Consider the following 115,343-nt stretch of genomic DNA (forward strand, 5'->3'; position numbering starts at 1 on the left):
TTAAGACAGGGCCGCGTAAAGATCTCGATGCATTTCTCCACACCGATGGTTGGTAAGAAGAGTACGCTACGCACATGGATTTAGGTATCACAGGCCGCAAGGCACTCGTTAACGGTGGCAGTGCGGGTCTCGGCAAGGGCAGCGCCAAAGCTCTCGCCGCAGAAGGTGTTGACCTCTATATCACGGCGCGCGGAAAGGATCGGCTGGAAGCAACGGCCGAAGAAATCCGGCGCGACACCGGGGCGACGGTCACCCCCATTGTTGCGGATCATGCCAGTGACGAAGGCCGAGACACCATACTGGCTGTGTGTCCCGACCCGGATATTATCGTAGGCACCTGCACACCGGCACCCTTTACACCGAACTTTCGCGAAGTCACCGTGGACCAGTGGAAAGAGCATCTCGCCACGGGTTTGATAAGCCCCATCGAGTTTATCAGGGCTACCGTAGACGGGATGTGCGAACGGGGTTTCGGGCGTATCGTAAATATCTCTACCGGCGCGTCCAAGTTTCCCGCGGAGTTACGCACGCTGTCAGGGCCACCAAGAGCTGCGCTATCCAATTACACTGCAGCGATTTCCAAGGCGGTCGCAAAATATAACGTGACCATCAATAATCTCCTGCCCGGGATGCACCATACAGCGACCGCGGCGGAGCGCTTCGGAGAAATAGCAGAAGAACAAGGCACCACCTACGAGAAGGTCGTAGATAGCTGGGTGCGGGAGTGGAAAATACCGGCGGAGCGTTTCGGCAACATAGAGGAATTCGGCGCTATCTGCGCGTTGTTTTGCAGTTGCCACGCAGGCTACGTTGTGGGACAAAGTATCGTTGTAGATGGCGGTGTCACCAACTCTACTTTTTAATAGGGAACACGGGGTATATTTCCGTCCATCGAATAGCCATAGTGCCAGACCCAGTCATTAGGTATCGCCGTTCTGCGACGCATCCGGGCTCTTGTGACACTCGTGCCATTTAATCAACTTGTAACAGGATAAACGCTATGTCATGCAAAGCCACGAAGATCGAATACCCCGCCGGCGACGTCACCTGCCGCGGCGAATACTACGTTGACCCGGGTCGCAGTGGCCCTCTGCCCACCGTGCTGGTAGCTCATGCCTGGGACGGTCTCAACGATGAGGTGCGAGACAAGTCTCGTAAATTGGCCCACGAGGGCTATCTCGCCTTTGCCATTGATATCTATGGCGAGGGCAAGACCTACACTGATATGGCAGACCTGATGCCGGCACTCACGCCCTATATGGAGGACCGGGCTCTACTTCTGTCGCGTATGCAGGCTGCCGTCGAAGCCGCGAAGACTATTCCGGAGGCAGATTCATCTCGCATGGGTGCGATGGGATACTGTTTTGGTGGCACGGCCGTGCTGGATCTTGCCCGCAGCGGCACGGATGGCGTGAAGGGTGTGGTTTCATTCCACGGCGGCCTCGCGGATAACGGCCTGAGTGGCCCGACCACCATCGATGCCAAAATACTGGTCTTGCACGGGGAGGACGACCCACTGGTGCCGCCTCGAGAGGTTGCTGAATTTAAAGCCCTGATGAATGCCAAAAAAGCGGACTGGCAGCTCAATGCCTACAGTCACACCATGCACGCATTCACACGCCCCGAGGCAAACGACCCCGACTTTGGAGCGGTCTTTAACGCGGATACGGACCGTCGCTCCTGGCGCGCTATGCTTAACTTCATGGAGGAGGCGCTGTAACCCAGCGTCCACAACAAACCCCCAGAATTAGCGCGCGAAAGTGCAGCGACAAATAATAGCGCCGCCAAAACCGGCCATTTCACACCGTGGTCAGTTTCAGGCCTTGCTGCCCGGCGCGTACCACACCGGTGATGTCCACGCCCTCTCCTGAATGACCCGCGGAATATCCGGATCGCTGCAGGTCGACGGGCGCTCGTCCAACGGCAGCGCCAGACACTGGCGCCAGCTCCAACGGCATGACGGATTCTCGATAACACGCAGGTACCAGGCGGCAGCCTGAGCCGGGTCAAAGTCTGGGTCGCGCCAGGTGGTGCAAAACTGCGTGGCGCCCGACCCGCTCACGCTACAGGTGTCAAGATCGACCATCGCGCTGTTGTCTGCGCCGCTCGTCAGGCTGACCACGGACTGGTGAAAACGACCCGCCTTGTCATGCCATATCTTAACCAGCTGCATACGCTGTAACAGACCACCTTCGGGATCAGCACTCACGGCGGCCACAAAAACGGGTGACTGACTCAAGCGATTTGAAATAACGCTTCCCATCGGCACACCACGCTCGTAGCCCTGCTCCACCAGATTTCCCTGACAGGCGTTGTCAGGCAATGCAGACCCCACAAACAAGCGCGGTGTGATGCGAGGGCCGCTGGTCGCAAACACTTCTCTGCGCAGCATCGCATCGAATAAGGCATCCCGGGTATTCTCCTCAGCCCAGATTCCCATCAGCCCCCCAGGATTACGCGCAGCAGCCGTACGGCCGCCGAAATCAGCCGCTGGGTCGAGCCGCTGCGCAGGCGTATTGTCCGTGTTGGCGCAACAGCCCTTGAACCTATCCTCTGCCACATCTCCCGGCGTAGCATTGTGCGAATCAGTACTCCCGGCGAAACCGAAACGGTAGGGATTGACCCCAATACGCGCTTGCTCTTTCATCCCTTCGATCAGCGCGTAACGGGCAAAGTCCAGACGCGACTGGCAGCCCCGGCCGAAAATTGCGCCTGTGCCGTAATCATCCTCACAGTCGGGGGCTGCGACGCGCAATTTCTCAAAGTCGCAAAATTCATCTTCGCCCAACACATTCCACATGCCACTTTTGCACTCAGACTCTCCCTTAACCTGCATCATTTCTACCACGGGTTCCATCTCTCTTCGCAACCGCGCCTGGCGTTGCTGCTCGGCGATCGGCTCGTCCTGCCAGGTTATGCGGAACATTCGACCATTGGAGACATTGGCATTGTGGGGAATTGAAATCGCCTCACAGTCTCCTTCCGCCCGATTGCACTGCGCCTGTAACTGCTCCCACAAACCCAATGGGTCACCCTCCTCCAACGAAGAAACGGGTAGCTCCGGAACGCGTTCGTTTCTAAAAATGACATTTCGATGCACCTTTGAGCGTCCCGGAGAATTACTGTATTCGTAGGCATGAAAGCTACTGAAGCGACATTCCCCACTGCGGTCATAGTGCGCCTCTGCCGCCTCCTGGGTTTGCTTCCAGGCAGAGAGCAGGCCCTCTCTGCACCACTGGTTTCCGGGTCCGCATACACCGGCCTTACGATTCATAAATCCAACGACATTTAACAACGGCATCGAACCACCAATCAGCGTAGCCATCGACGTTACTGCTGGCGTTTCACCCCGGAACGCGCGGCACTCAGGGCTTGCGTAAGATGGACTAGTAGCCTCGGTGCAGACGACTATTTCGCCAATCCACTCAGCGTGATCGGTGACTGCCGCAAAGTCCAGCGGGCGCGACAGTTGCGTCCGACGCTCACCTACGCCCTCTGCATCAAATGGGCCAAGGCCAATCTCTTCACCGCGCGCAAAACGGTAAGCGTCATCAGGCGTTCCTAACATACCCCTCGATCTGGCATCCATGGAGAACCCCGTGTGCACATGCAGATCGCCAAACCAGGCTCGACGCAACGGAGCATGATCGGCACAAGGTGCCCGTGACGCGGCGGGCGCGGCGGGCGCCTGCGCCGCCGCCGGCACCCACTGAGGCGCACTGGCGGTCACTGCGATATGATCCCACTCCCACCAGAGCCAACTGGCGGCCATACCGATAACGCCTGCCAGCGCCAATACCACTGCTATTTTTTTCACTATTTGCGCCCTCCCTGCTCGCCCGCCAGTCGGTAATACAATGGCACTGAGCATCGCGATACGCCAGCGGTATTCATTAACATGAGCTTGACCTCCGCTCCTCCACTTGCCACAGTGCGACAGCAACGCTCACTCGCTTGCGCGGACCGCTGAGTGAAAGTGACAAAAAGGAAGACACTACTGACCATGACTAAACTGCAGCAACTACCTAACGCTATTGCATTCTTTCTTGCGCTCAGCTCCTCATCTTTTGCGCAAACAACACCCTCACCCGAGGCACAGGCCCTGATTGAAGAATTAGGTCTGCGCGCGGCTACAGCCCCGGTCGCCAACCGCCCGGATTGGCGACCCCGGAACGTAGCCGTGCTAGTGCTACCCCTTCCCGGTATTGACGTAGATGAATTCAAACAGGCCCTGCACAAGGCTGCAGACGGCACGGACATTACTTTTCTGAAACCGGGAGACAGTAGCGAAACCCAGGCCCAAGTTCTGAAATCTACAGATGGTTTTATCGGTCTGTGCACCCCAAGCGTGCTCAAACAGGCAGGACAAAACCTGCGATGGATACACAATTATTTTGTCGGCATGGATATGTGCAAGGGCTATTCTGAGACGCAGCTAGACACTATCACAATTACTAACACCAAACGGCTTTCAGGCCCGGCGATAGCCGAGCATGCCATTGCCATGCTACTGGCACTCACACGTGACGTGCCCGCCTACGTAAGAGCACAGACCGAACGCCGCTTCCAGCGTAGCCCGCAAACCGGCATGAAATTTGGCGAACTCAAGAATAAAACAATGCTTGTCGTTGGTCTGGGCGGCATTGGCACAGAAATCGCCCGACGGGCACATGGATTGGGTATGCGGGTGATTGCAACGCGGCGTTCGTCCCGTGCAGGGCCCGATTTCGTTGAGCGCGTTGGTTTATCGAATGAACTGCATGACATGGCCGCGGAAGCCGACGTCATTGCCAATGCCCTGCCCCTGACCAGTGAAACCGCAGGAATTTTTAATCGCGATTTTTTTGACGCGACGAAACGCGGTGCAATATTCCTCAGTGTGGGCCGCGGTAAGAGTACCGTAACCGCGGATCTGGTAACCGCGCTGGAATCCGGCCAGTTGGGGGCCGCAGGACTGGACGTTACTGACCCCGAGCCACTCCCTAAATCCAGTCCCTTGTGGGACATGCCCAACGTGATTATCACACCGCATGTGGCAGCAGCCAGTGCAGATACCTTCAGGCGGGGTCAAATTATCGCAGTGGAGAATCTGCGGCGCTTCGCCACTGGCACACCTCTGCTCAACGAGGTTGACCTGCGCAAAGGCTATTAGAGCGATACAACACGGCAGCACCCACTGCAGAAAGCTCCCGGTTATGGTGAGCCTACTCACCTTGAGAGGCCCCATGTTAAAAGAGTGAGACTGACGCCCTGCCTATTGGCCTAATTTTTTTGCTTCCAGGGTTGCCGGCCCGCTATACAGTCATCCACCATTTCATGCAGACGGGACACCCGACTCTCCTGCCGACTCAGGTAAGACCCTTTGTAGCCACGAGAACGCATGCCCATTTGTTGTGCTGGAAATATGGAAATGTCCTGGTCAATGGTCAGCCCCATAGATTGCTTACCCAGATCGAACACCTCGTGAGCTACCGCCGCATCACGCTTCACCAGTCCGGCGGTAGTGCGCACAGGTCCCTCACTACCCGCCGGGTCCGGCGCATACCACCAGTTATCGAACAGGCATTTGCCGGGATCAGTAGGATGTGGCCGGGCCCTGAGAAAATGAAACCCATCAACCCACAATGAGACCGCAAAGTTGGGGAACAACGTGTAATGGTAAGCGTCAGTAAGTTGGCTGTCACACAGATCATCGAAATAGCCATACCCGCGATCCGGCCCTAGCTCACGCCGCGCCTGCTGCAATGCCTCACGCGTCGCCTCACCGCGCCCGGTGAAATCCGCGGGCTCCAGACCCCATTCTCGCAAGATCGTCGCCAGGGGCTCCCCGACCATTCCTTCCTTGTCTATTGCGGGACCTGCGTAACCGCCGAGCATTATCATTCGCCCGTGACCCTCATCAGCCATATCGAAACGCGAGGTGGTATAACTGGTATCTACGCCAGAATGAATTCTCAGTTTCTCTACATCGGCACCTTTGGGTCGGTGTACCGTATTGACGTGATAGGACTCGTTGAAATTATCCATTACCACCTTCCAGTTGACAGGTAAAACCGTCGTTCGCGCTAGATAGCGCTTCCATTTTTCAATACCGTAAACCGACCACTCGCTCCAGACCGGCCCCAGAAACTCACGCAGACTGACGCAATCGGGATCCATGTTTACCCAGATAAACCCCGCAAACACCTCGCAGGGTATTTCGGCGAGTTTCAACTTCCCACAGGGGTCACCTCCGGGAAAATCGTCAGGATCCTGTACGAAATCCAGAGAACCATCCGTATTCCAGGCCCAGCTGTGATAAGGGCAGATAAAACGCCGCGCGTGTCCTTTCTCCTCACTGACAAGACGCTGACCGCGATGTTGGCAGACATTGTAAAAGGCTTTGATAGACCGATCGGTCTGGCGAACCATAACAATGGACTCACGGCCCACCTCTTCCTGTTGCCAATCTCCCGGGGTGGGCATTTCTTCCTCTCGCCCAAGGAGCAACCAGACCTTTGTCCAAAGGCTACTCCACTCTTTCTCCGCAAACTCACTGGATGTATAACGGTACCCATCTAACGCATGTCCACGAAGTGTCTGCTCAGGCCAATCCGGTAGATCACCCGCACCGCGCAGAATTTCCTGTTTCGTCATGATCTTCAACTCCGTTTACGTAACTTGCTCTCTTTTACACAGCACTTCTGAAAACGTCGGTTTTACTGCTACACTTCAATCTTCTATTGGTAGCGAAAACCCGCGCAATGACGACCGACCTCACCCAATCCCGTATAGCGTTACAGGATGTTATGTTGACCTACGCCGCCGCTGTGGATGAGCGGGATCAACCCAGGTACCTGGCCTGCTTTGAGGAGGATGTTGAAGTCGTCGGTTTTGGCAATAAGACCTATCGAAACCGCGACCAATGGGTCGACTATGTCTGGCGAGCGCTTGATAAATACAGTGCCACACAGCACATGCTCGGACCCACTCTTGCCACTATCAGCGGCAACCGTGCTTGCACCCGCACCGATGTGCAGGCACTGCATTTCATTGCCGGCAAAGACACGCACTTTGTTCTCTGGGCCACCTACAAAACCGACATGCAGCGCCGAGGTGACAACTGGAAAATCAGTCGTCACGAACTGATTGTCACCGGCACAAGCTCCTACTGACATAGCGACTACCGCCCTTTGAACTCTGGCTCCCTGCCTTCCTCATAGGCCAGGATTGCCTCAGCATGATCCTCGCTGGGCCGAGTAATCAGCATGTGTGATGACACCATGTCCAAATGTGTGTTCAGGTCCATGGATGGGCTTTGTTTCACCGCTCGTTTTACCAGCTTCATCGCCAGAGGTGCTCGCCGGGTTATGTCATGAGCAAACTCCATAGTGCGATCCATAAACACATCATCATCGAATACCTGGTTGACCATGCCAATACTCAATGCTTCATCCGCAGTGATAGGGGCCGCCGACCAGAATAGTTCCAGCGCCTTGGCCTCGCCTACAATTCTTGGCAAGAAATAGGTACCGCCATTACCGGGAACCAGTCCGAAGGCCGTGTAGCTCACGCGAAAGTTCGCGCTGCGAGCCGCCAGCCGGATGTCACATTGCAGACTGACGTCCACTCCTGCGCCTGAGGCCAGACCGTTGACCGCCGCTATCACGGGCTTGTCGATCTCGGCCAGCTTACGAGGTATCTGATGCAAACGATCCCAGAATTGCTCCTTGATATCGACAGGCCCCGGTGTGGTATTAGAGCCCAATTTGGAAGTATCACCACCGCGGCAAAATGCCTCTCCGGCGCCGGTCACAACAATTGCTGCGACACCGGAATCGATACGACACTCCTCCAACGCTTCCACCCAGGGCGGCAACATGGACTCGCTAATGGCATTGAGGACATCGGGGCGATTGAGCGTGATGATCGCTACTTTGCCGTCTTTTTCTAATACTACAGGTGTACTCATTACACAGTGTCCTCATCGCTATTCAGGTACTGGCTTAGAATATGGTGGAAGTGCCGTATGCGGACTTCTTGATAGTTGGCCAGCTGTATCGCACCGGAACGCAGCGAACGCAGCCCTTTCTGCACCAACGGCAGGTTGTGAAAATCCTGATCAAATACGCGGGCCAATCCGGGTTCAATTCCTGGCGTATCACGCAGTGTCTGGTCAGCCGGCACAAACATTACGGGGGCATCAAGCGGCCTCTCCTGACTCTCCGGGTATCGCATCATCAACATGATTTCCATCGTGCACATGTCATGGCGATCATCCCACGGTAAAAAGCGGTACGTCACATTTGGGCGGAAACCCGCCCAGGGCGCAAAGTTGGGGAATACTGAGTACAAAATGGCGTCCAGCACCTCACTGTGGGTAGCTAGTTCGGACAAGTCTTGTCCATACATTTGCGAAAAACGCGCGATGTTCATGTCGCCCAGGTATTCTCGTGCGCTCATACCCTCGGGGACATCGGGCAACTCTCCCTCTTCAGCTACACCGTATACTGTAAGCCATTGGTGCACGGACTGCTCCTGTGTCGTAGCTGATGAGTGAGGGCTGACCACACCCATAGGGGTTATAGTCCTGCTAATGTAATCGCTGAAACAATCGTACTGAGAGTTGGCATCACCCGTATAAGGTAACAACTGCGGGTGCGTTGCCGCCGTATGGAAAGATTCGATGAAAGCCTCGTGGGCCAGCTTCCAGTTGCAACGCAACACTTTTTTAATATGCAGCGCCTTATAGGTTTTCTCCGGAGACCAGCGTTTAAAGTGATCCACCATAACGCCGAGATAATCTGGAAGAGGCGGGGCAGTGCCATCAATATTGACAAAGACCCAGCCGCCCCAGGTATCAACTCGAAGGCTGGGGAGGCTGAACTGCTGCGGATCGATATGGCCGAAATCCCACGAGCAGGGCATTCCGTCAAAACTGCCATCGAGGTTCCAGCGAAAACCGTGAAACGGACAGGTAAGATCGTTGGCATGGCCATAGCCCTGTTCTGGGCCTGACTTAAGTTCACGCCCCCGGTGCAGGCAGGCGTTAGGGTAAGCCCTTATCTCGCCCCTTTCGGTGCGCAGCACTAAAACGGACGTCGCGGCAATGTCTTGCACATAGTAGTCGCCCGCCTTACTAATTTCGCTCTCTCGGCACAATGACTGCCACACACGGGGCCACAACCTGCGTTTTTCAAGCTCGTGCCACTCAGGCGATAAATAGCCCTCTATCGGCAGCGGCTCACTGCCAAGGCTGACGTCTGCAGTCGCTCGTAGCGACGCTGGAACAGGCCTCGCCTCCCGATCAAGAAGATCCTGATAACTGGATCCTGAAAATCGCGCCGACTGATTCTCTGTTTTCTTCACGTAAGTCATTATGCTATTAATAACCGCCTTACATTATTATTCCGGTACAGAATCGATATGTATTGCAACCCAAAATCCATTCTCATTACGGGAGCCTCCAACGGTATCGGCAAGGCCCTCGCCCTGCACTATGCAGCTCCCGGCATCACGTTGTTCATCAGTGGCCGCGACCAGGCGCGACTGGATGACGTGGCTAATGCATGTCGGAATACCGGCGCCACCGTGTCCGGCTGGATTGGCGATGTGACCGATGAGGCCGGCATCCGCGACTGGATAATCTCGTGTGACGACCAGCGCCCACTCAATCTGGTTATTGCCAATGCAGGGGTCGCCCTGGGCGCCACTGACGTGCATGGCCTGCATAAAGCCGCTGTGGATTCCATCAACATCAACGTAAATGGCGTTTTCAATACCATACACCCCGCACTGGAAATCATGTCGCTACGTCGCCCCTACCCTGTCAGGCATGCACAGGTTGCTCTCATGAGCTCCATCATGGGGTACGCAGGCATGGCGCGGTCACCAGCATACTCCTCGTCCAAGGCCACTATTAAACACTACGGTCAGGCCTTGCGCGGCGCGCTCCGCGGAATGGGTATAGGCGTATCAGTGATCTGCCCGGGCTATGTCTCCAGTGCAATAACAGCCAAAAATACGTCCACCATGCCTTTCCTTATCAGCGCGGAAAAAGCCGCTGACATCATCGCCAATGGGCTTGCGCGAGACAAACCACGCATCACCTTTCCCTGGCAGGTGATGCTGATCGCAAGACTCGTCATTAACCTACCCGGCCTCCTCGTCGATAAACTCAATAAGCCCTGGGGCGTGCCGAAGCTGGAGGACCAGCCCGGGCACAATGCACCTGATTAGCGCCCCCTGTCAGGCACCTACCCAAGTGCCATGAAAACTCACTGGCACCCGATGAGACACCTTGGCCCGGGCGACAGGACCGGCACTTATATCCAGTGAATTGAACACGCACATGTCACTGGTATTGGTGTCTCGGTTGTATATCAGATCCAGCACGTATCCCTCACCCTCCGCAGCCCCTTCACTGGGAACAAACATTGGTTCAGTGACATAACAGTTTCCAAAACTGTAGCTGTCGACTTCACCGGTAGTGACGTCGATGTGGTCGATGGCGTTGTATATAAAATCTGAATCGGGAATCGGCGCGGGTACTTTTCTGTCGCTGGAGGTATACCAGCCGTGGCGATACTCCTGCATGGCAAAACGCGGATCAATAACAGGGAATTCAGCACCACGGTCACCTATTGCCCGCATGCTGACTGAAGGATTACTGTCGTTCATATCGATAACCCACTGACTCATATTCGGATTGGTCACCGGCGTCATGTCGCCATTGACAAAGGGGAATAGCGGCGCGTGCTCAAATTCGCAAGCCTCCAGCGTAATGACACCACCCTTGTCGTGGCCATTCATAAAATGAAACACATAGCAGGGGTCCGCCGCTATCCAAACCATGGCGTCGGGCGTGCCGTTGCGCGGCATAACACCGATCCTTGTTCCCTTCTCAGGCTCCCAGGCCAGAGGCGGCTGCCCCGCCATCGCCCGATCCATACTGCCCGTCAGCGGCATCACCGGGAACAGGATGTAATTGTCTGTCACTACAAAATCATGAACCATAGCGGCGTAAGGTGCCTCAAATGCGTGAGACTCGGTGACAAAACCCTCCCTCGACACTTTATGTAACTCCATACCCGTGGTGAATGGCCCACTTGACCAGTAAGAATAAAACAACATCTCGCCGGTGCGCGGGTCAATGCGAGAGTGCGCCGTCATGGACGTTTTCAGTTTGCCGTAAAAGTCCCAGGTTCCCAGTGACTCAAGCGTTTTCGGGTCCATCTGAAAAGGCATGAAACCCTCAGTCAGTAACAACAGTCGATCGCCATGCCAAATAACGTTGGTATTGGCGACGCCCTGCTTATCGTTGAGCACAAATTCAAGAAGCCTGGGATCTGTCTCAAGCGGATTGAGCCCACTAAAGTAAGAACCCCCGAGACGCTTTTCAATTTCGAAACGCTGGGTGCGCGCCCAGCGATTCATGTGACTCACCCGGCCGCCGTCAAAAGTAAAAGCGTGCACCATTCCATCACCCGTGAAAAAGTGATACTCGTTCTCAGGCGGAAACTGCGGGTTTGGCCCATTGCGATAAAATGTGCCATTCAGATCTTTGGGCATCTCTCCCTCGACCACCAGATCAGGGGCCGTCGCCTCAAATGTAATGGGCTCATAATAGCCCTGCAGAAAGGGGTTGTCTGGCCATGCTTTCATAATTGCATTTCATCCTGTTCCAGTTGCTTTTCCGTTTATGCCAAAGCCGTCGAGTGGGCACAACACGCCTAAATTAATACTCGCCTAGTTATTTGTAAAATGAATTTTATAGATATATATTATTCATATTATGCATTATTTCAGCGGTCAGAGCGGCGCGTCTGCCGGCTTTTTGCCGCGATAAAATAGGCGCATTAAGGCACCAATGGATATACAAAGGCTGGACCTGAATCTTTTGAAGGTGCTGGACGCGTTGCTCAAGGACCGCAGCGTCTCCCGCGCGGCAGAACGCCTGAACCTGAGCCAACCCGCGATGAGCCATGCTCTGAAGCGCCTGCGTGAACAGTTGAACGACCCCCTAATGGTCAGGGGTTCCCGGGGCATGGAGCCCACGCCTTATGCGGAGGGCCTGATCGAACCGCTGCGCCTTATCCTCGGCATAGTGGAGCGGGATGTTTTAAGACAGGAGCCCTTCGACCCTCTCAAAACAGAGAGAAGCTTCACCATTGGTATCGACACTCATCTGGCCAATACCTTTATTCCACCGCTGGTCTCCAGCACTCTGACTGGTGCGCCCCACAGCAGCATCCACAGCAGGTTGCTGTCGTCGAATTTTCAACACAGGCCCTATCTCGAGGGGAGCGTGGATCTGGCCATCGGCACCGCATCGAACAACCCGATAAAACTGTCACGGGAATATCTGTTCCGTGATGAAATCTGCGGCATTGTGCGACTCGGCCACCCCAGGTACAAAAAGTCTGTCAGCCTGAAGATGCTGGCGAACGATTTCGAGCACATCGGTTACTACATCAAGGGCGAACCAACAACGATTATCGACGACTTACTTGCAGACCACGGCCTCAGGCGCCACTGTCCCGTAACCGTATCGGACTTACAGGGCGTCAATGAAATTCTACTGAACAGCGATCTGCTTCTGGTCGGCGCAGTAAAGCAAGTCCTTGCGACCATTGATCGCTTCAACATCGAACTGCCCTATCACATCATCAAGTTGCCCGGCATCGTGACACAGCGTTACTCGTCTAACGTGGATATGTTCTGGCGTCCACAGGACGCAGAGGATCCTGCTCACTGCTGGCTAAGGAATCAGGTGCGTGAGATAGGCAACACGATAGAATCAACCAAGATACGTTTTGAAAAATAGTGCCCGCGGTGACGCTTGTCACCGCAGGTAGTTGATGTCAGCCCTGGCGCCAACTTCCGTGAAAACCAGCCGGTATGCGATGCGACAGGTGCACCTTGGCTACCGGGCCATCTGCCAGCTTGAGGGCATTGAATATGTAAAGACTGCTCGTCCTCGTTTCGAAACTGGTCACCACTGAGAGCAAATACCCTTTCCCCTCTTCGTCAGATCCAGGGGCGGGCACAAAAATAGGCTCAGACACCACGGACTGACCACAATTGAACCTGTCCTGCGCCGTGCCCTCATGATCGAAGTGCCCCAGCACATTGTAAAATCGAAGACTCTCGTCCAGTTCGCTGACATTACTGCCATCGGTGGAGGCGTACCAGCCATGGCGGTAAGCCTTACTGGCATGGCGAGGGTCGCACTGAGGAAACTCCGATTCAAACTCATCGATTTGCTCAAATGTAGCGCGCGCGTCGCTCTTGGTCATATCGATCGTCCAGCGGGTGAGGAAAGGCTGCGCCTTGCCAGTAGATTCGCCGTCGGGTGTAGGGAACAGAGGAGCCTGCTCGAACTGGCAACCATCGATAGTGATAACACCGTCCTTGTCAAAACCGTTCATGAAATGGAACGTGAAACACAGATCCATCTCGACCCATCGCACGTCCTCGGGAGAACTGCTGTCGCGTGGAATAATGCCCAGATGCACCCCTTTTTCAGGTTCCCAGGCAAAAGGCGGTCCACCCTCCATTGCGCGCTCCAGGCTGCCGGTAATCGGCATTATCGGAACAATGATGTAGTTCTCCGTGATGACAAAATCGTGCACCATCGCTGAGTAGGGCGTGGGGATGTGGATACTGTCCGTCAGGATTCCGTCCTTGTTGACTTTGTGGAGCATCACATCCGATGAAAATGGTCCTGATGCCATATAAGCAAAAAATACCATTTCGCCCGTATCCGGGTCGATCTTTGGATGCGCGGTCATCGCTGTGTTCAGCTTGCCGCGAAAATTCCAGCTACCAATAGACTCAAGCGTCCTTGGGTCCACCTCATAGGGCGGATGACCCTCTTCCATAACCAACAAGCGACCCCCGTGCCACACTGTTGCAGTGTTGGCGGTACCGTCCTTGTCAGTGAACACAAAGTCACTGTACTGCGGGTCGCAGTCAAACGGGTTCATGGGATTGATCAATGTCTCCCCGGCCCGGTCCTCATGCTTCCATTTGGCGGTGCGCACCCAGCGATTGTTGTAGTCGACCTTTCCATTCTCAATATGGAAGGCGTGCACCATGCCGTCACCCATGAATAGATGGTAGTCGCCCCGAGGGCTGAAACGCTGATTGGGACCGGCTCTATATAAGCTTCCGCAGAGATCGGCAGGCACTTCTCCCTCCACGATCAGGTCGTTGGCATCGCATTCCATCTGGATCGAACCATAGGGAAAGTTAAGAAATGGATTGGTATCTGACATCGGTTGAGACATGGCAACTCCTCGCTGTTATTCACTTGATCTGACTATTGTAGACGCTGGAAACATTAGCACCTGTTTTTAATGTTTACAATAGAAACACTGTAAAGCCTTTGCTAAACTGCACCGGTCTGCAGGGGTCGAGGCCACACAGCGTGAAAAGCGCAAAACAAAAATACCATCATGGCGACTTGCGAGCGGCACTATTGGAAGCCGCTCTCGCCGTGTTGAACGAACTGGGACCACAGGGACTCTCTATCCGAGAAGTCGCGAGGCGGGCCGGCGTATCTCACACGGCGCCCTATCGGCACTTTGCCGATAAGGACGAGCTCATTCTGGCCGTGGTCGAGCAGGGTTTTGAACTCATGCAGCACACCATGACGGCGGAGCAGGACGCCGCGGGCCCAGATCCGTTGGCCCAGTTTGCTGCCAGCGGCTTTGCCTACGTGAACTTTGCCCTGTCACACCCCGCCTATTACCGGGTGATGTTCAGTGGCGACCTGCTCAGCAGCAAAGGACACGTGGCCTTCCAGCACACCAGTAGCCGGGCCATCCGCGAGATGGTGACCGATATCAAATTGGGCCAGGAGCAAGGGGTATTGCGCCCCGGTGACCCCGTCGTGCAGGCGTTGACAATCTGGTCAACGATCCACGGCTTCGTCTCCATCGTCAATGACAACCGCCTGAGCCATCTTGTTGGCGAGGATTTTTCTCTCGATGACATTCGGGTGCAGGTCCTGGTGATGATATTCGACGGGCTGGGGGTCCCCGAACGACTCGAAAAATAAACCTACTCCCGACCGTCAACCCCTGCCACTTCGTGCCTAGCGATAAAAAATCAGTCAAATCTGTTTGTTTTTAAAATACCGTTTTGTTACTGTGGTTATCTCCCATCCGAAGAACCCTCGGATGAGGGCATCTGACGCCCGCAGTGGCATAAATATAAAACGATTTACTGGTGATTTTCATGGCGAAACGTCCTTTACTACTGGGCCTGACACTATTAGTCACAGCATTACCTTCATGGTCCCAGACCGTGCAACCCGATCCGCTTGCCCTTGAGGAAGTCGTCGTCACCGCAACTAAACGCGTGGAAAGCATTCAGGAAGTTCCCATGTCAGTAACGGCATTCACCAGTGAATTCTTTAAGGACTCCGGTGTAACCAATCTGTCGCAGCTGCAAGACTACACCCCCAGCCTGAAAATAACGCCGGGGACGGATTCCAACTCCACCTCAATCCGTATTCGCGGCATCGGGTCCGTGGGCACTAACGTCGGCATCGACCCCAGTGTCGGAACGTTTATAGACGGCGTGTACCAGGGTCGCGCCGGTATGAGTATCGGCGACCTGATCGATATCGAGCGTATCGAAATCCTGCGCGGCCCCCAGGGAACGCTCTACGGCAAGAATACCGCCGCCGGCGCAATCAGTATTATCACCAAGGCACCCTCACCCGAAGCGCTAGCGGCTGAGGTAGAACTGCAGTACAACACAGACGAACGAGCAGAGGTGCATGCCATGGTGAACGTACCCTTCGGTGACACGGGCCACGCCATGCGGCTGACAGGTTATGCCATCGACGGAGACCACCTGTACGAAAATACCTACAACAACGAAGATTTGAATAACGCGAACAAGTGGGGAGTGAAGTCCCGCATCCTGTTCGACGGCGATACCAATCCCGACCGCAGACTGGGCGAATTCCTCTTCACCATGGATTACACCAAGGAAGACACCGATTGCTGCGCACTCGCTGTCATAGACTACGATGGACTCTCTACACTGAACACTCCCAGCCTTAATGCAGCCTCTGCCGCGCTCTCTGCACAACTGGGCAACAATGCCCAAGGCAACCCGATACTGGAGTGGCACTCCTTCGAGGACTCCGAAGGCTTCCTGCCTCCCAGCCCCAACGCCTTTGACGACGACAACTACTGGGTGAATGCTGACATCACTAACGAAGTGACCATTGGCGGCGCGGCGCTGGAGTGGAACAGAGACCTGTCCAACGAAAACACCCTTACGTTCATCAATGCCTGGCGTCATTACGAGTCGAAGAGTGCCTACGATGGTGATTTCACCGCCTACGATGCCGTCACTGGCTCACAGGACATCGATTTTGACCAATATTCGTCAGAGTTCCGCATTACCTCCCCCGGCGGCGAAACCATCGATTACCAGGCCGGCCTCTACGCGTTTTATTCCAAAATGGATTCGCAGGGCACGTTCCGCCAGGCGGTTCCGCTCGTGACGAACATTAACGTCGGTGGGTTCCCTCTCAGTAATCTCTTTCCCGACGGCACACTCAACACCGATGACAACATTTATAAAACCACCAGCTATGCTGCCTTCGGGCAACTGATCTGGAACATTACCGACAATTTTAATACCACGTTCGGATTGCGTTACACCTACGAAAGAAAGGAGCGGGACGGCTCGCAGATCACTACGCCTGTTTCGGTAATCGATATCCCGCCCGTCGCAGGGCCCGACGTATACTACGACGAAGCCCGCAACGATGATGACTGGTCACCCACGATCATCGCCCGCTACTTTGTTACAGCAGACATCATGACTTACGCCAGCATCAGCCGTGGTTTCAAATCCGGCGGATTCAACCAGCGCCGTGAGCTGGAGGGCCGCAACGGTGAGTTCGATCCTGAGACGTCCACGAACTATGAAATTGGCTGGAAAAGCTCTACAGAGAACCGCCGCCTGCAATTCAACGGCTCCCTTTACTTCACCAACTACGATGATTTTCAGGCTCAAGCCTTCGATGGCAATAACCTGACGGTGACCAACGCAGGCTCAATGGAGAGCTACGGTGTGGAACTGGATGCTGTCTTTGTGCCCATGGCTGATATGGTCGCGGGAGCCGCCATCGGATATAACAAAGCAGAATATCAGGATTTCGACAATGGGCAGTGCACCATCCAACAGAGTTTTAACTATTACTTCGTCGAGCTGGATGCACAGGGCGGTGTTCCCGGAACAGCCGTTCCCGCCTGTACCCAGGATCTTGCCGGTAAGGCCATCGACAATGCACCCGAGTGGACGGTCAGCAGTTATGTGCAGTACGAGCATGACCTGACCGCTGACCTGTTTGGCAAGGTGCGCGTAGAACATAACTACATTGACAGTTTTTACCTCGACCAGGACCTTGATCCCAATCTGGAAAACGACTCGGTCAATCTGCTAAACCTGCGCTTTACCCTGAGCAACATGGAACAGACTTGGGAAGCAGCGATCTGGGGGCAGAATTTGCTCGATGAGGAGTATTACGCCTTCGGCCTGGATATCCCCGTGATGGGTGGTTACGCAGGCGTTGTCGCTCCAGGTGAACTGTACGGTATCACACTGCGACTTTACTATTAGGACCGTTGCCCAGCAGGGAGGCGCGGTTCGTACTCGTGACACACCGGCGACGAGCCAGTCGCTTAAATAACAATGGAGCGATGTAGTATGTCCGAAGAAGCGATCATCTCTACTGACCAGCGCTCTGGCCGCGTTGCGCCGCCAAATACAGCGGGGTTCTACGCGAACTGGGGACCACAGGCGTGGATAGACATGTGGATGTCGAACACGATGCTGGTAAAAAAAGCCATGCCAATCGTCAGCCATACCTTCGTCCCCATTCTTCGTCTATCCGGAGATAAAGAGCAGGTAGACAGGGATTACGATGAAATTAAGTCGCGCCGCGAAATTATCCGTTGGAACGACTCACCGCGGGAAAAGTGGCGCAAGCGTTATGGCAACTTCGTCCGTGAGGCCGAATGGGCACTGCTCGAGCTGCGAAAATACTACAGCCAGAAGCAGTTCGAAGAAATAGTGATTGGCACCTCTGTTGCACTGTCCTACGAAACATCGGCTGATTTTCTCAACATGATGAATAGCATGTCCGATAAAAATGCCAAGAAAGCCGCCAAGGCTTCGAATGATGGCCCCAAAAAGCCAAGCCGCTGGAGTAGGTTCATGTTTGAAACCTTCAATCCGGCACACTGGCTCACCGGTCCTGCGACCATCACGCAATTCGATCCATCCCAGGGATTGACCGAAATGTTTATCCCCGAATGCGGGTGGCACACCTGCGGCCCTGCTGATCGCCTCCCTAATCCCAACGCGTTGCCGGAAGAGGGATGCCTACACATCTGCAAAGGGCCCTTCGAGGCTTTATTTAAAGGTGAGGGCGGCGGATTGAAGATGGAGTTTGAGCCCCATCTTCCTGAGACTTCCTGCACTGTTCGCATGAGCTGGCAGACCAACTAGGGCCCGATGTTCGTTCAACTCAAGGAATTCTTCTCCACGCAGTGCAACGTTATGCAACTGCGACAGGAGGTTGCAGCGCTGCGTAAAAGGAATGCTCGTCTGGAATCGCAAAATGAAAGCATGCGACAAGGTATGCGTCGCTGCCTGACGTGCGAGTACCGACTCGACGTCAAGTCACGCCAGGGGAACGCACCTGTGCTGGACAAAGGCGGTGCAGGACACAAACAGGCCTGACGAATTCTTAAACTGACTATTACTACCACGAGGTAAACCATGTCCGTCATCTTAGTTACCGGCGCCAGCACTGGCATCGGGCAGGAAACCGCCCTGCACTTCTCCCGTCAGGGCCACGACGTATATGCCTCGGTGCGCAATCCGGACACGGCGACCGAACTGAAAGAAAAAATCGTCGAGGAAAAACTGTCCGCAAAAATCGTACGCCTGGATCTGGTAAAGCCCGACACGATTAAAGAGGCTGTTGCTACTATCGTCAAGGACAGTGGCCAGCTCGATGTGCTGATTGCCAACGCCGGAATCGGTGCAGGCTCTTCTGTTGAAGAGACAGCACTGGACACGGTGCGGGAAATTTTTGAGACCAACTACTTCGGTAACGTAAGCCTGCTGCAGGCAGTCACTCCGATCATGCGCCAGCAGCAATCAGGACACATTATCATGGTGGGTTCGCTGGCCGGTCGCTATGCGGCAGGCTGCCACGCCCACTACTCTGCCTCCAAGTGGGCCATGGAAGGGCTTTGCGAGTCACTTGCCCAGGAAATGGCAGAGTTCAATGCACGGGTCACTATTATCGAGCCCGGCTGCGTGGTGACCCCTATGTGGACCAAAGTAGAGGCCTCTGATACACCGCCACTCTACCCTGAGAACGTCAAACGCCTGGTGAGGTTCTTCGAATTTGGACTGGGTCGGCCCGCTATGCCCAGTGACGTGGCGGATGCCATTGAGAACGCAATCACCGACGACAAAGCGCCCTTCCGTATTCCGGTGGGCAAGGACGCAGTGGAGGTAACATCTGGCAGGACGAAGGCGGGCGATGAGGCATGGGTTAGCATGCTCTGCCGGGACAACTACGACAACTTCGCCGATGGTTGGAAAGATATCGTCGGTGTCGAGTATTACCGGGACTGACAGCAGTCTGCGGACAGCGGCCTAGAGCTTTGCCAGTACCTTGCATTGAGAAGTCGGCGTCTTGAGCGCTTCAAACGCCTGTGGCAGCTCTTCCAGTGAAATAATGTCGGTAATCATCGGCGCCACGTCGATACGCTGGTTCGCCAACATCGCTACCGAAGTTTCAAAGTCGTCCAGCGTGTAGGCTATGGCGAACTGAATATTCAGCTCTTTTACCAGTCCAAAGAAAGGCATGATTGCATCCGGCTGTTCGCAGACACCCACGGGGATAATCTTGCTGCCGTAGGGCGCAATCTCGATACACTGCTGCAAAAGGCCTGGCGCTCCCACACACTCGAAAATCACATCGGGCGGCCCGCCAGCCACGTCAATGAACTGCTCGAGCAAGTCTTCCGCCCCCTTTTTGATATCGGGCTTGATCACCCCTGTTGCCCCCATCTTGCGAGCTAATTCAACACGGACCTCTGCAAGCTCACTGACAATAATGTCCCGCGCGCCAAAGAAGTGGCACCACTGAGCAACTGTCAGGCCAATAGGACCCGCGCCAATGATCAAAATACGACTCCCCGCCTTCACATCGGCAATACGCACCGCGTGAATGCCTACTGCAAGAGGTTCCACCAGCGCCGCAGTCTGCAGATCCAAACTATCGGGCAGCCGCACGCTTTCACGGCTACCTGTCGTCACATACTCCGCAAAGCCGCCCTGGTCATTCACCCCGGACACTTTCTTTTCCTCGCATTCAAAAAAGCGACCCGCTGCACACGGCAGGCAGGTGCCGCAGGCGATAAACGGCAGTGCACAAATACGATCTCCGACTTCCCAATCGCCCTCGGCCTCCGGGCCTACCTCGGCGATCTCTCCAACATATTCGTGTCCGAGAATCTGGCCACAGCAGGCGGTGGTCAGACCTTCTCGGGTGGCGTGGAGATCTGTGCCACAAACTCCGCAGTAGCTCACTTTTAGCACCAGCTCCGAGGGGTCCGGCGTGGGATCATCGACGATCTCAACGTCAAGGGGTTTGCCTACTTCCTTAAAAACTGCAGCCTTCATCACCTGACCTCGCATTCACGCCCATGACGGGGAAAATTCTAGTGTAATTAGCGCCGACGCACTGTGTAAAAGGCCTTAAAAAGCGGCCTGGCACAGCGCATCTGTGGTTGCCCACCCTATCGGATAGAAAATAAACAGTCAAATCTGATTGTTTTTTTACAGGCGGTTTGATAACTTGCTTTTCAAGCTGAAACGGCACGGCGGGACGCCTGACTCAGTGGCTTTCGGGGCCTACCCGTCTCTTGGCCGGCGCACACTAATACAGTCACAATGGAGAACAGCATGGATCTCGGATTATCTGGAAAAAAAGCAATCGTCACCGGCTCCACACGCGGCATCGGCCGCGCTATCGCCAACCTGCTCGCGGATGAGGGCGCAGACATCGCCATCTGCTCGCGCAACCAGGAGGAAGTCGACAGTGCCGTTTCCGAGCTTGGCGCCAAAGGTGTCAAAGTGACCGGTGCAGTCGTCGACGTAGCTGACAAAGACGCCTACCAGGCCTGGGTGGCCGCTGCGGCCGGCGAGCTGGGCGGTATCGATATCTTTGTACCGAACGTCAGTGCCGGTGGCGGCAACATGAGCGAAGAAGGTTGGGAAAATGCCTTAAACGTTGACGTCTTTGGCACCACCCGCGGAATCGAGGCGGCTATGCCATTTTTGGAAAAGTCAGATGCTGCGTCTATCGTGATCATCTCCAGCACCGCTGGTGTTGAGACCTTTATGGGCCCTCAACCCTACAATGCTATTAAAGGGGCGCTGGTCATACACGGCAAACAATTGAGCCAGGCTCTCGCAGCCACTGGTATTCGAGTCAACTGTGTGTCCCCCGGCCCGATCTTCATTGAGGGCGGCGCCTGGGAATTCATCAAGGAAAACATGTCCGACCTTTATGAAGGCACGCTGGCCCAAATTCCCCAGGGCCGCTTTGGCACCGCCGAGGAAATTGCTAACGCGGTGGCTTTCCTCGCAAGCCCCGCTGCGAGCCTGATCACCGGAGTGAATCTGGTCGCGGATGGCGGCTTCACAAAGCGGGTACAGCTATAAAATGAGTAAGTCGGACCGCATAGACGTATACCTCGTGGCCGGGGGTAAGTATCACAATATTGACTACGCCCGGTTGGAAATTCTCAAACTGCTCGCGGAGCAATCCCGAATCAAGGTGCAGGTGGGTAGCGATTACAGCGATATCAGCACTATCTGTGATAGTGATTTCCTGATTACCTACACCTGCGATGTCATTCCCTCCGAGTCAGAGACAAAACGCCTGATCGAGTTTGTGGACAGTGGCAAAAAATGGTTTGCCCTGCATGGTACTAACTCGATACTGCGCTTTCTTGAGCCCGCCGAGGATGGCAGTATGCGGGTGGACTGTCCCGAAGAGAATACGCCGTTCATGGAAGTCCTCGGTAGCCAGTTCATGTCCCACCCCCCTATCCAGCCTTACCAGGTGCACGCTACAGAACCGGATCATCCGCTGGTAAAAAACATCCCCACGTTTACCGTGGATGATGAAATGTACCTGTGCAAGATGCACGGGGAGCACCAAACGCTAATGCACTGCGTCTGGGACGGTCCTGTCGAAGGCTTCGTGAGGAACGACTGGCAAAAAGGTACGGACATACAGCCTGTTCTTTACATTCACCCCTACGGTAAGGGTCAGGTGCTGTACTTTACTCTTGGCCACTGCCGCGGAAAGTACGATATGCAGCCACTGGTAGAGGAGTACCCGGTGCCTGAGGAGGGGGCCTGGAAAAGCGACGAGTTCTACGAGGTATTACGTCGCGGAATTGTGTGGGCGATGGAAGCGGCCTGAAAACCAAACTTGAGTTGATATCATGAATCTGAATTTCACCGAGGAAGAACTGGCTTTTCAACAAGACGTTCGCCAGTTTCTGCAGGAAAATCTGCCACAACATATTGTCGACGGTACTGCCAATAACGGCAGCGTGTTCGTTGAGACCGACATCGCACTTGAATGGCAGGCCATTCTGGTAGACAAAGGCTGGGCCGTGCCCCAGTGGCCGACCGAGCATGGCGGCACAGGTTGGTCACCCACTCAGAAGTATATCTTTAGCAGGGAGTGCTACCAAGCCGGCGCACCCATGCTCATTCCTCTCGGATTGTTAATGCTTGCACCGGTTATCATGGCATTTGGCACAGAGGAACAGAAAGCAGAATACCTGCCAAAAATTCTCAGCGGCGAGCACTATTGGTGCCAGGGCTACTCTGAACCGAGCGCAGGTTCCGACCTAGCCAGTCTGAAGCTGAAGGCGGACGCCGATGGCGATGACTATATCGTCAACGGCTCTAAAATTTGGACGACTCATGCGCATCTCGCTGATCATATTTTTTGCCTGGTCAGAACAGATAACAGTGTCAAACCGCAGGCCGGTATCAGCTTCCTGCTAATCGACATGGATACCGACGGGGTTACCGTAGAACCAATCATCACCATGGCTGGCGATCACGAGGTCAATCAGGTCTTCTTCGATAATGTTCGAGTGCCTCAATCAAATCGTATCGGTGAAGAAAATCAAGGCTGGTCCTATGCCAAGTACCTCCTCGAGTTTGAGCGTGGCGGCGGTTTCAGCGCCCACCGTATTCGTCACGAGATTAACGGGTTGCGCGAACTGATGCGTGATGCCAGTAGAAACAATCCACACTTTGACAGTAGCCACGACCTCGAGCGAAGAGTCTCCCGGGTTGAGATCGATTTAAAGGCGCTGGAGATTACTGAATTACGCATCCTGTCCTCGGTCAGCGGTGGCGGTAACCCTGGCCCCGAGTCTTCCATTATGAAGCTGTCTGCAGTCCGTCTTGAACAGGAAGTGAACGAGATGGCGGTCGAAGTGCTGGGCTACACCGGCTTTGAGATGAACCCGATTCCCGAGGGGAATCCGGTGCGTGCGGATTACATCAGCTCGGTCGTCCCGCGGTACCTCAATAACAGGGCCGCGTCGATTTTTGGCGGATCACAGGAAGTACAAAGAAACATTATCGCCAAAATGGTTCTCGGGCTGTAACGTTGCGTGTGTGTAGCGCGCACGTGATAGCAGACACGCCTACCAAGGATATACAGTCACAAGCAGCCATGACACTGCGGGAGAGAGGCAATGCAGCGGCAACACCTGGTTGAAGAAGTAAAGATTCTGCTGGATCTTGTCGCGCGGAACACCACCACGCTGGCCGACAGTGTGATGGAAATCGATGTCAGTGAGTACACGGACCCCGCTTTATTCGAGCGTGAAAAAATTGAACTTTTTCGTAACTATCCGCAGTTTGCAGGTCCCAGCTGCATACTCCCCGAGCCGGGAGATTACTTTGCATTCGACGATACGGGTATTCCTATACTCATAGTCAGGCAAGATGACGCCAGCCTGAAAGCATTTGTAAATATCTGCTCCCACCGCGGTGCTCCTCTCAATGAATGCGATCATGGCAAGGCAAAGAAAGGGCGCATGTTTTCATGTCCCTATCATGGCTGGAGTTACGATCTGGAGGGGAAATTGATTGGCGTACCATTTGGCAACGAGGGGTTTGACTCCATCGATCGCGATACGCTGGGCCTGCGAACACTGGATGTGCAGGAAAAATATGGCATGGTATTTGTGATGCCCAATCCCGATATGACCTTTAATATAGACGAAGTTCTGGGCGGCATTCAGGAGCGCTTGTCAGGCTTTGGCTTCGAAGACCATTACTATCTGGGTGCAAAACAGGTTTTCACTAATTTCAGCTGGAAGCTTAATATGGACACCTTCCACGAGTACTATCACTTCGAATTCTTACACCCCGAATCTATTGCCACCATGGCCTACAGCAATACGGCCCACTACAAGCAATACGAACGCAATCACTCCATGGGCTCACCATCACTGGCCATTAATGAACTCAAGGACATCCCGGAGGATCAGTGGGAGCCAAGGGAATACAGCTCCTACGTTAACTTCCTATTTCCCAACACCGTGATCTTTGTCGTGAACGACCACTTTCAGACCTGGCGCGTCTATCCCATCGCTCCCGACCGCTCTGTGGTTTATCACAGTATGTTTTTGCCAGCAGAGCCTAAAACATCTGAGGAACGGCAAGGCTATGAAGAATACTTCCAGATGATTAATGATGTCGCTGTTGCGGAGGACTACTCACTGGTAGACAAGATCAACCGGGGGCTCCAGGCAGGTATAGAGCGCAAAGTCCTGGTGGGCCGCAATGAGCCGGGGGTACAAAATATGCATCGACAGCTGCACGATGTGTTGTCCTAGCACTATCGAGCGATCCGTCACCATTCAGTGCTGGCTAACATAATACTCAACCCAGTCATGAAAGTGCTGCACGCGTACCTCGTCCTCATTCAGAACGGCACATTCAAAACCCCTTGAATGCATACCTGCCTGCATATCCGCCAGATAGTAGATATCCTGGTCCAGTGTGATCGTCAGTGTGTGTTTCTCCGCAATCACATCCGCCGCTGTAAACACCTCGTGTTGTGGCCTTTCGTCATCGATAGACGCCACCAAGCGGGGATTTAAGGTCAACTTACGTTTCAGGTCACAGCCCTGCTCCCGGGGAATGCTAATAGTCCATTTGTCAAAATAGCAGCGGTCAGGATCGGTAGCATCGGGCCGGGGGCCATAAACCCAAACCTCCTCCGCGGTAATAGTCATAAACGTGTTGGGGAAGATATCGTATTGCCAGACATCGGTTATCTGACTGTCGCTAAATTCCGAATAATCAAACCCCAGCTCCGGACCCAGTTCCCGCTTACGCGCCTGCACTGCCTTTCGAATGTCGGCCACTCGACCCGTAAATTCCGCTGGGTCCATCCCGAGTGACCTCAGCGCCATTACGAGGTGTTCTGGTGTCTCCTCCGGTGTCGGGTAGCGAGAGTTGGTCACAAAACCTTCGACCATGGTCGCGGAATGCCCATAAGGCCAGAGCACGTTTTCGGAGTTACAGCAGTCGACAAAACTTGCGTGCTGAGGGTGTATAAAGTCGACATGGTATTGCTCGAGAAAATTGTCTCTCACGGTTTTCCAGTTTGCATCGAGGTGAACGGTCTGATGCTTCGCAAGAACCATTCTTTCAAAATGGTAAGGCTCAAGATTTTGCATAATAGAACCAAGATAATCCTCAAGCGAAGCCGCGTCAGGATCCATATTGATCCAAATCAGCCCAGCCCACACCGCAAGCTTCACGGGTTTTAGCGAGCGCTGAGATCTGTCAACTTCAGGGCAGAACCGCTGCTCGTCTGGAATCTCCCGTAAGAGTCCGTCAAGGCCGTAGCGCCAGCCGTGGTAGGGGCATACGACGTGCTGTATCGAGCCGCTCTCACTGGTAAAAATCCGGTTGCCGCGGTGCTGACAAACATTATAAAACGCCCGGATATCACCCTGCTCATCTTTTAAAACTACAACTGACTCTCGTCCGAGGGGGTAAACAAAATAATCGCCACTGTCTTCCAGGTCTGAAACAAGGCCCGAAAATAACCAACAGCGGGTCCAGATACCCTCCCATTCAGCCTGTCGCGAAGCCTCCGATATATAGTCTCGCTTATCCAGAGTCGCTCTGGTCACAGTACGCGGTGCCATTCCATCAGAAAAAGCTTCTTCAACTGTAGTCTGTGGCATGAATATACGTCCTATGAATCTGAGACAAGAATAATATCGTCACCTGCCACCCTGATTGGAAAGGTGTCAATCTGTGTCGACGCGGGTCGCGTCAGTGCGCTACCGTCCCTAACATCAAATGCAGCCCCGTGCAGGGGGCACAGTATTTTTTGCCCCTTCAGTTTTCCTTCACAAAGGCGCGCAGCGGCATGACTACACAAATTATCCACCGCGAAAAAACCCTTCTTGGTGTGGCAAATCAATATTTCTCTGCCGTCTACCTCAACACACAGTGTCTTACCGGGATCAATATCACGGACGGAAGCAAGGCGATGAGCCGATTTATTGTCCAATGGCTATTCTCCTGTTTCAGGCATGAATTCATCCAGCGTCAAGTGCACGCGACGAATCCTCGCTTCCTGATAATTACCCAATGTAAGGCCGGTCTTGCGACTGGTCTTGAACCCTTTCTGCTGCAGATCGAGATTACCTGTGTCTTCATCATAGACGGGGGCTAACCAACCCAGCTCTTTAACTTCGGTATAGGACTGCTCTACATCGAGAAAATGAGGTTCGGGTGGCTCTGGATGCGGCTCCCCCTCTGATAACGGCTCGAGTATGAAGAGATCAAAAATACTGCTTTCCACGTCTTCTCCATTGGGGCGAAAACGATACACCATAGGCACATTGATACCTGCGAAAAAAAACATGTTGGGAAACAGGTGATATTCTATAGAGTCCAGCATCAGACATTCGCTGACCTCGGAGAAATCGATGCCGAGACTCTCGCCGAAATAGTCCCGCAGTTTTTGTGCCGCAATCTCCCGGGCGGAACCGCCCTCGGGAACCGCACCATATTCAAGATTAAATACGCTAAGGAATGCCAACTGCTCGTCCTCCGTCAGCGCGGGTCTCCGCCATTTATCTCCGGGATAATCCTGCAGGGATTCCGGGCTGTAATTACCAATATTATGGATAAATCGGCTGACGTACTTGCCGAACACATCGTACTGGGTATTTCCTCCATTGGGGGAATCATGCGTTTCAAAATTATGGTAGGCCTCCATGAACGCCTCCTGAGCCGCCTTCCAGTTCGCAGGTAGCGTCTTCTGCACATGCACCTTGATTCGACGGCGCTCTAGAGGGAAATGTTGGAAGTGCTGGGGCAGGATATCCAGGTAACTTGCCAGAGGCTTCGCGTCCAGATCAAGATTGATAAAAACGAACCCTCCCCAAAGTTGGCAGTTGACGGCCTGCAGGTCATGCGTCTCGTTGCAGACATGGGGAAAATCCCAGCGACCTGGAATATTTCGGATAGAGCCGTCCAGCTCCCAGGACCAGCCGTGGAATGGGCAGGTAAACGCAGCGCCATAGCCACTGCCCTGCCCTCCCAGGATACGCGTACCCCGGTGTGTACAGGAGTTCAGGAAGGCCTGTATGGTATCGGGTTTGGAACGAACCACGATGACCGAGTAGGGACCGATATCATAGGTATAGGTATCCCCCACGTCGGGCAGGTGTTCCTCGCGGCAGGCCCACTGCCAACTGCGGGACCATAATTCGCGCACCTCGCGCTGGCGGTAGGATTCCGAGGTATATCTTTCGAAGGGGATATCGCCATCCCCGAGGAATTCATACTGACTATCCAGTAACGGGTCGGGCGGCGCTATACTATCGGCTGACAGGGTGTCCAGTACGCTAGGGCCGCTGGCCCTGGCCTGCCCCGGAATTGGTTTTTGCTGTTTTGGCATAGCGATGTGACACTCTCTGGATGTATGGACGCGATAGACATGGGTAGCGCGCCGATAATACAATCAGGTCTGCTTGTTTTTTTAAGTATGTACGCCTTCGCACCTGCAATGCAAGTGCGTGGTGTCTTTTTGAACAGAACAGAGACTTATTACATGCCAGGTGAAAACAGTAATATCTCGATAACGCAGCAGACCGCAGACCGCCTCGCCATCGCAGACACGCTCTATCTGCACAGTCGAGGATTGGATCGCCTCGATGCGGTGGCACTTCGCGACGCGTACTGGCCCGAGTCTGAGGTTGACTATGGCAGCTACAAGGGCAATGCCCACGTCTTCGCTGAGTTGGTGATAGGCGCCCTGTCACAACAATACGAGCTGACTCGACACAGCCTGAGCAATACGCTGATAGAGTTGTCAGGCAGCTCAGCTCTCTGCGAAAGCTGCGTTCACGCGGGCCACCTGCTGCCGGGCGCCAAGGAAGAGTTATTGTTTTACGGACGCTACCTCGACAAAATGGAAAAACGCAGTAACCAGTGGAAAATTCTGCATCGGCAAGTCGTGGTCGACTGGATCAAGCGCCACCCGGTTGTCGACGAGCGCAACAGCGAAGCCTTCGATGCTTTGGCCAAAGGGACGCGTCGAGATAGCGACCCGCTATACTCTTTTCTTAGATCAGGAGAAACATAAGCATGGGCGACAAGATTCAAGCGCTGGTTGATAAGCAGGAAATCTACGAGCTCTCCTGCCGGTATATGCGCGGACTGGATCGTTTAGACGAAAATCTACTGCGTGATGTTTTTTTCGATGATGCGTGGTGCGACTACGGCTTTACAGAGGGCACTGCAGGCGAATTTATAAAGTTTGCCCTCAGTGCGCTTCAGGATCATCACGCTAATCAGCACATGATCGGCAATGTACTGATTGAGCTGGAAGGTGACGAGGCCTATGGCGAAATTTATTTTCATGCCTATCATAAGATCAAAGCAGAGACGGGAGCGGGCTTTGAGGAGGTCATTATTGCTGGCCGTTACCTCGACCGTTATGAGAAACGTGACGGGGTCTGGAAATTCGCCTACCGTAGCGAAATAGTCGACTGGAGCAGGACCCAGCCCGCAGTAGACAGCTACTTTGATATGGCGCCTGACTGTTACCGGGGTGGTCGCCAAAACGACCGTGTCTACCAGCGCACTGATCGTCGTCGTAGCTAGGTTATAACATGCAACACGGCAACTATGAGGTCGACCTCAAACAAAAAATCAATTGGCATGTGATCCGCATCATATGGCCCTATCTCATGGAACATCGGGCCAGAGTATATGTGGCTCTCGGCTGCCTGATCCTAGCCAAGCTAGCCAATGTAGTCGGTCCGTTTATACTCAAATATATTGTCGATGCACTGGAAACGGACGGCGGTAAACTTATTGCGGTGCCGATGACGCTGGTTTTCATATACGGCTTCGCCCGGTTCGCTAATGTGTTGCTGGGTGAGCTACGCGACACAGTCTTCGGGCGCGTTACCGAGCGGGCAATGCGAAAGCTCGGGCTCTCCGTATTCGTGCACCTGCACAATCTTGATCTCGAATTTCACCTGAACCGACGCACAGGAGGTCTATCGCGGGACATCGAAAGAGGCACCACAGGAATCAGTTTCCTGATGCGATTTTTCATTTTTAATATCGTGCCTACCTTCATAGAAATTTTTCTGGTCGTGGGAATCCTTTTGTACAACTATGGCTGGGGCTTCGCATTAATCACGCTAATTGCAGTGCTCGGCTATGTCTGGTTTTCTGTAGTCGCTACTGAATGGCGAACTCGATTCGTGCGTGAGGCCAATGAGGCCGATTCTGCAACCAATACACGCGCGGTAGACAGCCTGCTGAATTTTGAGACGGTTAAATACTTCACCAATGAAGAATTCGAAGCTAAACGCTACGATTTCGAACTGGAACGGTGGGAAACTGCCCGGCGCAAGAATCGCCTCTCGCTTTTCTCGCTTAACGGGGGACAGGCCCTTATTATTGCCACTGCGATGACGCTGATGATGTGGCTGGCAGCTCACAAGGTCGCCGGGGGAGCAATGACCATCGGTGACTTTGTGCTAATCAACGCCTTCATGATCCAGTTATTCCTTCCACTCAATTTCCTCGGTTTCGTGTACCGTGAGATAAAGGGCTCAATGGCCAATATTGAGCGCATGTTGGGGCTTTTAGAGGTCAGCACCAGCGTAGTCGACTTGCCTGACGCGAGCGAGCTGCCTCATGAATCAGCCGCTATTGAATTCAAGGATGTCTGTTTCTCTTACGGGCCTGATCGAAACATACTTGAGCGAGTCAATTTCACCATCAATCCTAACGAAAAGGTCGCGATAGTAGGCGCCAGCGGCGCGGGTAAATCCACTCTGGTCAAACTGTTGTTCAGATTTTACGACCTGAATTCGGGCGAAATTACTATCGGCGGAAAAGACATTAGCAAGGTCAGCAAGCAATCTCTGCGCAGCATGATAGGAATCGTACCGCAGGACACAGTGCTATTTAACGATAGTATCCTCGAAAACGTGCGCTATGGCAGGCCGGAGGCGCCTGACGAGGAGGTGTTGAACGCGATACGCCTGGCGCATCTGGATTCGTTCATCGCGCAATTGCCCGACGGTTACAACACTGCCGTAGGTGAAAGAGGGCTGAAACTCTCCGGCGGCGAGAAACAACGTGTCGCTATCGCTAGAACTATCCTGAAACGCTCGCCCGTTCTGGTGTTCGACGAGGCAACATCCTCGCTGGACAGCAAGTCAGAACAAGCCATTCTCCAAGCGCTTAAGGAGGTCGCACGCGGGCACACCAGCATGGTTATCGCCCATCGACTTTCCACGGTTGTAGACGCAGATAAAATTGTGGTTTTGGACCAGGGGCGCGTGATAGAGCAAGGTACCCACAAGCAACTGATTGCTCGAAGCGGCGTGTATGCCATGCTTTGGCTGACCCAACAAAAAGAGGATCAACAAAAAGCCTTGGAGCACTAATCCGAAGGATACGGTGATAAACCATTACTTGACACCGTGAATCTTTAACTCGAGCATCGAGCTGAATCACTCTTCGCCCGCTTATTGTTGATAACATTTTAAAAAATGAAAAAAATTAATATCGTTGCCTGGCACAATGGCGGAGGGCTCAGTCGAGATGTAGATATTCTCGTGAGCGCTCTGTCTCCCGATGAATTTGATATCACGCTCAACGGGCAATCAGTCCGTGAGGCCCCTGTTCTGAACCGCAGAATTTATCACCGCATCAGGAATCGCGGAAAAACTATTTTCCAACGGCACCATAGAGATAATACTCCCTACGACATTAACCTTTTTATTGAAGACATCGTGCCTGGACTGTTTGGGTTTGCGTCTAAAAATTTTTTTCTTCCCAACCCTGAATGGTTCAAGCCGAATCAGCGAAAACACTTAACCGGTATTGATCGTGTCCTGTGTAAAACGCGCAATGCAGTCTCCATATATGAGGCAATGGGCAGCAACTGCGTCTTCATCAGCTTTACATCAGACGACCGACTAGAAAGCGACGTGACACGGCGCCATGACAAGGCGTGCCTGCATCTTGCAGGGCGAAGCTGGCAAAAAGGAACTAGGGCGCTCACAGACTTGTGGCAGCAACATCCAGAATGGCCTACGCTTAGCGTTGTGCAAAACGCCAAAACTTATCATCAATCCAGCGTGACGCCTGTTAAGGCGTCAAATATAGACCACATTTTGGAACATGTGGATGATACAAATCTAAAGCATCTGCAAAACAGCCACCGAATCCACCTCTGCCCCTCCGAGGCCGAGGGTTTCGGTCACTGTATCGCGGAAGCCATGAGTTGTCGTGCGTTAACACTAACAACCAACGCCCCACCCATGAACGAACTCATTGCCCCGGACCGAGGCATATTAGTCGGCTACTCTCGCTCTACACCGCAATGCGCGGGTGAAAGTTTTTTTGTCAATCCTGACGACTTGAAAGATAAGGTGCACAAGATACTCACGATGACTGAGGCTCAAATATCGCACCTCGGCGAATCTGCCAGATCATGGTATGAGTTTAATGATCGAGAGTTTCGCAACGCGCTTGTCGTTGCATTGTGTCAATAGAGTATCTTGATTGGCTATCACGTGCCTGGTGAGCTATGCATTAACGTCGAATAGCGTGCGACCCCACTGGCGGTTCTCACTTCGACATTGACCCAATTGCAGTGCTCACCCACGTTTCTGAGAATTTTCGATTAGCAGTGTAGTTTTCAGGCAAAGTCATAACGGAAACACCAGCTCATAGGAATTCTTTAAGCGATTCGTTGACTGTGGATTACCCTGAGCCCTCGAGTCGCCACAAGATCTCTTGCTTCAGCCTGGCGATTCCGATTACCTCTGTAGCAGCAGAGCTGCGTGGAGAGTGCACCCTGATTACCAGCACATCAGGCTGACTCTGTAAGCGACTCACCGAGAGATAATGCAACCACAAAGGCCGGGGCTCGCACGGGGCATATCCGCGAGAGATACCGATTAATTCTGCCCGTGCGAAACTCCATAGAGGCTCTCTCGCGTCAGCGAATACTACTCGTCCAAGCCACGCTGGCCAGCATGCAGCAAAATATCGGCTTCTTGAGAGAAGAACGGTGGTGGCTCTGCTCCGGTGGTCTCACCCGCATCAATGACCAGAGTATGTCCGGTCACATAGCGGGCGTCGTCACTGAGCAAGTACAGTATACCGTTGGCAATATCCTCAGGCATGCAGGCAAAACCCAGGGGTGAGCCTGCGGCTATAAAATCGGCAGTGGTTTCCGGATTATTGTCGCCAAGAGCGCTCGTCATAGGCGTTACCGTGCCTCCGGGGGCAACTGCATTAACGCGTATCCCCAACCTCGACAGCTCACAGGCGGCGCTCTTGGTAAGACCTATAACACCATGCTTGGCCATAGTGTAAACATGGGGCCCTAAACCGCCCATCACGCCCGCCGTGCTTGCAAGCGAAACGATAGCGCCGCGCTTCTGAAGTTTCATTGCCCTCGCTGCATGTTTGGTGCCAAGAAAAACCGCCCGAGACAATATTGACATTGTGTGATCAAACGCCTCAGCGCTAGTCTCCATAATCGAGCCTATCGCTCCGACAACACCGGCGTTGTTTACCATCCCCGTTAGAGGACCAAACGTTTCACCGGCACAATCCACTGCACCGGCAATATCCTCCTCTCGAGTCACATCGGTATGGTGAAACACCGCAGCGGCGCCCAGCTCAGAAGCCAGTGCCCGCCCCCGGTCATCCTGCAGGTCGGCAATCACTGCGCTGCCTCCCGCGGCAACGACAGCTCGTACGGTTGCCTCTCCGATACCACTGGCACCCCCCGTTACGACGACACACCCACCATCAAGTCTGGTCATAAATCACTCCTCAATCAGCTCGTATTCTCTTATACTCTGACTCGCATCAGGCAAACCGCCAAAAGCTCGCGCCGCAAGGCAAACCGCATGCGGTTCATCACGTTACCATCTCGTTCCCTTCCCTATAAGGCTAATAGATGAAAAAACATGTCGCGCGTTGGCTGCTCGGCCTTTTCGGCTGGGATATTATCGGCGATCGCCCCGACCATGCCCGCTATGTGCTGATCGCGGCACCGCACACCTCTAACTGGGATTTCCCCCTCATGCTGCTATTTGCCGCAGCCTTCGATATTAGGGTTTCATGGATGGCGAAGCATGGGTTGTTTCGCCCGCCATTCGGTGCAGTAATGCGCGCCTTGGGGGGTATATCGGTGAGACGGCATGAGCAAAACAATCTTGTTTCGCAACTGGCCGAGCAGTTCGAACAACAGAAGCAGCTTGTACTGGTGGTTCCGACAGAGGGCACCCGAGAGTGGTCTGATCACTGGAAGTCGGGCTTTTACCGGATCGCCCTCGCAGCCAAGGTGCCAATTGTGCCTTCATTCCTCGACTTCAAACGCCGACAGGGAGGCTTTGGGCCGGCGCTCTTGCCCAGCGGCGATGTAGAAGCCGACATGACATATTTCAGGGGCTTTTATCATGGCATGCAAGGAAAATTCCCGGAAAAGTTCGGTCCCATCAGACTGCAGGAAGAAGACGATAGGGCATGAACCCAGCGGCTTGGCGCTTCTGTTTGATCCGAGTACGGTATAAGCTTGCGCAAACCCACGTAGAGGCAGCGACATGACTGAAACAGTCTCCGCGCAAGCAATCATAGATATCCCGCTGAATGAGGCCTGGGAAAAGCTCAGCGATATTTCAGTGGCTCACCATTATGTGCCCGGGCTAGTAAAGACGGAGATCATAACTGATCAGCGAACCGGTATCGGCGCTAGCCGCTACGTCTATCGAAGCGAGAAAAGCTATATCCAAGAAACTGTTGAGGAATGGCAAGAAGACGAGGGATTCCTCATTAGGCTCCACAAGGGGGAAAAACCGGCTCCTCCGTTTCGCGAGGCCTGGTTTCGCTACGCTCTTTCGCCGCAGGGCCCCCACTCCACCCTGTTCATCGCGCAGATGCGTTACGACATGCCCTGGGGCCGTCTCGGTCAGTGGCTGGGATCGAAAATGGCGGGCTTTGTGCAGTCAACCATTGCGGATGTCGCCATGTCGATGAAGCTTTATTACGAAACAGAGCAACCTACCACCTCCGGCGCCCTCAAAGCCTATAAGGCAGCGCAACGTTAGGCTGACACTCAGAACGTTCGTTTCACGGTGAAAGAGACGTTGTCTCTATCCTTGATATAAGCCGCAGGACCAAATTTCTGTGGGCCAAAGAAAAAGTTGTAATTCAGCGCCATGCTCCAGGTCTGGTCCACATCAATTGCAAAGCCAGCGCTGCCGTTGCCCACGCGTTCATTACCGCCCGCCGAATTGGGTGCCTGCTTGCCTTTGATGGCATAGCTGATACTCAGCGGCGTGGTAAGATCCCAGCCTGGACGAACCTGATACCACGTCGGCGCAAAGATAGCGCCAATGTGCGTGTTCCAGTCATCCTCATTGATCAGCGGATTGGCCTTATCTTCAAACTGTCCATAATGCAGTAGACGCGAAAATGTCATCTCTACAATATAACGGCCACCATCCCATATCCCCCAGTCGGGACTGAGAAAACCAAGACCATTCACAATAATGTGTACCGTATCTCCGGTCGGACCCGGGTAACGATCTCCGGGGTTCACATCGTCCGCACTGTCATAAGGTTGCGTAAGCGAGGCTTCCTGCCCAGGGTTGAGCGCATTGTTGTTGCGGTAAACAAAATCCGCTCCCCAGCTGATGTCCCACATCTGCTTGGACAAAGACACCCCGAATGTATCGATATCATCCTTGTACACCCAGCCATAGCGACCGATGAGCACCGCGTTGGCATTCGCGGCCAGTGCCAACTCATCTGCGCCTAGATTGTCGCCCGCCGTAGTCGAGTAGAGACCGCTGGTCAGGCGGTCGGTATTGTTCAAGTAAATGAATGCGGTCTCCAGATCCAGCGACTCGAAGTAATACTGAATATTGATACCCCAATCGCCAGAATCACGGCTCTTGTAGTCAGTGGCAATAAACCCGGCACGCGATGACGTTTCATCGCCAGGCAAAACGGTAAAAAATTCGGAATTCTCCGTTAAGACTTCCGCCAGGCTGAAGTAGGTTCCGCCCTCTGGCCAACGCAGAGGCTCAAAGCCGGTGGCATAGTATGCGCTGACCGAAAGCTTGTCAGTGAACTGCCAGACTGTCGAAATTTTCTCATTTGGGATAAAGAGCTCCTTGACCTCTGTACCGGGAGCACCGAACCCCTTGGAGACGTCGATCGCCGCCATGGATCCCGCAAAACCATGTATTGCACCAATGGTCAGAAAACTCTGGCCCCAATAAAGCGTGTGACGTCCTATGCGCACATTCGCGGCAACATCGCCCACGTCGAAGTTTGCGAAGAGAAAGGCATCCAACAGTTCCGAACCGCGGTAATGGAGATCCTTCGCTTTACTTGTCCACTTGCCAGGGCCCACTGACAATGAGCCCCACGTGGAATCCGCCGCCGGGAAGCCCTTTGTAGGACCCGTTCTTGGTCCATTATTATGGCCACTGTACCCGTGGTCATACCAGGCGGCGGCACTGACTCGGAAACCCAGCGCATCTTTCCAGACAAGATCAAATTCAGACAATAGATCAACCCGCTCGCTGACAAATTTATCCTTGCGCACTGAATAGGTACTGTCATCCGCCACTGCCGCTGCGGCAGAAGGCACCGCTCGCTGAGGATCGTATACAGACGGATCCTGATTCTCTACGCGGTACATCAGGTTACCCTTCAGGCGGTTGTCCCAACGGATTGCCCAATCGTCAGAGGTATCGAATTTGAAAGCCTGTGCCTGCAGACTGACACTGGCGGCAACCGCCAGTAACGAGAAAGAAATCAGCTTTTTCATGTTTCTGCGTCCAAATTTTTGTTTGCTACGATAGCCAAATCGGGGCGCCGCACGTGTGCGAAACCCCTGCGGTATTTCGTTGCGGTATGCCCCCGATTAACCGCGCGGATTCTACCGCACAACGGTCATCGCGCCAATATGTAATCCTGACACAAGCACGGGAGAAACGTATCAAGCTTCCTCCGCCACCTTGGCAGGTTTTATCAGGAAGACAGCCAATGCCGGCATCAGAATCAGAGCGCCAAACATATTCCACAGAAACATGAAGGTAAGCAATATACCCATATCGGCCTGGAACTTGATAGGCGACAGGGACCAGGTAATCACGCCTGCTGCCAGGGTGACGCCTATGAGTGCCACCACCCTGCCGGTGAAATTCAGGGTTTCGTAGTAGGCGGTGGTAAGGTCCTTACCCTCCTTGGTCTTGGCCAGTATTACGGTCAGGACATAGAGCGCATAATCCACACCGATACCCACACCCAGCGCGATCACAGGCAGAGTCGCCACCTTGACACCGATGCCCAACCAGACCATCAGCGCTTCACAAAGAATGGAGGTCAGCATCAAAGGCAGGACGGCGCAGACCACGCCAGGGATAGACCGGAAGGTCAGTAAGCACAGCAAAATAACCGCACTGTAGACATAAATAAGCATCTCCCACCAGGCTCGGGACACCACTATATTGGTCGCTGCCTCAAACCCTGCGCTACCCGCTGCACCGAGAAAATCGATCTCTGTCGTTGGCCACTCCTCCTTAAACACCGTCAGTGCGTCCACGACACCCGTCAAGGTAGCGGCCTTGTGATCCGACAAATAAACCAACATCGGCCAGACCGAACAGGCCGGATCAACGTAGTCAAGATTAGTCAGCTCGGTCACGGCGAAATTGATCGTGTCCTGATTACGAAACAGGGCCGTCCATTTGGGGAAACCTTCGTTGATACCCATCATGATATCGCGGGTCGCTACGTTCAGGCCTCTCACGTCCTCGACCCCGTCAAGCTGCAGCAGGCGCCATTCCAACTCATTGGCCAGGCTCAGGCCCTCGAATAGCACACACTCATCTGGCGCTGTTTTAACGATTACCGCAAATACGTCATTACTGACCGAGTAATTTTCGATGGTATAGGCGACATCTCGGTTATAGCGCGAATCTGGATGCAGTTCAGGCGCCCCTGGATCCAGATCACCGATCTGTAAATCCTTGGACACGTAGAAGCCACCGATCGCCAGCAGGACGCTGATCAAAATGGCAGCAGCCGCGGGCCCCTTGCGTGTAAACGACAACAGGAACCGCCACAGCGCGTGCATATCCTCCGGGCCCTTGGGCGGCCTGCTTGCACGCTCGGCACAGCGCCTGCCAACGCCTGTGTAGGACAAAGCTACTGGAATCAGAATCAGATTGGTGAATATAAGTACTACCACCCCAATACTCGCGGTGATTGCCAAATCCTGGATCACAGGGATCAGGATCAGCATGAGAACCGCAAAACCCACACCATCAGACAACAGGGCTGTCAGCCCCGCGAGAAATAGACGACGGAAGGTGTAACGCGCTGCGATATAGCGATGTGTCCCTCGGCCTATATCCTGCAGCACTCCATTAAGTTTTTGTGCGCCGTGGCTCACGCCAATGGCGAACACGAGAAAAGGTACGAGGATCGAAAACGGGTCCAGCTCAAAGCCTAGAGTCGAAAGAATACCCAACTGCCAGGTTACCGCGATCAATGTGATAAAAATCACCATGACCGTGGAACGAATGCACCGTGTGTAAAGAAAGAGCAACAACGTAGCAATCATTACCGCGATGGCGAAAAACCCTATCACTGCCAGCAAACCATCGAGCAGGTCACCCACCAACTTCGCGAAGCCCGTTATATGTATTGTCTTATCCGGGTCGTCCCCCGCGAATTGCTGCCGTATTTCCTCCAGCCTGTCACTCAGTTCGGAATAGTCGATGCGCTCGCCTGTCTCGGGGTTTTTATCTAATAGCGGCGCGATTATCGTCGCGGATTTAAGATCATTACCGACCAGGTCTCCAACAATACCGGCACGCAGCATATTGATGCGCACCTGCCCTATCGAAGCCGGTGAATCCGCATCAAAATCGCCCGGAATCACTGGCCCACCTTCAAATCCCTCCTCGGTCACCATGCGCCAGCGTGTATTCGGCGTAAAAAGGGATTTCATCCCGTTGCGATCCACTCCAGGGATAAAGAAGATCTCATCGCTCAGCGCTTCGAACAGTCTGAGGTTTTCAGGCGTAAACAAGGTGCCCTCTTCAACAGAAAGCACAATACGCAGGTTATTCCCGAGCCCCTTAAGCTCGCCCTTGTTATCCATGTAATTGCGAACGAATTCATGCGCCTTGGGCAGCGTTTTTTCAAAGCCAGCCTGCAACTGAATCTGGCTGGCCTGAAAACCCAACACCAGTGTAATCATGGTGCACAGAAGTAGGACAGCACCCCGGTTATTGAACACCAACCGTTCAAGCAGAGACCCCGATTGAAAGTCAAAGTCAGCGAGATTCGCGATGACCGGCAGATCTGACTGTTTTCCGTGTGCCATTAATGAGACTCCGCGGTCGATTATTCGGGCAGTTTAAGGTGAGTTATGCCTTTCGGACCACCGACCAGAAGCGAACCCGGCGAACCTTCAGCCACAGCGTATATGCGGCCGCCAGTTCCTATCGCGAGTCCACGAAAACTGCGCCCGTCGTCTTCGCTAATCAATATCTGCCCACCGATCGTAACGGCTACCAGCCTCCCATCAGCAAGGCGGGTAGAATCGACTACCGCAGCGGACGGCGGTTTCTTGACCGGTGACCAGGTCTCGCCCTGGTCCTCAGTTCGAAACATCCTTCCGCGTAATCCGCCGAGGACAAGACTACCCTCCGCGGTATCTATCACGGTAAAAAAGCTGCCGTTGAAGGGAATGTTCTCGACCTGCTCCCCGGACCTTTCATTAATATCGCCAATAATAAAAAGTCCGGCTTCGCCACTCAGAAAAAAGCGACCCTCCTCCGGCAGAGGGGCAAAGTCAAAGATGTGGTAAAAGCCATCGTTCTCAACATTATGCATCACCGGCTGCCACGTTTTACCCCCATCTATCGTACGCAACAGCATGCCGTAGGCGCCTCCGACATGACCGAACTTATCCGTGTGAAAGTGCACACCAAACAGGGGCTTGTCAGCCCCCTGAGAAATCGCGAACTGCATTTCCTCAACAAGATAAGCGTAAAGATCATTATCGGGTTCCGCCTCAGCCATCGGCTCGTAAAACTCAAGGCCCTCTTGCCCATAGCGCAATCCGTCAAATTGCTGCTCCCAGGTCTCGCCCCCGTCCATTGAGTGCAGGATTACCCCCTCATGACCCACTGCCCAGCCCAGTTGCGAAGTGGGAAAATCAATATCAACGATACTACTGCGCACGGGTACTTTCGCCTGAGTCCAGGTTTCGCCATCATCATCGGAATAAAGAATATGGCCTTGATGACCCGTGGCAAAATGCCGCTCATCAAACTTCTTGATGCTGTATATCAGTGATGTCGGAGCTAGTTCACTCGGCACAGCTGGCAGTTGCAACACATCGTAGCCAGCAGCGCTCGCACTTGCGGTTAAAAACAGGGAGAAGACCATAAAAAAAATATTTGATGCCATATTATTCTAACTTCCGATGTACTCATTTCCCGCGCCGCGGGATTATCCGCAAAGTGTATACCGGGCACCGCCCGCACGCGCTATTTTATACGGTTAGCCCTTGGCTAGGCAATGCAGCGGTCACGCCGTATCGAGCGTCTGCGCGGCCGCATCTCGTATGAGGTCAGGAATACACAGGAGCCAGATTTCAGCAGGGCAAGCGCGCTCAGGCAGCCACAACATGTTTGAGCAGCGCACCGTAGCCGCTGAAGGCAGGCACGCCGTCAAGCGCATGTCGGCTTTTTAAAAGCTCGCGCAACGCTCGCAGCCTGTAACAGGGCACGCTCGCCATAAAATGATGCTCGAGATGATAGTTCACACCGTTGGGCACCATGGTCAACCGCTGCCACCAGGGCGCGTCTACGGACCGGGTATTCAGGCGGGTGTCAGGGTTGTAAAGATCGGGCACAGCGGCATGCTCTGCGACCTGACGAACACGAATGATCAGCATGAAAAACGTCATATAGGCAGTGACCCATAACAGGTATGCCCACGGTATACCGAAAGCGCTAAGCGCGAAAAACAGCAGCACTTGTGCAAGGAAGGGCTTAAAGTAGGACCGGGCCAAAGCAAGGTCACCACCTTTTATGGCATCGATGAGGCGCACCGTCATGAATACAATCAGCCTGTAGCCCGTTCGCCCGGTCAGATCGCGCGTCACTTTGCGCTTCAAGCTCTCGCGCGAAATCGGATACGCCTGATAATTGGACAAATCGGGATCTGCTTGGGTGCCAGCCTTGCGGTGATGCTCCAGGTGTCCGCGTGCATAGGAAGGCTGATCATTCATAATCGGCAGCGCGCACAGCCACTGACCGACAGAATCATTCAGGGGCTTGCTGTTGAAAAACGTGCCATGCCCGCAATCGTGCATCAGCACGGCGAGCCCCATCTGGCGCCCCGCAAGCAGGATCACAGCCAGTATGAGGACAAGCGGGTTCGGCCACATCGCGACAACAAAAAAAATGGCCGCGATCAACAGCCAGTTCCCCAACAATATACCCCCTGCGCGCCAATCACTCCTACGCGTCAAATACACCACTTCGTCCCGAGACAGATAATCGCTCACCTTCATCGAGTACTCCTCTTCCGCTCCGCACTCTAGCGATGCGGCAACGCATCCGCTAACCTTTAAGCAGCTCAGGGGCCAGATTTTGCATCTGTCTGCGGATGCCGTCGCGCCAGTCTACCGAAGTCTCCCCAATCAATGAATGCATCTTTTCCAGATCGATACACAGGCTTCCAAATGCCTGGGGGTTGTCTTTGAAAACTGGCTCGAATCCGGTGAGTTCCGAGAGATATGCGCACCACTCCTCAATACTGACTTTCTGTGACCCGCCAAAATTCACCGTAGTGACGTCGGTGGAGGCCGCGCCCAGCAAGTAGGGTATTTTCTCAATATAGTCATCCGCATGCAGCGGATTATAGTAATTAGGCTTGTCCGGGTGCAGATCAATCGCTATGCCCTGCTGCATCATCAGCATGTGATAGTACATCCAGCCGCCGTTATCTCCATAGGGAACGCTGAGCCTCGCTATGGTTGTTGGAATGCCATGTTCTCTCGCGACAAACCGGCAAACTGTCTCCGCCGCGATTTTTGAAATACTGTAGGTCGGAAACATGACACGGTGATTGTCTCCCAGGGGCGCGTTCTCGCGCCGCGGTTCATGGCCGACATATTCGTAAACCGCTGTCGACGAGAAATGCAGAAAAGCTTTCACCTTACGGCAATGCACCATCAGGTGCCCAAGCCCCTCTGCGTTTGCTGCGAGGTCGTATTCAAAATCACCGCTTTTTACCACAGCAAAGTTCATTACATAGTCGAAGTCATCGGGCAGGCCGGTCAAACTCGTTGAGTCTGCCAGATCAGCCTGCAAAGCGGTCGCGCCAAGACGCTCGATCTGCTCGCGCTGCTCCGGCTGCCGGAACCGGGCCAGTGCGTAAACATCAGCAATCGATGAAACTTGCTCCACTAACGGCAATGCCACTTGACCGGTCGGGCCTGTCACCAGGATTTTTTTACCGGATAAATCCACTGGACTTACTGTCATTATCGCACTCCTCAATAGAACCATTAGCCCAGAGCTGTCGACCGCCTTTGCGTCAACACCGGGTGAACACAACCGCAAGCACTAAACGTTGTCCGCTGAACCCTCGCCATCGCAGGGCCCTGTCGCTGATTTCTTAACAGTCAGGCGCCAGCTTGAGGCGGTTCGCCCACAAGCACGACGCCCCCCTCTCCAGCAACAACGTCACGCCTCAATGCTTAAGCACTCACGTGCAACCAATGGAAGTCTGCGACAGCACTGTTGGCCAAGCCAGGCTAGACCTCGAGGGCCCGATACCCCAGACCGTCGTCCTCCGCCAATAACTGACCGAGTTGCTCCAGTTGCTGCGTAGCATTACCCAATGAAAAGCTGATCAGCTTCGCCATCAGGAAAAACCGATGAATGGGGTACTCCACATCCGCACCCATGCCGCCGTGCAAATGCTGAGCGGTGGAGACAACGCGGTGAGCCGCGTCACAAGCCCACCACTTGGCAATACGGACTTCGGCCCGGGCATCGACGCCCTCACTCAAGCGCCACATGGCAAGCCAATAAGTGGAGCGAATACCCTCTACGTCGATATAACTGTCTGCCATTCGCATGGCCAGTGCCTGAAAAGTACCCAGGGGTATGCCGAATTGCTTGCGTTCGCTAACATACTCCGCTGTTCTGCGCATCGCTTCCTCGGTAACGCCTACCTGCAGGGCACAATGGCCAACATTGGCGTGCTGCAGTAGCCATTCCAGAATCTCCTCGCCCTGTCCGGGTGCGCCCAGAGCGGCCTCTGCACTCAGCTCCACGCTTGCCAGCGCCAGATTCGCCGCGCGCTCGCCGGACAGTCCGATATCAACTCCCTTGACGGTAACGCCCGGCAACGCAGTGTCGACAATAAACATCGTTGTCTCGCCCTCCTCACACTGCGCAGGCACGAGTATATAGTCCGCAACAGCACCATCGGGCACGGCGGAGCGCTCGCCGGTCAATACCCACTGTTCGCCCTGCCGCGACGCCCTGACCTGCGTGGCCACCGCCGCATTCATGCCGACCTCGGCAATGGCCGCGCTGAGCTTGCATGCCCCCTTCGCGAGCTCACCCAAATAACGGGACTGCTGCTCTTCAGTGCCAAACTCCGCAATCGGCAGCCCGCCCAAAACCAGCGACGCGTAGACCGGGGTCGGTGCAACACGTCGCCCCTGTTCCTCGAGGATCAGGCACAACTCCACTAGTCCAAGGCCACTGCCACCGCAGCTCTCGGGTACGGCTATACCCAGTAATCCCTGGTCGGCAAGGGTCTGCCAGAGACTCTCGTCGTAGGTCTTGCCGGAGCGCGAAAAGTCGAGCAGAAACTCATCCGTTGCACGATCGGTGAAAATCTGGAAAGCGAGTTCCCGGATTGCGTTTTGGTCTTCGCTGAAATTGAAATCCATGTTCTTTGCCTCAGTGAGTCCTGACCATCGGCGTCAGGTTGCGTGTGTAATTGAGCTGTTGTTGATCAGGATTTTCAAGAAACAACGCCCGGTAAAACATGATGCTGAGTAACTCTGCAAACTGCTCTGCGGACAGGTCGGCTGCGCGCAGGGTGTTGCTCTCATTTATAAAATATTCGCGGAGCAGACCTTCGCCGATGCCCGCGAGGGAATACACGGTGAAGAGCGCCTGATGCGGCCGAAATTGAACGTCAGGGAACAGGCCCGGCATCAGGTCAACAAGCCACATCAATTGGTTGCGGTAGTTTTCGCGCAACAAGCTTGAAAATTCTGGATCCTCGTCACCCAACTGCAACAAGCAGCGCAATATCCCGGGTCGCTTCGCGTAGCTGCGAACGATGACCAAATTGTGTGCGAAGATACGCGCATACCAGTCACCCTTGGGCACATTTTTTTCCACTGCGCCCGGGTCGCTGCTCGCCATGGCGAAATCAGTGAGCACTTCCCGGGTGAGCGATTTCAGGTCGCTAAAGTAGTGATAGAAAAGCCCCTGGGCCACGCCCGCCTCCGTCGTCACGTCGGCAATACGCATTTTGTGGTAGCCGTCGCGCTCCAGCACACGCAATGCCGCCGCTTTCAAACCCGCTCGCGCGCGCTCCCCGCGGGCACTGCGAGCACCCGGGTTTTTCTGTTGCTTGGTATTTACCGTCGACATATTCAATAAAATAGTTGAATTTGAATTCAAAATCAATATTATATGACCTATAGTTTCTGAGGGGTACTGACATGTTCGTTGACTACACAGAGCACCAGCGAGAATTGCGCAAGGAATTTCGGGATTATTTCACCAACCTGATCAAGCCTGAATACCGCGAGGAGTTGCGCAACGCGGAAAGTGGCGACTTGTACAAAACGCTCATCCGAAAGCAGGGCGAGGACGGTATGCTGGCCATCGGCTGGCCTGAAGAATACGGTGGTCGCGGCTTGACTGAAAGCGAGCAACTCATCCGCTATGAAGAGGCATTACTGGCGGGCGCGCCCACCCCTTTCGTCACGCTGAACACGGTGGGCCCTGCCATTATAAGTCAGGGTACGGAAGCGCAGAAAAAACGATTTCTGCCAGGCATTGCCGCCGGCGAGATGCATTTTTCTATCGGCTACACAGAGCCCTCTGCCGGCACTGATCTCGCGGCACTGAGCACCTCTGCGGTAAAGGATGGAGACCACTACCTGGTCAACGGCAGCAAAATTTTTACCAGCGGGGCGGAGGGCGCCGACTTTGTCTTCCTCGCTGTACGCACTGACCCAGATGTCAAGAAACACAAAGGTATCTCCATATTGGTCGCCTCCACCGAGGATCCAGGATTTTCTCGTGGGTCTATTGAAACGCTTGGCGGTGTGCACACCAACGTCACATATTATGACAACGTGAAAGTGCCGCTTGACATGATTGTCGGGGAGGAAAACGGCGGTTGGCGACTGATTACCGAGCAACTTAACCACGAACGGGTAGGACTGGCTGCCTGGGGCATTCAGGGCTGGAAGCTGTTCCGGGACGCACTGGCCTGGGCACGCTCAACACAAACAGCAGACGGCAAGCGCGTGATTGATGATGCGAGCGCCCAACGCAACATTGCAGAAGTTTACGCTCACCTGGAGGCAATGCGGGTGATGAATGCGCGCATGGCGTGGCAATTGGACCAGCAGGAAATGAACCCGGTTTTTCCATCTGCCATCAAAGTGTACTCGACGGAAATAATGATTGAGATATGTCGATTGCTGATGGACGTCGTTGGCCCTCATTCTTTGATCGCGGCCGGCAGTGACGGCAATGTCATACACGGTAATTTGGAGCACGAGTACAGGCGCGCCACCATCAACACCTTTGGCGGCGGCGTAGTCGAAGTATTGCGCGGACTGGTTGCCACGCACGGCCTGGGAATGCCTTCGCACAGATAGGATGTAGCCCGCATCGAGGGGAAGCGCAATCGCTACATCGCATAACCAGATTGAGCTTGCGCCCATACCCCTCTTTCAGTCACATTAGCCCTGAAAGATGGGGCAGGTGAACCTGCCGCTTGCACTTTAACGAGGACTACCTTTCGATGAATGAACAAGAACAAAAAGCGTTCGAAGACGAGATCTATGCTTTCGTGGGGCAGATTGTATACCCCACCACGCCTGCTCCCGATAATATAAACGAGACCATGATCCGGCAATGGTCAGAGATCCTCGGCGAAACCAATCCCGCCTATCTCGATGCCGACTGGGCCGCAAATAGCGCCCGCGGCCACACCATCGCTCCTCCGGCCATGATGTACGTCTGGGGCCAGGAAGGTTTTCAGGTCACCAAGGGACGCGCACCCAACGCGATGTCTACCTTGGTAGAGACTTTCAATCGGCACGGCTTTACCGGCGTCCTCGGTACAAACGTAAAGCAGCAGTACATGAAAGAAAGCGGTATTGGTGACAACATCTCCGTACACATGATCATCGACAATATTTCCGAGCGCAAAACAACCGCTCGCGGCACCGGTTACTTTTTCGAAACGCTGTCCACCTTCACCGACCAGCACGATGACGTGGTGGGAACACAGCGCTTCAAGGTATTGAAGTTTGTTCCCCAGGAGCAACCAGCTGCAGTGAGTGATGACAGCGCGCTTGCAGTACCCACACGCATACCTTCACCCCGCGGGCACGACAACAAGTGGTGGTGGGATGCCTGTGACGAGGGCAAGGTGCTGATTCAGCGCTGCAAGAACTGCCAAACATTGCGTCATCCGCCACGGCCCATGTGCGGAGAATGCCAGTCCATGGAATGGGATTCTATTGAATCGACACTCGATGGCGAAATCATGTCCTACACCTGTTTGCGTCATCCGGTGATTCCGGGCTATCCCAAAGATCCAATCTGCGCGGTTATCAAGCTTGGCGAAGGCACACATTTCGTCGCTAACATTGTTGGCTGTGAGTATGAGCACCTTCATATAGGCATGAAAGTCAAAGGCAAGGTCGAACAGGTAGACGAAAAAACCGTGCTGCCGCAGTTTTACCCGGTCTAGAGGAACAAGAACAATGAGCGAATACAAAACACTCACTGCAGCCGACGTTTCCGTCGGAGATAAACTACAGTCGACCGATATCGATATCTCAACGGGCCTTGTCGTCTGCGGCGCACTAGCGACACGTGATTTCGAACCCGTCCACCACAGTAAGGCTGAAGCGCAGGCCGTGGGCCTCCCGGACGTCTTCATGAACATTCTGACCAGCCAGGGGCTGATGACGCGCTTTGCGACCGATTGGTCTGGACCAGAGGCCAAAGTGAACTCTATCGACCTGAAACTCGGCGCGCCCAATATTCCCGGGATGGTAATGGCTATGACCGGAGAGATTACCGCTGTCAATGGTGACACCGTCGACATTAACATCCTCGGAGAAAATAATATCTGGGGCATGCACATGCAGGGCACTGTTCAACTCACTCTGCCAAAGGAGGCATAGCCGTGGTTGCAAATATCAAAGACAAGACGGTTATCGTCGGAGCGTACAACACCAAGTTCAGCAAGAACTCTGGCGTATCCGAGCTTTCCCTGGCAGCGCAGGCGGTAAAGGGCGCGATCGATGACGCGGGCCTCAAGCCCGAAGATATCGACGGTATGGCAACGTTCACAATGGACAGCAACGATGAGATCGAGGTCGCCCGTGCGGTGGGCTGTGGTGAACTGACTTTTTGGGGACGCTCTCACTACGGCGGGGGCGCAGCGACCGGCAGCCTGCATCAGGCTGTAATGGCAGTCTCTACCGGCATGGCTGAATGTGTTGCTGTGTTCAGGGCGCTGAACGGCCGTTCGGGGCACCGATTTTCTGATGGCGTATCAGGAGCGATCACAACTGCAGATGCAATTCACTGGGGCTGGTATATGCCCTATGGCCTGCTGACGCCTGCTAGCTGGGTTGCCATGTTCACGCAGCGCTGGATGCACAATACGGGTGTGACAAGAGATGCTCTGTTCGAAGTAGCTCATGCAACCCGCGAGTACGCAGTCAAGAATCCGAACGCATTTTTTTATGATCGTCACTTCGACCGGGAAGAATACGACAACGCGCGCATGATTGCAGACCCCCTGCAGCTCTTTGATTGCTGCCAAGAAAGTGATGGAGCCTCTTGCGTTATTGTCACAACGCCTGAGCGCGCCAGAGACCTCAAACATCCCGGAGTCAGCGTGCGCGGCGTTTCCCAAGCGGCAGCTCCGGACCAGGAACAAATGACGTCGTTTTATCGCGAAGAATTCGCAGGTATCCCAGAGATGGAAACGGCGGCTCGCAACTGTTATGAAATGAGTGATTTGACCCCGGATGATATCGATGCAGCGGTAATTTATGACGCATTCTCACCTATCGTGCTCTGGCAGATGGAGGCATGGAATTTTTGCGGTCATGGCGAATCCGGCGATTTCGTTCTCGATGGTGCAATGCGTCCGGATGGGCGCCTGCCCTGCAACACGCATGGAGGTCAGTTGAGCGAAGCGTACATCCACGGCGTCAACGGCATTGTCGAGGCAACAAGGCTGGTACGAGGCACTTCCCTGAACCAGCCTGACAAAGACGTTAATCACGCTCTGGTCACGTCTGGTGTCGGCATACCGACCGGTGGAGCCATTCTGGGCAAAATGAACTAAAGGTTGCGCGGAAAAACTAATGATAAATCTGGCCACGACCCGCGGTAGAATGGCGCGCATTATGCTTCGAGACTGCGAGTGATCTGTTAACTTGCCCGCATGAGTTTACCCTGCCAGCACACAATAAAACGTGGACTCAACCAGTGCTTGGGCACGATATCAAAGGAATCTGCAGTGTGAAAAAGAGCAATCCGCGCGTTAATTCAGGCCGCATACTACCAGCCATGATGGTCTTTATGACCCTGTTTCTCAACGCCTGCAGCGACAGCAGTAACACTAGTTCGTCAGCATTGAATACATCCTCTCTCGGCGTTCCCGGGGCGAGCAATGGCAGCGTTTTGCCTGTTACTGCAGCACGCGTAGAGGGGCCAATCGACGGAGCCCCTGTCTTGGTCGGCACATTTATCGACCTCCCCGGTCTGGGGTACACCACAGAGACCGAGTACCTCGTTTCGGGGAAAGCAAGCGCCTATGTCAACGTGAACGAATTGCAAACCGACGGCAAATGGGAAATAGCGGCAAGTGAGACAAGTGATTACAAAACCCGTGTCGTCGTCATAAGGCCGACGGACGCTGCTGCATTCAACGGCACGGTCATTATGGAATGGCTGAATGTCTCAGCAGGCTTCGACTCACCTCCTGACTGGCTGCAGGCCCACACTGAAATCATCCGCAGCGGATTCGCCTGGGTCGGTGTGTCGGCGCAAAAAGTTGGTGTCGATGCGCTGATAGACGGCACGGCTTGCGCAATCAACCCCACGTGCGTTGGTCCAGACCGTTATGCCAGCCTCGCACTCGATCACCCCGGGGATTTTTATTCCTATGATATTTTCTCGCAGGTCGCGCAGGCACTGAGAACGCCCGGTGCGACATCTCTACTGGGGAAGCTTGAGGTAAGCCACATCATAGCGGCAGGTGAATCACAATCTGCTGGCCGTATGTTGACCTATGTCAACGCCTTCGCTCCCGTACACGCCATGTTTGACGGCTATCTTGTGCATAGTCGTACAGCGGGCAGCGCGGGTCTGCAACAGGAAGGTATTGGTATTTGTGACGTCGCAATTCCCACGCCGGACATTGTCAACGTCAGGGACGACCTCGGCGTACCGACAATCATGCTGCAAACAGAAACCGATCTTTTCATCCTTGGATCCTATCCGGATAACCAGGACGACAGTGATAACTTCAGACTTTGGGAGGTCGCTGGCACCGCACATGCAGACCTCTACACGTTTTTACAAGGCCGCCAGGACGATGGCACTGACCCCTCGTTCACTGCAGTAAGCGAAGAGCAAATCCCCGTAAACTTCCCTCCATTTACGGTAATCGACTGCACCCCGTTTCCGGTCAACTCCGGTCCACAGCGCCTGGTGGTCAATGCGGCTTTCCGCGCCCTGCACAACTGGATTGTGGATGAAATTCCGGCACCGCGAGCCGACAGGCTGGAGGTAGCGGGCAATCCAGCCGCTTTCGTCAAGGATGAATTCGGTAATACCCAGGGCGGCGTCCGGACACCCTACGTGGACTCACCAATCGCGATACTGGAAGGCGAAGGCCAGCCGCAGAGCGACTTCTCTGAGGTAGAAGGCAACTGCGACATCAATCTAGACAACGTGAACTTCTGCTTCCTGTCCGGTACCACATCTTTGTTTAACGCAAACACTCTCAGTACCCTGTATCAGAGTAATGAAGCATATATCGAAGCCCTGAATACAGCGACCGACGAAGCCGTGAGCAAAGGTTTCTTGCTGCCTGAAGATGCCGCACTGATCAAGGCAAACGCGGCAAATTCGAACATTTTCGAAAATGCTCCCTGAGTTATATCGCAACATCTATCGTTGGTACAGTGCCTACGAGCAAGGCGGAATTGATGCGGGACCCTAAAAACCCTGAAAACTAGGGCGCATGTTCAAAAACCTCGTTATAGAAGCCTCCGTGAAAGCCGAAAGGCACATGGTGCTCCAGTGGAATAACGGCAACCTCTGTCTGCATATCTTGTGCATCGACAATCACAATCTCGCTTTTTCTTCGCGCATGGTTGTAAACAATTGAAAGGAGATAACCGTCATCCTCTGCATTACTGCCAGCGCGCCGAATAAAATTGGCTTCAGAAGTGAAGCGTCCCTCTCCGTAATCGTGCAGCGTCATCTCACCAGTGTGATGATCAAGCTTCTGCATTGCGTTAAACCAGTAGGGTGTGCCGTTTTCGACGATGGTTCCCAACCAGGTATAACGGTTTTCAAGTCCGGTTTTATCGGGATGCCAAACAGGAAACTCACCCGCCAGTGCGCCGTTGACTGGACTTCTGCTGGCACAGCCCGAGTTGAGGTTCAGGGTAAAACGGTTCAGAACCGCACCATTCTCCTGGAAACGAAAATCGACGCCACGCTCGGCAAACACATCTGACAGACCGTCCATCACGTCCATTTGGTCAACACACAGCGCGTCGACAAATAGTTCGTCTCCCTCCACATGCGCATTACCCAGATGAAATCCAAAAAACGCATCGAATTCATACTCTTTGACTATGTCACCGTTTTCGAGGTTCATGACGACTATTTTAGTTTTTTCAGCGTCGTCAAAATCAATCGATTCCAGAATACTGCTCAAACCGAAGAGGAACCGGAACGGCCTCCGCATGAAAGCAGGACAAAGGACAAATACAGCGTAGTTTTCGCTAATAGCGAAATCGTGGCACATCGAATAATCGCCCACATACTGTGAGCGATTTGCACGCACCTCACCGCTGGAATCGATTCGATAAAAATGCAGCTTTGGCTTGGGCACCCCAAACACGCCGAAGTTGTAAAGTGAGCCCGTGCGTGGATCAAGGCGAGGGTGTGCTGAGAAGGGCTGACTGGATGCCAGACCACCCTCATAGTTGTACTCGCCAATGGTCTCCAACGTTGTAGGGTTTAGCTCCCATGGCTTACCCCCTTCCCACAAAGCCAGCAGCTTGCCTCCGTGGAGAATGACGCTGGTGTTTGCTGCATTACCGGGAGCACGGAACATATTCTTTAACATACCACCTGGAATTTGCGTTCCAACACCGCGGTATAAAATGCGCTGAGCGGCAGTCTCGTTGACATATTTGGGGGTTCGTACATACCGGTTCTTGTAGTGTACGCGGCCGTTTGTGATGGTGACCGCGTTAATCATGCCATCGCCGTCAAAGAAGTGACCGTACTGCTGATCGCCGATTTTGTTACGGCCCACGCAACTGAGGAACAGCGTGCCCTCGATATCAGTGGGCACCTCACCCTTGACCGCAGCGGCATCGATCCACAGAGACGTCTCATCGTACAACGTCTCCCAGCCCTGCAGCTCACAACCCGGGTGGACGCGGGGTTTACTGGGTATGCCCTTCTGGAGCGCAATATTCATAGGTGATCCTCCTCCCTGAGCCGCAGGTCCCGCGTCTCCTTCTCGACGTTACTCCTTTGCCGGAGCCACTTCAATGTTCGCTCTATCGCGTCAGGCCAGACAGACACCGCCGTGGCCAGACTATTTCGTTTCGCCGGCGAACAGATGGAAGGGCCCTGCCCTGTCTTATGACAGGACTACACGTAGATAATAATGAGCTCGTAAATGAGGACAGGACGTTCATCCTGGCCGACAACATGGATATGCTGCTCCAGAACCATTTTGGTTCCCTTTGGTGATGCACTCACCTCCCTGACGCGATTACGGCTGTGCACCGAACTGCCAACCGGCACCGGACCGGTGAACCGCAGCTTGTCCGACCCGTAATTCAACACACTGTTGAAGCCAGTAAGCTCGTAGGCGGCTTTTCCACGCATTTTCGGCATCAATACCAGTGTCAGAAAACCATGGGCGATCGTAGTGCCAAAGGGGCTATCAGTCCTAGATTTTTCCACGTCAACATGAATCCAGTTGTGATCCCCCGTAAGTTCGGCAAACTGATTTACCAGATCCTGCGAGACCTCCAGTGGTTCGCTCCAGGCGCCAAAATCGTCGGACACCAGCTCTTGCAACGCCTCGACATCATCGTATTGATACTTTTTCATGCATTCACCCTGCTCGCGTCATATGGGGCCGCACATGGTACAAGGGCACCCACGCCCAACCAATGAGGCGACAGCCTAAACAGCTATACCATTCACGAATTCCAACCGGTGCAACGGTGCCGGGAACGCGCCAAAAACGGCAAAATAGGAGTCCGTAATAAGCTTCACATCTATCGAACGGCGCCTCCCGTCTAGTACACTGTGCGCCCCCTACACACTCCGTGGCAGACGCAGCGCGCGACTGCACCACAAGACGAGGAAAGACCCATGCGCGAAGCCGTTATCGTAGAAGCAGTGAGAACACCGATAGCCAGGGGAAAACCGGGAGTCGGTGACCTGTGCGACTTTCACGCCACCGAGTTGCTCGCCCTCTCCTACCGTGAATTGGTCAAGCGCGCCGGGCTGGATTATTCCGAGGTCGACTATCTTGCGGCCGGCTGTGTTACCCAGGCCGGCGAACAGGCCGGCAACATCGCCCGCAATGCCTGGCTTACTATGGGCGAGGATTACACTACCGGAGGCACCACACTGGACAACCAATGTGGCTCTGCGCAAACCGCCAACCATGTCATTGCCGCCATGGTGGGCTCCGGCTCAGTCAATATCGGAATAGCCGGCGGCGTCGAGGCGATGAGCCGCGTCGGCCTCGGCGCAAACGTCTATAACGGGCCGGGATACTTTGTGCCCGAAAACTGGCCCTGGGACTCTACCCCCGATCAATTTTCTAGTGCCCAGCGTATTGCCGATAACAGGGGTATTACCCGTGCGATGGCGGACGAACTCGCCTTTAACTCCCAGGCCCGTGCCAAGCGAGCCTGGGAAGAGGGCCGCTTTGACCGGGAGGTGTTCAGTATTGAAGCGCCGATTCTCGGAGAAGATGGGACGCCCACCGGAGAGACACGCACGGTCAACCGCGATCAGGGACTGCGCGACACGACCATAGAGGGCCTGGCGGGATTGAATCCCGTTATGGAGGACCAAATCCACACGCCCGGCAACTCCTCACAGATTTCCGACGGCTCCGCTGCGGTGCTGTGGATGACGGCTGACGAAGCCAAAGCTCGCGGGCTAAAACCACGCGCCCGCATTCTCGCCGACTGCGTTGTGGGCACCGACCCCTATTTCCTGCTGGATGGACCAGTGGACGCCACCGCCGCCCTGTTCAAGAAGACAGGCATGAACCTCAACGATATCGATCTGGTTGAAATCAATGAGGCGTTTGCCGCGGTCGTTCTGTCCTGGGCGCAGGTCTACGACGCCGACATGGACAAGGTCAATGTCAACGGAGGTGCTATTGCGCTGGGCCACCCGGTCGGTTCTACCGGCGCCCGACTGATCACGACGGCACTGCATGAACTGGAGCGCTCGGACAAATCAACCGCGCTGATTACCATGTGCTGCGGTTCCTCCGTGGGCACCGGAACAATTATCGAACGTATTGGATGATCCGGGATCGCCGCGGGCGACCCCTACTACAGCAAGGAGATTTTCATGGGAGACCTGACAGGCAAAGTTGCCATCATCACGGGTGCAGGACGCGGACTTGGCCGCGAGGAGGCGCTGCAGCTCGCGCAGCAGGGTGCACGGATTGTAATTAACGACATCAATCGTCCAGATGCGGAGGAGGCAGCCCACGCCACCGTAGACGAGATCGTTGCTTTTGGCGGTGAAGCCATCGCGGTATTCGGTGACTGTGCCGATAGCAATGATGCCGAAAACCTCATGAAGACCGCTTTGGATACCTATGGGGATCTCAACATATTGGTCAACAATGCCGGCTTTTGTCGAGACAAAACGGTCTTCGGTATGAGTGATGACGAATTCGATTCTGTGGTCCGTGTCCATCTGCGCGGTCACTTCGTAAACATGCGCAATGCCACCGCCTATTGGAGAAATAAAGCCAAATCGGGCGAGGATGTCTACGGCCGCCTGGTCAGCACGTCCTCCGAAGCGGCCATCTACGGCTCTGCCGGCCAGCCTAATTATGCTGCAGCCAAGGCAGGCATCATTGCCATGACAATGGGTGCAGCACAGCTGCTCGACAAATATGGCATCACCTGTAATGTCATCATGCCCCGGGCACTGACCGACATGACATCTGGCGGGCAAACAGCAGAGATGTTTGCACCCCCGGAAGACGGCAGCTTCCATCTGTTTGATCCGGCGAATGTCGCCCCCCTGGTCGGCTACCTCGCTTCACCAGAGGCGGGACGCATCTCCGGCGAAGTCATGGTGGTTTGGGGCAATGAGGTCTCTATTCTGGAACGACCTAAATCACTGGATGCCATCGCCAACCCCAAAGGCGCCTGCAAATGGGAGGTCGATGACCTTCATTCAGCACTGGCAGCGCACTACGACGAGAACTATGTCACGGTCTGGGGTGGTTACTCAGTTCCCCCGTACTAAATCCGGTTTAGAGGCGACGCGTTTGCTCAAATATCAATAATATTTGAGCGAACAAGTATCCCGCCGTCGACCACCAGGTCATGCCCGGTTATAAATGAAGCGCGCTCAGAACACAGGTAAACCACAGCGTCTGCTACTTCATGTGGTTCTGCGAGACGCCCCATAGGATGAGCACTGAGCGTCTTCTCCCGCAATTCGGGCATTTTTTCCAGATAGAATGCCATGCCGCCTGAATTTATCCCTCCAGGGCACACGGTGTTCACTCGAATACCGCGCTTGGCATACTCCACCGCTACGGTTTTGCTGAGATTAATGACCCCTCCCTTGGCCGCCGCATACGCTGATTGGTGCGCTTCCCCGCGCATTCCGGATATTGAGGCAATGTTAACGATCGCCCCCCCGCCCGAGGCCTCAATCAGCGGCAGCTGATATTTCATACACAACCATACGCCCCTGAGAGAAACGCCCATGCAGCGATCCCACTCACTTTCGTCGAGGGCGGTAACGGGCTTATTGGGTACACCGAGCGAGGCATTATTGGACACCATATGCAACGCGCCAAAATGCTGGCGAATGGTCTCTATCACGCGCTGCACATCATCTGTCTGTGACATATCCGCCTGCACGGCCAGACCCTCGCCGCCAGAGGCCTCCACTCGCGCAAGGGTCTGTTGAGCTGCATCGCCATTGATATCTGCTACGACCACGCTGGCGCCCTCCGCGGCAAAAGCGTCCGCAGTGGCGCGACCGGTTCCGGCGCCCCCTCCCATCACCAATGCAACCTTACCCTTCATCACGCGTCTCAAAACCCCTCATGCCGCCGCGAGTCCGCTGCTTACCCCGGCATCATGCGGCAGGTGTCAAGGTCAGCGGCATATCCTTGAACCCATGAATCATATTGGAGCGTATGAATACCGGCTCGGCATTGGATTCCACCTTGTCGAAATGACGAAAGAACTCTTCAAAAAAGATTTTCGCTTCCAAGCGGGCGAGATTGGCGCCGAGACACAGGTGTATCCCGTGACCGAACGCGAGGTGGGGATTATGCTCCCGGGTGATATCAAACTCGAGCGGGTTATCAAACACCTCCTCATCAAAATTCGCGGAGCTATACAACATGACCACTCGATCACCTGCCTTTACTTTTTGACCACGTATTTCGGTGTCGCACGTCGCTGTGCGGCGAAAGTAATGCAACGGGCAGGTCCAGCGCAGCATTTCTTCTACCGCTAACGGCAACTGATCAGGGTTTTCGCGTAGCTGACGATACAAGTCAGGCCGCTTCAGCAACTCGTACAAGCCACTGCTTATCAAACCCCGTGTCGTTTCATTTCCCGCAACCGTCAGCTGCACAAACAGCGACGCGAACTCCATTTCTGACACCTGATGGCCTTCTACCTCCTGATTGATCAGCAGCGAAATCAGGTCATCTCCTCCCTGATTTTTTCGCTCCGTTGCCAATTGGAAGCCGTAGGTTCCCATTTCAACGCTGGCCTGATTCACCTCTTCCTCTGTGCCGCCCAGATCCGGATCGGACGCAGACGTCTGCATATCAGACCAACGCCTGATCTGCCCCCACATATCTCGTGGTATTTCCAGCATGGAACAAATCACCGCAGTGGGCAGGTCACCTGCCAGGCTCTCAACAAAATTGACCTCCTGTGGCGATGTAATCTGAGCCATGACCTCACGCGTGATTGCACGCACGCGTGGCTCCAGCTCCGCCAGCATGCGAGAGGTAAAGCGGGTAATTACCGCGCGCCGAAGGGGGCCGTGTTTAGGCGGGTCCATACCCAATAGCTGGTTGCGGGCCATGTCGAGAATGTCTGCGGGCAAATCGTCTACCAGCACAAAGCCCTGCTCCGCAGAAAAGGTTCTGAAGTCCCTGGATACTGCCAGCACATCCGCATGCTTACTCAGCACCCAGTAGCCATGTCCCCCGGGATGCTCATGCCAATGCACCGGCGCATTGTCGCGCAGCCAGGCGAACTGCTGGTGGGGGATACCCCGCGTGTAGTTATCTGGATTATAAACGTCGATATTCATCATTAATCGACTAACACCGGCGGATTTGGCTTTCCCATCTCCGCACACATAGCAAAATAGAACTCCAGCGTAATCATCCCATCTGCTACCGAGGTGATATTGCCATCGCCATCGAGGTTAATATTGGAACCGTGCATCTGGAACCAGACCTGAGTGTTGTCTTCGATACATTGCAATGTATGCACCGAGCCGGCCGGCTCGTAAAGAAACGAACCCGTGGTGTTGACGTAATCGTACTCCTTGTACTTCCATGCGCCGGAGCGGGTATAGCCCCAGACTGGACCGGTGTGTTTGTGAGTCTCTACCTCATAACCCGCCTGAAAGATATTCTCCACAATCCACAGGCCCTCCTTGGGCTTGACCTGTAACACACGCAACTGGCTACCATCGCCAATGTCTACCCACGGCAGATCATCACTGCCTATATGCACTGCTTCCGGTTGGTTCATTGCTCACTCCTCATTCATCGTCGAGCGATAGTGTAACGTTCGTCGGCTCAAGAACCAGCAAAGACCGGACCCGACAGGCCAATTTTCCCTGCCCGGAACAATTAATTGTTCCGGACGGCCATGCTGTTAGCGACTCTGCAAGTCCAAAATAACATCAGCCACTCGAGCGTCCTCCGCTGGGTGATCCGGCAGCGGGAATGTTGTCCTGCGAGCGAGACCCGCGAAGCGTTCGCGAAATACACTGGCGATCGTGTCGTAGGTGCCGCGGGGAACGAATTGATCAAGCATCTCATCATCAATAATCCCCGCCATTTTTTCCCATTGGCCCGCGCGCGTCATATCAAGCAAGGCCTGACCCCGGTCCTGCCAGCCAAACAATTCAAGGCTCGGCCAGTACGCAGGTGTCGAGTAGAGAAACCCCAGCAGTTGCCTCTGTTTTTCCCACGCCCGTGCTACCGCGTCCTCGTCACTACCCGTGGCTGTCAGGGGCCCAAGTACAAGCGTAAAGTCAGACGAATCTCGTCCGACCTTATCAAATCCATCCTGCAACCGCGGTAAACACACCTCACGAATGTACCGGGGTGGCGTATTGGTGGGATGAGTAATCATTCCATCAGCCACCCGCCCAACCATGCGGGTCATGTCTGGGCCAACGGCACCGCATAAAATGGGAACGTTTGGATCGTCTATAGGGCCGGGGTTAAAAAACGGTTGTAGCCGGGTCAACTGGTAGTGATCGCCCTCGAAGCACAGCGCTTCACCGGTCTGAAAACTGTGAAATATTGCGCGCATTGATTGCACGTATTCCCGCAGTTGCGGCACAGGAGAATCCCAGCGCGCGCTGTAGCGCTTTTCGATATTGCCTTTTACTTGTGTGCCGATGCCCAGCTCAAAACGCCCCCGCGACATAGACTGTAAATCCCAAGCTGCGACGGCAGTGGTCATCGGACTCCGGGGAAACGCCACCAAAACCGAGGTTTGCACGACCAGCTTGGTTGTCGCGTTCAGCGCCAACGCCGACAGCAACAGGCCATCGTGCACCGCGTCCGGCACCTGCAGACCATAAAACCCCATTGCTTCGGCTCGCGCCGCATGGGCACCGATATCCGCAGGCCCCATGCCCTCCGGCGTCGACGCAAAAACCTCGAACATCGCTTGACCCCCCAAGATAAAAAGCTAAACTTATTATAAGTTTAGCTTTCTATAATTCAACTACCATGCCCGACACCCCGGAACCCAGGCAGCTTCTTGGCCAGGCCCTGATGCTGGCAGGTCGCGACTTCCAGTCCCGTCTGGACCATGATCTGCAACGGCGCGACGTCATGGGCATCAGCGCCCGTCACCGCGCCATTTTCCTGCACCTCGGCCGCCATGGCCCCAGCCGAGCTGTCGATCTCGCACGCTCCGCGGGTGTCAGACCCCAATCCATGATGAAGATTATTCATGAACTGGAGTCCCTCAACTTGCTGGAACGGCGCACAGATCCCGCCGACTCCCGCGCCAAGCTGATCGATTTCAGTCACGGCGGGAGGCGTCTGATCGACGAACTCTCGCGGTCAACAGAAACGGTCTGGCAACAGTATGTGGATGTTGTCGGGGAAGAAAATCTTGAACGGTTAGTGCATCAACTCAGTGTTCTGGCGACAGAAGGAGAGAAGAAATCATGAGTCATAAAGTTGCTTTTATCACGGGGGCCAGTCGGGGCATTGGCGCCGAATCCGCCGTTGCACTGGCACGGGCAGGATACCGTGTGGCTATCACTGCGCGAACGCTGGCCGAGGGAGAAGCGCACGACCACGCCGGGCGCACCACGGTGTTACCCGGCAGCCTCGAGGCAACGGCTGCCGCGATCGAACGGGAAGGCAGCGAAGCGCTCTGTCTGCCCGCAGATATTCTCGATGAAGCGTCTGTATTATCAGCAGCGACAGCCACGCTGGATCACTTCGGCCACATCGACCTGCTTTTCAATAATGCCGTTTACCAAGGTTCGGGCAATTTAGAACGCCTGATGGACGTCAATTCAGAGCAGGTGCGAGCAATTTATCAGGGCAATGTCTTCACACCGCTGGCACTGGTGCAAGCAGTGCTGCCCGGGATGCTAGCGCGGGGCTCTGGCACTGTTATAAACATGGCGTCCGGCAGCGCCTTTCGCAACCCGCCCGCCGCCGGTGACAAGGGCGGCTGGGGGTTTGCCTACCCGTCCTCCAAAGCCGCCGTATCTCGCATGGCGGGGTCCCTGCGCGCCGAGCACCCGAACTCAGGCCTACGTATTTTCAACCTTGAGCCCGGCACCGTCATCACCGAGGTAATGCGGATGCTGGAGATAGATAAACCAATAGAGGCTCTGTTCAAACCCTGCTCCCCCGCAGCGATTGCTGCCGTGGTCGCATGGCTGGCGGAGAACGAACCCTTGGCCGACTGGACACCGGACGATATTCTCGCTGCGCCTGCGATTGCTAAACAACTCAACCTGTTGCAAACCCCATCCCTGCTGGAGTCCTGACGTGGATACCGTGACGCTGGAAAAACACGCCGGCTTTGCTGTCGTGGCATTAAATCGCCCAGAGGCAATGAACGCGCTGTCACGCGAGTTGCGCCACGACTTCGTCGAGGTGTTCAAGGAGTGCGAGGCGGACGCGGCTATTCGGGTGGTCATCCTCACAGGAAACGGCAGGGCATTTTGCGCCGGCTTTGATCTAAAGGAACTAGGCTCCGCTGATGCCAAAAATGCCTCAGAAGAGGCGGACAACATCGTGGCAGATGCCATGGACGCCTTTCAGGGGCCCATCATAGGCGCCATCAACGGCCACTGTATCACCGGGGGATTCGAGATGGCGTTGGCCTGCGACATCCTTATAGCCTCAGAGGCCGCGCGCTTTGCCGATACCCACGCCCGCGTCGGCATGCTTCCGGGCTGGGGCCTGAGCCAGAAGCTGCCGCGACTAATCGGGTTATCCCGCGCGCGGGAAATGGCGTTTACCGGGGCCCCTATCTTTGCACAACAGGCTTATGAGTGGGGTTTGGTCAACCACGTAGTGCCCCAGGTGGAGCTGCTGCCCACCGCCAAGCGAATAGCGTCTGACATATGCGCCTGCGTCCCGGAGGTGCTCAGGCGCTATCAGGAACTCATTAGCGAGGGCTACTCCATGCCACTCGATAAGGCGTTGGCATGGGAACACGAAAGCGCCATCGACTGGGCATCGCACGCCACAGCAGACGCCATCGAACAGAGACGCCGGAGCGTATTGCAGAAAGGCCGCAACGAGAAAGAAACACCCTAGCCACCCAGGCAACTGACGAAAACATGTTACCGCAACTTCGAAATCGATCTGAAATCAGCTAAAGGAACTATCGCAGTAGCTGTGTCAGCCTTACTCTGCAAACACCCAGAACGAGCTGAGACAGAAACTCCAAATTACAACCGAAACGCCTGCCACTATCTGCACCGCAAGATAATAAGCGCCATATACCGTTACACCTATGTACATCACCACACCATTAACAAGTAAAGCGCCGAGGCACACCAGCAGATACTTGAACAGAGTCCAACCATGTGGCGCCTCTGCAGAAAAAGTCCAGTGATAATGCAGGGTGTAATTGTAAGCGGCAGCGAGTGCCGCAGCCACAGTACTGCCTACCAGGACATGCATGAGAATCACGTCAACGAACAGCCAGGTCAGGCTAAGCTGCGCCGCAGCAGTGCTGCCCCCGACGAGCAAAAAACGGATCATTCTAGGGGCAATCAACATTTTAACATTCCGAAAATCGCCAATTAGGTGGCATGAGGGTACGTTGTATATTCACGACTACGAGGGAAATCTAGCGCTCTCATTATCAGGAGTTGTGCCAGGCCAGCCCAGGCTAGACAGCACGCGCAACCAATCCGTGGAAGCTTATGTCTCAACCTCTGCCCTTACCTTGTATAACGCATAGGCACTACTGCCCCTGACATACCGCGGCAAGAGAGTTTGCTCCAGTCGCGAAATGGCACAAACCAGTCGGTGCAGTGGTCGTAGAGCTGTTCCGGGGGCCACCATCTTGAGCTGCCGATCGATGCCCAGCATGGTCATCAACCTCATCGGAAAATAGGACAAGCGAAAAAAGTATTCCGCCCTATCCAGAGTCCAACCCAATGTTACCCCTAGGCTTTCAAGCATATCCAGCGAATATCGCCTGTGGTGTCCCGCAAACTGATCATAATTGGACCACAACTCCTGACCCGCAGGCACTGTTACAAAAACAAACGATACGTTGGGGAAACTCTTGAGGAGACGATTTAAAAAAGCCTCGGGATCAGGTAAGTGTTCAATTACGTCCAGTAGCAGAAGTCCGTCGTACGTCAGCCTGGTCTCCAGCGCAAGATCGCAGGCATCGACACCCGAGTCCACCCACTGCTCGACACCACTGAGGGGCTGAACATTCGCCAGCTCTACACCACGCACGTTTCGCCCCTCTTTACGCAGACCCAGCACAGCCACACCCTTGCCACACCCTACCTCGAGAAAATTGCAATCCGCACATTTTTCAACAAGAAGTTTAGCTATGAGCTCATTACGAGCTGCGCTCCACCAGTGATGCTCGATCCCGGGTGGGTAGGCCAGCTCATACTGCTCATCCGAATAGGTAGTCTTCATAGTAATATTCAATCCGGGCACGGCAAAACACGATAAGCGTTCAATACTCGTGCCCCGGCGAAACGTAAAATACGAGCGTGAGTTTGATTGCGCAGCTTCACGCTAAAATATACTATTCCCTTTCTATCATGAACAGCAACGGGATTAAAATATTGCCGGCAACGTCTCAATTCTCTCAACCTGTTCATCTTGCCGGAGATTAATGCGGAACCAAGCCGTTAGCCTTTACACGAGTCGCTCCGGAGCAAAGCAATTCTTGAGTCCAGACTGCATGTCACACCCATACCGCTGCCAAGGTCCGGCCGAGACGAACGATAACCAGCAAAGCACTCTCCATGCGAATAAAGGGACGCCCCACCGGAGCGTTCATTGTGAGACAGCGCACTCTATGCCAGTCCCGAGAATATGATGAATTCAATCCGCTCGGACAGAATGGACAAGATCGCTCAAAGCCTCTATCTGATATGTGTCGTTTTTTTCGCAATTGCGGTAGCGCGAAACCATATCAATATGATCTCCCATGAGTTGCCCCTGGATTATCAGGAAGCAAGCATGCTGGAGATCACGTCGACGATAGCTGATGGCGGGAATCCTTTTGCACTTGAAAGCCAGCCAGCTCACATTAGTTTGTATCCGGTTCTCTACAATATTGTGGTGGCTCCGATCTCCACCACATTGGGAAATACTCTGTGGTTACATCGCCTCGTGTCGGGCATTTTTATCATTGCCACCTGCGCTCTCTGTTATTTTTTTTGTCGGAAAGCGTCAGCAACGCGGACAGACAGTCTGGCCGCGGCCATCATTCTCTACGCTGGGTTGCTTTACTATTCGACACCAATAGCCAGCCCTAACAGCATGGGTGTTTTCTTATTCCTTTCAGCAACCTGCATCCCCTGGTTCTTTCGATTTTCTTCGCGGAGCCTAGCGGTGTCACTTGCACTCGGAATTCTTGCCTTTTACACCAAGCAGTATTTCTTAATGAGTCTGGGCTATGTCGCGCTGTTTCTTTTTTTGGCAGACTCCAAGAAACGGGGAATCTACTTCGGATTTTTAGCCCTTCTGATATTGCTCGTATCACTTACGATTGTGCATTACACCTCTCCTTACTATCTGGATAACACTCTTTTCGCAGTCGCATCCAGCAGCAAGTACGTATTATCGAACAATGCAGCTATCCGACAATTTAGCGCGTATTTCACCATTTACTACCCGATCTTCGCCATTCTTGTCTTGGCTGCCTACCCAAAATATCGAACCGCATCCGCGATCAGAACACATCGAGATTCGAACTTACCAAGTGACAAGCTTATTAATTGGCTCGATTGGAACAAGCCCCTGTTTTCGAGAAAAGTGGGGTTTATCTGGCTATGTTGTCTCTGCTCTATCAGCATCAACGCACTCGTCCTTGCACGCAACCCTGGCAACTATCTAACCTATTTATTTCAACTGATATCTCCTTTCCTACTGGTCGGCACATTTGGTTTCGCTTCAGGGATTATCAAGCGGCGATGGATGATATCGGTGCTAGCCTCTCTCGCGATGTACAACAGCTATTCTGCGCTTCCTAATAACTTTTCAGTCAATGAGAAAAATTGGGACAAAGTCAGATCAGAGATCGCCGCAGCTAATGACATTTACGCTTCCACACTGGTTTTGCGCGAAACGTTGGATCAAGGAGGGCCTATATACCATAACGGGCATACGCCCTATTTTCTCTGGGCCAAGCACAAGCCGGCATTTTTTGTGAAGTCAGTCCACGAAGAGACCGTACCCCAGATTTGGCAGCGCCACCGTGAGCGACTCAATACGAAACTTGAAAACCAGTCGATCGATTTGGTGCTGATCGACAACTGGATGCAGCTGCCCCCGTCTGATGTTGCCACGGGTATTGATCTCCAAGAAACTCTGGAGATCTACTACGAGCAGACCGACACGTTGGGGTTACAGTTAATGGATAGACGTGGCGGCGGCGGATTCAGCCTGAAAATATACAAGCCAAGGAACAAAACACCCGATTCCTCCGGTATGCCTGACCCTAAAAAGCCGCGTTAGCCGCAATTTTGACTCTCAGGATTGACATGAATCCATTCCTCTGTTGCTATGGCGCCTACATGGAAACGACTGCAGCAAAAAAAACTTTCAGTCAAGCAGCATCAACTTGAATCAGTGGCGCGCTCTCAGAAGAACAAAACGCTACCGGTGCGTAAACCTCCACAAAAATAACAGGTATTTGGGTCTTTAGCATGTCAAGTTTAGATGAAAAAACCATCAAGGATTTCGACAAACAGTGGACACGATACGGCGATAACGAAGGCTGGTATGCGTCTCTGGATCTGTTTTCAGATATCGTTAATCCGCTACTAACCACCAAGGACTTCGAGGGGAAAACTGTCGCAGACATAGGCAGCGGGACCGGCCGCATCGTTGGAATGCTGCTGGAATCCGGCGCGTCCCACGTCTATGCAATTGAGCCCGGCCCCGGCGCCTTTGAGAACCTTACGAAAAACCTGGCGTCAATGGAAAGAGGCAATGACGTTACACCTATGTGCAAGCGAGGTGATGACTGGGCAGTGGGCGAGCCAATTGATTTCGTCATCTCAATCGGCGTAATCGAATTTATTAGCGAGCCGGACGACACAGTGAAATGTTGCTACGATTCCCTCAAGCCGGGAGGTCAAATCTTCTTCTGGCTGTGCGCTCATGAAGGAAACGAGCTGTATCTCGCATTTATCAAGCCGCTCCGAAAACTCACCACACTGATGCCGCATTTCCTGCTGGCAACGGTTGTTCATTTGTTATACCTGATTCTCTACGCCTACCGTCTCATAGGCAAAATTCTGCCCCTGCCGATGATGAAATATCTGAACACCGTGTGGTGGCCAATGTCGCCAAAAAAGAGGCGTCTGGTGATTTACGATCAACTAAACCCCAAGTATTTCAAGTATTACAAGAAACAAGAGGCACTCGCTTTGCTTGAGCGGGCCGGATTCAAAGACCTCGAAATACATCACCGCCATGAATACAGCTGGGGGATAAAAGGCCGAAAACCATAACCGTGGGGATAGACCAAAACGTGAACAAGCTCACGGTATTGATGTTACGCAGCGCAGAGGGCTCTGCGCTGAGTCAGCACGAGATCAGGGGAAACGTGATTCAGCGGGGGCTATAGCGGCAAATAAGCCCACTAAACAAGCGTCTATCCGTCGATCCCATTATCTGGACAATGCACCTTTTAATTTCTATACTTTGTGAACGTTCATTCGAAAGTCCATGTTTCTTTTGGGGTTTTCGAGAAAAACTAACACATGCAGCTTACATCTGTAATCTGACTCTAGGCATCCCTGTATGAGCCACGAAGTCATCCTGATAAACCCGCCTCAGGTTTTCACCAAGAACCAGGTGGCAAGCGGAATCACACCGCCGCTGGGTATCGCCTATCTAGCGTCCGTTCTTGAACTGCACGACATTACCGTCGACATCATCGACTCAGTTGGCTTGGAGCCCCAAACCATCCACCCGTTCGAGAAAGAAACCTTTGTGCGCGGCGTGCACTTCGGTGACATCGTCGCCCGTCTCGACGACGAGGTGAAAATTGTAGGCATCTCCAACCTATTTTCTTTTGCCTACCCCGTTGTGCAAGAGCTCTGTCGGCAGATTCGAGCTTTCAGAAGCGACATTAAGATTGTCCTGGGTGGCCCTCACCCCTCCGCTTTATACGAAGAGGTGCTGACCGAGGATAAAGACCTCGTTGATTTCGTGATCTTGGGCGAGGGTGAACTGCCCTTCCTGGAGCTCTGCCAAAAGTTGCTGCAACAAAACATGGTGCTGCAAACAAACATTGGCAGCGACATTGCCAATCTCGCGTTCCTCGACGAAGACGGCAAGTGTGTAATGGGCACGGAAAAGCTCGCACGTAACACAAAGCTCAACAGCGACACCATTCCCTTCCCTGCCCGACATTTGCTGCCCATGGAAAACTATATCCTGGCGCAAGAATCCCACGGCTTCTCCAATGGCCGCTGGACTTCGATGATCAGCTCTCGTGGCTGCCCCTACGGCTGCACATTTTGCGCCTCGCGTAAAACGCGCTGGGTCTCGCGCAGCGCCACCGACGTCGCCGATGAGATCGAATACTGCATCGAGAACTGGGATATTCGGGAGTTTCATTTCGAAGACGACAATATGACGATTAACGTCAAGCGGCTCATCGAAATCTGCAACGAAATCAAACGCCGCAAGCTGGATATCCGCTGGCAGACGCCCAACGGCATCCGCGCAAGTCGAATTGACGAGGAGATGCTCACTGCGATGAAAGACAGTGGCTGTGAGCATGTGACCCTCGCCCCCGAAAGTGGCTCACCACGGGTGCTCACAGATATCGTACAAAAAGGCAAAGATTTCGACTTGCAACATCTGAAAGATTGCGGCGCTACCGCACACAAGATTGGCCTGAAAGTGGCCGCTTATTTTGTGCTTGGACTGCCCGGAGAGACACGTGAGGACATGGAGATGACCATCGCCTACGCCCGGGAACTCGCAAAGGTAGGCGTGGACGAAGTTAACTTTGGTCTATTTATCCCACTGCCCGGCACTCCACTGTGGGAGCCCTCAAAACACAAAATTAAAGACCTGGACTGGCTGGATCTGCTTACCGTGGGCGACCTGGCGAAAGCGGTATCCTTCAACGATGAAGTCGGCAGCAAGGAACTGGACTGGGTGCGTAAAAAAGCCTATATGAGCTTTTTGCTCACGCGCATCATCTATCACCCGACCCAGTTCGCAGGGACCATCTTCAACGTATTCCGCGGCATTGAGAAGACCAAGTCAGAGCGGGTTCTGCGCAACCTCGTGCGGCGCTACAAAAAAGATGCCAAGGACGGAATAAACAAGCTTGTGTTCGACAACCGTACGTTTTACGCCTATCGCCACATGTACCGCAAGATTTTCAGGCTAATCTTCCGCTAGGCACGCCTGCCGTACCCTGGCTGCTGGTCACACAGGACTCAGGGCACAGCGCTGATGCACTAGTCAGACGCTTTCGAAACAGTTTTTTCTATCAGGTAGGTCGGCCGGCTTTTCACCTCCATGTAGGTCTTGCCGATATATTCACCTACCACGCCAATCGATAGGATTTGCAATCCTCCCAAAAGGTAAATTGGAATCCCTGTTGGCGCCCAACCATCCAACGGCGTAGTCAGGCCGACTATGTAAGCGACTAAAGCCCACACGCCAAATACCATAGACACAAGAAATACGAATAATCCGAGTAGGGATATCACTCTCAGTGGCAGTATTGAAAAGGACGTTAGGCCGTCGACCGACAGGCCAAACATATCTGCAAACCCATACTTTGATTCACCCGCCATCCTTGGCCCACGGGCATAATGCACCTGCGATGAAGGCAGGCCTAAAAGAGGAACCACGCCTCTCAAGTAAAGGTTGGTCTCGCGAAACTGCCCCAACAAGGTAACCGCCTGCCTGCTCAGGAGACGGAAATCTGCATGGTGAGGCACCGTGCGCACCCCGAGGCGGCCCGAAAGCCAGTAGTGCAGCGCGGCAGTCCAGCGCTTGAGCTTTTTGTCACTGTGCCTGTCGCCTCTGACTCCATAGACCACCTCATCTCCCTTCAGAAAGCACCCAACCATCTCATCGATGGCGTTGATATCGTCCTGCAGGTCAGCATCAATGGATATGAGGGCATCTCCCTCTGCATGCATCAGACCAGCGTACACGGCAAACTGGTGGCCAAAATTACGGGTCAGCTTCACGCCCTGGAAACAGGAATCCGATTCCGCCAATTGGCAAATAATCTCCCAGGTGCCGTCCGTACTCCCGTCGTCAATGAAGTAGATTCGCGAGGCGCTATTGACCATTCCGCGCGCGACCAGAGAGTCTATCTTGGATTTCATTGTCCTCGCCGTCTCAGGCAGAACGGGCTCCTCATTCTTGCAGGGCACTATCAGGCCGATCACAGGCACCTTTTGGGACGACATATCTCTTAACCCCTGCAGAACACTATGCATTTCTTATTGACCATCTTCATATCTTACAGGGAGAGACTGCGGTTCTGATAGAGCCGCGTTCAAGATATGCCGCCGAGTTCACAGGGGACCGTCCCGCGCCGGGAGGCGCAGTACGCCGCAGAGTGCCGCAGAGTGCGGGCGGAGGCCCTACTTTTTCTGGACACAACGCACTCACACTGGCAACATAGTCCCCGCTAAAACGGTGGGAGGCCACAGCGAAAAACTGATCGTTTTTTGATCGTTTTGGTTCGTACTTTCGGACCAAGCTTGCCCTTCCAAAAACAAGTAAATAATTCACATTTTATCAGGTAAATTAGTTATCTTGCCGCGGCCTGTGCCGTGAGTAACATACTGACTATCCCCGCTCTTAATAAAGGGGAATCACTACTTTGAGACCCCGCAAGGAGAACAAAATGTTCAAGAAGACTGCATTGATCGCCGGCATCGGCCTGGCACTGTCTGCTACTGCGCAAGCTGATTACCAGTGGGAGCTGGATGCCGGCTACGCTCGTGGAAGCTTCGATTACAAAGACGAGAACCCCAGAACTGTCAATGGCGACAACGATACTAATATCTACGGCCTTGGCGCGACCTGGTACCTGGAAACAGTCGACACTAGCAAGGGCCCCCTTGGCGAAGCAGCTTTCCTTGATCACGCTTCCTCAATTGGAATTGCCTTCAGTGACGGCGAAGTCGACATCAGCAATGGTGATGATGAAGACGGCCAGACCTACAACGTAGACGTGCGCTACGTCGCGGAAGGTCCCGGCTGGAAGCTGTCTGGCTGGCTCATGGAAGTGGGCTACGAGCGCGACGAACCAGGTAATAAGGACGTTGATACGTGGAGCGTTGGCATTGGTAAATACATTACCCAGAACACCACGTTGGTAGCTCTTTACGAGAACGTCAACATTAACAACGGCGGTGACGCAGATCGCTGGGGTGCAGAGTTGGAACACTTCTTTGCTTTCGACAACGGTGGACTGAAAGCTCGCGGCGGATACGGCAAAACCGTTGTCAGCAATCAAGATGACCCTACCACTTGGGCCCTCGGTGCCACTTGGTACATTGGCAACAACTGGGGCATCGCTGCTGACTTCAAGCAAGACGACGACAACGGCTATGAAGTCGATTTCTACAGCCTGGGTGTTGAGTGGTTCATCACCGAAAACTTCGCTGTAGACCTGTCGTACCAAGATGTATCGCCTGACGATATCGACAACTGGAACGCTCAAGGCTCTAAGCTTGAGACATCTTACGACCAAGTTGGCGTTAGCGCTCTGTACCGCTTCTAAGCAGTACTCGGCAATACAGAAAGCGGACACTTCGGTGTCCGTTTTTTTTTGTGCTGAAATATTCATCAGCTCTTGTAGGGATTCGTTTCCACTCGCTACTGTATTGATTATCTGAGTAACGCCCACTCAAGCAGAGCAGCATCGCGCTCGACAACAGCATTGGCAACGTGCAATTTCCCCCCTCACAGCCAGCGGGACCACCCTTACAGGGTCCTGAGTCAATCCCTCCGGCCGCTCGAGTGACAATCAGTCATCGCGGTCGCCGCTCTGTTTGGCAATTAGCGTTTAAGCGCAGCCCCCCGCGCGGTTTGAGGCACGTTCCTCTGGAGCAGCGAGTAAGACCTAAAGACACATGGCTATGGACACCCCAGAATTTTAAACCTCGTAGAAGTTTAGGCGATGATTAACACTCGTGGCGCCGGCCTGGCTTATACTGCCACTCTCACCCGATCTGTTTAAAGGACAATGATATGGCTCGATTGGCAGGCAAGGTAGCAATAGTCACTGGTGGCGCACGCGGCATGGGCGAAGCCACCGTAAGGCTCCTCGTGGATGAAGGGGCGAAGGTATTAATCGCCGACGTATTGGATTCACCCGGACAGCTGTTGGCCGAAGAACTAGGCAGCAGCGTGTCTTTCTTTCATCTTGACGTCACCCGCAAGACCGATTGGCAAAAAGGTGTGCAAGCTGCAACAGCTCTGGGGCCGCTGTCAGTCCTGATCAACAATGCCGCTATTATCTTCCAAAAAACCATCATGGATACCACCGAAGATGACTTCATGAACATCGTTCGTATCAATCAGCTAGGCGTTTTTCTTGGGATGCAGGCCGTTTTTCCAACGATCAAGGACAATGGCGGTGGTTCGATTGTTAACGTCTCTTCCATCGACGGGCTGCAGTCGAAGAACTCACTTGCAGCTTACTCGTCCACCAAGTGGGCGGTGCGGGGTATGACAAAGGCCGCCGCTATTGAAATGGGAAAGCACAACATCCGGGTTAACAGCGTCCACCCCGGCGGTATTTATACAGCCATGCACGGCTCGGATTTCATTTCCCAGGAAGATGCAGACCAGTTCTACCAGCATCACGCGATTCCCCGTGTCGGACTGCCACGTGAAGTAGCCGCACTCACTGCATTCCTCGCGTCAGACGAAGCGACCTACAGTACCGGGGCTGAGTTCATTGCCGACGGCGGCTGGAACGCAGGGTTGGTGCAGGAATCACTGCCGCAACTCTAGGCCAACAAAACCATTCGGCAGCTCTGTAACGCGCTGGCCCCCGCGTTCACCAGGGCGCGCTTGCGCCCTTTGTGATATGGCCGTATTGTGATTTTTTTCGCCTTATGACGGAGTGACTATGTTTCAGGGTATCAGCTACGATTATTCCAATGCCGCCGTTCTGGTCACAGGCGGCACCAGCGGCATTGGTCTTGCCTGCGCACGAGGTTTCAGCGATGCAGGTGCCAGTGTGATTATCACTGGTCGTGGTTCCGACGCAGGAGAATACGACGCCGACCTTGCCGGGATGGAGTATCGCCAGCTGGATGTAGGCGACAGGGACGCGCTTTACGCCCTCGGTAGCTCACTGTCGAAACTGGATATCCTCATCAACAATGCCGGGGGCTCACAGGGTGATGAATGGGGCGCTGAGGGCTTTGACCTGTCACTTGATGTGAATCTGTCCAGCGCGTTTCACCTCAGTAGCGCCTGCAAAAAACTGTTAGCCGCGAGCGACTTTCCCGGCGGCGCCAGCATTATTGGCATCGCCTCCATGACATCCTACTTTGGTTTCGAGTTGACGCCAGGGTATGGCCCAGCCAAGGCGGGCCTCGTACAACTCATCAAAACGCTGGGCATGAGCTGGGGCCGTGAGGGCATCCGCGCCAACGCGGTGGCTGCGGGTCTCACCCGCTCGAATCTCACCAGTTTTGTGATAGAGAGTATGCCCGACATGGTGGAGGAGACGCTGAAACGCCAGGGCTTGAAGCGGACCGGGGAACCCGAGGATATTGCCGCCGCTGTGCTATTTCTGACATCGCCCGCAGCGGCCTGGATTACCGGCCAGACGCTGCCGGTGGATGGTGGTTTCACAACAGGCATGGGCTGACTAAAACGGGAACAGCCGAGGCACCAGCACGATGACTGTTACCGAATACACAATCGACACCAGTATCCCCGCACGGGTGTAATCCTTGAATTCATAGCCACCGAGGTTTTGTACCATCAGGTTTGTTGTGTAGCCGTAAGGAGTAAGAAAGCTCGCACTAGCACCATAGGCGACCGCCATAACAAATGGCATAAAACTAACGCCATAGCTCTCCGCCAGGCCAAAAGCCACCGGAAAACTCAGCGCCGCTGCAGCATTGTTGGTCATCAGCTCTGTCAGCAGCACAGTGCCAATATAAATCCCGATGAGGGCTCCGTAAGGCCCCAGAACAGACAGGTAGCCATGCAGTAAATCGGCCATCAGGGTAACCATTCCTGCATTAGTCAATGCCTGGGACAAAGTCAACGCTGACGCGATAATCAACCAGAGCTCGAAGGGAAAGCGCCGCCTGAGTTCAGAGCCGCTGATTACCCCGGTGATCAACATACACAAGAGCAGAAAGGCAACCCCTTTTATGAGGGGTACTATCTCCAGTGTCGCAAGCACGATAACCAGCACTAACACACCGGTAATCAGATAGTTCTGGAAAGGGGTTGTGCGCGCCTCCCCTACCGAATCATTAGTAATAACAAAATTTTTATCGAGGTTTTTGCGCTCGTTAAAATCCGGGCCGACCGCCAGCATCATGCTGTCACCGGCCTCAATTGTAATATTGCCTAACTTTCCGGAAAGGCGTTTACCCCCCCGACGCATACCGACGACCGCCGCATCAAATACTGAACGAAACGCACTTTCCTTCACCGTCTTACCATCGATAGTGGCATTGGGCATGACGATGACTTCCTTCATATTTTCTCTCAAGAGACCTTCTTCAAGCGCAAATAACTGCAGTCCATCAAACGTCTCCAGTGCTTGTATCTGCTTAATATCTCCAGAAAAAATTAGCTTGTCGCCGGCCTCAATGTGCTCCTGCGGCGTAACGGGGGAAATCAGGTGATTGCCACGCACAATCTCTACAAGGAATAGGTCCTCAAGTTCGCGCAGTCTGTTTTCAAGCACGCTTTTTCCGATCAACAGGGAGTGCGCACTTACCTCTGCTTCAATAACATACTCGTTGATGTCTATTTCATCGGAATCGCGCACCGGCAAGAAGCGAGAGCTGATGACCAGGGCGATCATTCCAAGTACCGTTACCGCGAACCCCACCGAGAGAAAATCAAAGAACGCCAGGCCGGTCCCGGTAGCATCCTGCAGAAAACTGCTGACAATCAAATTGGTGGATGTGCCGATCAAAGTCATCGTACCGCCCAGTATCGCAGTATAGGACAGCGGTATAAGCAGCTTTGATGCAGGGTGATGCTTGCTGTTCCTGACGGTATTCGCAAGCGTTGCGACTACCGCTGTGTTGTTGACAAACGCGGAGAAAAACGCGGAGGCCGCGCCCAGACGAAGCAGACTACCGAAGTAGCTCGGCACTATCAGCTTGTCAGACATTCGAGTCAGCCACGACAATTTTTCCAACCCCGTTGACACCAACAGCAGCAATACAAGGGTAATGACGCCGGGATTAGACGCCTTGTCCAATACCTCTTGGGTATCGACCAAGCCAGTAAAGTAAGCGACCAGCATGGCACACACGAAAATCCACGCGGCCGGCCACTTGGTGAAAATGAGACTCGCGAGAAGCCCCCCAAACAAGGCAGTGATGAGCAGCTGCTCAAACATGAAAACCCTTCTGTTCAATTACATGCAATGGTCTGCAGGATACGCGCTAACAGCTTAACGCCACAACGCACCAACTTTTTATGTGATTTCGCGTAAACTCTGACATAGCGTGGACGAAGATAAGAGCCCGAGCAATGACATTATGGAAAAAGTCAGCAAAATAGTTGTCGGTCTGATTCTGGTCGGAATCATCGCGTTGGCTTGGCATCGAGAATTTTTTTCGGAATTACCTTATAACTGGTTTGCGCAGAATTTCTTTGTTTCCGAGGATACGGACAGCTTCGACCCAGGTCCCGCCATAGGCTCTCATTTTCCAGGCCTCCAGGCAGAATACGAGGGAGAGAGACTAACCCTGTTGACGAAGTTCGCTGGCGCTGCAGGCACCGTGCTCGTCGTTCTTCGCTCTCTGGCCGAGAGCCCGTTATGTCAACAGCAGTTGCTTCAGTTGGAAGCGCTTTATCCGGAATTCAGTGCAGCGGGCATTGGCCTCGTCGTCATCAGTCCCGACGAACAGTCTGTGCAGGATACATTTGCTGCGGAGTACGGTATTACCCTCCCCTTACTATCTGACACCTCCGCACTCTCGACCATAACCCTCGGCGTTCAGGATCACGCCTATACCAGAACTGACAGCAAGTATGGCACACCCTACCCAGGCTCGCTCGTCATTTCAAAGGATCAAAAAATTGTCGGTAAACTGTTCCTTGAAAAAGAAAATACCCGGATCAGTGCCACGGCAACGCTCTCCTTCGCGCGACAACTGCTTCAGCATTGATACGCAGCGAACCGCAGTGAGACTGCTTGCACATTTAAGACGACTGTATTATTTTCAGGTTCTCCGAGGCCACCGGCATACGGTACGTCACCATGGATCAAAGCGCCGCTAACAAACACTCGGGTCGCTCTGCACAAACGCGACAACGGTTTATTGAAGCGGCCGAGAAACTATTCGCAGAGCGCAGTATCGATTCCGTATCACTGAATGAAATCACAGTGGCAGCCGGGCAGAAAAATCGAAATGCCTTGCAGTACCATTTCGGCAATCGCGATGGGCTGCTGCAGGCGATCATCGACACGCATTCACAGCGTGTCCGCGAGTTACGTCAACCCTTTCTGGCTGCCGAGGTAGCAAGCAGACAGAGCGGCCGTCACAGGAAAGCCGCGAAGGCACTGGTGCGGCCACTCACCGATTACATTGAGGAAAATCCCTCCGGCGTCTACTACATCAAAATTCTCTCCCAGCTGGCCATATTGAACAGCCCGGTGCTCAACCCAGCCACCACAACTGCCATCAGTTTTGACAACGACGAAGCACTGGAGCGGCTATTTCGACATGCACTATCACATTTACGTGCGACGGAAATACGCCGCCGCATGTTTCTGACCATTAGCATGACGTTTCACGGTATTGCGGATATCTGCAGGGCCAGTGAAGCAGACGATAGCAGTACCACTTTGCGCACACGCAGGCGAATGTTTGACCAGATTACGCTGGCGGTCGAATCCCTGCTGGAGGCGGAGCCTCTGGAGTAGCCGCTGGGCTATACCAAATAGGCGAGGTCCAGGCACGCTCCTGTATAACCTTGCGATGCCCGTCGGCACAGCAAGGCTCCAGCCCTTCTCCCACTGTTTCGGGGCGACTGCAATCCACACCCATCGCGACGCAAATACGCTGACTCCAACGGCAACTGGGGTTTTCGAGGACTCTGGAATAGTAATAGGCGCCCTGCTCAGCATCGAATGTCTCGTCGGTCCAAACGGCGCACAGTGTGTGCTCCCCGGAGCCGCTTAACGCGCAAGACGCCTCGTCGACCCGCGCACCGTTTGTGGCATCGCCGGCGACATCGAAAACCGCTTCCCTCAACTCTCCAGCAGAGGTTCTCCAGCCTTTTACAATCTGGATACGCTGCAGAGGCACACCGGGCTGGCTTGCGGTACCGGGGTCCCGCTGTGCTACTACCATAAATCGCGGCGCAGCGGCCGCGGCAGAAGGTAGGCGACCTCCCATCGGCGTGCCTGATTCATAAGCTTGGGCGATGCGATCCTGACGCTCACACAGATCCTGCGGATAATCCCACCCCGCGAAAAATCGACTGATAATTCTTGGGCCGCTGGTAGCGTAGCTTTCACGACGCCTGAGAGACTCAAACAGAGAGTCGCGACTGTTCTCCTCGGCCCAGAGCACGGCGAGACCGCCCGGGTTGTTCATCAGAAGGTCCGGCAATCCCGGCGGCAACCGATCGACAGCCGGAACACCCTTGCCACCGTGGCCGGCAAATCCTGACTCATCCACCTGACCGGCGGCACCGAGATGTGTATCGGTACTGGCTATGAAACCAAACTGGTAGGGGTTTACGCGCATTTCGGCTTCAATAGCCAGTCCCTGCAGCAAGACCTCTCTGGCAAAGCCTGTATCAGGTCGCGGCGAGCGGTCGAAGCCAGCCAGATTATCAATGGGTTGTTGTTCGAAAGCGCAAAGTTCATCCTCGGTGATTCCTCGAGCATAGAAACACTCGGAGGATCCGCCTTTCTGCATAACTTCCAGCAGCGGCTCGTAGCGGGCTCTGAGCGCTGCGTATTCGGGCGTCATCGGAGAACCGTCGTCGCCCTTGCCTGTAAACATCTGTCCGGCGCTTAAATTGGAATTGTGGGGAATCGCCAGAGCGTCGCAAGCACCAGATGCACCAACACATTCACGTTCGAGACCACGCCAAAGCCGCTCGGCAGAGGGCTCTTCGATAAATGACAGTGGCAGTTCGGGGACATCGGCGTTACGAAACAGGATATTTCGATGCAGGTTTCCACCCGTCAGCGGATCCATACCCGACCATTCATAGCCGACAAAGCTGGTGAAGGAACAATCATCACTTCGGTCATAGGCCGCCTCCGCAGCTTGCTTCGTATCGTGCCAGGGAAAGACCGATGCCTGCTTGCACAACGTGTCATTTTCACCGCACATACTCATATGGGAAGCCATCATTGAGGACATAAAGTTGAACAGATAATAGGCTCCGATAGACCAGCCTCGATACAGGCCACACTGCCAGGAATCGTGACCCTCAAAACCTGGTGTGTTGCACATGTGGACCTCGCCAAACAATTCGGCATGATCCGAAACCATCGCAAAGTCCAGTGGACGATTGAGCCGTATCGAGCGCATGGGCAATCCGGATTCATCCCAGGGCTGTATACCGAGAGATTGACCCTGTGCGAAACCATACGCCTGCGCCGGTGTGGTCAGTGTGCCCTGGGTGCTGGCATCGAGGGAATAACGGGTATGCACATGAAGGTCACCAAAAAAAGGCTGCCTGTACTCGTCATGAAATCGACAGGGGTGCCGCTCTTCCGAGTACGCCTGACCGGCACCCGCAGTGAATGGCAGCGTGAACAAGTACACGCACAACAGTCTGCTTAACAGGCCGGCGGTAATAACGTGTCTCGGCTGGGTCACACCTCCCTGCCAGAGGTAGATCCATAACGTTTAGCATGCTCGTCGATGGATGCAACAATGTTGTCGTGACGCATCGCTATGATGTCTCGATAGTCATCATGGGTGATTACGTAAAAACCACCTTCGCGAACGGCATCGACCACCTGCTCACCTACCACACGGGGCGAAATACCGCTTGCAACGTCTGGCGCAGGTTGCTGATGGTCAATTCCGGGGTCGTAAGCGTCTGGGCGCACTGCAAAAGACTGGGTGATGAGGTTGGTATTGACTAGTCCCGGGCACAGCACTGATACGCCCACCCCCTTGTCCGCAGTCTCCATCAGTAGCGCCTCAGAAAGGCCGACAATCGCGAACTTGGTGGTGGTGTAGAGTCCCTCTGGCGGGCCAGATATCAAGCCGCCCATCGAGGCCGTATTGACGATGTGCCCCTCCCCTTGTTCTAGCATTAACGGAAGAAATGCTTTCACACCATGAATAACGCCATAGAGATTAACATCGATCAGGTATTGCCAATCCTTTATATCAGCGTCCGCCATTAACGCACCAATCCAGACTCCCGCGTTGTTGCACAGCAGGTGAACGCCGCCGAAATGTTGCAGGGCGCGATCGCGCAGCGCTTCCACAGACGCGAGACGAGATACATCCACTCCGCAGGCCAGTGCGTCGCCACCCAAATCTGCAGCCACCGTGTTTGCCTTACTTTCATCGATGTCTGCCACAACAACCTTCATACCGGCAGCGGCGACCGCTCTCGCGATACCCTCACCAATCCCCGACCCTGCGCCCGTCACTACGGCGACCTTGCCCTCTAAATCCTGCATAATTTTATCTCCAAAATTGATCCTGCCCCGGTAAGTTACTCAGGCCTGACAATCAATCATAACCTTGATTGCCTGCTCGGAATCGCGAGCCATCTCGAAGGCCTGCGTCACCTGTGACAAGGGGAAATGGTGGGTTACCAATACTGTGGGATCAAAACGACCGGACTGCAACATCTCGATTACTTGTGGGAATTCCACGTCATACCCCATGGCCGAGATAATAGAAATTTCTTTCGCCAACAGCATGATGAGATCCAGCGTCGCCTTTTCCTTGTGCACACCAGTGAGGCAGACACGGCTGCCGGGGCCACTTATATCCACAATGCGTTCAAACACACTGCGCGCGCCCGTTGCCTCGAAATACACGCTGCTGGCGGGCATGGGCATACCGAAAAAACTGGAACTACCGTGACATTCAATCAACTTCGGTAACAGATCGGGATCGTTGGCCGAAAGCGCCACCGCACCGAGCGAGCGCGCCGCCGTCAGGCGCGCCTCTGACAGGTCGACAACAATAATATTTTCCAGACCACGGTACTGCAGCACCAATAGTATAGAGAGGCCAATGGGGCCGGCACCAAAGATCACGGCCTTGTCCTGCGCCTGCGCAGTCACCCTGTTGGCCCCGTGCTGGGCCACTGAGAGAGGCTCCACGAGGGCGCCGTAAGCATCCGGCAAGGTATCGGGCAGGGGCAGCAGACTGTCCGGAGATTGTGCTACGCCACGCACCAGGAGATAGGGTGAGAATCCACCCTCACTGCCACCGTTGCCGATATTGTTGTCGTGAATAAGAGGCTGCACAACCACCCTTTGGCCCGGAATAACGCTGGAAACATTCGCCCCTGCTTCACTGACAAGACCCCACAGTTCGTGACCAATCGGAGTAGGTTCATCGCCACGCAATCCCCCCATGGACAGGAAACCGAGGTCAGAGCCACATATACCGCACTGCCTCACCTGGACCACCACGTCATCATCACCACAGACCGGGGCTGGCAGCGTGTCCAATCGCAAGTCATTCACCCCGTGAATTTGCAGTTGGGGGATAGTTGATGTCATCGGTTCTCACTCCGTAAGCGCTCAATCACGACCATAGGACCGCCCTCGGCCTGGGTCAACCGTGATGGCCGGTATATTGAACCGCTGGAAATCAATTCGTTGCGAGACTGGTTGAGTGTCATGAGCTTTGCGACACTGAGGCACCAATGAGGAGTGCACAGGGCATGACCAAAAAGAATCCGGATAAGGTTGTAGACTGGCTGGTAGCCGGCGCCGGAGCCGCGGGTATGACCGGTGCGATTGCTGCTCATCAACTGGGCGGCTCTGTTCTGGTCGTGGAGAAAGAATCCCTCTACGGCGGAACCACTGCCAAGTCGGGTGGCGTCGCCTGGATACCCGCTAATCATCGTCAGGCCGACGTAGACGTGCAGGACAGTGCCGAAGAGGGCTATGCCTACCTAAAGTCTTTGATCGGCGACAGTGTCAGCCCCTCGCGTCTTCGCGCCTATGCGGAGAGGGCGAGCGAAATGCTGCAATTCATGATGCAGCACAGTCATGTGCATTACTCCGCCTTACCCCACTATATGGACTACTACGAAGCCAAGCCCGGTTATAAATCAGGTGGACGCTCCATGGACAATGCCCCGTTCCAGCTGCGTCGTCTTGGAGCAGAGGCCGACACGATCAGGTTGGGGCACTACGATGGCTTGCTGCTGCCCTTTAATGTCACCGTCGAGGAGGGTCAGCGTCTGCAGGTCATGGATGCGGGCGCGTATTTGCTGGGCCTGCGCTTATTGCTGCGCTATATCACCGACATCCCGGGCCGCCTCAGGCGCCAGCGGGACAACCGTCTCACTCTCGGTCCGGCACTGATCGCCAGCCTGAGGCTCTCGTTGAAGGACCGCGCTATCCCGCTGTGGCTGGATACACCGATTGACGAACTGGTGTTGGATGGCGAGAACGTCTGCGGTGCAATCGTCAAGCGCGAGGGAAGGCCACTGTATGTGAAGGCACGACACGGTGTTTTACTCGGCACCGGCGGCTTTTCCCACAACGCTGCGATGCGGCAGCGGTTTCAGCAGGCACCCATCGGCAGCGAGTGGACTGCAGCAGCGCCTGGCGCAACCGGCGATGCAGTGCGCCTGGGCGAAAGCATCGGTGCTGACCTTGGTTTCATGGGCTCGGCTTGGTGGTCTCCCAGTTACAGGATTCCCGATGGTCGCGTGCTGGCATTAATCTCGGGCAAGTCCAACCCCGGCTCGCTGATTGTCAATCAGCAAGGCAAACGTTTCGCCAATGAAGCCCAGCCCTACGAAGATTTCGTCAAAGCCCAATACGCCAGCGAGCAGCGAGGCGAAGGCGCCGTGCCCTGTTATCTTGTTTTCGATGCCACATATAGAAGCAAGTACGCAGTAGGACATATCAAACCGGGGAAAGTGGAGCATGACGCACGGCTCTCGGCGGATAATTTCGAATCTGGTTTACTGACCCGCGCCGACAGTATAACCGAGCTGGCGGGGAAGCTGGGGGTCAACGCTGCCAACCTCGACGCGACCGTCACGCACTTCAATTATCACGCGCGTGCTGGCGAAGATCCCGAGTTCGAACGGGGTGCCACCCTCCATGACCGCTACTACGCAGACCCCTCTGTAACGCCCAATCCCTCTTTGGCACCACTGGATAAACCACCTTTCTATGCTTTGCGCTGCGAACCGGGCGACCTGGACACCAAAGGTGGCCTGCTATGTGATGAATATGCGCGCGTCCTGCGTAAAGATGGCTCGGTGATCACAGGACTCTACGCCGCAGGTAACGCCAGCGCTGCGGCGATGGGAGACACTTATCCTGGTGCTGGCGCTACCATTGGCTCGGCCATGACATTTGCGTATATCGCCGCACAGCATGCATTCAGTGACTAATCCGCTAGAGGAAAACCACTCTTGAATCGCTTCAAATACGCTTATCTCGATCCAGATAACTATGCCCGCGGCTGGCACATAGTCCTGTTTTCCCAGGAATTGGGTGTGGGCGAAGTGAAGAAATTGCATTATTTCGACAGGGACCTCGTGGCGTATCGTGGCGAATCGGGCAAGGTAGCGATTCTCGACGCCCATTGCCCTCACCTTGGCGCCAATCTGGGCAGCGGTGAAGGACGGGTAACAGGCGATAACATCGCCTGTCCATTCCACGGTTGGACTTTTGATCCACAGGGCCACTGCGTCGACATTCCCTATGCTGACAAGTTACCCGAAAAAGCGGTCACTGCCCTCAGGGGCTGGGCCGTGCTGGAAAAGTGCGGATTCATTGCCATATGGTTTGGAGAACCAGACGAGGCGCCGGAAAACTACCTTCCCGATATCAAGGAGTGGGGCGAAAACGGCTGGGGCGATTGGGTCTTCTACCGCTCGCGCATTCAGGCCAAGCCTTGCGATATTATTGAGAATATTGTCGACATAGCGCATTTTCCGCACGTACATGGCGGGGTGGTGCGCTCCTGGGAGAACAGATTCACGGAGCGGAGCGTTACCCAGCTTTCGACAGTAGATCGCAACCCTGATGCGAAAATGATAATACCACCCGGGGCAGCGGTTGATCTGGCGGAAGCCAGTGAGGAGACGGGTGCCGACGTCGACGCATGGGGAGACGCGACTTATCACGGTCCCTCTATCATGTACTACTACACCGAGGCACGCAGCCCGGATATCAACTTCAAAAGCTGGTGGGTGAATTGCCATACCGCAGTAAATGATAACGAGGTCGACCTTTGCTCTGCGGTTATCGTTAGCAGCCTGGACGGTACGCCCTTGCCTGCGGATTTCGCAAGAGACTACCCGCACATGGCGCACATCGCCTTTGGGCAGGACGTCGAGATATGGAAGGATAAAGTCTACCGCGATGAGCCCATTCTCTGCGATGGAGACGGTCCGATCAACAAACTAAGGAAGTGGTACGAGCAGTTCTATTTGCCAAGATGAGCCTTGCTCACGCTCCGCCCGCCTGAGCAGGGACCGTGAGACACCATGCCTCAACATCAAAATCGACCCAACAGGGCAAAATCCCCGGGTTAACTGGCGAGCGCCGGAACGCTCGCTCGGGGCGGCCTTCCCATGCTCGCGCGTGAGAACTCTTGGGACAACAGGGTGTTTTGCGCTCCCAGATTCAGGAAGCAGCGCTCTTGGCGTTGTTACCGAGCTTTATGTTCTTTTTCGCGGCAAGACTAGGCTGTCCGCTAATGCCAGGCTGAATGACATCAATCTTGTTGCCCGATTTCAGGAAAGCCCGAGTTTGCGCCTCTATGGACTCAGAGGTTTCCACGGCCGCCGGCTGTTTTTTCTTGGCGGGTGCCCTGGTGGGTTTGCGTGCCATTTTTAATACTCTGTTAACATACAGCCCGCCATGATAGCACGAAATTGCTCATATAGGTTGATTTCGTGGGAGGAAGGCGCGACGGCGCCTCCCGATAAGTCCGCGGCGCAGCACTATTCATCGGTTTCGATACTGAGGCAGTCGCTTCTCAAAAAAAGACAGCGCCGCCTCCCCCGCGTCTTCTGTAAGCGCCAACAGCGACTGGTGACGGTCTTCCATCGCCATTGCGGCATCCAGGCTTGGCGCGTCCACACTAAAATTGAGCGCTTCCTTGGTTAGGCGCAGCCCCATCGGCGCCGTGAGCAACATGTCTCCCACTAGCAACTGCGCCGCCGCTTCAAGCCCATCCCGCGCCACAACTTCTGATACTAAACCGACCGCCAGAGCCCGGGGTGCGTGTATAAAACGCCCCGTCATCAACAGTTCAGACGCGACCGACGCACCGACCAGACGAGGCAAGAAATAGCTGCTGCCCATATCGCATCCAGTCAGGCCGATCTTAATGTAAGCGGCATTCATTCTTGCGTCTTCCGCCGCGATACGAACATCCGACGCGAGCGCCAGGCTAAACCCTCCCCCACAGGCAGCGCCTTGCACCAGGCTGATGATCGGCTGAGGGCACTTGCGCATCGCCAAATAGATACGGGCAATCTCGCGCTGCACAGACCAGATACTATGTGGTGAACGCTCCGTCGCACTGAAGGCACCCGCGGCCATATCGAGCCCCACGCAGAAATGTTTGCCTGTGGCTCTAAGCACAACAACCCGTATTTCCTCACGTTGCCGTAATTCCTCGAAATACGACACCAGAGCGGCAACCAGCAACCCGTTCAGGGCATTACCCGTATCCGGCCGCTCGAGGGTTACCCACTCGACCTCGCCCCGCTGCTCCACATCCAGTACCTGATGCTCCAAAGTCAGTCTCCCTCCACCGTACGAGGCTGCGCTCAGCTCTCTAGCCTCATGATACTATCGATCCACTGTCCTATTGGACAGCGGTTATGCTTGGAAAAATCATCCCGTATGTTCAGCCTGATGTCCACCGGCACCCGAGGAGCAATGTTTTGAGCACAAAAAAACAGGACTGGGAAACACTGGTCTCCGAGTTGCGTGAGCGCACCAATGCTGCGGAAGGCATGGGCGGAAGTCAAAAGCTAGATAAGCAACACGATAAAGGTCGGTTGGACGCACGACAACGCATCACCGCGCTGCTTGATCACGACAGTTTTAGTGAGTATGGCGCGCTGGCCGGAGGCAATCATCCTGGCGGCCAAACGCCGCTCGCAGCGGACGGATTGGTTGGCGGTACCGGGCGCATTCAAGGGCGCAGCGTTATTCTATTCGCTGAGGACTTCACCGTGAAAGGCGGCTCGATAGGCCACCCCAATGCCGCTAAACGCGCCCGGCTTGTGCGTCTGGCACAGGAGCAAAAACTGCCGCTGATCGTCATGCTGGATGGCGCCGGGGAACGTGCAGACAACCAGAGCGAGCGCTACCCAAATAGTCCGAATGATCTGCAGCTGGTGGCTGATCTGAAAGGCCAGGTACCCATTGTGGCAATGGTGCTGGGCACTTCTGCAGGACACGGCGCGCTCGCTGGCATGTTTGCAGACCTGATAATAATGCGACAGGGCGCAAGTCTTTTTTCTGCAGGCCCTCCACTCGTCAAGGCGGCCCTGGGCATCGACACAAGCCCGAGCGCACTGGGCGATGCACGCATGCACACTCAGGACAGCGGCCTTGCGCACAACCTGGGTGCGACAGAGGAGGAATGTTTTGCTATGACTCGGCATTTTCTCTCACTCCTGCCACCCCGTGCCGGAGCGACCCTGCCGGTGACAGCGAACTCCCCCGCCGCCGCTCGCCGGACGTTAAAAAATCTCGAGGCAATCATTCCACCGCAGCCAAATATCGCCTACGACATGCGCGAGGTCTTACGCGAGGTATGTGACAGCCAGAGCCTGATTGAACTGCAACCGGATTTTGGCAGTAGCATCATCACCGCCCTTGCACGTATAGGCGGTGTCCCCTGTATGTTGATCGCCAACCAGCCCGCCGTGCAGGCAGGAGCGATTACGCGCGAGGCGGCGGAAAAAGCAACTCATTTTATAGAGGTCGCGAGCAGCTTTGGTTTGCCGCTTGTTAGCCTGCTGGACAATCCCGGCGTAATGCCGGGGCCAGCGGCAGAAGAGGCCGGCACCCTCAAAGGTGCCGCGCAGATGTTCATGGCCCAACGCCGTTACCGAGGGCTCAAGATTGTCGCCACCCTGCGAAAAGCGTTCGGATTTGGCAGCTCCGTCATGGGCATGAACCCCTGGGACCAGCAGGTTGTCAGCCTCGCCTTGCCTTGCGTCAGTCTGGGAGGCGTTCCCGCTATTGGGGGTGCGACTGCAGCAAACGCCAGTGACGAACAAGCGGCTGGGATGCAATCGATACAATCGGGTGCCTGGGTGCCTGCTGACGCGATGGCGTTCGACAAGGTGATCGAACCCGGTGAACTGCGCAATGAGATCATCACTGCCCTGCAGCTGAGAGCCGAGTAGTGATGGATTTTTTTAGCGGGGGTTTAGTGACAGTTCTAGTCTATCGTGCGACTATGGCGGCTGCTAAAAAATTGCAGCTGGAAGCCACGTGACCTCAAAAACAAGAATCGCAGTTAGATGCGTTGCGGGAGTTCTCGCCTACCTCGCAAGCACCATGGCAACCGCCTCGGTAGTCACCGTGGAAAACTACGAATACCCGATATCCGATCGCTTTGTAGCAACGGTGGTGGGCACGCCCGTCGAATACGAAGCCAAGCTGCCATCAATACCTTTTGAGCAACGCAGCATAGACATATTTCCCGACCGGAAAACGCCGGATGTCTTCTTTTATGGCAAAGAGCTTCTCTACTCTGTCGCGTTGCAGGACCACGAGTCGCCCCTGATATTTTTAATCGCCGGCACGGGCGCATCACACGAGGGCGGTAAAAACCGAAATATGGCCAAAGCCTTTTATCAGGCGGGCTTCCACGTGGTCTCTACTTCCTCACCCACGTTTAATAATTTTGTCACTGCTGCTTCCTATACCGGCGTTGTAGGTGACGCAAAAAGAGACGCCGAGGATATATACCGGGTATTTGAGAAGATCTGGGCGGAACTTGAACAAGATATCGAAGTGTCTACATTTAATGTCACCGGTTACAGTCTCGGCGGATTTAACGCCGCTTATGTGGCGAAACTGGATGAGACACGCCAAAGCTTCAATTTCGAGAACGTATTACTGATCAACCCCCCAGTCTCAATTTACAACTCCATCTCGTTATTGGATCGCATGATCAACAATATCCCTGGCGGCATGGATAATTTTGATACGTTTTTCGACAACCTGATGCGCGCCTACATCAATGTGTACAAAGAATCCTCTGATGCTATCGGAGACGATTTTTTGTACAAGGCCTACAAGGCCCTGAACCTGAAAGACGAACAGCTCGCCGCACTCATCGGCGTATCGTTCCGATTATCCTCCGCCTCGCTTATTTTCACCTCGGATGTGGTCGTAGATTTCGGTTTTATAAAGCCCAAGGGGCTGATTTTGAACCGCTACAGCAATCTTACACAGTACAACGAAGTAGCAAATCGCATAGGCTTCACCGATTACTACCACGAGTTTTTTTATCCTTTTTATAAGCAAACCGAACCCGACGCCACACGAAACGAGTTCATCGCAGCGATCAGCCTGAAGGAGATCGAGGATTATCTGCGCGATACAGAAAAGATTACGGTCATGCATAATGCGGATGACATTATCCTGCAGCCCGGTGAAATTGAGTTTTTCGCCGATGTCTTTGGCACGAGGGCTACGATTTACCCTACCGGAGGCCACTGCGGCAACATGAGCTACAGCGATAATGTCGCACATATGGTGGCAGTATTCACCGGCGGAGGAGCGCCATGATGTTGCAGCGCGTCGGCCGCGCCCTCATCGCGGCACTGATACTTACTCTGGCGGCCTGCGCCAGTTACCCTCCTCAGAAACCGGCATCCGATTACCCGGAACCGATCTTTCCCGCGAAGCGCATCCTTCCACCCGGTCATGATGACCAGATGAGTGTTTACGATCCATGGGAGGGCATGAACAAACACATCTACAATTTTAACTACCACTTTGACAAAGCAATCTTCCTGCCTGTCGTGCAGGGCTATGAAACCGTTGTGCCCGATTTCGCAAGAACGGGCATACATAATTTTTTCAAGAATTTCGACGACATGCTGTCGGCTGTGAACTCACTGCTGCAACTGGCACCTACAAAAGCAGCGCAAAGCACCGGGCGCGTGCTTGTTAACAGCACCGTGGGGCTGTTTGGCCTTCTCGATGTCGCCTCACTGTGGGGAATACCGCGCCCCATGGAGGACTTCGGTCAGACGATGGGGCGATGGGGCGTAGGACAAGGGCCCTACCTTGTGTTGCCGTTCCTCGGCCCGTCTAACCTGCGCGATGGCATCGGTAAATTGCCCGACTTCTACGTGCGCAGCATGATTCAGGATGAAGTCCTTTCCGATGATGTGCGCATCGCCACCACGGTGGCCTGGCCTGTCGACACACGCGCCAACACGTCGTTCCGTTATTACGAGACCGGTTCCGCCTTCGAATATCGGATGGTGCGCTGGCTGTATTCCACCAAGCGTAGGCTGGATGTCGAGCAATAGACCATGATAACTCACCTGATTCAAGCACTTGTTCTGACATTAGCGATCACATGCGCGCTAGGCGCGCATGCGCTTGAGCCGATAAACATTGGCACAACCCAGTCACTGACCGGGCACTACAGCGAACAAGGCACTGAGCAGCTAAGAGGCCTGCAGATGTGGGCTGCCGACGTGAATGCAAGAGGTGCACTTCTGGGTCGCACTGTCGAGATTATTTACTACGACGACGGCTCTCGCGATGCCGGCACTGTCGCAGGTTTTGAAAAGCTGCTCGATGTTGATAAGGCCGACCTCTTGGTAGGGCCCTACTCGTCTTCCCTGACCCTAAAAGCCAGCCTCGTAGCTGAAGCACATAACACCCCCATGGTATCGACTGCGGCTTCGGCTGAAGAGATCTGGAACCGCGGCTTGAAAAATATTTTTGGCGCTGACACACCTGCCGATGATTACCTCGAGGGCATCAGCATTGCAGCAGACGCAGGCGCCAAAACGGTTGCCGTGGTCTACGCAGAGACAGAATTTGGCCGAGAGGTGGCTGAAAGCATGCGTAACGGTGATGGCGATCACGATAGTGAGCGAGTCATCTTTTACGAGGGCTATGCACCTGACGAGCGAGACTTCACCGCTTTGTCTGAGCGGATCAAACAGGCCGATGCAGACCTCATTCTCGGTGTTTCCTACGTCAGTGACTCCATCGCTCTCGCACGCGACCTGCGCAAAGCCGGTGCCACACCCGACATGCTCGCATTCACTATCGGTCCCGGGCTGCGTGAGTTCGGTGATGAGCTGGGTGACGAGGCGGAGGGCATAGTCGGTGTTGTGCAATGGCTGCGCAGTTCGCGCCAGCCCGGCGCAGAAGATTTCGCGTACCGGTACAACCAGCGATATGGATCCAACCCTGGCGTATACGCGGTGATAGGTTACAGTGCCGGAGAGATCCTCGAAGCGGCCGTAAGGCTGGCAGGCACCGTCGAGCACAACGCGGTTCGGGAGCAGCTACGCAGTATGTATATCCATGCGCTTATCGGCTCTTACCACGTTGACAAGACCGGGCGTCAAATCGGAAGACGCAATCTGGTGCTGCAGTGGCAGGATGGCCGCCGTCGACTTATCGCACCGGAAAGCGTGGCCGAGCAACCACTGATCTACCCCCTCCCCTGATCGCAACTGAAGGAACGTGGTTGTACGCCAAGGAACTCCTCTCGAGAGAGATAGGGTCGAGGGCGCAGCAGCGTCTCTGTCAGCCGTCATAGAGCCCGGACTCGCGGGATAGACAACCCTGGACACGGTCCTGAATCGTCTTGCCTGACGGCCCCAGCGTGTTGAGCAGTAAGGGAGTTTTTCTCGCGATACACCACGTTTGCTTTCACTTCGACTTTTGAAGAAGGTGCAGCGCGGGTCACGCTCTCAGACTACTGCAATGACTTAGCCCCAGTGAATTACCGGCTCTTAAAGTGGGGGTTTTGAGACACTAGAAAATGAAAAAGCGCCAAAGGGCGCTTTAGTAAATGCTTGGTGCGCAGCTCCCAGAATGAGCGGGAGCGATTGTGCATCCAGTGCCTGTTGAGTCTGCAGGCTCTGCTATTGGTCGGGACGGCAGGATTTGAACCTGCGACCACCACACCCCCAGTGTGGTGCGCTACCAGGCTGCGCTACGCCCCGAGATTATTTTTGCTGATCACGATCAGCGAGAAGGCGCGTATTATACTCCAATCATGAGTACGATAAAAAGGCTATTTGGCCGGCGAAAGGACTTCCAGCACGTCCTCCAATTCCTTGATGGTTTCTTTTATAACGGCTTGCACGTCCGCAGGCGCGGCGCCCCTTCCAGTCTCATCAGACATACGCTGTCGAGCGCCACCGATCGTGTAGCCCTCATCGTATAAAAGACCGCGAATCTGCCGGATGGTCAAAACATCTGCACGCTGATAGTAACGTCGATTGCCACGACGCTTAACGGGCTTTAGCTGCGGAAATTCTTGTTCCCAGTAGCGTAAGACATGCGGCTTGACTGCGCAAAGCTCACTAACCTCGCCGATCGTAAAATAGCGTTTACCCGGGATTGCGGGGAGTTCATTATTGTTTGTCGGTTCCAGCATATTCTTCTACTCGGGCCTTTAACTTCTGGCCGGGCCGGAAAGTCACAACACGGCGGGCGGAGATCGGAATCTCCTCACCTGTCTTGGGGTTGCGGCCGGGACGCTGGCTCTTGTCCCGCAAATCGAAATTACCGAAACCGGACAATTTCACTTGCTCGTTATTCTCGAGGCAACTGCGGATCTCCTCGAAGAACAACTCCACTACTTCCTTGGCTTCTCGTTTGTTGAGCCCAAGCTCTTCAAACAGGCGTTCAGCCATTTCGGATTTCGTCAGAGCAGCCATGTTCCCTACCTACTTTCTTAGCACAGCCTTATAATTTTTCTCCAGTAGATCAATGACTTGACCTACTGCCAGATTCACATCCTCATCGCCAAGAGTGCGTGATTGATCCCGGAATGTCAAACCCAGCGACAAGCTTTTTCGTTTAGGATCAATACCTTTGCCTGTATAGACATCAAAAAGCCTTAAGTCCTTGAGGTAAACTCCCGCCGCTGAACGGACCTCATCCAACAGTGGCTTCACCACCGTGGACTTATCAATCACAAATGAGATATCGCGTCTAACCTCTGGAAATTTAGACAGTTCTTGGAATTGAGGTACACCGGCATCAAGTACGGCAGCAAGATCTAACTGGCAGGCATACACCGGCACATCAAAACCCATATCACTCCCCACCGAGGGGTGAATCGCGCCGATAAAGCCGATCGCTTCCCCGTCGCAAATTATGCGGGCTGTCTGTCCGGGATGCAGGCCCGGCAGAGCCGCCGCGGTAAATTCAAACTCGTGCGCGCGGCGGGTCAACGCAAGAAGACTCTCTAAATCGCCCTTGAGGTCGAAGAAGTCGCTGCCACTCGCTTCGCTGTCCCAGCCTATTGGCTCACGCTCACCGGTCAAAATCATCGCAAGTGTCGGTACCTGCTTCAGCTCTTTGCTCGACGGCAGGAAGCGTAGGCCGGTTTCATACATCCGCACCCTGGACTGCTGACGGTTGGTGTTGTGGCGCACGGCACCCAACAGGCCAGGAACCAAGCTGGTGCGCATCACGGCCATGTCACTGGATATCGGATTGCTCAACGCGACTGAAGCCTGCTCTGGATCAAACCGATTCTGCAGTGCCGACTCGATAAAGCTGTAGGTAATCGCCTCACGGTAATCCCTCGCACCCAAATGTCGACGCACGCAGCGCACAGAGAGTTGCGACTCCGGCCGTGAAGGTAATGCGAGATCAGCGCGTATTCGCGTCACTGGCAGGTTATTGTAACCATAGACTCTGGCCAGCTCCTCCAGCAGATCTACTTCCAGGCTGATATCAAAACGCCAGCTGGGTATCGCGCAGAGCCATCCGTCTCTAGTCGTCGTGACCCCTAAACCAAGGCCTGCGAGTATACGCTCGACCTCAGCCCCCTCCATATCGAAACCAAGCACTTTCTCGATGCGGGCGGCGCGCAGTGTAACGTCTGGACGCGGCGGTAGATCACTGTCTTCGACTACTTCGATCACAGGGCCAGCCTGCCCACCAACAATATCAATAAGCAACTGAGTCGCGCGCTCCATTGCCGTCCGCTGCAGCGTGAAATCTACTCCACGCTCAAACCGGTGAGAAGAATCAGTATGCAATCCGTAGGAGCGCGGCTGACCCGCCAGCAACTGCGGCGCAAAAAATGCGGACTCCAGAAAAAGATCGCGGGTCTCAGCACTAACGGCAGAAGGCTGCCCACCCATAATGCCCGCCATGGCGAGGGGGCCGTTTTCATCAGCGATAACCAGCGTATCCGCGCGCAGATCCACAGTCTGACCGTCCAGCAATGCCAGCGACTCACCCTGTTCCGCAAGCCTCACAACAATACCGCCATTGAGCTTTGCCAAGTCAAAGGCATGCATCGGCTGACCCAGTTCCAACAGTACGTAATTGGTGACATCCACCACCGCATCAATCGAGCGCACGCCGCCACGTCGCAAGCGCTCCTGCATCCACGTTGGCGTGGGGCGCGAGACATCCACATCACGGATAACCCGACCAATATAGCGAGGGCAGGATTCAGACGCCTCCAGTCGCACGGGCACCTTGTCCTGGCTAGCAATATCCGCAGTGCTGAATAGAGGTGGCGTTACCGATAAATCGTTGAGCAAAGCGACTTCCCTTGCAATGCCTGCCATGCTCAGGCAGTCGGCTCGGTTTGGGGTAAGCCCAATCTCGATAACCTGGTCATCCAGACCGAGGTAATCTCTCAGGTTCTCACCTACTGGCGCATCGGCTGGCAATTCCATCAGACCCTCCGACGCCTCCGACAGCCCAAGCTCTTCTTCCGCACAGAGCATACCCGTCGACGCAATACCGCGTAACTTTGCACTCTTGATTTCCATACCCCCAGGGAGCCTCGCCCCCACGGTTGCAAGCGGCGCCTTCAATCCCTTTCTTGCGTTGGGAGCACCGCAGACCACCTGCACCGTCTCGCCACCCGTACGGACCTGGCAGACCCTGAGTTTATCTGCATCCGGGTGCGGCTCTACTGCAACAATCTCAGCCACTAGCAACCCGCTGAAAGTACCCGCTACCGGTTCGATAGCGTCCACCTCAAGGCCGGCCATTGTGATTTGATGGGCCAACTCCCTGGTATTCAAGTCCGGAGAAACCCATTCTCGCAGCCACTGCTCACTGAATTTCACGCTGACAGACCCCCTTAAAACTGCTCGAGAAAACGTAGATCATTGTCAAAAAATAGGCGCAGGTCATTCACGCCATAACGCAACATGGCCAGACGCTCTACCCCCATTCCGAAAGCAAACCCGGAATAACGTTCGGTATCAATGTCTGAGTACTCAAATACCCGCGGGTGCACCATCCCGCAGCCCATTACCTCCAGCCACCCCGTTCTGCTGCAAACACGGCACCCGTCACCGCCACAATTTACGCACTGGATATCCACCTCTGCCGAGGGTTCAGTAAACGGAAAATAGGAGGGACGGAAACGCACCGCCAATTCCGCCTCAAAAAACTGCCGCAGGAATTCCTCGATCAGTCCCTTAAGATCCGCGAAAGTGGAATGCTCGTCTATCAACAACCCCTCAACCTGATGGAACATGGGACTGTGAGTTAGATCAGAATCACAGCGGTATACCCGTCCTGGACAAATCACACGGAGGGGTGGCTCGCTGCTTTCCATCACACGCACCTGCACCGGTGAAGTATGGGTGCGCAATACCGTGTGCTCATCCACATAAAAGGTATCGTGCATGGCTCGTGCGGGGTGGTGTGCCGGAATATTGAGCGCTTCGAAGTTGTGGTAGTCGTCTTCGATCTCGGGGCCCTCTACTACCTCAAAACCGATCGCACTGAAAAAGTCCTCCATACGTTCGATAGTCCGTGTCACAGGATGAGTTCCGCCAGTGCCCTGGCCTCGGCCTGACAGAGTGACATCAATTACTTCCTGTGCGAGCCTCGCATCAACGGCCGCCGCTTCCAGCACCTGCTTGCGTTCGCCTATCAAATCCTGCAATTCCTGCTTCACAACATTAATACGCGCGCCCGCTTCCGGACGCGCCTCGGCGGAAAGCTTCCCGAGCCCCTTTAATAATGCTGTGACCTGACCCTTCTTGCCCAGGTACTCGACCCGCAATTGTTCCAGCCCACTACCGCCTACTGCTGCCGCAATCGCAGCTCTGGCTTCTTCAGCAAGTTTTTCAAGATTTTCCATTTAATCAATCTCTGAACTCGTCCAAGTGAGACGGCTAGTCGCTCTACTTTTATGGGTGCACTGCATCTTGCTGCACCCGCTGCAAAAAAAAAGGGAAAGAGCACCGCCCTTTCCCTTTTAATATTACCTGTCGCCAGCGAACCGCTCTCGCGGTGAGGGTGGGCTTAGACCAGCGCGGCCTTCGCTTGCTCCACGATCGCTGCAAAGGCCGGCTTATCGTGCACGGCCAAATCCGCCAACACACGGCGGTCAAGCTGCACATCGGCCTTTTTCAGGCCGTTGATCAGTCGGCTGTAACTCAGGCCATTAGCACGGGATTGGGCGTTGATACGCGTAATCCAAAGCGCGCGAAACTGGCGCTTGCGCTGACGGCGATCCCGGTAGGCGTACTGTCCGGCCTTGGTGACCGCCTGCTTTGCTACCCGGAATATCCGGCTACGTGCGCCGTAGTAACCCTTGGCCTGCTTCAATATCTTTTTGTGACGGCGATTTGCCACCACACCACGTTTTACGCGAGGCATCTGTCTTCTCCTTTACTGTCTGATAACCGATTACTTGGCACGCAACATACGATCGATAAGTACTTCGTCGCTCTTATGGATCATAGAGGTACCGCGCAGCTGTCGCTTACGCTTGGTCGTCATTTTGGTCAGGATATGACTCTTGTGAGCGCTCTTGCGCTTGTAACCGCCGGCGGTTTTTTTGAACCGCTTGGCAGCCCCGCTGTGAATTTTTGCTTTAGGCATAATCAAATACTCCGCATTTGCGTCATTAAATGTTTAAGAGACCAGGGCATTCACAGGCCACTAAGTCTTCTTCTTTGGAGCAATAACCATTGTGAGCTGTCGACCTTCCATTTTTGGAAATTGCTCGACAGCGCCCAATTCGACCAGATCAGCTTCTACTCGTTTGAGCAGTTCCATGCCGATTTCCTGGTGAGCCATTTCACGTCCGCGATACCGCAGGGTGACTTTGGCTTTATCGCCATTTTCAAGGAAACGTGTCAGGTTGCGTAGTTTTACCTGGTAGTCTCCCTCTTCCGTCCCTGGACGAAACTTCATTTCTTTTACTTGCGTGCGCTTCTGCTTCTTGCGCTGCGCCGCCTTCTGCTTTTTGATCTCAAAGACATGCTTACCGTAGTCCATCAGCTTACAGACCGCAGGGTCTGACTCAGCGATCTGTACGAGGTCCATGCTTGCAGCTTCAGCCGCCGCCTGAGCTTCGCTCAGAGCAACAATACCTATTTGCTCACCCTCAGCCCCTACCAACCTAACAGGGTCTGCTGTGATCTGGTCGTTGATGAGCGCCTTCTTGGCGCCCTTGCCGTCCTTCTTAATCCTGATTCTCCAATGCAATGCGACCGTGACGTGCAACATCGTTGGCAAGGCGTTCAGTAAACGCATCGAGATCCATTGATCCCAAGTCCTCACCACGACGGGCACGCACGGCCACCGTCTGTGATTCCACTTCTTTATCCCCCACCACTAGCAGGTAGGGAACCTTCTGAATTATGTGCTCGCGGATTTTAAAGCCGATTTTCTCATTTCTCAAGTCCGAAATGACCCGAAAGCCGTTGTTTTTCAACGATTCTTCGACTTTCTTGGCATATTCGGCGTGTTTATCGGTGATATTGAGCACCGCCGCCTGCGTTGGAGCCAGCCACGGAGGAAATTCTCCCTCGTAGTGTTCGATCAAAATTCCGATAAAACGTTCGAAAGAACCCAGGATAGCGCGATGCAACATCACCGGCACCTGGCGGGTGCCATCCTCTGCCACGTATTGAGCGTCCAGCCTTCCTGGCATAGAGAAATCAACCTGGATAGTACCCAGTTGCCAGACCCGCCCGATGCAGTCCTTGAGCGAAAATTCGATTTTCGGGCCGTAGAAGGCCCCCTCACCGGGCAATTCTTCCCAGGGTAGTTGCTGGGCATCCAGCGCGTCAGCCAGCGCCTTTTCAGCACGATCCCAGTCCGCGTCCGTACCCACTCGCTGCGCAGGACGCGTCGAGAGACGGTAGATGACCTCCTTGAAGCCAAAGTCGTCGTAAACCGCATGGAGGACATCAATGAAAGCAGACACTTCTGGCTGTATTTGTTGCTCGGTGCAAAAAATGTGGGCATCGTCCTGCACAAAACCCCTAACCCGCATAATACCGTGCAAGGATCCAGAGGGCTCATTGCGATGACAGGAGCCAAACTCAGCCAGACGCAGGGGCAGATCGCGGTACGACTTCAGCCCCTGGTTAAACACCTGAACATGGCAGGGGCAATTCATCGGCTTCACGGCAAAATTCCGCTCTTCCGACTCCAGCATAAACATATCGTCAGCAAACTTGTCGGCGTGACCAGACTTCTCCCACAAAGACAGATCCACTAATTGAGGTGTCCGAATTTCCTGATAACCGCTATCTCGCTGCACCCCTCGCATGTACTGTTCAATAGTCTGGTAAATACTCCAGCCAGCGGGATGCCAAAACACCATTCCCGGCGCCTCTTCCTGCACGTGAAACAGATCGAGCTTGCGAGCAATTTTACGATGATCCCGCTTTTCCGCTTCCTCTATCCGCGTCAGATACTGCTTGAGCTGCTTTTTGTTAGCCCAAGCCGTGCCGTAAACACGCTGCAACATTTCATTGCTGGAATCACCTCGCCAATAGGCGCCGGCCACTTTGGTCAGTTTAAACGCCTTAAGCTTGCCAGTGCGCGGCACATGCGGGCCACGGCACAGGTCCATCCAGGCACCCTGCTGATAGAGCGTGATCTCCTCGTTCTCGGGTAAGTCCTCAATGATCTGAACCTTGTAGTGTTCGCCCATATTGCGGAACACTTCTACCGCTTTCTCGCGACTGACCACGATACGCTCGACGGGTAGGTCATCCACTACAAGCTCTTCCATCCGCCTCTCGATTTTCTCCAGATCCTCTGGGGTAAACGCGTGCCCGGTAGCAAAATCGTAAAAGAAACCGTCATCAATCACAGGGCCGATCGTCACCTGTACGCCCGGAAACAGCTCCTGCGTGGCCATCGCCAAAAGGTGGGCAGTGGAATGGCGAATGACTTCCAATCCGGCCTCATCGCGATCTGTAATAATCGCCAGCTGAGCATCCCCCTCCAGCACATGCGAGGTATCGACTTCTCGGCCGTTCACCACGCCCGCTAGGGCGGCCTTGGCGAGACCAGGGCCAATATCAGCGGCAACATCGTGGACTGAAACAGGGTTATCGAACGAACGCTGACTGCCGTCCGGCAGGGTAATTACGGGCATTGTGTATTCCTCTGTCAGTGGTGGCCCCTACCAAAGGCCACGTGCAGGTCGAGTGGACGCGCATATTGCCCGAAACAGCGGTCAATGAAAAGCCCGTCTCGAGGGTAAATTTAATCGCAGCAACGCAGGAAAAGAAGCGACGTCACCTGGTCTCCAGGCCTGCCCCCGGCTGCTTTTCATCAGGGTGAACCGCAATACAGGCGGTGTCACTGTTTGGCCGCATTTAGGACGGCCAACCGCTGGCCAATCGACACTGCCGGGCGGTACTGCTGAGCTACCCAATCGGCAGCCAAAAAAACAACATCATGGTTATCATTCGCTGCTATGTGCTTGCGTCTTGCATTGCTCCGCGCTATCAGCTCACAAATGCGGCCTGTTTCAATTCCGCCAGCTGGTCTCGCAGAGCAGCCGCCTCTTCAAATTCAAGGTTCATCGCATGCTCATGCATCTGACTTTCCAATTGCTTTATCCTGCGCGCCAGAGCTGCCGGCGTCAGCTTTTCGAGTTCGGCGCCAAAGGGCACCCTGCTTTCCTCCGCCTGCTTCGTCCTGGACTTGCCACGGGTAGGCATACGCCGTGCGCCTTCCATAATGTCCTGAACTGACTTGGTTACGCCCACCGGGGTAATATTGTGTTTCTCATTGTAAGCCAGTTGTTTTTCGCGGCGACGGCTCGTCTCAGCCATGGCTCGCTCCATCGAACCGGTGATTTTGTCCGCATAAAGGATTGCCCGGCCCTTTAGATGGCGAGCCGCACGACCCATAGTCTGAATCAACGAGCGATCTGACCGCAGGAAACCTTCCTTATCCGCATCAAGGATGGCCACCAGAGAAACCTCCGGCATATCCAACCCCTCGCGCAACAGGTTAATCCCTACAAGCACATCAAATACGCCGAGCCGAAGGTCGCGAATTATCTCGACTCGCTCCACTGTCTCAATATCGGAATGCAGATAGCGCACCTTCACACCGTGTTCACTGAGGTATTCCGTGAGATCTTCCGACATGCGCTTGGTCAGGGTTGTCACCAATACGCGGTCACCCTCCTCCACCACCTGATGAATTTCGCCCAGCAGATCATCGACTTGCGTGCCCGCCGGCCGCACATCCACTTCAGGGTCCACAAGTCCTGTCGGCCTGACCACCTGCTCAACAACCTGGCCGGCCTTGTCCTGCTCGTAAGGGCCGGGCGTGGCAGACACAAAAATCATCTGTGGCGCAAGATGCTCCCACTCCTCGAATCGCAGTGGGCGATTATCCAACGCCGATGGCAATCTGAAACCGAATTCCACAAGGGTCTCCTTACGGGAGCGATCACCCTTGTACATGCCGCCGATCTGGGGAATGCTGGCATGAGATTCGTCCACAATAACCAGGGCATTATCTGGAAGGTATTCGAACAGGGTGGGCGGCGGATCTCCCGGCGCGCGACCGGATAAATACCGCGAATAGTTCTCTATGCCCGTGCAGTACCCCAGCTCTCGAATCATTTCAACGTCGTAGCGGGTTCTCTGTTCCAGGCGCTGCGCCTCAACCAGCTTATTGAGATCCTTGAGCTGGGCGAGACGCCCGCTTAACTCCTCCTCGATATGCTCCACCGCGGACAACATGGTTTCGCGAGGAGTCACGTAGTGCGTCTTGGGATAAATGGTGACCCGGGCCACCCGGTTCTCTACGGCACCGGTGAGAGGATCAAACCAGCAGAGGCTTTCGATCTCCTCATCGAACAGTTCGATACGCACTGCTTCGCGTTCAGAGTCCGCAGGGTAGATGTCGATGACGTCGCCCCGCACCCTGTAGGTGCCGCGCCGAAAATCCGTGTCGTTGCGGGTGTATTGAAGATCTGCCAACTGGCGCAGTATGTCCCGCTGATCGATAATTTCACCCCGTGACAGGTGGATCAGCATCTTGAAATAAGAGTTCGGGTCACCCAGACCATAAATGGCTGAGACAGTGGCCACGACGAGACAATCGCTGCGCTCGAGCAGCGCCTTGGTGGCGGAAAGACGCATCTGTTCGATGTGCTCGTTCACCGAGGCATCTTTCTCGATAAAGGTATCCGACGAAGGAACATAGGCCTCGGGCTGATAATAATCGTAGTAGGAGACGAAATATTCCACCGCATTATCGGGGAAAAACTCCTTGAATTCGCCGTACAGCTGGGCCGCCAATGTCTTGTTGTGCGCCATCACAATGGTCGGCCGCTGCATCGCCTCTACCACGTGAGCTATGGTAAATGTCTTGCCAGACCCGGTGACTCCGAGTAACGTTTGCGCCGCTAAACCCGCGCGTGTGCCATCCACAAGCTGGGCAATGGCAGCAGGTTGATCCCCGGCGGGATTAAAGCTGGACTGTACCTTAAAGGGTCTGGTCACGGTATTCCTGTGATGATTGGTCTGAACAACCTCCTATTATCGTCCAGCCTGAGACCAAATGCAGCCCAAATCGAATGATCCGCTGCTGGCGCAATTAGCGATTGACCCGGCCCCATCTCATCATTAATATACCCCCGCTTCGGCTAAAGCCGTTCCGCCTTAGCTCAGTTGGTAGAGCAAATGACTGTTAATCATTGGGTCGCTGGTTCGAGCCCAGCAGGCGGAGCCATATTCAACGTTTACATCAAAGGGCTGCAGAAATGCAGCCTTTTTTTGTTTTGCGCCTAATAGCGTGGGTGTGACGGTTGCTCCATATGCTGCAAGCGGACATCTTGGCGAAGCGGCCCCGCCCGACAGCGCGTTATGTTATGTTCGGCAATCTTGACCATCCCTTCAATATCATCATTATCAAAATAGTCGATAATCCGCTTGAGCGTGACCTTTAACTGGCACGCTATAAAACTCCGATTCGACACAACAAAACGTGTTCGACAAGTTGCCGAAACGTGTTTTTAGGCGGACAAGCCGATCACAGGCAGAACCGATTAGGCTTGCTATTGACGACTAGCCACTTGCCGTAGCTCAAGACGCTTGAGCTTGATCGCTCTCAGAGCTTTCGTCCGGGTAATATTCCCAGATACAACGCCTCACTCCTTTCTGGGTGTAACCTATGCTATCAGCATAGAGCAACCCCAGTGACCCAAAACCAATAGAGGGATCAGTGTAGAACATACCGACCTGCACTCCGGTGCCAATACCGATCAAACCGGGCGGCGCACAGGCGAAGTACTTTTCCCAGTACTTCTCGGAATAAAATACGGAACAATATTCAACCTCGCGATACTCATCCATGAAAAGGTAGCCCTTTTCAACAATGTGGGGCCAGAGGTGTTGCAGGCAATCATGCAGGCTGGAGTAGTGATCTACATCCCAGAAGGCCAGTACAATATCACCCTCGTGAGACGGCAGAGTCTCCTCGAACCACCCCTTGTGGTAAGTACACACTTCAGGCGCACCAAACTTAGCGACATTAGCCTGCACTTCCTCCAACGCGCCACCGAAAACACCGGCAACAAAACCCTTGCTAAAGCTTCTCTCCGCAATCAAGTCGCCGGGTTTGGGCGGAGGCAATCCTTCAAACGAATCGTAAATTTTCAGTTCGCGCCCGACCGCAGCACAGATGCGCGATAGATTGACGGTGGCACCACCCTTCCAGCATCCGCATTCAATTACACAGCCCTTGACCTCGGGAGGTATCTCCAAAAGCCGCATCGCAATCACGAGGTGTGCACGCCAGTTGGTGCCTGAGGTCATCCGCGAAAAGTTGTACCAGAAACGAAATCCCAGGCACATACGACGCAACCAACCCATGTTGTAGCTGCCATGAACCTGGCGAGAGTACGTCAACATCACAATCGCTAACGGTCCGGATAACACCCCGTAGATCTGCCTGGCCAGCTTGAGCGCCCGCCGTCTATTGCTCATCCTATTTTTTACCATAATGCAGCCTGCAGACGTGGGATAAACATTCAATTAGGCTCATTGCATATCCGGTAGAACAGATATCAGTATATCGGAGCAGAATACCGCCGTTGCGCCAATCATCTCATACGTATTACGAATCCAGTGGCACTGACCCGCGCGCAATATGTGCGAAATAGCCCGAATTCTATGTTTACCACTTCACTGGAATCTGGTTTTTCGGAAAATTCACGGAGTCAAAAAACCACGTCTCAACCGCGTAGCGGCTCCTAACACAGTCGGCGACATGTTGCGTACGGTGTACCAAAAAGTGATCAAAAAACAAGGCGTCGCCTCGATTAAAACGCGGCGCAACGACAGCCTGTTGACCATACACATCATGCACGGCGCTTTCGGCAACCGTCCAGTTCATCGAGCCCGTGCCTTTCTCAAAGTCACTCTTCAAACGCACCGGTACGAAATCCATACCGGGAGCGCCGCTATCACCACCACAATCGGAAAGCGATACCCATACATTAAGGCTGTCGATGCCGGGACCCATAAAAGCACCGTCCTGGTGAAAGTCGATCGGCACAGGCGGCGACATAGCCTTACGCAAAACCCATTTGTAAATGGATACGCAGGGCTCGTTCTCAAAATAATCAGTGAGCAGGTCTTTGAGCCCTTTGCGATCGTAAAGCGCCAAAATCTTATCGGTAATAATAGGTGTCGTAGCTGTCAGCTGCGAGCTAGACTGGCCCAGCGTACGACCAAGCTTACGAGCGATTTTGGTGATATCAGTGTAAGTTTTGTTAGTCTCACGGTGCTTCGCGATATCATCCTTTGTATGCTCAACAGCCTTCGCCAGCTCCACCTGCTTCAGCAGGTATTGACTAAGTTTTTTTTCCGGCTTGTTGTGCAGCTTAAAAGAATAATCCACGTAGGACTGCATCTGTTGCGCGTCTTCCTCGTTGAGAAAGTTGCGTACGATAAGGCAACCCTTGTCACTTATCGCCTGTTTCACAATATCTACAGTTAGAACGTCTGCCTCAACCTCAGGCACCTCAAAATCCACGGGGCTGCTTATTCTCGCGTCGTCGATCACCCGTCTGGACGGCAAAGATTGTGTCGTAGCGAAGTGTTCAACACGCGCATTGAGACGGTCGAGGTAACGATCTCTTCGTAACAGGTTATCAGCGTGTATTTTAAAATTATTCATAGCACGAGATAGTATTTAGACAAACTCAACGTTTTATAGTTGAGAAAGAGTGTACAGCGTTTGCTGAACGTCTGACAACCAGATCTGAAAGCCGAACTAATTTCGGTGATCTAGGTCAGTTAAATAATCAGGAATTTGGCAATATCCAAGCAATGTTACGATTGGAAGATAATTATAGCACTGCGCGTGACCCACACCGACCAAGGCCGAAAGCTAGACGAATATGCGCTATGATCTAAACCACGCAACATTGTAGTTGGTCTGCAGAAGGTTAATTGCAGTGAGCACCTCAGAGACCTCATCAAAAAATGCCTTACGCCTCGCGGCGAGATTGTGGCCGTCAGCTACCAATAGCCCACGGTGCTGCGCGAGTTGAAGCCCGGTAGCATAGAGATCACTGGAAATCGATGACTCACCATTGATTTGGCGACGCAAAAGCATCTCGCGTCCCGGCTGCAGAAGCTCCGCAGCAAACCTTTTAACATCCGTGACAGGCTCTTCCCCCAGTTCGTCCAGAGCGACCGCCACCACATAATAAGCCTCGGCGATGGAACGTAAAATGGCGTGTCCGAAACGCGGCGGGGACTCGCGCAACTGCTTTTTCAGCGAGGTCTCTCCGCCGGCCCAGTCGCTGTAACGACGTGATGTCTCCTGCAGCACCTCAGCAAAAAACTCACCCTTTGGTCGAAAGAAAAATTCAAACTTGAACATGTCACGCAAACACTCGACACGCTCACGTAGCTCCTCTTCCCGGGTCACGCTGATATCGCTTGCGCCGATCGCTAGGGCCACCTCCCCCATTGCGGCGGCGAGAAAATAATGCGTAATGGTGTTGCGGTAGTAAGCCGCAGCGATTTGCCTGTCATCGGGAATATAATATACCGGCATCCGCCCCTTGGCGAACTCCCGCACCAGTTTCGAACCGCGCATGGAAAGCAGCACGGCAGAAACCTGCTGCAAACCTTCCAAGCTAAAACCCTGAGCCAATGGCAGACCGCGCTCACGCACCAACTGGGCGATTTCACGTGCCTGCCGATAAACTTCCTCCTCGGTTAGCGCCCTGCCATCTGCGCCCAGCAGCACCATGGTGAGAACATCTGCAGCTTTGATGGGCGTAACCTTTTCAATGTGCGTGCAGATTTCGAAAGCGACCCGCGTCGCGAGGGAGGGTCCGTCCCCAGCAGCGTCGGTGCTCGCTAATCCCCGCGCGTCACCGCTCACCGACGCACCATCCACATCGCCAATCGATACGGGCTCACCGTAGCGTACATAAATTTTTCCGTAGGGGTCTTTCATACCGAATACGTAATTCATAAACCAGCGTAGTGATTCCTTGCGCTTCGGCAGGCCCTGCTGCAGCGCCACGTAATCGTCGATCTCCGCGATCCGGTCGAAAGCAATGGAGACGGGCACGAACTTTACGTTCTGCATATCTTGTCGCTCGCACGCCTCCAGCACCCAGGTAAGAATTCCCAGCTTGGGCGGCGATAGTTTGCCGGTCCGCGAGCGAGTGCCTTCGATAGACCACGTCAGCGGCAGCCGGTTGCGAATGAGGTAATCGATATAGTGGCGGAACACGAGTTTGTAAATAGGGTCGTCATGAAATTCTCGTCGCAGGAAAATAGAACCTACCTTCCGCGCCAATGTACCAAAACCGAAAAAGTTCATATTGATGCCGGCAAAGACAAGCGGCAGCGGTTTAAAATCATTTTCATATAACGACACAAGAAATGCGAAACTGTCCATATGCGACTTGTGCGACCACAGAAACAGCAGGAGGTTGTCGCGGGATAACTCGTGCAGCTCCTGCAACGCCTCGGTATTGATATCGAGCTTTTTCTCGTAGCTACGTGTGTAAATGAACCGCGCAAAACGCGCAGCGGGCGCAAGCCACGATTCACTGGGCGTCGCCGCCATTTCGATCAAGCACTTGCGCGCATACTTTCGAGCCTGAACCTCACTCTTTCCGGTGACGACAGAGGCCGCTATGAGCTCCTCGATAAAATCTGGCTCATCCAGCAAGGTGTGCGCCTCGCTCGCAGGCAAAGTGTCTTTTCTTGTTATCATGTTACCCAGTATAACCAGCCCCGCCGCTCTGGTCGCCCTTGCGCGGCACAGTCAATCAGCAACAATGCGCACGCGGCAGGATCCCGACCTGTGATAGGCAGTTCAACGGCAAAACCACGCATTGGGTTACGAATTGTCCTGTTCAGATTGAATAGTCGCTAATACGGGGCGAGCACGCGTAATTTACTACTGATCCTGCAGCCAGGCAGTTGACTGCGCAGAGCCCAGCTCGACCAAGTCGCCCATCAGCAGAGTGATATCGACGAGATGGAGACCCCATCCCGGAAAAATCGTGAATTCACCATTAAAATCGTCGGCTCGGGGATCGCTTGCATCACCGTTAGCCGTTGCCTGCAGATAACTGATGCCGTTCTCGTCCAATATGCACCGCCCGCTGATGAAATCCGGCATGCTATAAAATGGCGTCGTAATCGGTGGAGCCGATGCCGGGTCCGCGTACGGTCCGTCGACCCTCTCGGCAATGAGTGATCCGATGACACCGGGCAGTCCCCCGGCCGGAAAATAATTTCTAAAGCTGGCCTGGCCACCTGCCAGAGCCGCTGGGTTAGTGCAAACAGCGGTTAAACCATTGCTGGGAGTACCAAATACGGCAAGCCCCGCAGTGAGCTCCGGATCAGACTCACGATAGATCGAATAGTTGATAACACAGCCTGTTTGATCGGCCATGCGACAAACTGACACCTGCTGAAAATCTCCACCGATATCCGCTCCCTCCGGTGTCCGCACCGCCGACCCTATCAAATGAGCCGAGATAAGGTGTTTCAGCAGATATTCGTCCCGTTCGACGGTGTCCGCTACGAGACGCCTGAGATGACCCGCGCCCTGGGAGTGGCCGATCAGAATAACGCCCCGTCCATTATTTTCATTACCCATATAATGTTTAAAGCTGTCCAACACATCTGCGTAGGCGACTGCCCCCGCCTCAGCGAAAGTGCCATCCACAATCGCAGCAAGGGTAGCCTGGCGATATACAGGCGCGAACATACGACAGAATCGTGAGTACCGCGCTGCCTGATTGAGAGTAGTAAATATTTCTTCCGGCCCCTGTTCCAGATCAGAATTAGTGTCTGGATCTCCGCTAACCGTAGGATAGACGTAAAAACAATCCACCTCAGGATTAGCCGTACGATTATGCAGCTCAATCTCGGTTGATCCATCCGCAAAGACGCGGGTCGTATCGAGATTGCTCGCACAAACGTTGTCTGAATCAGAGAGCGCTGGATGGCACAACCAGTTTGCCGTATCGCCGTAGAGCGCGCTGGAAAACCCCGCGTAAGGATTGGAGGGCGCCTGATCTACCCTCTGTTCATTATCGTCGCTATCGCTGCAAGCGGCCAGCAAGACGCTCAAAATGAGAAAAGAACCAATCAGAATGCGATCCATGTTAGGGCGCTCAAGTTGCAGTTGACGTGGCTTTATTCTCTGACGTTATTGACACCTTTGTCCATTCAATTATTTTTGTCAGAGCAACGGCCGATTGTCTTTCGTTCTGGCAAGGCATATCGTCGTAGCGGAGTACTTAACAGTCGGCTATCCTTGCACAATCCGACGGCACTGAGCGATTCGGTGCGCGCGGCTAACTAAACGCAACTGGAGCAGCGCCATGAGCACCAAGGACATCATTTACCGCAGCTGCCCGACCTGTGAGGCCAGTTGCGGACTCACGCTGGAGGTCGATCGCGACAGAGGAGACATTCTGTCGATCAAAGGTGATGCAGAAGACACACGCTCCAACGGCTATGTCTGCGCAAAGTCTCAGGCGTTCGCTCATATCCACAGCGATCCCGAGCGCCTGCGACGCCCGGTCAAGCGAATCGGTGACGACTGGATAGAAGTCGAGTGGGACGAGGCACTAACAGATATCGCGGCCCGTCTAAAGGACATTCGCGAGCTGCACGGAAAAGACGCTATCGCAATGTATTACGGCAATCCGAACGGTCACAATTTTCATACGCAAATCTACACCCAACTTTTTATACAAATGTTGGACACAGAACGCTTCTTTTCTGCCGGCAGCGTTGACCAGCAACCCAAGAATTTAAGTAGTGATCTGCTGTACGGCAATCCATGGTTGTTTCCCGTGCCGGATCTTACACGCACAGATTTCTTTGTGTGTATGGGCGGTAACCCGCTGGTGTCGCAGGGGTCATTGTTGGGCGCACCGGATGCGGCCGCGCATCTGGCTGACATTCGCAAGCGCGGCGGGAAAGTAGTCGTGCTTGACCCACGCCACACGGAAACAGCACAAGCCGCCGACCAGCATCTTTTCATTCGTCCAGGAACAGACGCTCTACTTCTGTTTGCCTGGGTCAATCAGCTATTCGTTCAGGGGCTTGTCGCTATTGGTCCACTGGGCGATTGCGTTGACGGACTGGAGAGATTGGAAGCACTGGCCAGACCTTTCACTCCCGAGGCAATAGCCGAAAGGACCGGTATCAAGCCGGCTGACCTGCTCGCACTGGTTGCTGATTTTAACGCCGCCGACAGCCCATCTTTATACGGACGCATCGGACTGTGTACACAAGCCTTCGGCACACTGGCGAGCTGGCTGATCGACGTAGTCAACCTGTTACAGGGTAGGCTTGATGCCGAAGGAGGCGCCATGTTCGCGCGCCCAGCCACGGGTCAGAACGAAAATACCGGCGAGCCGGCAGAGCTGATGCACGGCCGCTGGCACTCGCGCGCGCGAGGCTTACCCGAGTATATGAGCATGCTGCCCGCATCCTGCATGGCAGAAGAATTGGAATGCTCAGGTGAGGACGCGGTGCATGCGCTTATCACCGTTGCGGGCAATCCAGTGCTCAGCGTGCCCAATGGAAAGCGCATAGACGCCGCGCTGGACAACGTTGGCTTCGTGGTGGCTCTGGATATCTATATCAACGAGACCACCCGCCACGCGGACTATATCCTGCCATCGACGACACAGCTCGAGCACAGCAACTACGACTTCCTGTTTTCGGCATTTGCCCAACGTAACTTCGCACGGTATTCGCCGCGTGTGTTCAAGCCAGCACCCGGCAGCCTCGACCAGTACGCTATTTTCGTCGAACTACTGTCTAGAATGAACGGCCTGCAGGCAAGCGAACTGAATGAAATGCTATTCGAGGGCATGCTCGAGACCGTGCTCAAGGCACCTGCTCTGGAACACGTCGATGCGAGCGCCGTTCGTGAAGCGACGGCACACCATCACAATGGTGAGCGCCTCCTGGACATTCTGCTGCGTATTGGACCCTACGGTGACCGCTTTGGAGAAGCGCGGGACGGGCTGACCCTGGATAAGGTCATGGCCAGCCCTCATGGTATCGACCTGGGTCCGCTGCAAGCGGGCGTACTGCCAGACATGCTGCGCACCAAGGGAGGCCGCATATCATTGCTGCACCCGCTTCTGGAGGCTGACATTGTGCGCTTGCACGACAGCCTGAGCTTTAAAGTGCCGGAGCTTGTGCTGATTGGCCGTCGTCACATCCGCGACATGAACTCGTGGTTACACAACCTGAGCAACTATGCCCGCGGCAAAAATCGCTGCACGCTGATGATCAATCCGGCTGATGCGCGCGCGAGAAATCTGATGGACGGCGGCGAGGCCAAAATTGGCTCCACGGTTGGGGAACTCATCGTACCGGTAGAGTTTAACGATGGCTTGATGCCGGGCGTGGTCAGCTTGCCACATGGCTTCGGACACCGCTATCGCGGCACGCGCCAGTCTGTCGCAACGGACATGCTGCCTGGCGTCAGCGCCAATGACCTCATCGACGATCAGGCACTGGATATTCCCTCGGGCACCAGTGTAGTTAATGGCGTTCCCGTTTCGGTTACTGCTATTAACTCAGTCTGAGGAGGCTGCATTATGATCAAGGTCATTCAGTGGACCAGCGGCGGTGTGGCACGCGAAACTACCCGGGCCATCCTCTCTCATCCCAACCTCGCGTTGATCGGTATGTACGCATATTCCGAAGCAAAGGCGGGCTGCGATGCCGGTGAACTCGTCGGTCTTGCTCCCCTTGGCATCAACGCTACTGCTGATATCGATCAACTTATCGGACTTAAGCCAGACGTGGTCAGCTATAACCCGCTTTACCCCGATATCGACCAGCTCTGTCAGCTGTTATCCGCCGGCATCAATATCGTAACCACCTGCAATTTTATGACGGGTTGGGGCCTGGACTACCAAGCCAACCGTTACGGACGCAATGCACGACAACGATTGCAAGGTGCTGCTCTCGTTGGCGGCGCTTCAATGTTTGGTACCGGCATCAACCCGGGCCATATCAATTACCAGGCCTGCGTGATGTCGTCAGTTTGCTCCGAAATCGAACACCTGCGCATTACCGAGGCAGTGCCGGACATCACACCGTTCCTTGGCGATCCCAATATCGCCGCATTCGGGTACGGCCAGCCGCTCGACACCCCGGGCCTGGAATCGCGCCAGAAAGAAGAGTCGGCAGTATTCGGTGACGCTCTCGAGGTTATGGCCAGCCTGCTGGATATCGAGCTTGACGAGATCCGATGCCGCTGCGAGGTCGCACCGGCCTCAGAGGACTTTGACACACCCGGCGGAGTCATCGCACGCGGCACGGTCGCCGGTGTGCGCCTTCGCTGGGAGGGCTGTGTCAGCGGAGAGCCAGTATTGGAGAACCAGCAGCTTTGGGTCTGCGGAAGGTTCGTCGAAGGGATCGGGGACTGGCAGGGCGCGGACAAGCATGGCTACATTATCGATATTCGTGGCGATCCCAATGTGCACAGCGTAATGCTGCCCATACCACGACAAGACAGCAGCAAAATGACACTGGCCGAGCGACATGCGCTTGGTATGCGTATTACTGGGCTGCCGTCAATCAATGCCATACCACACGTTTGTGCAGCGGCTCCGGGCATTCGCACGTATAAGGATATACCGCCTGTCGTTGCCGGCGGTCGACTGTTTGTCAAAACCTGAAGGGAAATCCAGGCAGTTTTCCGTCCGGGGCGTTAAGCGCCCAGCAACTGCGGCGCAAGAGAGGCATAGCGAAAATGACTGAGAAAAAAAAGGTTATCACCGTTACCGGGGCCACCGGTTTCGTCGGCAGGCATGTCGTAGAGCGACTGTTGGAAAATCCTGATCTTAAGGTCAGAGCATTGGTTCACTCGCGCGAAGGTGCCCTCGGGCTCCAGCCATTTGCCAATAGAATCACCTGTATTGAGGGCGATATCACAAAACGGGAAAGCCTTGCCAAGGCTTTTCAGGGTGCTTGGGGGGTGATCAATATTGCCGGTTACCGCGAATTCTGGAGTGCTAATAATGCGCGGTTCTATGAGATCAACCAACAGGGCGCGCTCAACGTGTTCGAGTCCTGCCTCACAGAACATGTCGAAAAAGTTGTGCAGGTCAGTACGCCACTAGCCTGGGGGGTGCCAGAAAAAATTCCATTCAACGAGGATAGCGCTCCAGGCAGCCATCCTAGTAATTATGCTCGCAGCAAGCACCTCGGTGACGAAGCGGGTTGGCGTTTGCATCGAAAGCGGAACCTGCCTCTCAGCGCTGTGCACCTCGCCGCCGTCATAGGCGCCGGTGATGATAAGGAAACCATGGAAGTGCGTCGCGCGGTTGAAGGTGATTTACCGGCACTGGTGGGCGCCAACACTACCTACACTTACGTATACGTGCGCGACGCAGCAGAAGCCATCGTTCGCGCTCTGTTACATGAAAACAGTATTGGCCGCAAATACTTGATCGGAAACGAGCGAGCCACGACGCGAGAGTATTTCAAGATGATAGGCCGCATTGCCGAGGTGCGAATACCCGATCGTAATATACCGGAAGCCTGGTTATTCCCGATCGCCAAGGGAATGGAGGCACTGTCCAGACTAACAAAACGCCGGCCACTCCTCCCTCTGGATGTCCTGAAAACTACTGCGGCTGGATCTCTGTTATTCGATGCCAGCCGCTCGGTTGAAGAGCTACAAATGACTTATACGTCTTTGGAGACTGCTCTGGCTGAGGCGATTGAAGATATTCGTCGCCCCACCTAGTGACCCATAACGCGTCGTCAGCGATTCCAATCGGGCGAATAAACCAGCGACTTACGGGCATTAACAGTCGACTAAGCCGCAGCGCCTGGAGTGCTGACCCCTCCCTCGATTCGCGCCGACGACTCAGGCCGCTTGCCGCGACGCCAATGCGGTTTTCCCCTCGTTACTCCGCATCTCCTCGTAGCTCGGCGGATCGCCCAACCCTAACTCAGCGCGCACTTCTAGCAATGGTCGAGATAGCAAGGCCTCCCAATCCACCCCAGGCAACCAGGCGGCTTTCGCACCTCTTCGATAACCCTGCCTGATCATTTTTCGAGCACCGGGAAAGCGTCCTCCACGCAACCAGGCCATGGCAACGATAAGGCCGATGCCGCGGTCACGTAACTGCGCGTAGGTGAAGGCGAGCAGGCACGCCTCTCCAACCAAATCTCTGTTATAACCAGTCGCCACATGCCACAGGTCATGCATATCACGCACACGCACTCCGAATCTTAGGCGGTCTACTTCACCGGGGTCTTGCGGACGACTCCCTGACTCGCTCGCTCCAACCAGACCGTCCGCGCTGATTTTTTCGCTGCTCATGAATTCTGAATAGGTCTTACCCAGTGATGCAGGTGGCATTCGCTCCAACCTGTCACGGTCCCGCAATACAGTGAGAATATCGCGCTCCTCCTGGAGAATTTTTTTGCCTGTAGGCGTACTGCGGAAGCGCTCAAACGCCCTGTTACGACTATTGCCTGACAACGCGCTAATAATGACAAACACTTCTTCAGTCTTGTCCGGGTCAGCAATGAGCTTGCGCAATGCCCGCAGCGCGACCAGCGGCCTTATCGGATTATTAAAAGGGTCTTTCTTGTTCATATTTCACCTTTGCGTTCTCACTGGCAGACTTTGTTCTGGTTTAGCACAAAAACCTCAGCTCTTACGCCCCGACAACATTTTTTCTGCTCGACTCTCAAGGCGCTTCTTTTTTCTCAAGAACTCAAAACCATCGTCCTCGCCCGGTGCAGCGTCTATCTCACCTGCCGAAAACTTTTTCTTACGCCGCGAATCCACCGCGGAGATTTTTCCCTGCGGTCGAGTGAGCGTCATCACAAGATACGCCGTGACTGCGACAACAAGCGCTGACCACTTCACCACGAAAGACACTATCAATAGAGCGTCATTCCCTGAAAGTTCAACGTAACCTAAATATTCCGCGTGTAACACGTGCACAAGGATTACCACTAACGACAGGGCCAACATGCCCCGCCAGCGCGGCCGCAGCCAGAGCAGGAATGAACTGATCAGCGTAACTTTCAAAAGCTGATTAAGCATAGACCCGCTGCCGCTGCCCTAGCTCAAACCGAGAACAATGAGCGCCGCGACTACCGCAGACTGTTTCAGACTACCCTTCACTTTTTGCTCCTCATCCTGGACGATGACCTCCAGTTCACTCTCACTAAAATCCTTGATGTTTCTGTGCGACAGAGCGATCCGGGCCTTTGCCTGTGTAATTGCCTTCTCACGAATCCTCGACTGGTAGCGCCCTACCACTCCGTCCTTGATTGCACCTAGCTTTTTTATCATCAGGCCACTTTCTCGCTTAATTCAACGCAACACTTACCCACACCGCAGCTCGTTTGAAGATTCTTGCCCTTATTCTAAACATCAAGCCCCTGCATCTCTGCACAGTATACGCACAATTATCCATGAAGCCCGTTACGCGATGATCGAAACCGTGATCGAAACCGGCAGCGAACGAGTAAGCCCATGTTCTGCATCGAAAAAACGCGTCATCCCGGCGAAAAAAACGCATTCGCATAATAAACTTTGCCAGTAACCGCGTCTTTCTTTTAATCACCGTCAGCCTGCCGTTATTTATTCTGACTGAGAGACTCACAGGAGCCTCTGGGCCAGATTCAGCGCATGGGGTTCCTGGACAGGATAAAAGTCGGTGCCCCCCACTTTAGCGTCTCGTGTTTATACCTCATTTGGGTAACCAAAAACGGCGCCAGCCTTGCCGGTCTTCGCATAGCCTTTACAGACGGCAGACTGAATTGTGCGTCACGCCCTGGCTCACGTAAAACATACACACGTCTGCAGTCCAACAACGCAGGAGAGGCGAAATGCGCACGCCAAGCAACCGGGAAATTATTGTCATTCTGGAAGATGCCTACAAGCAAAATGGCGTTTACCGGCCCTGGGCGGAACCCGCCCTCGCAACACAGACCCATCACTCGCACGACGGAGTGAGTAGCCCGTTCCAGTATGAGCCTCTGGAGTCTGAGTTGAGGGGAGTAGCACCACGCTGAGCCATCACTTGCTTGCACCGACGTCTGCAAGCCCCCGCGCGACGCGCTTCTCAACGGCGTCCCAGAGGCTTTTTTTGCGGGCAATAACGCAAATTCCTGTAAATTTACGCCGTAAGCCCGCCCTAATGTCGCGTTTTAGTGTACTATTTTTAGCGTTCTGCCCTTTTGGCGCTACTACCTGAAATTACATGCTGCCGCAGCCTGAAAGCACCTCATCCGAGCTATGAAAAATTGTCTGGTTGTACTGGGAATGCACCGCAGCGGTACGTCCGCTTTTACCGGTATCCTCGATATTCTCGGATTGAATCTCGGCACAGTAATGCTCGAAACCCAATCGGACAATCCCAAGGGCTTCTTTGAAAATAAATATGTCGTGCAGGCAAACGACTGCATTCTTGACACACTGAATTCTTCCTGGGATGACACACTGCCACTTCCAGCTCGATGGACAGAGCAATTTGAAGAAAGCCAGCTTCAGCTGGATATCCGAGCATTCCTGCGCACAGACCTGGCCAATGACCAGATTTCAGCTCTCAAGGACCCACGCCTGTCTCGCTTGTTACCCTTGTGGATGCCGCTTCTGACTGCGGAGGACGTGGCACCTCATTTCGCGCTGGTTGTAAGGAACCCGCTGGAAATCGCCAATTCGCTAGCGGAACGCAACGGCTTCTCGGTAGAAAAATCACTTGTACTGTGGATGCAGTACATGGTGGATGCAGAGCGCAACACGCGGAAACACCCGAGAGGATTCTTGAGCTACGACGCCTTGCTTCGGGACCCGCAACAGTGTGTCGGGAAAGTTTTTGCAAGCATTGGTTTCGAACTACCCTCTCTTACAGAAGAGAGTAAAAACAAACTCTCTGATTTCCTCGATCAGAAAATGCGACACCATCAGGTGCACGACGAAGCGCTGGCCAGCCAGTGTCCCGCTGTTATCCGAGACTACTACCAACTGCTGTGCAAGATAGCAGATGCGGGCACCACAAACACCGAAGACTTGCTGCAGCTTGACGAGCTGCAGCAGCAGTTCGAAGCCAGTCAGAAACTCTTCTATAACAGCGATCTTTTAAAACTCCGCGACCAGCATCTGGAGACCCAGTCACCGCAATGGTTCAGAGACGAATTGCGCGAGATACGGGCGGATTTTGAGACCGATAAAGTGTTTCGCGAGTACCGCTATATTGCCAATACCGATGCCCTCTATAAGGAGCGAGAGCTGCAGCTGGATGTCAGCCAGTTTATTAGCACTCCCCCCTGGCGCGTATACAAGAAATATCAGGAGACCGTAGAGAAAATCTTACCTGCGGGAACAGCGTTGCGCGGACTACTGCAGCAGGTAAAGCTCGGCCTTGCGGGTTTATCAGGCAAGGCGCGCGAAGATGAGGGGGAAAGATCGAGGAGCGCGCCCGATAGCATCGGGGCCGACGAAGCGGGCCAGCCTGCTACTCCAGAGATTCCCAAGTGGGAACCACTTACCTTTGCCACTTCCGAAGATCCGCAGATCAGCATCATCATTCCGGTCTACAACAACTGGCACTTTACCTACACCTGCCTCAAGTCCGTGCACCAACACACATCAGGTCGTTTTGAAATTATCGTGGTCGACAATAACTCATCCGATGTCACGCCGCAGCTGCTGGCAGATATGAGCGGTATAAAAGTACTCACAAACGAGAGTAACGAGGTTTTTGTCAACGCCTGTAACCAGGCCGCATTAGAGGCCTCAGGCGAGTATATCCTGCTGCTGAATAACGACACCGAAGTCAGCGAACAGTGGATAGACGCCCTACTCGACCCCTTTCAGGATCCATTGACCGGCATCGTAGGCGGCAAACTGGTCTATCCGAATGGCAAATTGCAGGAAGCAGGCGGTATCATCTGGCGCGATGGTACCGGTTGTAATTACGGTCATGACGACGACCCCGAGCTGCCCTGCTATAGCTATCGAAGGGCGGTGGATTACTGCTCAGGTGCATGCCTGATAATACCCCGCAGCCTGTGGCAGGCGGTCGGAGGTTTCGATACGCGCTATGCCCCCGCCTACTACGAGGATACAGACCTGTGCTTCACCGTGCGCTCTATGGGCTATAGGGTCATCTATCAACCCAGAGCGAGAATTGTACACTTCGGTGGTGCCTCGGCTGGCAAAAAGACGACCTCAGGCTACAAGCGATTTCAGGAAGTGAACCGGCACAAGTTTGTCGAGAAATGGCAGGGGATTCTGGCGCGGGACCATGTCACCAGCGCGGAGGGAACCGGCATGGCGCGAGAGCGCGGCGCCTCCCGGCATATTTTGATAATCGATCACTATGCGCCCACCTGGGACAGAGATTCAGGTTCCCAGCGCATGCTATCGATGCTGCAAATATTCAAACAGATGGATTATAGGGTTTCGTTCTGGCCGGATGATCTCACCTACGACAGGAAATACACAGGCGCTTTACAGGACCTCGGGGTAGAGGCGCAGTATGGAGATATAAATTTCGAGAATTTTATTCAGGAAGAAGGCAACAGCCTGGACGCAGTGCTGATGTCGCGTCCCGCTACGGCAAAAAAATACCTACACCTGGTCAAGAAATACTCTACTGCGCAAACGATATTCGATACTGTAGATCTTCATTATGTGCGCGAACAGAGACGCCTGGAGCTGGAAGTCCAGCAGTGGAAAAATCTCGAGTTTTATCTGGCCGAAGAGACAGATACCACTTTTGTTGTCAGCCCGATAGAGAAGGAACTACTGGCAACCGAGCCGTTTGCGGATAAAGTAAACGTTGTCTCTAATATTCATTCTCTGGAACCTTGTGAAAAAGGCTTCGAAGCGCGCAGCGGACTGATGTTTATCGGGGGGTTTCATCATCCCCCTAACGAGGAGGGAATAGTCTGGTTCATTGAGTATATTTTGCCGCTGGTCAGGCAAAAGATACCCGATATTGAGCTGACCATTGTTGGCAGCGAGCCCTCCGACCGCATTCTTGCTCTCGCAAACGATCACATTACCATTGCAGGGTATGTCGAAGACGTATCCGGATACTTTCAAAGCTGTCGCGTCTTCGTGTCTCCACTGCTGCATGGTGCGGGCGTCAAGGGTAAAATCGGCCAGAGCTTTTCTTACGGGCTTCCCGTCGTGACCACCACGATTGGTGCAGAGGGAATGAACCTGACTGACCAGCACAATGCCCTCATAACCGACAGCGAAACTGCGTTTGCTGAAAAAGTCATCGACCTCTATACAGACAAATTTTTGTGGCAGAAATTATCAACCAACTGCCGCGAAGTAATACGTCAGCAGTTCAGCTTTGAAGCCATTCGGAGTGCGCTGGAAGGCGCCTTATGGAGTGGTCCTGACGATCGTCCCGCACCGGACAAACAAACTCGGGTGCTGCTGGTTCATTGTCATATTTTCAAGAATGCGGGCACCACACTGGACTGGAGCCTCGAACGCAGTTTGAGCGCAGGATTCACAGACCACAGGGACGATGACAATATGCGAAAGGGCGCCAGCTTCCTCGGCCCCTATATCGATTCGCATCCTGATCTCAAGGCAATTTCCAGTCACCACATTCGCTTTCCTCTGCCTCAACCTGACAATACCAAACTGTTGCCGATTATCTCGATCAGACACCCAATCGATAGAGCCCGCTCTGTTTACGAGTTCGAGAAAAAGCAAGATGCGGACACACCAGGCGCGATTGCGGCAAAGAAACTGTCATTCTCGGAATATATCAACTGGCGACTTCAACCGGAGATCAGCCCTACCATTCGAAACTACCATTGCTGTTTCTGCACAGGCCTGTTTGAACAGGAGATCGGTCAACAAGAGTATTGCAACAGTGTTGCTCTGCTCAGTAAAACGCCGGGGCTGGTAATCGTGGAACGTTACGACGAGAGCATGCTGTTACTGGAGACGCAATTGCGACCATACTTTCCCGAGATTGACCTGGCCTACGTCAGGCAAAACAGCACGCAGAATCAGGGCCAGGACCTGGAGGAACGGATTGCCAGTGTCTACGAAGAACTGGGACCTGACCTCACTCGACAATTTCGCGAGGCCAACCATTGGGATATGCAGTTATACGAAGATGCAAACGCTCTGTTCAACGAGCGCTGGGGCAGTCTGGGAAGACCGGCTCAGCGGCTCGATGCGTTTCGGCAACGCTGTCAGAGCCTGTCAGAAAAGTAGAATACTTGCGGCAAGTTCCGCTAGATTACCCCACCGTATAGTCTAGGCGATTACACGCCAACGTCAGGAATTATCCGGAAAGAGTTCCTTCACGTTTGAGACGGCAGCGGGTTCCGCAACGGCCAGTTTTGCCTGTCTGTTCCAGAGGTGGTCATAACGCACAACGTGGCTGCCAAAACCGCTGACAGCAGAGTTGAGCACACGACTGATACCGTCGCAATCGAGCGCATCACAATGCTGGCGCAGGCGCGTCAGCAGGCTGTCT

General features: G+C 54.2%; 101 protein-coding genes and 2 tRNA genes (2 of these 103 cut by a window edge). 52 read left to right on the forward strand and 51 right to left on the reverse strand.

The genetic code is table 11. The features are described from left to right. From EYC82_RS05240 to EYC82_RS05250, 3 genes are all read left to right on the forward strand, one after another. Window positions 1–56: the 3' portion of a nitroreductase family protein gene (locus EYC82_RS05240; protein ID WP_279248492.1), read on the forward strand. 601 nt of this gene lie to the left of the window's left edge; the window shows 56 of its 657 coding nt (coding positions 602–657); its start codon lies beyond the left edge, outside the window; the stop codon is at window positions 54–56. An 18-nt stretch (window positions 57–74) separates the two neighbouring features. Beyond that, window positions 75–863, forward strand: a complete 789-nt coding sequence (locus EYC82_RS05245) for an SDR family oxidoreductase (protein ID WP_279248493.1) — start codon at window positions 75–77, stop codon at window positions 861–863. 137 nt (window positions 864–1,000) lie between these two features. After that, entirely contained in the window at window positions 1,001–1,720 is a 720-nt protein-coding gene (locus EYC82_RS05250) for a dienelactone hydrolase family protein (protein ID WP_279248494.1), read from the forward strand. Between the two features lie 96 nt (window positions 1,721–1,816). On the opposite strand, the gene EYC82_RS05255 is transcribed toward EYC82_RS05250, so the two are convergent. After that, complete coding sequence (locus EYC82_RS05255) at window positions 1,817–3,817, reverse strand: DUF3604 domain-containing protein (protein ID WP_279248495.1); 2,001 nt, start codon at window positions 3,815–3,817, stop codon at window positions 1,817–1,819. Window positions 3,818–4,003: 186 nt separating this feature from the next. On the opposite strand from EYC82_RS05255, the gene EYC82_RS05260 reads away from it, so the two are divergent. Further along, window positions 4,004–5,152, forward strand: a complete 1,149-nt coding sequence (locus EYC82_RS05260; protein WP_279248496.1) for a D-2-hydroxyacid dehydrogenase — start codon at window positions 4,004–4,006, stop codon at window positions 5,150–5,152. A gap of 110 nt (window positions 5,153–5,262) precedes the next feature. Here the strand turns inward: EYC82_RS05260 and EYC82_RS05265 are convergent, their stop codons facing one another. Further along, complete coding sequence (locus EYC82_RS05265; protein WP_279248497.1) at window positions 5,263–6,636, reverse strand: aromatic ring-hydroxylating oxygenase subunit alpha; 1,374 nt, start codon at window positions 6,634–6,636, stop codon at window positions 5,263–5,265. A gap of 107 nt (window positions 6,637–6,743) precedes the next feature. Here EYC82_RS05265 and EYC82_RS05270 point away from each other — a divergent pair, with 107 nt between their 5' ends. Then, on the forward strand, window positions 6,744–7,154 hold the full coding sequence (locus EYC82_RS05270) for a nuclear transport factor 2 family protein (protein WP_279248498.1): 411 nt from the start codon (window positions 6,744–6,746) through the stop codon (window positions 7,152–7,154). An 8-nt stretch (window positions 7,155–7,162) separates the two neighbouring features. On the opposite strand, the gene EYC82_RS05275 is transcribed toward EYC82_RS05270, so the two are convergent. Together EYC82_RS05275 and EYC82_RS05280 are read right to left on the reverse strand one after the other, a co-directional pair. Then, window positions 7,163–7,951 carry an enoyl-CoA hydratase/isomerase family protein gene (locus EYC82_RS05275; RefSeq protein WP_279248499.1) on the reverse strand — a complete coding sequence of 263 codons (789 nt, stop codon included), beginning with the start codon at window positions 7,949–7,951 and terminating at the stop codon, window positions 7,163–7,165. Next, window positions 7,951–9,357, reverse strand: coding sequence for an aromatic ring-hydroxylating oxygenase subunit alpha (locus EYC82_RS05280; RefSeq protein WP_423243896.1), 1,407 nt, complete (start codon window positions 9,355–9,357; stop codon window positions 7,951–7,953). Before EYC82_RS05280 ends, EYC82_RS05275 begins: the two co-directional genes overlap by 1 nt. A gap of 48 nt (window positions 9,358–9,405) precedes the next feature. Between EYC82_RS05280 and EYC82_RS05285 the strand changes: the two genes are divergently transcribed. After that, on the forward strand, window positions 9,406–10,218 hold the full coding sequence (locus tag EYC82_RS05285; protein ID WP_279248501.1) for an SDR family NAD(P)-dependent oxidoreductase: 813 nt from the start codon (window positions 9,406–9,408) through the stop codon (window positions 10,216–10,218). 9 nt (window positions 10,219–10,227) lie between these two features. On the opposite strand, the gene EYC82_RS05290 is transcribed toward EYC82_RS05285, so the two are convergent. After that, window positions 10,228–11,643: a carotenoid oxygenase family protein gene (locus EYC82_RS05290; protein WP_279248502.1), complete on the reverse strand. Its 1,416-nt coding sequence runs from the start codon at window positions 11,641–11,643 to the stop codon at window positions 10,228–10,230. 205 nt (window positions 11,644–11,848) lie between these two features. Here EYC82_RS05290 and EYC82_RS05295 point away from each other — a divergent pair, with 205 nt between their 5' ends. Continuing rightward, a complete protein-coding gene (locus tag EYC82_RS05295; protein WP_279248503.1) occupies window positions 11,849–12,805 on the forward strand; it encodes a LysR family transcriptional regulator in 957 nt (318 codons plus the stop codon). A gap of 37 nt (window positions 12,806–12,842) precedes the next feature. Here EYC82_RS05295 and EYC82_RS05300 read toward each other — a convergent pair whose 3' ends face one another. Next, on the reverse strand, window positions 12,843–14,270 hold the full coding sequence (locus EYC82_RS05300; protein WP_279248504.1) for a carotenoid oxygenase family protein: 1,428 nt from the start codon (window positions 14,268–14,270) through the stop codon (window positions 12,843–12,845). Window positions 14,271–14,410: 140 nt separating this feature from the next. On the opposite strand from EYC82_RS05300, the gene EYC82_RS05305 reads away from it, so the two are divergent. The 5 genes from EYC82_RS05305 (at window position 14,411) to EYC82_RS05325 (ending at window position 19,665) form a co-directional block, all read left to right on the forward strand. Beyond that, complete coding sequence (locus EYC82_RS05305; RefSeq protein ID WP_279248505.1) at window positions 14,411–15,043, forward strand: TetR/AcrR family transcriptional regulator; 633 nt, start codon at window positions 14,411–14,413, stop codon at window positions 15,041–15,043. A gap of 179 nt (window positions 15,044–15,222) precedes the next feature. Beyond that, window positions 15,223–17,631, forward strand: coding sequence for a TonB-dependent receptor (locus EYC82_RS05310; protein ID WP_279248506.1), 2,409 nt, complete (start codon window positions 15,223–15,225; stop codon window positions 17,629–17,631). A gap of 87 nt (window positions 17,632–17,718) precedes the next feature. Continuing rightward, window positions 17,719–18,522 carry a hypothetical protein gene (locus EYC82_RS05315; RefSeq protein ID WP_279248507.1) on the forward strand — a complete coding sequence of 268 codons (804 nt, stop codon included), beginning with the start codon at window positions 17,719–17,721 and terminating at the stop codon, window positions 18,520–18,522. Window positions 18,523–18,573: 51 nt separating this feature from the next. Continuing rightward, window positions 18,574–18,756, forward strand: a complete 183-nt coding sequence (locus EYC82_RS05320; protein WP_279248508.1) for a hypothetical protein — start codon at window positions 18,574–18,576, stop codon at window positions 18,754–18,756. Window positions 18,757–18,795: 39 nt separating this feature from the next. Next, on the forward strand, window positions 18,796–19,665 hold the full coding sequence (locus EYC82_RS05325; protein ID WP_279248509.1) for an SDR family oxidoreductase: 870 nt from the start codon (window positions 18,796–18,798) through the stop codon (window positions 19,663–19,665). A gap of 21 nt (window positions 19,666–19,686) precedes the next feature. Here EYC82_RS05325 and EYC82_RS05330 read toward each other — a convergent pair whose 3' ends face one another. Beyond that, window positions 19,687–20,718 (reverse strand): alcohol dehydrogenase catalytic domain-containing protein, encoded by a 1,032-nt coding sequence (locus EYC82_RS05330; protein ID WP_279248510.1) that lies wholly within the window; start codon window positions 20,716–20,718, stop codon window positions 19,687–19,689. Window positions 20,719–21,000: 282 nt separating this feature from the next. Here EYC82_RS05330 and EYC82_RS05335 point away from each other — a divergent pair, with 282 nt between their 5' ends. The 4 genes from EYC82_RS05335 to EYC82_RS05350 all read left to right on the forward strand — a co-directional run bounded on the left by EYC82_RS05335 (window position 21,001) and on the right by EYC82_RS05350 (window position 24,980). Next, on the forward strand, window positions 21,001–21,762 hold the full coding sequence (locus tag EYC82_RS05335; protein ID WP_279248511.1) for an SDR family NAD(P)-dependent oxidoreductase: 762 nt from the start codon (window positions 21,001–21,003) through the stop codon (window positions 21,760–21,762). A 1-nt stretch (window position 21,763) separates the two neighbouring features. Then, window positions 21,764–22,531, forward strand: coding sequence for a ThuA domain-containing protein (locus tag EYC82_RS05340; RefSeq protein ID WP_279248512.1), 768 nt, complete (start codon window positions 21,764–21,766; stop codon window positions 22,529–22,531). Window positions 22,532–22,553: 22 nt separating this feature from the next. Beyond that, window positions 22,554–23,741, forward strand: a complete 1,188-nt coding sequence (locus EYC82_RS05345; protein WP_279248513.1) for an acyl-CoA dehydrogenase family protein — start codon at window positions 22,554–22,556, stop codon at window positions 23,739–23,741. 90 nt (window positions 23,742–23,831) lie between these two features. Further along, complete coding sequence (locus EYC82_RS05350) at window positions 23,832–24,980, forward strand: aromatic ring-hydroxylating oxygenase subunit alpha (protein WP_279248514.1); 1,149 nt, start codon at window positions 23,832–23,834, stop codon at window positions 24,978–24,980. Between the two features lie 24 nt (window positions 24,981–25,004). Here the strand turns inward: EYC82_RS05350 and EYC82_RS05355 are convergent, their stop codons facing one another. Genes EYC82_RS05355 through EYC82_RS05365 form a run of 3 tightly spaced genes read right to left on the reverse strand, consistent with a single transcriptional unit; the run spans window position 25,005 to window position 28,075 of the window. Then, entirely contained in the window at window positions 25,005–26,345 is a 1,341-nt protein-coding gene (locus EYC82_RS05355) for an aromatic ring-hydroxylating oxygenase subunit alpha (protein ID WP_279248515.1), read from the reverse strand. An 11-nt stretch (window positions 26,346–26,356) separates the two neighbouring features. Beyond that, entirely contained in the window at window positions 26,357–26,677 is a 321-nt protein-coding gene (locus EYC82_RS05360; protein ID WP_279248516.1) for a Rieske (2Fe-2S) protein, read from the reverse strand. Window positions 26,678–26,680: 3 nt separating this feature from the next. Continuing rightward, window positions 26,681–28,075 carry an aromatic ring-hydroxylating oxygenase subunit alpha gene (locus tag EYC82_RS05365; protein WP_279248517.1) on the reverse strand — a complete coding sequence of 465 codons (1,395 nt, stop codon included), beginning with the start codon at window positions 28,073–28,075 and terminating at the stop codon, window positions 26,681–26,683. A 153-nt stretch (window positions 28,076–28,228) separates the two neighbouring features. On the opposite strand from EYC82_RS05365, the gene EYC82_RS05370 reads away from it, so the two are divergent. The 4 genes from EYC82_RS05370 to EYC82_RS05385 all read left to right on the forward strand — a co-directional run bounded on the left by EYC82_RS05370 (window position 28,229) and on the right by EYC82_RS05385 (window position 32,204). Beyond that, window positions 28,229–28,762, forward strand: coding sequence for a nuclear transport factor 2 family protein (locus EYC82_RS05370; protein WP_279248518.1), 534 nt, complete (start codon window positions 28,229–28,231; stop codon window positions 28,760–28,762). A gap of 2 nt (window positions 28,763–28,764) precedes the next feature. Continuing rightward, window positions 28,765–29,283, forward strand: coding sequence for a nuclear transport factor 2 family protein (locus EYC82_RS05375; protein WP_279248519.1), 519 nt, complete (start codon window positions 28,765–28,767; stop codon window positions 29,281–29,283). A gap of 8 nt (window positions 29,284–29,291) precedes the next feature. Next, on the forward strand, window positions 29,292–31,091 hold the full coding sequence (locus EYC82_RS05380) for an ABCB family ABC transporter ATP-binding protein/permease (RefSeq protein WP_279248520.1): 1,800 nt from the start codon (window positions 29,292–29,294) through the stop codon (window positions 31,089–31,091). A gap of 105 nt (window positions 31,092–31,196) precedes the next feature. Continuing rightward, the gene (locus EYC82_RS05385) at window positions 31,197–32,204 is read left to right on the forward strand and encodes a glycosyltransferase (RefSeq protein ID WP_279248521.1); all 1,008 of its coding nucleotides are present in this window, start codon (window positions 31,197–31,199) and stop codon (window positions 32,202–32,204) included. Window positions 32,205–32,663: 459 nt separating this feature from the next. On the opposite strand, the gene EYC82_RS05390 is transcribed toward EYC82_RS05385, so the two are convergent. Continuing rightward, a complete protein-coding gene (locus EYC82_RS05390; RefSeq protein ID WP_279248522.1) occupies window positions 32,664–33,488 on the reverse strand; it encodes an SDR family oxidoreductase in 825 nt (274 codons plus the stop codon). 137 nt (window positions 33,489–33,625) lie between these two features. On the opposite strand from EYC82_RS05390, the gene EYC82_RS05395 reads away from it, so the two are divergent. Then, window positions 33,626–34,198: a lysophospholipid acyltransferase family protein gene (locus tag EYC82_RS05395; RefSeq protein WP_279248523.1), complete on the forward strand. Its 573-nt coding sequence runs from the start codon at window positions 33,626–33,628 to the stop codon at window positions 34,196–34,198. A 73-nt stretch (window positions 34,199–34,271) separates the two neighbouring features. After that, window positions 34,272–34,775: an SRPBCC family protein gene (locus EYC82_RS05400; protein WP_279248524.1), complete on the forward strand. Its 504-nt coding sequence runs from the start codon at window positions 34,272–34,274 to the stop codon at window positions 34,773–34,775. Between the two features lie 8 nt (window positions 34,776–34,783). Here the strand turns inward: EYC82_RS05400 and EYC82_RS05405 are convergent, their stop codons facing one another. The 7 genes from EYC82_RS05405 to EYC82_RS05435 all read right to left on the reverse strand — a co-directional run bounded on the left by EYC82_RS05405 (window position 34,784) and on the right by EYC82_RS05435 (window position 44,423). Beyond that, window positions 34,784–36,508 (reverse strand): DUF1302 domain-containing protein, encoded by a 1,725-nt coding sequence (locus tag EYC82_RS05405; RefSeq protein ID WP_279248525.1) that lies wholly within the window; start codon window positions 36,506–36,508, stop codon window positions 34,784–34,786. Between the two features lie 171 nt (window positions 36,509–36,679). Then, window positions 36,680–39,076, reverse strand: coding sequence for an efflux RND transporter permease subunit (locus EYC82_RS05410; RefSeq protein ID WP_279248526.1), 2,397 nt, complete (start codon window positions 39,074–39,076; stop codon window positions 36,680–36,682). Between the two features lie 20 nt (window positions 39,077–39,096). Then, on the reverse strand, window positions 39,097–40,167 hold the full coding sequence (locus EYC82_RS05415; protein WP_279248527.1) for a WD40/YVTN/BNR-like repeat-containing protein: 1,071 nt from the start codon (window positions 40,165–40,167) through the stop codon (window positions 39,097–39,099). A gap of 205 nt (window positions 40,168–40,372) precedes the next feature. Beyond that, window positions 40,373–41,278, reverse strand: coding sequence for a fatty acid desaturase family protein (locus EYC82_RS05420; protein WP_279248528.1), 906 nt, complete (start codon window positions 41,276–41,278; stop codon window positions 40,373–40,375). 49 nt (window positions 41,279–41,327) lie between these two features. After that, window positions 41,328–42,254: an NAD-dependent epimerase/dehydratase family protein gene (locus EYC82_RS05425; protein WP_279248529.1), complete on the reverse strand. Its 927-nt coding sequence runs from the start codon at window positions 42,252–42,254 to the stop codon at window positions 41,328–41,330. A 272-nt stretch (window positions 42,255–42,526) separates the two neighbouring features. Then, window positions 42,527–43,678: an acyl-CoA dehydrogenase family protein gene (locus EYC82_RS05430; RefSeq protein ID WP_279248530.1), complete on the reverse strand. Its 1,152-nt coding sequence runs from the start codon at window positions 43,676–43,678 to the stop codon at window positions 42,527–42,529. A 10-nt stretch (window positions 43,679–43,688) separates the two neighbouring features. Further along, complete coding sequence (locus EYC82_RS05435) at window positions 43,689–44,423, reverse strand: TetR/AcrR family transcriptional regulator (RefSeq protein WP_279248531.1); 735 nt, start codon at window positions 44,421–44,423, stop codon at window positions 43,689–43,691. A gap of 41 nt (window positions 44,424–44,464) precedes the next feature. On the opposite strand from EYC82_RS05435, the gene EYC82_RS05440 reads away from it, so the two are divergent. The 5 genes from EYC82_RS05440 (at window position 44,465) to EYC82_RS05460 (ending at window position 50,174) form a co-directional block, all read left to right on the forward strand. Continuing rightward, window positions 44,465–45,637, forward strand: a complete 1,173-nt coding sequence (locus tag EYC82_RS05440) for an acyl-CoA dehydrogenase family protein (protein WP_279248532.1) — start codon at window positions 44,465–44,467, stop codon at window positions 45,635–45,637. 146 nt (window positions 45,638–45,783) lie between these two features. Further along, a complete protein-coding gene (locus tag EYC82_RS05445; protein ID WP_279248533.1) occupies window positions 45,784–46,740 on the forward strand; it encodes a bifunctional MaoC family dehydratase N-terminal/OB-fold nucleic acid binding domain-containing protein in 957 nt (318 codons plus the stop codon). 13 nt (window positions 46,741–46,753) lie between these two features. Then, the gene (locus EYC82_RS05450) at window positions 46,754–47,179 is read left to right on the forward strand and encodes a hotdog family protein (protein WP_279248534.1); all 426 of its coding nucleotides are present in this window, start codon (window positions 46,754–46,756) and stop codon (window positions 47,177–47,179) included. Between the two features lie 2 nt (window positions 47,180–47,181). Further along, a complete protein-coding gene (locus EYC82_RS05455) occupies window positions 47,182–48,357 on the forward strand; it encodes a lipid-transfer protein (protein ID WP_279248535.1) in 1,176 nt (391 codons plus the stop codon). A gap of 176 nt (window positions 48,358–48,533) precedes the next feature. Next, a complete protein-coding gene (locus tag EYC82_RS05460) occupies window positions 48,534–50,174 on the forward strand; it encodes an alpha/beta hydrolase domain-containing protein (RefSeq protein WP_279248536.1) in 1,641 nt (546 codons plus the stop codon). A gap of 79 nt (window positions 50,175–50,253) precedes the next feature. Here the strand turns inward: EYC82_RS05460 and EYC82_RS05465 are convergent, their stop codons facing one another. Beyond that, window positions 50,254–51,741 carry a carotenoid oxygenase family protein gene (locus EYC82_RS05465; RefSeq protein WP_279248537.1) on the reverse strand — a complete coding sequence of 496 codons (1,488 nt, stop codon included), beginning with the start codon at window positions 51,739–51,741 and terminating at the stop codon, window positions 50,254–50,256. Window positions 51,742–51,917: 176 nt separating this feature from the next. Next, entirely contained in the window at window positions 51,918–52,385 is a 468-nt protein-coding gene (locus tag EYC82_RS05470) for a MaoC family dehydratase (RefSeq protein ID WP_279248538.1), read from the reverse strand. Window positions 52,386–52,652: 267 nt separating this feature from the next. On the opposite strand from EYC82_RS05470, the gene EYC82_RS05475 reads away from it, so the two are divergent. Then, window positions 52,653–53,831: a steroid 3-ketoacyl-CoA thiolase gene (locus EYC82_RS05475; RefSeq protein ID WP_279248539.1), complete on the forward strand. Its 1,179-nt coding sequence runs from the start codon at window positions 52,653–52,655 to the stop codon at window positions 53,829–53,831. A gap of 45 nt (window positions 53,832–53,876) precedes the next feature. Beyond that, on the forward strand, window positions 53,877–54,791 hold the full coding sequence (locus EYC82_RS05480) for an SDR family NAD(P)-dependent oxidoreductase (protein WP_279248540.1): 915 nt from the start codon (window positions 53,877–53,879) through the stop codon (window positions 54,789–54,791). A gap of 26 nt (window positions 54,792–54,817) precedes the next feature. Here EYC82_RS05480 and EYC82_RS05485 read toward each other — a convergent pair whose 3' ends face one another. The 4 genes from EYC82_RS05485 to EYC82_RS05500 all read right to left on the reverse strand — a co-directional run bounded on the left by EYC82_RS05485 (window position 54,818) and on the right by EYC82_RS05500 (window position 58,438). After that, a complete protein-coding gene (locus EYC82_RS05485) occupies window positions 54,818–55,585 on the reverse strand; it encodes an SDR family NAD(P)-dependent oxidoreductase (protein ID WP_279248541.1) in 768 nt (255 codons plus the stop codon). A 52-nt stretch (window positions 55,586–55,637) separates the two neighbouring features. Next, complete coding sequence (locus tag EYC82_RS05490) at window positions 55,638–56,840, reverse strand: cytochrome P450 (protein ID WP_279248542.1); 1,203 nt, start codon at window positions 56,838–56,840, stop codon at window positions 55,638–55,640. Beyond that, window positions 56,840–57,286, reverse strand: coding sequence for a 2,4'-dihydroxyacetophenone dioxygenase family protein (locus EYC82_RS05495; protein WP_279248543.1), 447 nt, complete (start codon window positions 57,284–57,286; stop codon window positions 56,840–56,842). The genes EYC82_RS05490 and EYC82_RS05495 overlap by 1 nt, the downstream gene beginning before the upstream one ends. A 126-nt stretch (window positions 57,287–57,412) precedes the next feature. Beyond that, window positions 57,413–58,438, reverse strand: a complete 1,026-nt coding sequence (locus EYC82_RS05500; RefSeq protein ID WP_279248544.1) for a TIGR03617 family F420-dependent LLM class oxidoreductase — start codon at window positions 58,436–58,438, stop codon at window positions 57,413–57,415. Window positions 58,439–58,503: 65 nt separating this feature from the next. On the opposite strand from EYC82_RS05500, the gene EYC82_RS05505 reads away from it, so the two are divergent. The 3 genes from EYC82_RS05505 to EYC82_RS05515 are packed head-to-tail and all read left to right on the forward strand — an operon-like array spanning window position 58,504 to window position 60,567. Further along, a complete protein-coding gene (locus EYC82_RS05505; protein WP_279248545.1) occupies window positions 58,504–58,953 on the forward strand; it encodes a MarR family winged helix-turn-helix transcriptional regulator in 450 nt (149 codons plus the stop codon). Then, entirely contained in the window at window positions 58,950–59,789 is an 840-nt protein-coding gene (locus EYC82_RS05510; protein ID WP_279248546.1) for an SDR family oxidoreductase, read from the forward strand. The genes EYC82_RS05505 and EYC82_RS05510 overlap by 4 nt, the downstream gene beginning before the upstream one ends. Before the next feature lies 1 nt (window position 59,790). Further along, window positions 59,791–60,567: an enoyl-CoA hydratase gene (locus EYC82_RS05515; protein WP_279248547.1), complete on the forward strand. Its 777-nt coding sequence runs from the start codon at window positions 59,791–59,793 to the stop codon at window positions 60,565–60,567. 90 nt (window positions 60,568–60,657) lie between these two features. Here EYC82_RS05515 and EYC82_RS05520 read toward each other — a convergent pair whose 3' ends face one another. Together EYC82_RS05520 and EYC82_RS05525 are read right to left on the reverse strand one after the other, a co-directional pair. After that, window positions 60,658–61,035, reverse strand: a complete 378-nt coding sequence (locus EYC82_RS05520) for a GtrA family protein (protein ID WP_279248548.1) — start codon at window positions 61,033–61,035, stop codon at window positions 60,658–60,660. Between the two features lie 144 nt (window positions 61,036–61,179). Then, complete coding sequence (locus EYC82_RS05525) at window positions 61,180–61,920, reverse strand: class I SAM-dependent methyltransferase (RefSeq protein ID WP_279248549.1); 741 nt, start codon at window positions 61,918–61,920, stop codon at window positions 61,180–61,182. Window positions 61,921–62,472: 552 nt separating this feature from the next. Here EYC82_RS05525 and EYC82_RS05530 point away from each other — a divergent pair. The 3 genes from EYC82_RS05530 to EYC82_RS05540 all read left to right on the forward strand — a co-directional run bounded on the left by EYC82_RS05530 (window position 62,473) and on the right by EYC82_RS05540 (window position 66,885). Next, window positions 62,473–63,972 carry an ArnT family glycosyltransferase gene (locus EYC82_RS05530; RefSeq protein WP_279248550.1) on the forward strand — a complete coding sequence of 500 codons (1,500 nt, stop codon included), beginning with the start codon at window positions 62,473–62,475 and terminating at the stop codon, window positions 63,970–63,972. Between the two features lie 191 nt (window positions 63,973–64,163). Further along, window positions 64,164–64,973 (forward strand): class I SAM-dependent methyltransferase, encoded by an 810-nt coding sequence (locus EYC82_RS05535; RefSeq protein WP_279248551.1) that lies wholly within the window; start codon window positions 64,164–64,166, stop codon window positions 64,971–64,973. 292 nt (window positions 64,974–65,265) lie between these two features. Next, window positions 65,266–66,885, forward strand: a complete 1,620-nt coding sequence (locus EYC82_RS05540; RefSeq protein ID WP_279248552.1) for a B12-binding domain-containing radical SAM protein — start codon at window positions 65,266–65,268, stop codon at window positions 66,883–66,885. Window positions 66,886–66,944: 59 nt separating this feature from the next. Here EYC82_RS05540 and EYC82_RS05545 read toward each other — a convergent pair whose 3' ends face one another. Then, a complete protein-coding gene (locus EYC82_RS05545; protein ID WP_279248553.1) occupies window positions 66,945–67,913 on the reverse strand; it encodes a glycosyltransferase family 2 protein in 969 nt (322 codons plus the stop codon). A 443-nt stretch (window positions 67,914–68,356) separates the two neighbouring features. Here EYC82_RS05545 and EYC82_RS05550 point away from each other — a divergent pair, with 443 nt between their 5' ends. The 3 genes from EYC82_RS05550 (at window position 68,357) to EYC82_RS05560 (ending at window position 71,344) form a co-directional block, all read left to right on the forward strand. Next, window positions 68,357–69,238: a porin gene (locus tag EYC82_RS05550; protein WP_279248554.1), complete on the forward strand. Its 882-nt coding sequence runs from the start codon at window positions 68,357–68,359 to the stop codon at window positions 69,236–69,238. A gap of 470 nt (window positions 69,239–69,708) precedes the next feature. Further along, complete coding sequence (locus EYC82_RS05555; protein WP_279248555.1) at window positions 69,709–70,476, forward strand: SDR family oxidoreductase; 768 nt, start codon at window positions 69,709–69,711, stop codon at window positions 70,474–70,476. Window positions 70,477–70,594: 118 nt separating this feature from the next. Next, window positions 70,595–71,344, forward strand: a complete 750-nt coding sequence (locus EYC82_RS05560) for an SDR family NAD(P)-dependent oxidoreductase (RefSeq protein WP_279248556.1) — start codon at window positions 70,595–70,597, stop codon at window positions 71,342–71,344. On the opposite strand, the gene EYC82_RS05565 is transcribed toward EYC82_RS05560, so the two are convergent. Beyond that, entirely contained in the window at window positions 71,345–73,069 is a 1,725-nt protein-coding gene (locus EYC82_RS05565; protein ID WP_279248557.1) for an SLC13 family permease, read from the reverse strand. A gap of 109 nt (window positions 73,070–73,178) precedes the next feature. Here EYC82_RS05565 and EYC82_RS05570 point away from each other — a divergent pair, with 109 nt between their 5' ends. Together EYC82_RS05570 and EYC82_RS05575 are read left to right on the forward strand one after the other, a co-directional pair. Beyond that, entirely contained in the window at window positions 73,179–73,844 is a 666-nt protein-coding gene (locus EYC82_RS05570) for a redoxin domain-containing protein (RefSeq protein WP_279248558.1), read from the forward strand. 92 nt (window positions 73,845–73,936) lie between these two features. Beyond that, entirely contained in the window at window positions 73,937–74,602 is a 666-nt protein-coding gene (locus EYC82_RS05575) for a TetR/AcrR family transcriptional regulator (RefSeq protein ID WP_279248559.1), read from the forward strand. On the opposite strand, the gene EYC82_RS05580 is transcribed toward EYC82_RS05575, so the two are convergent. From EYC82_RS05580 to EYC82_RS05590, 3 genes are read right to left on the reverse strand one after another with little or no spacing between them, the layout of a single operon-like run. After that, window positions 74,556–76,520: a DUF3604 domain-containing protein gene (locus EYC82_RS05580; RefSeq protein WP_279248560.1), complete on the reverse strand. Its 1,965-nt coding sequence runs from the start codon at window positions 76,518–76,520 to the stop codon at window positions 74,556–74,558. The two genes, EYC82_RS05575 and EYC82_RS05580, sit on opposite strands and share 47 nt — an antisense overlap. Next, entirely contained in the window at window positions 76,517–77,341 is an 825-nt protein-coding gene (locus tag EYC82_RS05585) for an SDR family NAD(P)-dependent oxidoreductase (RefSeq protein ID WP_279248561.1), read from the reverse strand. The genes EYC82_RS05580 and EYC82_RS05585 overlap by 4 nt, the downstream gene beginning before the upstream one ends. Window positions 77,342–77,380: 39 nt before the next feature. Beyond that, window positions 77,381–78,400: a zinc-dependent alcohol dehydrogenase gene (locus EYC82_RS05590; RefSeq protein WP_279248562.1), complete on the reverse strand. Its 1,020-nt coding sequence runs from the start codon at window positions 78,398–78,400 to the stop codon at window positions 77,381–77,383. A 164-nt stretch (window positions 78,401–78,564) separates the two neighbouring features. On the opposite strand from EYC82_RS05590, the gene EYC82_RS05595 reads away from it, so the two are divergent. Together EYC82_RS05595 and EYC82_RS05600 are read left to right on the forward strand one after the other, a co-directional pair. Beyond that, window positions 78,565–80,259: an FAD-binding protein gene (locus EYC82_RS05595; RefSeq protein WP_279248563.1), complete on the forward strand. Its 1,695-nt coding sequence runs from the start codon at window positions 78,565–78,567 to the stop codon at window positions 80,257–80,259. Between the two features lie 21 nt (window positions 80,260–80,280). After that, on the forward strand, window positions 80,281–81,315 hold the full coding sequence (locus EYC82_RS05600; protein ID WP_279248564.1) for a Rieske 2Fe-2S domain-containing protein: 1,035 nt from the start codon (window positions 80,281–80,283) through the stop codon (window positions 81,313–81,315). A gap of 184 nt (window positions 81,316–81,499) precedes the next feature. Here the strand turns inward: EYC82_RS05600 and EYC82_RS05605 are convergent, their stop codons facing one another. Further along, the gene (locus EYC82_RS05605; RefSeq protein ID WP_279248565.1) at window positions 81,500–81,706 is read right to left on the reverse strand and encodes a hypothetical protein; all 207 of its coding nucleotides are present in this window, start codon (window positions 81,704–81,706) and stop codon (window positions 81,500–81,502) included. Window positions 81,707–81,823: 117 nt separating this feature from the next. After that, window positions 81,824–82,621, reverse strand: coding sequence for an enoyl-CoA hydratase/isomerase family protein (locus EYC82_RS05610; RefSeq protein WP_279248566.1), 798 nt, complete (start codon window positions 82,619–82,621; stop codon window positions 81,824–81,826). A gap of 149 nt (window positions 82,622–82,770) precedes the next feature. On the opposite strand from EYC82_RS05610, the gene EYC82_RS05615 reads away from it, so the two are divergent. The 4 genes from EYC82_RS05615 (at window position 82,771) to EYC82_RS05630 (ending at window position 87,555) form a co-directional block, all read left to right on the forward strand. Beyond that, window positions 82,771–84,249, forward strand: a complete 1,479-nt coding sequence (locus EYC82_RS05615) for an acyl-CoA carboxylase subunit beta (protein WP_279248567.1) — start codon at window positions 82,771–82,773, stop codon at window positions 84,247–84,249. Between the two features lie 88 nt (window positions 84,250–84,337). Continuing rightward, window positions 84,338–85,642 carry a hypothetical protein gene (locus EYC82_RS05620; protein WP_279248568.1) on the forward strand — a complete coding sequence of 435 codons (1,305 nt, stop codon included), beginning with the start codon at window positions 84,338–84,340 and terminating at the stop codon, window positions 85,640–85,642. Further along, entirely contained in the window at window positions 85,639–86,394 is a 756-nt protein-coding gene (locus tag EYC82_RS05625) for an MlaA family lipoprotein (protein ID WP_279248569.1), read from the forward strand. Before EYC82_RS05620 ends, EYC82_RS05625 begins: the two co-directional genes overlap by 4 nt. Before the next feature lie 3 nt (window positions 86,395–86,397). Then, complete coding sequence (locus tag EYC82_RS05630; protein WP_279248570.1) at window positions 86,398–87,555, forward strand: amino acid ABC transporter substrate-binding protein; 1,158 nt, start codon at window positions 86,398–86,400, stop codon at window positions 87,553–87,555. A gap of 424 nt (window positions 87,556–87,979) precedes the next feature. On the opposite strand, the gene EYC82_RS05635 is transcribed toward EYC82_RS05630, so the two are convergent. The 10 genes from EYC82_RS05635 to uvrB form a co-directional block, all read right to left on the reverse strand. After that, window positions 87,980–88,056: transfer RNA gene (locus tag EYC82_RS05635), tRNA-Pro, on the reverse strand. A 71-nt stretch (window positions 88,057–88,127) separates the two neighbouring features. After that, the gene (locus EYC82_RS05640) at window positions 88,128–88,493 is read right to left on the reverse strand and encodes a MerR family transcriptional regulator (protein WP_279248571.1); all 366 of its coding nucleotides are present in this window, start codon (window positions 88,491–88,493) and stop codon (window positions 88,128–88,130) included. Further along, window positions 88,471–88,776 (reverse strand): integration host factor subunit alpha, encoded by a 306-nt coding sequence (gene ihfA, locus EYC82_RS05645; protein ID WP_279248572.1) that lies wholly within the window; start codon window positions 88,774–88,776, stop codon window positions 88,471–88,473. Before ihfA ends, EYC82_RS05640 begins: the two co-directional genes overlap by 23 nt. A 9-nt stretch (window positions 88,777–88,785) precedes the next feature. Beyond that, window positions 88,786–91,161, reverse strand: coding sequence for a phenylalanine--tRNA ligase subunit beta (gene pheT / locus EYC82_RS05650; RefSeq protein ID WP_279248573.1), 2,376 nt, complete (start codon window positions 91,159–91,161; stop codon window positions 88,786–88,788). Window positions 91,162–91,175: 14 nt separating this feature from the next. Beyond that, a complete protein-coding gene (pheS, locus tag EYC82_RS05655; protein WP_279248574.1) occupies window positions 91,176–92,189 on the reverse strand; it encodes a phenylalanine--tRNA ligase subunit alpha in 1,014 nt (337 codons plus the stop codon). A 164-nt stretch (window positions 92,190–92,353) separates the two neighbouring features. Continuing rightward, a complete protein-coding gene (gene rplT, locus EYC82_RS05660; protein WP_279248575.1) occupies window positions 92,354–92,710 on the reverse strand; it encodes a 50S ribosomal protein L20 in 357 nt (118 codons plus the stop codon). A 30-nt stretch (window positions 92,711–92,740) separates the two neighbouring features. Next, window positions 92,741–92,935, reverse strand: a complete 195-nt coding sequence (gene rpmI / locus EYC82_RS05665; RefSeq protein WP_271484880.1) for a 50S ribosomal protein L35 — start codon at window positions 92,933–92,935, stop codon at window positions 92,741–92,743. Between the two features lie 60 nt (window positions 92,936–92,995). Further along, the gene (infC, locus tag EYC82_RS05670) at window positions 92,996–93,592 is read right to left on the reverse strand and encodes a translation initiation factor IF-3 (protein ID WP_479722994.1); all 597 of its coding nucleotides are present in this window, start codon (window positions 93,590–93,592) and stop codon (window positions 92,996–92,998) included. Then, entirely contained in the window at window positions 93,522–95,453 is a 1,932-nt protein-coding gene (thrS, locus tag EYC82_RS05675) for a threonine--tRNA ligase (protein WP_279248576.1), read from the reverse strand. Before thrS ends, infC begins: the two co-directional genes overlap by 71 nt. 355 nt (window positions 95,454–95,808) lie before the next feature. After that, complete coding sequence (gene uvrB / locus EYC82_RS05680) at window positions 95,809–97,827, reverse strand: excinuclease ABC subunit UvrB (RefSeq protein WP_279248577.1); 2,019 nt, start codon at window positions 97,825–97,827, stop codon at window positions 95,809–95,811. A 153-nt stretch (window positions 97,828–97,980) separates the two neighbouring features. Between uvrB and EYC82_RS05685 the strand changes: the two genes are divergently transcribed. Further along, window positions 97,981–98,056 (forward strand) — tRNA-Asn (locus EYC82_RS05685). A gap of 353 nt (window positions 98,057–98,409) precedes the next feature. Here EYC82_RS05685 and EYC82_RS05690 read toward each other — a convergent pair. The 4 genes from EYC82_RS05690 to EYC82_RS05705 form a co-directional block, all read right to left on the reverse strand. Next, on the reverse strand, window positions 98,410–99,312 hold the full coding sequence (locus EYC82_RS05690; protein ID WP_279248578.1) for a TylF/MycF/NovP-related O-methyltransferase: 903 nt from the start codon (window positions 99,310–99,312) through the stop codon (window positions 98,410–98,412). 190 nt (window positions 99,313–99,502) lie between these two features. Then, the gene (locus EYC82_RS05695; RefSeq protein WP_279248579.1) at window positions 99,503–100,507 is read right to left on the reverse strand and encodes a phytanoyl-CoA dioxygenase family protein; all 1,005 of its coding nucleotides are present in this window, start codon (window positions 100,505–100,507) and stop codon (window positions 99,503–99,505) included. Between the two features lie 228 nt (window positions 100,508–100,735). After that, a complete protein-coding gene (locus EYC82_RS05700) occupies window positions 100,736–102,574 on the reverse strand; it encodes a 1-acyl-sn-glycerol-3-phosphate acyltransferase (RefSeq protein WP_279248580.1) in 1,839 nt (612 codons plus the stop codon). 186 nt (window positions 102,575–102,760) lie between these two features. Further along, window positions 102,761–103,978: a DUF3089 domain-containing protein gene (locus EYC82_RS05705; protein ID WP_279248581.1), complete on the reverse strand. Its 1,218-nt coding sequence runs from the start codon at window positions 103,976–103,978 to the stop codon at window positions 102,761–102,763. A gap of 220 nt (window positions 103,979–104,198) precedes the next feature. On the opposite strand from EYC82_RS05705, the gene EYC82_RS05710 reads away from it, so the two are divergent. From EYC82_RS05710 to EYC82_RS05720, 3 genes are all read left to right on the forward strand, one after another. Further along, complete coding sequence (locus EYC82_RS05710; protein WP_279248582.1) at window positions 104,199–106,430, forward strand: molybdopterin-dependent oxidoreductase; 2,232 nt, start codon at window positions 104,199–104,201, stop codon at window positions 106,428–106,430. Between the two features lie 12 nt (window positions 106,431–106,442). Beyond that, window positions 106,443–107,531: an NAD(P)H-dependent amine dehydrogenase family protein gene (locus EYC82_RS05715; RefSeq protein ID WP_279248583.1), complete on the forward strand. Its 1,089-nt coding sequence runs from the start codon at window positions 106,443–106,445 to the stop codon at window positions 107,529–107,531. Between the two features lie 74 nt (window positions 107,532–107,605). Further along, a complete protein-coding gene (locus EYC82_RS05720) occupies window positions 107,606–108,604 on the forward strand; it encodes an NAD-dependent epimerase/dehydratase family protein (RefSeq protein WP_279248584.1) in 999 nt (332 codons plus the stop codon). A 123-nt stretch (window positions 108,605–108,727) separates the two neighbouring features. Here the strand turns inward: EYC82_RS05720 and EYC82_RS05725 are convergent, their stop codons facing one another. Genes EYC82_RS05725 through EYC82_RS05735 form a run of 3 tightly spaced genes read right to left on the reverse strand, consistent with a single transcriptional unit; the run spans window position 108,728 to window position 110,173 of the window. Further along, a complete protein-coding gene (locus tag EYC82_RS05725) occupies window positions 108,728–109,465 on the reverse strand; it encodes a Coq4 family protein (protein ID WP_279248585.1) in 738 nt (245 codons plus the stop codon). A gap of 54 nt (window positions 109,466–109,519) precedes the next feature. Beyond that, on the reverse strand, window positions 109,520–109,921 hold the full coding sequence (locus EYC82_RS05730; RefSeq protein ID WP_279248586.1) for a hypothetical protein: 402 nt from the start codon (window positions 109,919–109,921) through the stop codon (window positions 109,520–109,522). Window positions 109,922–109,939: 18 nt separating this feature from the next. Continuing rightward, entirely contained in the window at window positions 109,940–110,173 is a 234-nt protein-coding gene (locus EYC82_RS05735; protein ID WP_279248587.1) for a hypothetical protein, read from the reverse strand. Between the two features lie 539 nt (window positions 110,174–110,712). Between EYC82_RS05735 and EYC82_RS05740 the strand changes: the two genes are divergently transcribed. Beyond that, window positions 110,713–110,898 carry a hypothetical protein gene (locus tag EYC82_RS05740; protein WP_279248588.1) on the forward strand — a complete coding sequence of 62 codons (186 nt, stop codon included), beginning with the start codon at window positions 110,713–110,715 and terminating at the stop codon, window positions 110,896–110,898. 223 nt (window positions 110,899–111,121) lie between these two features. Continuing rightward, the gene (locus EYC82_RS05745) at window positions 111,122–115,078 is read left to right on the forward strand and encodes a glycosyltransferase (RefSeq protein WP_279248589.1); all 3,957 of its coding nucleotides are present in this window, start codon (window positions 111,122–111,124) and stop codon (window positions 115,076–115,078) included. A gap of 63 nt (window positions 115,079–115,141) precedes the next feature. Here EYC82_RS05745 and EYC82_RS05750 read toward each other — a convergent pair whose 3' ends face one another. Then, window positions 115,142–115,343: the 3' end of a polysaccharide biosynthesis protein gene (locus tag EYC82_RS05750; protein ID WP_279248590.1), read on the reverse strand. 1,838 nt of this gene lie beyond the right edge of the window; only the last 202 of its 2,040 coding nucleotides appear in the window; its start codon lies off the right edge, out of view; it ends in the stop codon at window positions 115,142–115,144.

Source organism: Candidatus Marimicrobium litorale (assembly GCF_026262645.1).
GTDB classification, from domain to species: Bacteria; Pseudomonadota; Gammaproteobacteria; order Pseudomonadales; family Halieaceae; genus Marimicrobium; species Marimicrobium litorale.

What these genes read in the sequence shown, in the direction of transcription:
- EYC82_RS05445 (WP_279248533.1), top strand. Translation starts at nt 45,784, where the DNA reads ATGAATGAACAAGAACAAAAAGCGTTCGAAGACGAGATCTATGCTTTC.
- EYC82_RS05400 (WP_279248524.1), top strand. Translation starts at nt 34,272, where the DNA reads ATGACTGAAACAGTCTCCGCGCAAGCAATCATAGATATCCCGCTGAAT.
- EYC82_RS05430 (WP_279248530.1), bottom strand. Translation starts at nt 43,678, where the DNA reads ATGGATTTCAATTTCAGCGAAGACCAAAACGCAATCCGGGAACTCGCT.
- EYC82_RS05505 (WP_279248545.1), top strand. Translation starts at nt 58,504, where the DNA reads ATGCCCGACACCCCGGAACCCAGGCAGCTTCTTGGCCAGGCCCTGATG.
- EYC82_RS05565 (WP_279248557.1), bottom strand. Translation starts at nt 73,069, where the DNA reads ATGTTTGAGCAGCTGCTCATCACTGCCTTGTTTGGGGGGCTTCTCGCG.
- infC (WP_479722994.1), bottom strand. Translation starts at nt 93,592, where the DNA reads ATGCGTTTACTGAACGCCTTGCCAACGATGTTGCACGTCACGGTCGCA.
- EYC82_RS05640 (WP_279248571.1), bottom strand. Translation starts at nt 88,493, where the DNA reads ATGCTGGAACCGACAAACAATAATGAACTCCCCGCAATCCCGGGTAAA.
- EYC82_RS05340 (WP_279248512.1), top strand. Translation starts at nt 21,764, where the DNA reads ATGAGTAAGTCGGACCGCATAGACGTATACCTCGTGGCCGGGGGTAAG.
- EYC82_RS05730 (WP_279248586.1), bottom strand. Translation starts at nt 109,921, where the DNA reads ATGCTTAATCAGCTTTTGAAAGTTACGCTGATCAGTTCATTCCTGCTC.
- EYC82_RS05405 (WP_279248525.1), bottom strand. Translation starts at nt 36,508, where the DNA reads ATGAAAAAGCTGATTTCTTTCTCGTTACTGGCGGTTGCCGCCAGTGTC.
- EYC82_RS05705 (WP_279248581.1), bottom strand. Translation starts at nt 103,978, where the DNA reads ATGGATCGCATTCTGATTGGTTCTTTTCTCATTTTGAGCGTCTTGCTG.
- EYC82_RS05325 (WP_279248509.1), top strand. Translation starts at nt 18,796, where the DNA reads ATGTCCGTCATCTTAGTTACCGGCGCCAGCACTGGCATCGGGCAGGAA.
- EYC82_RS05300 (WP_279248504.1), bottom strand. Translation starts at nt 14,270, where the DNA reads ATGTCTCAACCGATGTCAGATACCAATCCATTTCTTAACTTTCCCTAT.
- EYC82_RS05410 (WP_279248526.1), bottom strand. Translation starts at nt 39,076, where the DNA reads ATGGCACACGGAAAACAGTCAGATCTGCCGGTCATCGCGAATCTCGCT.
- EYC82_RS05280 (WP_423243896.1), bottom strand. Translation starts at nt 9,357, where the DNA reads ATGACTTACGTGAAGAAAACAGAGAATCAGTCGGCGCGATTTTCAGGA.
- EYC82_RS05550 (WP_279248554.1), top strand. Translation starts at nt 68,357, where the DNA reads ATGTTCAAGAAGACTGCATTGATCGCCGGCATCGGCCTGGCACTGTCT.
- EYC82_RS05470 (WP_279248538.1), bottom strand. Translation starts at nt 52,385, where the DNA reads ATGAAAAAGTATCAATACGATGATGTCGAGGCGTTGCAAGAGCTGGTG.
- EYC82_RS05540 (WP_279248552.1), top strand. Translation starts at nt 65,266, where the DNA reads ATGAGCCACGAAGTCATCCTGATAAACCCGCCTCAGGTTTTCACCAAG.
- EYC82_RS05385 (WP_279248521.1), top strand. Translation starts at nt 31,197, where the DNA reads ATGAAAAAAATTAATATCGTTGCCTGGCACAATGGCGGAGGGCTCAGT.
- EYC82_RS05715 (WP_279248583.1), top strand. Translation starts at nt 106,443, where the DNA reads ATGATCAAGGTCATTCAGTGGACCAGCGGCGGTGTGGCACGCGAAACT.
- EYC82_RS05465 (WP_279248537.1), bottom strand. Translation starts at nt 51,741, where the DNA reads ATGAATATTGCGCTCCAGAAGGGCATACCCAGTAAACCCCGCGTCCAC.
- EYC82_RS05555 (WP_279248555.1), top strand. Translation starts at nt 69,709, where the DNA reads ATGGCTCGATTGGCAGGCAAGGTAGCAATAGTCACTGGTGGCGCACGC.
- EYC82_RS05315 (WP_279248507.1), top strand. Translation starts at nt 17,719, where the DNA reads ATGTCCGAAGAAGCGATCATCTCTACTGACCAGCGCTCTGGCCGCGTT.
- EYC82_RS05605 (WP_279248565.1), bottom strand. Translation starts at nt 81,706, where the DNA reads ATGGCACGCAAACCCACCAGGGCACCCGCCAAGAAAAAACAGCCGGCG.
- EYC82_RS05535 (WP_279248551.1), top strand. Translation starts at nt 64,164, where the DNA reads ATGTCAAGTTTAGATGAAAAAACCATCAAGGATTTCGACAAACAGTGG.
- EYC82_RS05725 (WP_279248585.1), bottom strand. Translation starts at nt 109,465, where the DNA reads ATGAACAAGAAAGACCCTTTTAATAATCCGATAAGGCCGCTGGTCGCG.
- EYC82_RS05395 (WP_279248523.1), top strand. Translation starts at nt 33,626, where the DNA reads ATGAAAAAACATGTCGCGCGTTGGCTGCTCGGCCTTTTCGGCTGGGAT.
- thrS (WP_279248576.1), bottom strand. Translation starts at nt 95,453, where the DNA reads ATGCCCGTAATTACCCTGCCGGACGGCAGTCAGCGTTCGTTCGATAAC.
- EYC82_RS05520 (WP_279248548.1), bottom strand. Translation starts at nt 61,035, where the DNA reads ATGTTGATTGCCCCTAGAATGATCCGTTTTTTGCTCGTCGGGGGCAGC.
- EYC82_RS05425 (WP_279248529.1), bottom strand. Translation starts at nt 42,254, where the DNA reads ATGACAGTAAGTCCAGTGGATTTATCCGGTAAAAAAATCCTGGTGACA.
- EYC82_RS05745 (WP_279248589.1), top strand. Translation starts at nt 111,122, where the DNA reads ATGAAAAATTGTCTGGTTGTACTGGGAATGCACCGCAGCGGTACGTCC.
- EYC82_RS05275 (WP_279248499.1), bottom strand. Translation starts at nt 7,951, where the DNA reads ATGAGTACACCTGTAGTATTAGAAAAAGACGGCAAAGTAGCGATCATC.
- EYC82_RS05310 (WP_279248506.1), top strand. Translation starts at nt 15,223, where the DNA reads ATGGCGAAACGTCCTTTACTACTGGGCCTGACACTATTAGTCACAGCA.
- EYC82_RS05575 (WP_279248559.1), top strand. Translation starts at nt 73,937, where the DNA reads ATGGATCAAAGCGCCGCTAACAAACACTCGGGTCGCTCTGCACAAACG.
- EYC82_RS05690 (WP_279248578.1), bottom strand. Translation starts at nt 99,312, where the DNA reads ATGAGCAATAGACGGCGGGCGCTCAAGCTGGCCAGGCAGATCTACGGG.
- EYC82_RS05375 (WP_279248519.1), top strand. Translation starts at nt 28,765, where the DNA reads ATGGGCGACAAGATTCAAGCGCTGGTTGATAAGCAGGAAATCTACGAG.
- rpmI (WP_271484880.1), bottom strand. Translation starts at nt 92,935, where the DNA reads ATGCCTAAAGCAAAAATTCACAGCGGGGCTGCCAAGCGGTTCAAAAAA.
- EYC82_RS05545 (WP_279248553.1), bottom strand. Translation starts at nt 67,913, where the DNA reads ATGTCGTCCCAAAAGGTGCCTGTGATCGGCCTGATAGTGCCCTGCAAG.
- EYC82_RS05510 (WP_279248546.1), top strand. Translation starts at nt 58,950, where the DNA reads ATGAGTCATAAAGTTGCTTTTATCACGGGGGCCAGTCGGGGCATTGGC.
- EYC82_RS05490 (WP_279248542.1), bottom strand. Translation starts at nt 56,840, where the DNA reads ATGATGAATATCGACGTTTATAATCCAGATAACTACACGCGGGGTATC.
- EYC82_RS05350 (WP_279248514.1), top strand. Translation starts at nt 23,832, where the DNA reads ATGCAGCGGCAACACCTGGTTGAAGAAGTAAAGATTCTGCTGGATCTT.
- EYC82_RS05260 (WP_279248496.1), top strand. Translation starts at nt 4,004, where the DNA reads ATGACTAAACTGCAGCAACTACCTAACGCTATTGCATTCTTTCTTGCG.
- ihfA (WP_279248572.1), bottom strand. Translation starts at nt 88,776, where the DNA reads ATGGCTGCTCTGACGAAATCCGAAATGGCTGAACGCCTGTTTGAAGAG.
- rplT (WP_279248575.1), bottom strand. Translation starts at nt 92,710, where the DNA reads ATGCCTCGCGTAAAACGTGGTGTGGTGGCAAATCGCCGTCACAAAAAG.
- EYC82_RS05585 (WP_279248561.1), bottom strand. Translation starts at nt 77,341, where the DNA reads ATGCAGGATTTAGAGGGCAAGGTCGCCGTAGTGACGGGCGCAGGGTCG.
- EYC82_RS05475 (WP_279248539.1), top strand. Translation starts at nt 52,653, where the DNA reads ATGCGCGAAGCCGTTATCGTAGAAGCAGTGAGAACACCGATAGCCAGG.
- EYC82_RS05720 (WP_279248584.1), top strand. Translation starts at nt 107,606, where the DNA reads ATGACTGAGAAAAAAAAGGTTATCACCGTTACCGGGGCCACCGGTTTC.
- EYC82_RS05500 (WP_279248544.1), bottom strand. Translation starts at nt 58,438, where the DNA reads ATGTTCGAGGTTTTTGCGTCGACGCCGGAGGGCATGGGGCCTGCGGAT.
- EYC82_RS05595 (WP_279248563.1), top strand. Translation starts at nt 78,565, where the DNA reads ATGACCAAAAAGAATCCGGATAAGGTTGTAGACTGGCTGGTAGCCGGC.
- EYC82_RS05495 (WP_279248543.1), bottom strand. Translation starts at nt 57,286, where the DNA reads ATGAACCAACCGGAAGCAGTGCATATAGGCAGTGATGATCTGCCGTGG.
- EYC82_RS05590 (WP_279248562.1), bottom strand. Translation starts at nt 78,400, where the DNA reads ATGACATCAACTATCCCCCAACTGCAAATTCACGGGGTGAATGACTTG.
- EYC82_RS05290 (WP_279248502.1), bottom strand. Translation starts at nt 11,643, where the DNA reads ATGAAAGCATGGCCAGACAACCCCTTTCTGCAGGGCTATTATGAGCCC.
- EYC82_RS05420 (WP_279248528.1), bottom strand. Translation starts at nt 41,278, where the DNA reads ATGAAGGTGAGCGATTATCTGTCTCGGGACGAAGTGGTGTATTTGACG.
- EYC82_RS05250 (WP_279248494.1), top strand. Translation starts at nt 1,001, where the DNA reads ATGTCATGCAAAGCCACGAAGATCGAATACCCCGCCGGCGACGTCACC.
- EYC82_RS05370 (WP_279248518.1), top strand. Translation starts at nt 28,229, where the DNA reads ATGCCAGGTGAAAACAGTAATATCTCGATAACGCAGCAGACCGCAGAC.
- EYC82_RS05295 (WP_279248503.1), top strand. Translation starts at nt 11,849, where the DNA reads ATGGATATACAAAGGCTGGACCTGAATCTTTTGAAGGTGCTGGACGCG.
- EYC82_RS05710 (WP_279248582.1), top strand. Translation starts at nt 104,199, where the DNA reads ATGAGCACCAAGGACATCATTTACCGCAGCTGCCCGACCTGTGAGGCC.
- EYC82_RS05630 (WP_279248570.1), top strand. Translation starts at nt 86,398, where the DNA reads ATGATAACTCACCTGATTCAAGCACTTGTTCTGACATTAGCGATCACA.
- EYC82_RS05440 (WP_279248532.1), top strand. Translation starts at nt 44,465, where the DNA reads ATGTTCGTTGACTACACAGAGCACCAGCGAGAATTGCGCAAGGAATTT.
- EYC82_RS05245 (WP_279248493.1), top strand. Translation starts at nt 75, where the DNA reads ATGGATTTAGGTATCACAGGCCGCAAGGCACTCGTTAACGGTGGCAGT.
- EYC82_RS05265 (WP_279248497.1), bottom strand. Translation starts at nt 6,636, where the DNA reads ATGACGAAACAGGAAATTCTGCGCGGTGCGGGTGATCTACCGGATTGG.
- EYC82_RS05390 (WP_279248522.1), bottom strand. Translation starts at nt 33,488, where the DNA reads ATGACCAGACTTGATGGTGGGTGTGTCGTCGTAACGGGGGGTGCCAGT.
- EYC82_RS05480 (WP_279248540.1), top strand. Translation starts at nt 53,877, where the DNA reads ATGGGAGACCTGACAGGCAAAGTTGCCATCATCACGGGTGCAGGACGC.
- EYC82_RS05285 (WP_279248501.1), top strand. Translation starts at nt 9,406, where the DNA reads ATGTATTGCAACCCAAAATCCATTCTCATTACGGGAGCCTCCAACGGT.
- EYC82_RS05345 (WP_279248513.1), top strand. Translation starts at nt 22,554, where the DNA reads ATGAATCTGAATTTCACCGAGGAAGAACTGGCTTTTCAACAAGACGTT.
- EYC82_RS05525 (WP_279248549.1), bottom strand. Translation starts at nt 61,920, where the DNA reads ATGAAGACTACCTATTCGGATGAGCAGTATGAGCTGGCCTACCCACCC.
- EYC82_RS05740 (WP_279248588.1), top strand. Translation starts at nt 110,713, where the DNA reads ATGCGCACGCCAAGCAACCGGGAAATTATTGTCATTCTGGAAGATGCC.
- EYC82_RS05270 (WP_279248498.1), top strand. Translation starts at nt 6,744, where the DNA reads ATGACGACCGACCTCACCCAATCCCGTATAGCGTTACAGGATGTTATG.
- EYC82_RS05625 (WP_279248569.1), top strand. Translation starts at nt 85,639, where the DNA reads ATGATGTTGCAGCGCGTCGGCCGCGCCCTCATCGCGGCACTGATACTT.
- EYC82_RS05700 (WP_279248580.1), bottom strand. Translation starts at nt 102,574, where the DNA reads ATGATAACAAGAAAAGACACTTTGCCTGCGAGCGAGGCGCACACCTTG.
- EYC82_RS05485 (WP_279248541.1), bottom strand. Translation starts at nt 55,585, where the DNA reads ATGAAGGGTAAGGTTGCATTGGTGATGGGAGGGGGCGCCGGAACCGGT.
- EYC82_RS05695 (WP_279248579.1), bottom strand. Translation starts at nt 100,507, where the DNA reads ATGAATAATTTTAAAATACACGCTGATAACCTGTTACGAAGAGATCGT.
- EYC82_RS05330 (WP_279248510.1), bottom strand. Translation starts at nt 20,718, where the DNA reads ATGAAGGCTGCAGTTTTTAAGGAAGTAGGCAAACCCCTTGACGTTGAG.
- EYC82_RS05415 (WP_279248527.1), bottom strand. Translation starts at nt 40,167, where the DNA reads ATGGCATCAAATATTTTTTTTATGGTCTTCTCCCTGTTTTTAACCGCA.
- EYC82_RS05355 (WP_279248515.1), bottom strand. Translation starts at nt 26,345, where the DNA reads ATGCCACAGACTACAGTTGAAGAAGCTTTTTCTGATGGAATGGCACCG.
- EYC82_RS05335 (WP_279248511.1), top strand. Translation starts at nt 21,001, where the DNA reads ATGGATCTCGGATTATCTGGAAAAAAAGCAATCGTCACCGGCTCCACA.
- EYC82_RS05735 (WP_279248587.1), bottom strand. Translation starts at nt 110,173, where the DNA reads ATGATAAAAAAGCTAGGTGCAATCAAGGACGGAGTGGTAGGGCGCTAC.
- pheS (WP_279248574.1), bottom strand. Translation starts at nt 92,189, where the DNA reads ATGGAAAATCTTGAAAAACTTGCTGAAGAAGCCAGAGCTGCGATTGCG.
- EYC82_RS05450 (WP_279248534.1), top strand. Translation starts at nt 46,754, where the DNA reads ATGAGCGAATACAAAACACTCACTGCAGCCGACGTTTCCGTCGGAGAT.
- EYC82_RS05530 (WP_279248550.1), top strand. Translation starts at nt 62,473, where the DNA reads ATGCTGGAGATCACGTCGACGATAGCTGATGGCGGGAATCCTTTTGCA.
- EYC82_RS05560 (WP_279248556.1), top strand. Translation starts at nt 70,595, where the DNA reads ATGTTTCAGGGTATCAGCTACGATTATTCCAATGCCGCCGTTCTGGTC.
- EYC82_RS05380 (WP_279248520.1), top strand. Translation starts at nt 29,292, where the DNA reads ATGCAACACGGCAACTATGAGGTCGACCTCAAACAAAAAATCAATTGG.
- EYC82_RS05365 (WP_279248517.1), bottom strand. Translation starts at nt 28,075, where the DNA reads ATGCCAAAACAGCAAAAACCAATTCCGGGGCAGGCCAGGGCCAGCGGC.
- EYC82_RS05320 (WP_279248508.1), top strand. Translation starts at nt 18,574, where the DNA reads ATGCAACTGCGACAGGAGGTTGCAGCGCTGCGTAAAAGGAATGCTCGT.